Origin of the sequence: Rhodococcus sp. 14-2470-1b, assembly GCF_002259415.1 — a bacterium.
Classification (GTDB): domain Bacteria; phylum Actinomycetota; class Actinomycetes; order Mycobacteriales; family Mycobacteriaceae; genus Rhodococcoides.
This window is the reverse complement of the sequence record NZ_NPFY01000011.1, coordinates 342184-457020: the sequence shown is the minus strand read 5'-3', so window position 1 is coordinate 457020 and position 114837 is coordinate 342184. Positions and strand designations below refer to the sequence as shown.

The 114837-nt window shown below is 64.8% G+C and carries 108 protein-coding genes, 1 tRNA gene and 1 riboswitch (2 of these 110 cut by a window edge); of the genes, 56 read left to right on the top strand and 53 right to left on the bottom strand.

The window, feature by feature from the left end; translation table 11 throughout:
- Both CH293_RS09165 and CH293_RS09160 read right to left on the bottom strand, forming a co-directional pair.
- Nucleotides 1-80, bottom strand: partial view of a metallophosphoesterase gene (locus tag CH293_RS09165; protein ID WP_094720028.1) — the beginning only. It extends 1441 nt beyond the left edge of the window; the window shows 80 of its 1521 coding nt (coding positions 1-80); the start codon lies at nt 78-80; its stop codon lies beyond the left edge, outside the window.
- A gap of 71 nt (nt 81-151) precedes the next feature.
- Nucleotides 152-949 carry an IclR family transcriptional regulator gene (locus CH293_RS09160; protein WP_094720027.1) on the bottom strand — a complete coding sequence of 266 codons (798 nt, stop codon included), beginning with the start codon at nt 947-949 and terminating at the stop codon, nt 152-154.
- A 150-nt stretch (nt 950-1099) separates the two neighbouring features.
- Here CH293_RS09160 and CH293_RS09155 point away from each other — a divergent pair, with 150 nt between their 5' ends.
- Genes CH293_RS09155 through CH293_RS09135 form a run of 5 tightly spaced genes read left to right on the top strand, consistent with a single transcriptional unit; the run spans nt 1100 to nt 5988 of the window.
- The gene (locus tag CH293_RS09155; protein ID WP_094720104.1) at nt 1100-1972 is read left to right on the top strand and encodes an oxaloacetate decarboxylase; all 873 of its coding nucleotides are present in this window, start codon (nt 1100-1102) and stop codon (nt 1970-1972) included.
- Between the two features lie 14 nt (nt 1973-1986).
- A complete protein-coding gene (locus tag CH293_RS09150; protein ID WP_094720103.1) occupies nt 1987-3231 on the top strand; it encodes an aconitase family protein in 1245 nt (414 codons plus the stop codon).
- A gap of 1 nt (nt 3232) precedes the next feature.
- Nucleotides 3233-3802, top strand: coding sequence for a 3-isopropylmalate dehydratase (locus tag CH293_RS09145; protein ID WP_094720026.1), 570 nt, complete (start codon nt 3233-3235; stop codon nt 3800-3802).
- Nucleotides 3799-5124 carry an MFS transporter gene (locus CH293_RS09140; protein WP_094720025.1) on the top strand — a complete coding sequence of 442 codons (1326 nt, stop codon included), beginning with the start codon at nt 3799-3801 and terminating at the stop codon, nt 5122-5124. The genes CH293_RS09145 and CH293_RS09140 overlap by 4 nt, the downstream gene beginning before the upstream one ends.
- 24 nt (nt 5125-5148) lie before the next feature.
- Nucleotides 5149-5988 (top strand): DUF72 domain-containing protein, encoded by an 840-nt coding sequence (locus CH293_RS09135; protein WP_094720024.1) that lies wholly within the window; start codon nt 5149-5151, stop codon nt 5986-5988.
- Here the strand turns inward: CH293_RS09135 and CH293_RS09130 are convergent, their stop codons facing one another.
- Nucleotides 5989-6573: a giguanylate cyclase gene (locus CH293_RS09130; RefSeq protein WP_094720023.1), complete on the bottom strand. Its 585-nt coding sequence runs from the start codon at nt 6571-6573 to the stop codon at nt 5989-5991. It lies immediately after the preceding gene.
- Between the two features lie 113 nt (nt 6574-6686).
- Nucleotides 6687-7442, bottom strand: coding sequence for a GTP pyrophosphokinase family protein (locus tag CH293_RS09125; protein ID WP_037109610.1), 756 nt, complete (start codon nt 7440-7442; stop codon nt 6687-6689).
- Between the two features lie 487 nt (nt 7443-7929).
- Between CH293_RS09125 and CH293_RS09120 the strand changes: the two genes are divergently transcribed.
- The 3 genes from CH293_RS09120 (at nt 7930) to CH293_RS09110 (ending at nt 10017) form a co-directional block, all read left to right on the top strand.
- A complete protein-coding gene (locus CH293_RS09120; protein WP_094720022.1) occupies nt 7930-9024 on the top strand; it encodes a serine hydrolase in 1095 nt (364 codons plus the stop codon).
- Nucleotides 9021-9494: a helix-turn-helix transcriptional regulator gene (locus CH293_RS09115; RefSeq protein WP_094720021.1), complete on the top strand. Its 474-nt coding sequence runs from the start codon at nt 9021-9023 to the stop codon at nt 9492-9494. Before CH293_RS09120 ends, CH293_RS09115 begins: the two co-directional genes overlap by 4 nt.
- A 91-nt stretch (nt 9495-9585) precedes the next feature.
- Nucleotides 9586-10017, top strand: a complete 432-nt coding sequence (locus tag CH293_RS09110; protein WP_094720020.1) for a DoxX family protein — start codon at nt 9586-9588, stop codon at nt 10015-10017.
- 47 nt (nt 10018-10064) lie between these two features.
- Here CH293_RS09110 and CH293_RS09105 read toward each other — a convergent pair whose 3' ends face one another.
- A complete protein-coding gene (locus tag CH293_RS09105) occupies nt 10065-10820 on the bottom strand; it encodes an SDR family NAD(P)-dependent oxidoreductase (protein ID WP_037109601.1) in 756 nt (251 codons plus the stop codon).
- Nucleotides 10821-10990: 170 nt separating this feature from the next.
- Here CH293_RS09105 and CH293_RS09100 point away from each other — a divergent pair, with 170 nt between their 5' ends.
- The gene (locus CH293_RS09100; protein ID WP_249300100.1) at nt 10991-11683 is read left to right on the top strand and encodes a hypothetical protein; all 693 of its coding nucleotides are present in this window, start codon (nt 10991-10993) and stop codon (nt 11681-11683) included.
- Here the strand turns inward: CH293_RS09100 and CH293_RS09095 are convergent.
- The 3 genes from CH293_RS09095 to CH293_RS09085 are packed head-to-tail and all read right to left on the bottom strand — an operon-like array spanning nt 11657 to nt 17434.
- A complete protein-coding gene (locus CH293_RS09095; protein WP_094720019.1) occupies nt 11657-14968 on the bottom strand; it encodes a BTAD domain-containing putative transcriptional regulator in 3312 nt (1103 codons plus the stop codon). The genes CH293_RS09100 and CH293_RS09095 overlap by 27 nt on opposite strands.
- A 45-nt stretch (nt 14969-15013) precedes the next feature.
- Nucleotides 15014-15460: a PPOX class F420-dependent oxidoreductase gene (locus CH293_RS09090; protein WP_094720018.1), complete on the bottom strand. Its 447-nt coding sequence runs from the start codon at nt 15458-15460 to the stop codon at nt 15014-15016.
- 39 nt (nt 15461-15499) lie between these two features.
- Complete coding sequence (locus tag CH293_RS09085) at nt 15500-17434, bottom strand: helicase-related protein (RefSeq protein WP_255122775.1); 1935 nt, start codon at nt 17432-17434, stop codon at nt 15500-15502.
- Between the two features lie 87 nt (nt 17435-17521).
- Here CH293_RS09085 and CH293_RS09080 point away from each other — a divergent pair, with 87 nt between their 5' ends.
- The 5 genes from CH293_RS09080 to CH293_RS09060 all read left to right on the top strand — a co-directional run bounded on the left by CH293_RS09080 (nt 17522) and on the right by CH293_RS09060 (nt 23023).
- On the top strand, nt 17522-18280 hold the full coding sequence (locus tag CH293_RS09080) for a type 1 glutamine amidotransferase (RefSeq protein ID WP_094720017.1): 759 nt from the start codon (nt 17522-17524) through the stop codon (nt 18278-18280).
- Nucleotides 18267-19427, top strand: a complete 1161-nt coding sequence (locus CH293_RS09075; RefSeq protein ID WP_094720016.1) for an alpha-hydroxy-acid oxidizing protein — start codon at nt 18267-18269, stop codon at nt 19425-19427. Before CH293_RS09080 ends, CH293_RS09075 begins: the two co-directional genes overlap by 14 nt.
- Entirely contained in the window at nt 19424-20707 is a 1284-nt protein-coding gene (locus CH293_RS09070; protein ID WP_094720015.1) for an alpha-amylase family glycosyl hydrolase, read from the top strand. Before CH293_RS09075 ends, CH293_RS09070 begins: the two co-directional genes overlap by 4 nt.
- 96 nt (nt 20708-20803) lie before the next feature.
- Nucleotides 20804-20898: riboswitch (TPP riboswitch) on the top strand.
- Between the two features lie 98 nt (nt 20899-20996).
- A complete protein-coding gene (locus CH293_RS09065; RefSeq protein WP_037109586.1) occupies nt 20997-21752 on the top strand; it encodes a 3-oxoacyl-ACP reductase in 756 nt (251 codons plus the stop codon).
- On the top strand, nt 21752-23023 hold the full coding sequence (locus CH293_RS09060; RefSeq protein ID WP_037109582.1) for an LLM class flavin-dependent oxidoreductase: 1272 nt from the start codon (nt 21752-21754) through the stop codon (nt 23021-23023). Before CH293_RS09065 ends, CH293_RS09060 begins: the two co-directional genes overlap by 1 nt.
- Here the strand turns inward: CH293_RS09060 and CH293_RS09055 are convergent.
- On the bottom strand, nt 23011-23619 hold the full coding sequence (locus tag CH293_RS09055) for a TetR/AcrR family transcriptional regulator (RefSeq protein WP_094720014.1): 609 nt from the start codon (nt 23617-23619) through the stop codon (nt 23011-23013). The two genes, CH293_RS09060 and CH293_RS09055, sit on opposite strands and share 13 nt — an antisense overlap.
- A gap of 112 nt (nt 23620-23731) precedes the next feature.
- Here CH293_RS09055 and CH293_RS09050 point away from each other — a divergent pair, with 112 nt between their 5' ends.
- Nucleotides 23732-24664 (top strand): zinc-binding alcohol dehydrogenase family protein, encoded by a 933-nt coding sequence (locus tag CH293_RS09050; RefSeq protein ID WP_094720013.1) that lies wholly within the window; start codon nt 23732-23734, stop codon nt 24662-24664.
- A gap of 26 nt (nt 24665-24690) precedes the next feature.
- Here CH293_RS09050 and CH293_RS09045 read toward each other — a convergent pair whose 3' ends face one another.
- Complete coding sequence (locus tag CH293_RS09045) at nt 24691-25584, bottom strand: alpha/beta fold hydrolase (protein ID WP_037109575.1); 894 nt, start codon at nt 25582-25584, stop codon at nt 24691-24693.
- A gap of 70 nt (nt 25585-25654) precedes the next feature.
- On the opposite strand from CH293_RS09045, the gene CH293_RS09040 reads away from it, so the two are divergent.
- Nucleotides 25655-26137: a hypothetical protein gene (locus tag CH293_RS09040; protein ID WP_094720012.1), complete on the top strand. Its 483-nt coding sequence runs from the start codon at nt 25655-25657 to the stop codon at nt 26135-26137.
- An 81-nt stretch (nt 26138-26218) separates the two neighbouring features.
- On the opposite strand, the gene CH293_RS09035 is transcribed toward CH293_RS09040, so the two are convergent.
- Nucleotides 26219-26770, bottom strand: coding sequence for an alpha-isopropylmalate synthase regulatory domain-containing protein (locus tag CH293_RS09035; RefSeq protein ID WP_094720011.1), 552 nt, complete (start codon nt 26768-26770; stop codon nt 26219-26221).
- Nucleotides 26771-27066: 296 nt separating this feature from the next.
- Between CH293_RS09035 and CH293_RS09030 the strand changes: the two genes are divergently transcribed.
- Entirely contained in the window at nt 27067-28257 is a 1191-nt protein-coding gene (locus tag CH293_RS09030) for an ATP-binding protein (RefSeq protein WP_020112464.1), read from the top strand.
- Between the two features lie 16 nt (nt 28258-28273).
- Here the strand turns inward: CH293_RS09030 and CH293_RS09025 are convergent, their stop codons facing one another.
- Entirely contained in the window at nt 28274-29392 is a 1119-nt protein-coding gene (locus CH293_RS09025) for an alkane 1-monooxygenase (protein WP_094720010.1), read from the bottom strand.
- A 152-nt stretch (nt 29393-29544) separates the two neighbouring features.
- Here CH293_RS09025 and CH293_RS09020 point away from each other — a divergent pair, with 152 nt between their 5' ends.
- Together CH293_RS09020 and CH293_RS09015 are read left to right on the top strand one after the other, a co-directional pair.
- The gene (locus CH293_RS09020; protein WP_037110056.1) at nt 29545-30417 is read left to right on the top strand and encodes an alpha/beta hydrolase; all 873 of its coding nucleotides are present in this window, start codon (nt 29545-29547) and stop codon (nt 30415-30417) included.
- A 56-nt stretch (nt 30418-30473) separates the two neighbouring features.
- Complete coding sequence (locus CH293_RS09015; RefSeq protein WP_255122786.1) at nt 30474-31337, top strand: patatin-like phospholipase family protein; 864 nt, start codon at nt 30474-30476, stop codon at nt 31335-31337.
- A 22-nt stretch (nt 31338-31359) separates the two neighbouring features.
- Here the strand turns inward: CH293_RS09015 and CH293_RS09010 are convergent, their stop codons facing one another.
- Both CH293_RS09010 and CH293_RS09005 read right to left on the bottom strand, forming a co-directional pair.
- Nucleotides 31360-32292: an amidohydrolase family protein gene (locus tag CH293_RS09010; protein ID WP_094720008.1), complete on the bottom strand. Its 933-nt coding sequence runs from the start codon at nt 32290-32292 to the stop codon at nt 31360-31362.
- Nucleotides 32279-32959, bottom strand: a complete 681-nt coding sequence (locus CH293_RS09005) for a dienelactone hydrolase family protein (RefSeq protein WP_037109562.1) — start codon at nt 32957-32959, stop codon at nt 32279-32281. The genes CH293_RS09010 and CH293_RS09005 overlap by 14 nt, the downstream gene beginning before the upstream one ends.
- A 94-nt stretch (nt 32960-33053) precedes the next feature.
- On the opposite strand from CH293_RS09005, the gene CH293_RS09000 reads away from it, so the two are divergent.
- Nucleotides 33054-34043 (top strand): NADPH:quinone oxidoreductase family protein, encoded by a 990-nt coding sequence (locus tag CH293_RS09000; protein WP_094720101.1) that lies wholly within the window; start codon nt 33054-33056, stop codon nt 34041-34043.
- A gap of 18 nt (nt 34044-34061) precedes the next feature.
- Here CH293_RS09000 and CH293_RS08995 read toward each other — a convergent pair whose 3' ends face one another.
- Both CH293_RS08995 and CH293_RS08990 read right to left on the bottom strand, forming a co-directional pair.
- The gene (locus tag CH293_RS08995; RefSeq protein WP_094720007.1) at nt 34062-35414 is read right to left on the bottom strand and encodes an AarF/ABC1/UbiB kinase family protein; all 1353 of its coding nucleotides are present in this window, start codon (nt 35412-35414) and stop codon (nt 34062-34064) included.
- Nucleotides 35411-35959: a TetR/AcrR family transcriptional regulator gene (locus CH293_RS08990; RefSeq protein WP_037109557.1), complete on the bottom strand. Its 549-nt coding sequence runs from the start codon at nt 35957-35959 to the stop codon at nt 35411-35413. The genes CH293_RS08995 and CH293_RS08990 overlap by 4 nt, the downstream gene beginning before the upstream one ends.
- A 38-nt stretch (nt 35960-35997) precedes the next feature.
- Between CH293_RS08990 and CH293_RS08985 the strand changes: the two genes are divergently transcribed.
- Together CH293_RS08985 and CH293_RS08980 are read left to right on the top strand one after the other, a co-directional pair.
- Nucleotides 35998-36924 (top strand): DUF998 domain-containing protein, encoded by a 927-nt coding sequence (locus CH293_RS08985; protein ID WP_255122774.1) that lies wholly within the window; start codon nt 35998-36000, stop codon nt 36922-36924.
- Nucleotides 36925-36933: 9 nt separating this feature from the next.
- The gene (locus tag CH293_RS08980; RefSeq protein ID WP_037109555.1) at nt 36934-37293 is read left to right on the top strand and encodes a helix-turn-helix domain-containing protein; all 360 of its coding nucleotides are present in this window, start codon (nt 36934-36936) and stop codon (nt 37291-37293) included.
- 39 nt (nt 37294-37332) lie between these two features.
- On the opposite strand, the gene CH293_RS08975 is transcribed toward CH293_RS08980, so the two are convergent.
- Nucleotides 37333-37923: a ClpP family protease gene (locus tag CH293_RS08975; RefSeq protein ID WP_094720006.1), complete on the bottom strand. Its 591-nt coding sequence runs from the start codon at nt 37921-37923 to the stop codon at nt 37333-37335.
- On the bottom strand, nt 37920-38546 hold the full coding sequence (locus CH293_RS08970; protein ID WP_241483764.1) for a ClpP family protease: 627 nt from the start codon (nt 38544-38546) through the stop codon (nt 37920-37922). The genes CH293_RS08975 and CH293_RS08970 overlap by 4 nt, the downstream gene beginning before the upstream one ends.
- Before the next feature lie 178 nt (nt 38547-38724).
- Here CH293_RS08970 and CH293_RS08965 point away from each other — a divergent pair.
- Nucleotides 38725-38798, top strand: a tRNA-Met gene (locus CH293_RS08965).
- A gap of 62 nt (nt 38799-38860) precedes the next feature.
- Here CH293_RS08965 and CH293_RS08960 read toward each other — a convergent pair.
- From CH293_RS08960 to CH293_RS08940, 5 genes are all read right to left on the bottom strand, one after another.
- The gene (locus CH293_RS08960; protein WP_094720005.1) at nt 38861-39493 is read right to left on the bottom strand and encodes an LON peptidase substrate-binding domain-containing protein; all 633 of its coding nucleotides are present in this window, start codon (nt 39491-39493) and stop codon (nt 38861-38863) included.
- Between the two features lie 3 nt (nt 39494-39496).
- Nucleotides 39497-40414 (bottom strand): alpha/beta fold hydrolase, encoded by a 918-nt coding sequence (locus CH293_RS08955; protein WP_052059259.1) that lies wholly within the window; start codon nt 40412-40414, stop codon nt 39497-39499.
- Between the two features lie 173 nt (nt 40415-40587).
- On the bottom strand, nt 40588-43179 hold the full coding sequence (locus CH293_RS08950) for an alpha/beta fold hydrolase (RefSeq protein WP_094720004.1): 2592 nt from the start codon (nt 43177-43179) through the stop codon (nt 40588-40590).
- A gap of 158 nt (nt 43180-43337) precedes the next feature.
- Entirely contained in the window at nt 43338-45845 is a 2508-nt protein-coding gene (locus tag CH293_RS08945; protein WP_094720099.1) for an ABC transporter permease, read from the bottom strand.
- A gap of 20 nt (nt 45846-45865) precedes the next feature.
- Nucleotides 45866-46630, bottom strand: a complete 765-nt coding sequence (locus tag CH293_RS08940) for an ABC transporter ATP-binding protein (RefSeq protein WP_037109543.1) — start codon at nt 46628-46630, stop codon at nt 45866-45868.
- A gap of 71 nt (nt 46631-46701) precedes the next feature.
- Here CH293_RS08940 and CH293_RS08935 point away from each other — a divergent pair, with 71 nt between their 5' ends.
- Nucleotides 46702-47466 (top strand): deoxyribonuclease IV, encoded by a 765-nt coding sequence (locus tag CH293_RS08935; protein ID WP_037109540.1) that lies wholly within the window; start codon nt 46702-46704, stop codon nt 47464-47466.
- Between the two features lie 4 nt (nt 47467-47470).
- On the opposite strand, the gene CH293_RS08930 is transcribed toward CH293_RS08935, so the two are convergent.
- From CH293_RS08930 to CH293_RS08905, 6 genes are all read right to left on the bottom strand, one after another.
- The gene (locus CH293_RS08930) at nt 47471-48124 is read right to left on the bottom strand and encodes a hypothetical protein (RefSeq protein WP_094720003.1); all 654 of its coding nucleotides are present in this window, start codon (nt 48122-48124) and stop codon (nt 47471-47473) included.
- A 95-nt stretch (nt 48125-48219) separates the two neighbouring features.
- Entirely contained in the window at nt 48220-48690 is a 471-nt protein-coding gene (locus CH293_RS08925; protein ID WP_094720002.1) for a DUF309 domain-containing protein, read from the bottom strand.
- A 7-nt stretch (nt 48691-48697) separates the two neighbouring features.
- A complete protein-coding gene (locus tag CH293_RS08920) occupies nt 48698-50035 on the bottom strand; it encodes a multidrug effflux MFS transporter (protein WP_094720001.1) in 1338 nt (445 codons plus the stop codon).
- A 133-nt stretch (nt 50036-50168) separates the two neighbouring features.
- Nucleotides 50169-51110 (bottom strand): aldo/keto reductase, encoded by a 942-nt coding sequence (locus CH293_RS08915; RefSeq protein ID WP_094720000.1) that lies wholly within the window; start codon nt 51108-51110, stop codon nt 50169-50171.
- Nucleotides 51111-51207: 97 nt separating this feature from the next.
- Nucleotides 51208-52074, bottom strand: coding sequence for a DNA-3-methyladenine glycosylase (locus tag CH293_RS08910; protein ID WP_241483763.1), 867 nt, complete (start codon nt 52072-52074; stop codon nt 51208-51210).
- A gap of 150 nt (nt 52075-52224) precedes the next feature.
- Complete coding sequence (locus CH293_RS08905; protein WP_094719998.1) at nt 52225-53262, bottom strand: acryloyl-CoA reductase; 1038 nt, start codon at nt 53260-53262, stop codon at nt 52225-52227.
- Nucleotides 53263-53584: 322 nt separating this feature from the next.
- Here CH293_RS08905 and CH293_RS08900 point away from each other — a divergent pair, with 322 nt between their 5' ends.
- Complete coding sequence (locus CH293_RS08900) at nt 53585-54118, top strand: ribonuclease H (RefSeq protein ID WP_037109522.1); 534 nt, start codon at nt 53585-53587, stop codon at nt 54116-54118.
- Between the two features lie 32 nt (nt 54119-54150).
- Here the strand turns inward: CH293_RS08900 and CH293_RS08895 are convergent, their stop codons facing one another.
- From CH293_RS08895 to zapE, 4 genes are all read right to left on the bottom strand, one after another.
- Entirely contained in the window at nt 54151-55113 is a 963-nt protein-coding gene (locus CH293_RS08895) for a pirin family protein (protein WP_094719997.1), read from the bottom strand.
- A gap of 13 nt (nt 55114-55126) precedes the next feature.
- Nucleotides 55127-55519, bottom strand: coding sequence for a MarR family winged helix-turn-helix transcriptional regulator (locus CH293_RS08890; protein WP_094720098.1), 393 nt, complete (start codon nt 55517-55519; stop codon nt 55127-55129).
- A gap of 46 nt (nt 55520-55565) precedes the next feature.
- Nucleotides 55566-56657 (bottom strand): LLM class flavin-dependent oxidoreductase, encoded by a 1092-nt coding sequence (locus CH293_RS08885; protein WP_037109517.1) that lies wholly within the window; start codon nt 56655-56657, stop codon nt 55566-55568.
- Between the two features lie 199 nt (nt 56658-56856).
- Nucleotides 56857-57807, bottom strand: a complete 951-nt coding sequence (gene zapE / locus CH293_RS08880; RefSeq protein WP_255122772.1) for a cell division protein ZapE — start codon at nt 57805-57807, stop codon at nt 56857-56859.
- Between the two features lie 47 nt (nt 57808-57854).
- Here zapE and CH293_RS08875 point away from each other — a divergent pair, with 47 nt between their 5' ends.
- Together CH293_RS08875 and CH293_RS08870 are read left to right on the top strand one after the other, a co-directional pair.
- The gene (locus CH293_RS08875) at nt 57855-58376 is read left to right on the top strand and encodes a TetR/AcrR family transcriptional regulator (RefSeq protein ID WP_094719996.1); all 522 of its coding nucleotides are present in this window, start codon (nt 57855-57857) and stop codon (nt 58374-58376) included.
- A 40-nt stretch (nt 58377-58416) separates the two neighbouring features.
- Entirely contained in the window at nt 58417-59502 is a 1086-nt protein-coding gene (locus CH293_RS08870) for a glycerophosphodiester phosphodiesterase family protein (RefSeq protein ID WP_094719995.1), read from the top strand.
- A 16-nt stretch (nt 59503-59518) separates the two neighbouring features.
- On the opposite strand, the gene CH293_RS08865 is transcribed toward CH293_RS08870, so the two are convergent.
- On the bottom strand, nt 59519-60421 hold the full coding sequence (locus CH293_RS08865) for an oxidoreductase (RefSeq protein ID WP_019666946.1): 903 nt from the start codon (nt 60419-60421) through the stop codon (nt 59519-59521).
- A gap of 34 nt (nt 60422-60455) precedes the next feature.
- On the opposite strand from CH293_RS08865, the gene CH293_RS08860 reads away from it, so the two are divergent.
- Nucleotides 60456-60656 (top strand): DNA-binding protein, encoded by a 201-nt coding sequence (locus CH293_RS08860; protein ID WP_037109510.1) that lies wholly within the window; start codon nt 60456-60458, stop codon nt 60654-60656.
- Between the two features lie 40 nt (nt 60657-60696).
- Here CH293_RS08860 and CH293_RS08855 read toward each other — a convergent pair whose 3' ends face one another.
- Entirely contained in the window at nt 60697-62784 is a 2088-nt protein-coding gene (locus CH293_RS08855; protein WP_094719994.1) for an HNH endonuclease signature motif containing protein, read from the bottom strand.
- Nucleotides 62785-62920: 136 nt separating this feature from the next.
- Here CH293_RS08855 and CH293_RS08850 point away from each other — a divergent pair, with 136 nt between their 5' ends.
- The 5 genes from CH293_RS08850 to CH293_RS08830 all read left to right on the top strand — a co-directional run bounded on the left by CH293_RS08850 (nt 62921) and on the right by CH293_RS08830 (nt 69589).
- Nucleotides 62921-63274, top strand: a complete 354-nt coding sequence (locus tag CH293_RS08850; protein WP_094719993.1) for a hypothetical protein — start codon at nt 62921-62923, stop codon at nt 63272-63274.
- Nucleotides 63275-63601: 327 nt separating this feature from the next.
- Nucleotides 63602-64459 carry a hypothetical protein gene (locus CH293_RS08845; protein ID WP_094719992.1) on the top strand — a complete coding sequence of 286 codons (858 nt, stop codon included), beginning with the start codon at nt 63602-63604 and terminating at the stop codon, nt 64457-64459.
- A gap of 11 nt (nt 64460-64470) precedes the next feature.
- Nucleotides 64471-65244, top strand: coding sequence for a putative protein N(5)-glutamine methyltransferase (locus CH293_RS08840; protein WP_094719991.1), 774 nt, complete (start codon nt 64471-64473; stop codon nt 65242-65244).
- Nucleotides 65245-65335: 91 nt separating this feature from the next.
- Nucleotides 65336-67669: an endopeptidase La gene (gene lon / locus CH293_RS08835; protein WP_094719990.1), complete on the top strand. Its 2334-nt coding sequence runs from the start codon at nt 65336-65338 to the stop codon at nt 67667-67669.
- Nucleotides 67670-67720: 51 nt separating this feature from the next.
- Nucleotides 67721-69589, top strand: a complete 1869-nt coding sequence (locus CH293_RS08830; protein ID WP_094719989.1) for an ABC transporter ATP-binding protein — start codon at nt 67721-67723, stop codon at nt 69587-69589.
- Here the strand turns inward: CH293_RS08830 and CH293_RS08825 are convergent, their stop codons facing one another.
- The 3 genes from CH293_RS08825 to CH293_RS08815 all read right to left on the bottom strand — a co-directional run bounded on the left by CH293_RS08825 (nt 69590) and on the right by CH293_RS08815 (nt 74371).
- Nucleotides 69590-70579 (bottom strand): ABC transporter substrate-binding protein, encoded by a 990-nt coding sequence (locus tag CH293_RS08825; protein WP_094719988.1) that lies wholly within the window; start codon nt 70577-70579, stop codon nt 69590-69592. It lies immediately after the preceding gene.
- Between the two features lie 123 nt (nt 70580-70702).
- Complete coding sequence (locus CH293_RS08820; RefSeq protein ID WP_037109488.1) at nt 70703-71917, bottom strand: lipase family protein; 1215 nt, start codon at nt 71915-71917, stop codon at nt 70703-70705.
- 168 nt (nt 71918-72085) lie between these two features.
- Complete coding sequence (locus tag CH293_RS08815) at nt 72086-74371, bottom strand: ATP-dependent DNA ligase (RefSeq protein ID WP_094720097.1); 2286 nt, start codon at nt 74369-74371, stop codon at nt 72086-72088.
- Between the two features lie 49 nt (nt 74372-74420).
- Between CH293_RS08815 and CH293_RS08810 the strand changes: the two genes are divergently transcribed.
- Nucleotides 74421-74849, top strand: a complete 429-nt coding sequence (locus CH293_RS08810) for an SRPBCC family protein (protein WP_176459950.1) — start codon at nt 74421-74423, stop codon at nt 74847-74849.
- 63 nt (nt 74850-74912) lie between these two features.
- On the opposite strand, the gene CH293_RS08805 is transcribed toward CH293_RS08810, so the two are convergent.
- A complete protein-coding gene (locus CH293_RS08805; RefSeq protein ID WP_019666934.1) occupies nt 74913-75347 on the bottom strand; it encodes a hypothetical protein in 435 nt (144 codons plus the stop codon).
- A complete protein-coding gene (locus CH293_RS08800) occupies nt 75340-75720 on the bottom strand; it encodes a hypothetical protein (protein ID WP_037109486.1) in 381 nt (126 codons plus the stop codon). The genes CH293_RS08805 and CH293_RS08800 overlap by 8 nt, the downstream gene beginning before the upstream one ends.
- 261 nt (nt 75721-75981) lie before the next feature.
- Here CH293_RS08800 and CH293_RS08795 point away from each other — a divergent pair, with 261 nt between their 5' ends.
- From CH293_RS08795 to CH293_RS08760, 8 genes are read left to right on the top strand one after another with little or no spacing between them, the layout of a single operon-like run.
- Nucleotides 75982-76506 (top strand): MSMEG_0572/Sll0783 family nitrogen starvation response protein, encoded by a 525-nt coding sequence (locus tag CH293_RS08795; RefSeq protein ID WP_026348108.1) that lies wholly within the window; start codon nt 75982-75984, stop codon nt 76504-76506.
- 45 nt (nt 76507-76551) lie between these two features.
- Entirely contained in the window at nt 76552-77610 is a 1059-nt protein-coding gene (locus CH293_RS08790) for an MSMEG_0568 family radical SAM protein (protein WP_094719986.1), read from the top strand.
- Complete coding sequence (locus tag CH293_RS08785) at nt 77610-79013, top strand: MSMEG_0567/sll0787 family protein (RefSeq protein WP_176459962.1); 1404 nt, start codon at nt 77610-77612, stop codon at nt 79011-79013. The genes CH293_RS08790 and CH293_RS08785 overlap by 1 nt, the downstream gene beginning before the upstream one ends.
- The gene (locus CH293_RS08780; protein ID WP_094719985.1) at nt 79010-79891 is read left to right on the top strand and encodes a carbon-nitrogen hydrolase family protein; all 882 of its coding nucleotides are present in this window, start codon (nt 79010-79012) and stop codon (nt 79889-79891) included. The genes CH293_RS08785 and CH293_RS08780 overlap by 4 nt, the downstream gene beginning before the upstream one ends.
- The gene (locus CH293_RS08775) at nt 79884-80174 is read left to right on the top strand and encodes an MSMEG_0570 family nitrogen starvation response protein (protein ID WP_094719984.1); all 291 of its coding nucleotides are present in this window, start codon (nt 79884-79886) and stop codon (nt 80172-80174) included. The genes CH293_RS08780 and CH293_RS08775 overlap by 8 nt, the downstream gene beginning before the upstream one ends.
- On the top strand, nt 80171-81427 hold the full coding sequence (locus tag CH293_RS08770; protein WP_094719983.1) for an MSMEG_0569 family flavin-dependent oxidoreductase: 1257 nt from the start codon (nt 80171-80173) through the stop codon (nt 81425-81427). Before CH293_RS08775 ends, CH293_RS08770 begins: the two co-directional genes overlap by 4 nt.
- Nucleotides 81428-81431: 4 nt before the next feature.
- Nucleotides 81432-82286 carry a carbon-nitrogen hydrolase family protein gene (locus CH293_RS08765; RefSeq protein WP_037109472.1) on the top strand — a complete coding sequence of 285 codons (855 nt, stop codon included), beginning with the start codon at nt 81432-81434 and terminating at the stop codon, nt 82284-82286.
- Nucleotides 82283-83344 (top strand): MSMEG_0565 family glycosyltransferase, encoded by a 1062-nt coding sequence (locus tag CH293_RS08760; protein ID WP_094719982.1) that lies wholly within the window; start codon nt 82283-82285, stop codon nt 83342-83344. Before CH293_RS08765 ends, CH293_RS08760 begins: the two co-directional genes overlap by 4 nt.
- 2 nt (nt 83345-83346) lie before the next feature.
- Here the strand turns inward: CH293_RS08760 and CH293_RS08755 are convergent, their stop codons facing one another.
- The 4 genes from CH293_RS08755 to CH293_RS08740 form a co-directional block, all read right to left on the bottom strand.
- Nucleotides 83347-84390 (bottom strand): adenylate/guanylate cyclase domain-containing protein, encoded by a 1044-nt coding sequence (locus tag CH293_RS08755; RefSeq protein ID WP_094719981.1) that lies wholly within the window; start codon nt 84388-84390, stop codon nt 83347-83349.
- Nucleotides 84383-85813 (bottom strand): HAD-IB family hydrolase, encoded by a 1431-nt coding sequence (locus CH293_RS08750; RefSeq protein ID WP_037109466.1) that lies wholly within the window; start codon nt 85811-85813, stop codon nt 84383-84385. Before CH293_RS08750 ends, CH293_RS08755 begins: the two co-directional genes overlap by 8 nt.
- Complete coding sequence (locus tag CH293_RS08745; RefSeq protein ID WP_037109463.1) at nt 85813-88137, bottom strand: glycerol-3-phosphate 1-O-acyltransferase; 2325 nt, start codon at nt 88135-88137, stop codon at nt 85813-85815. Before CH293_RS08745 ends, CH293_RS08750 begins: the two co-directional genes overlap by 1 nt.
- A gap of 191 nt (nt 88138-88328) precedes the next feature.
- Complete coding sequence (locus CH293_RS08740) at nt 88329-89474, bottom strand: SGNH/GDSL hydrolase family protein (protein ID WP_094719980.1); 1146 nt, start codon at nt 89472-89474, stop codon at nt 88329-88331.
- Between the two features lie 72 nt (nt 89475-89546).
- Here CH293_RS08740 and CH293_RS08735 point away from each other — a divergent pair, with 72 nt between their 5' ends.
- From CH293_RS08735 to CH293_RS08725, 3 genes are all read left to right on the top strand, one after another.
- Nucleotides 89547-90308, top strand: a complete 762-nt coding sequence (locus CH293_RS08735) for a DUF6319 family protein (RefSeq protein ID WP_094719979.1) — start codon at nt 89547-89549, stop codon at nt 90306-90308.
- A gap of 88 nt (nt 90309-90396) precedes the next feature.
- Nucleotides 90397-91053, top strand: a complete 657-nt coding sequence (locus tag CH293_RS08730) for a S1 family peptidase (RefSeq protein ID WP_037109455.1) — start codon at nt 90397-90399, stop codon at nt 91051-91053.
- 213 nt (nt 91054-91266) lie between these two features.
- Nucleotides 91267-93345: an MDR family MFS transporter gene (locus CH293_RS08725; protein WP_255122770.1), complete on the top strand. Its 2079-nt coding sequence runs from the start codon at nt 91267-91269 to the stop codon at nt 93343-93345.
- A 93-nt stretch (nt 93346-93438) separates the two neighbouring features.
- Here the strand turns inward: CH293_RS08725 and ilvD are convergent, their stop codons facing one another.
- The 3 genes from ilvD to CH293_RS08710 all read right to left on the bottom strand — a co-directional run bounded on the left by ilvD (nt 93439) and on the right by CH293_RS08710 (nt 97468).
- Complete coding sequence (gene ilvD, locus CH293_RS08720) at nt 93439-95145, bottom strand: dihydroxy-acid dehydratase (protein WP_037109451.1); 1707 nt, start codon at nt 95143-95145, stop codon at nt 93439-93441.
- A 190-nt stretch (nt 95146-95335) separates the two neighbouring features.
- On the bottom strand, nt 95336-96802 hold the full coding sequence (locus tag CH293_RS08715; protein WP_094719978.1) for an MFS transporter: 1467 nt from the start codon (nt 96800-96802) through the stop codon (nt 95336-95338).
- A 48-nt stretch (nt 96803-96850) separates the two neighbouring features.
- Nucleotides 96851-97468: a hypothetical protein gene (locus tag CH293_RS08710; RefSeq protein WP_037109447.1), complete on the bottom strand. Its 618-nt coding sequence runs from the start codon at nt 97466-97468 to the stop codon at nt 96851-96853.
- A 182-nt stretch (nt 97469-97650) separates the two neighbouring features.
- Here CH293_RS08710 and CH293_RS08705 point away from each other — a divergent pair, with 182 nt between their 5' ends.
- A complete protein-coding gene (locus CH293_RS08705; protein ID WP_094719977.1) occupies nt 97651-98694 on the top strand; it encodes an ATP-dependent DNA ligase in 1044 nt (347 codons plus the stop codon).
- A 1-nt stretch (nt 98695) separates the two neighbouring features.
- Nucleotides 98696-99775, top strand: a complete 1080-nt coding sequence (locus CH293_RS08700; RefSeq protein WP_037109442.1) for a DNA polymerase domain-containing protein — start codon at nt 98696-98698, stop codon at nt 99773-99775.
- Between the two features lie 13 nt (nt 99776-99788).
- Here the strand turns inward: CH293_RS08700 and nhaA are convergent, their stop codons facing one another.
- Nucleotides 99789-101684, bottom strand: a complete 1896-nt coding sequence (nhaA, locus tag CH293_RS08695; RefSeq protein WP_094719976.1) for a Na+/H+ antiporter NhaA — start codon at nt 101682-101684, stop codon at nt 99789-99791.
- Between the two features lie 286 nt (nt 101685-101970).
- Here nhaA and CH293_RS08690 point away from each other — a divergent pair, with 286 nt between their 5' ends.
- Both CH293_RS08690 and CH293_RS08685 read left to right on the top strand, forming a co-directional pair.
- A complete protein-coding gene (locus CH293_RS08690) occupies nt 101971-103014 on the top strand; it encodes a putative zinc-binding metallopeptidase (protein WP_037110033.1) in 1044 nt (347 codons plus the stop codon).
- A gap of 20 nt (nt 103015-103034) precedes the next feature.
- Nucleotides 103035-103997, top strand: a complete 963-nt coding sequence (locus CH293_RS08685; RefSeq protein ID WP_369597559.1) for a GAF and ANTAR domain-containing protein — start codon at nt 103035-103037, stop codon at nt 103995-103997.
- 10 nt (nt 103998-104007) lie between these two features.
- Here CH293_RS08685 and CH293_RS08680 read toward each other — a convergent pair whose 3' ends face one another.
- Genes CH293_RS08680 through CH293_RS08660 form a run of 5 tightly spaced genes read right to left on the bottom strand, consistent with a single transcriptional unit; the run spans nt 104008 to nt 108416 of the window.
- Nucleotides 104008-105282 carry an EAL domain-containing protein gene (locus CH293_RS08680; protein ID WP_255122768.1) on the bottom strand — a complete coding sequence of 425 codons (1275 nt, stop codon included), beginning with the start codon at nt 105280-105282 and terminating at the stop codon, nt 104008-104010.
- Between the two features lie 11 nt (nt 105283-105293).
- Nucleotides 105294-105968 (bottom strand): SAM-dependent methyltransferase, encoded by a 675-nt coding sequence (locus CH293_RS08675; RefSeq protein WP_094719974.1) that lies wholly within the window; start codon nt 105966-105968, stop codon nt 105294-105296.
- Nucleotides 105965-106744: a PIG-L deacetylase family protein gene (locus CH293_RS08670; protein ID WP_094719973.1), complete on the bottom strand. Its 780-nt coding sequence runs from the start codon at nt 106742-106744 to the stop codon at nt 105965-105967. Before CH293_RS08670 ends, CH293_RS08675 begins: the two co-directional genes overlap by 4 nt.
- A complete protein-coding gene (locus CH293_RS08665) occupies nt 106738-107700 on the bottom strand; it encodes an acyl-CoA/acyl-ACP dehydrogenase (RefSeq protein WP_094719972.1) in 963 nt (320 codons plus the stop codon). Before CH293_RS08665 ends, CH293_RS08670 begins: the two co-directional genes overlap by 7 nt.
- The gene (locus tag CH293_RS08660; protein WP_094719971.1) at nt 107697-108416 is read right to left on the bottom strand and encodes a glycosyltransferase family 2 protein; all 720 of its coding nucleotides are present in this window, start codon (nt 108414-108416) and stop codon (nt 107697-107699) included. The genes CH293_RS08665 and CH293_RS08660 overlap by 4 nt, the downstream gene beginning before the upstream one ends.
- Before the next feature lie 212 nt (nt 108417-108628).
- On the opposite strand from CH293_RS08660, the gene CH293_RS08655 reads away from it, so the two are divergent.
- The 7 genes from CH293_RS08655 to CH293_RS08625 form a co-directional block, all read left to right on the top strand.
- A complete protein-coding gene (locus CH293_RS08655; RefSeq protein WP_094719970.1) occupies nt 108629-109150 on the top strand; it encodes a DUF6764 family protein in 522 nt (173 codons plus the stop codon).
- A 35-nt stretch (nt 109151-109185) separates the two neighbouring features.
- Nucleotides 109186-109848: an HdeD family acid-resistance protein gene (locus tag CH293_RS08650; RefSeq protein ID WP_037109423.1), complete on the top strand. Its 663-nt coding sequence runs from the start codon at nt 109186-109188 to the stop codon at nt 109846-109848.
- A gap of 124 nt (nt 109849-109972) precedes the next feature.
- Complete coding sequence (locus CH293_RS08645) at nt 109973-110863, top strand: L,D-transpeptidase (protein WP_094719969.1); 891 nt, start codon at nt 109973-109975, stop codon at nt 110861-110863.
- A gap of 94 nt (nt 110864-110957) precedes the next feature.
- Nucleotides 110958-111887 (top strand): carbohydrate ABC transporter permease, encoded by a 930-nt coding sequence (locus tag CH293_RS08640; RefSeq protein ID WP_170945191.1) that lies wholly within the window; start codon nt 110958-110960, stop codon nt 111885-111887.
- A complete protein-coding gene (locus CH293_RS08635) occupies nt 111884-112771 on the top strand; it encodes a carbohydrate ABC transporter permease (RefSeq protein WP_037109402.1) in 888 nt (295 codons plus the stop codon). The genes CH293_RS08640 and CH293_RS08635 overlap by 4 nt, the downstream gene beginning before the upstream one ends.
- 31 nt (nt 112772-112802) lie before the next feature.
- Nucleotides 112803-114122, top strand: a complete 1320-nt coding sequence (locus tag CH293_RS08630) for an ABC transporter substrate-binding protein (RefSeq protein WP_037109399.1) — start codon at nt 112803-112805, stop codon at nt 114120-114122.
- Nucleotides 114122-114837, top strand: partial view of an ABC transporter ATP-binding protein gene (locus CH293_RS08625; protein ID WP_094719968.1) — the 5' portion only. Its footprint extends 424 nt past the window's final position; the window shows 716 of its 1140 coding nt (coding positions 1-716); the start codon lies at nt 114122-114124; the stop codon falls past the right edge of the window. Before CH293_RS08630 ends, CH293_RS08625 begins: the two co-directional genes overlap by 1 nt.

Sequence of the window (114837 nt, the reverse complement as noted above, 5' to 3'; positions counted from 1 at the left end):
TCACTGGGGTCGGCCACGGCGTCGGCGCCGACGAGAGCACACGCGAGCAGGAGAGATCCGATGGTCGGGGCGGCCTTCACTCTGTCCAGGCTACCGACGCTCGGGAGTGGGTGTCGGTAGCGAGAGTGACGGGCCGATCACGGACCGAACGTCACGTTCGCTGAGGTAACGCCTCGGCAGCACGAGTCAGCCGGGTGGCGGCGTCGCGAACGCGTTCGATCTTCCGGTCCAGGGCCTCGCCTTCGAATGCTTCGACTCGTCCGCCGATGCTGATGGAAGCCACGACGGCTCCTCCTCGTCCGAGGATCGGCGCGGCGACGGCGGCGACGCCGGTCAGGTAGTCGGAATTGCTCACGGAGTATCCGGCGGTTCTGACGGCGTCGAGGTGCTCGCGCAGGCGGGTGGCGTCGGTGACGGTGTGTTCGGTGAATGCATGCAGATCGCTTTGTATCCACTTGTCACGCAACGTGTCCGAGTTGGCGAGCATGACGATGGGGCCTGCAGCGGCGTGGTAGGGCAGCACCGAGCCGATGTTGATGCCCGCGACCACCAACGGATTGTTCCCTTCGAGCCGATCGATGCACACGGCACCTTCCTCGGCGGGAACCATCAGGTAGGCGGTGTCCCCGAATGCGTCGGCGAGTTGGGTCATGTACGGCCGCGCTGCCGTTCGGATGTCCAGGTTCACCAATGCCGCCGAGCCGATTTCGAACACCGGCATCGCGACGCGGTACGCCCCGTCCGCCGTCCGGTCGACCCACCCAGCGTGAACGAGGGTGGTCATCAAGCGATGCACCGTCGTCTTGTTCATCTCGCTCGCCGCGGTGAGATCCCCGAGAGTCCAGACCGGGCGGGAGGCGTCGAAATGCTCCAGCAGAGTGCATGCCTTGAGGACGGCTCCGACGATGTCCCGTCCCGCCTGGGTGTCGGACTGGAAGGGCGCAGCCACTGGGTACTCGCTTTCGGGGGTAGTCCGTGATCGGTCTGGCCATCATACGAACCGGCGTCTTCGGGATGCCGTGTTGACATGTGACCCGGACCACTCTAGCTTCGTATCACGAAATACGGAACTCATTCCGCTATACGGAACGGACTAGTGATGACGGCTTCGACGCCCACCCTCAAGGACCTCACCAACGCCGGACTCGTCTACGCCCCCGGGGTGTGGGACGGTCTGACGGCCAAGCTCGCCGAACAGGCCGGATTCGACGCACTGTGCGCGTCGGGATTCGCGGTGTCCGCTGCCCTCGGACTCCCCGACGCCGAGCTGTACACCATGACGGAGAACCTTCAGGCCATCAGGACCATCCGGGAAACCTCGAAGCTTCCCCTGGTCGCGGACATCGACACCGGTTACGGCAACGCCGTCAACGCCGCCCGGACCGCAACGAAGTTCGTCGACGCAGGCGTGCAGGGAATGTTCATGGAAGACCAGGTGTCTCCCAAGTCCTGCCCTATCTGCGTCGGCGACCCGGTGGCACTCGTCGACGTCGAAGAGGCGACGGGCAAGATCCGTGCCGTGCGAGACTCGACGCCCGACACGGTGCTGCTCATCGCGCGCACCGATGCCCGGGGCGACGACGCGATCCGTCGTGCGCAGGCATACGTCGAGGCGGGCGCGGACATGATCATGCCCGTCACCAAGACGTTCGAGACCATCGAGGAATGGGAGCGTTGCCACGACGAGGTAGGCGTTCCGCTGATGGCGACGCTGACGGCATCGACCTGGACCGAACGCGACTTCACTCCGGAAGTGCTGGAGCGCATCGGAGTTCGGCTTGCACTTTTGCCGACGCAGGTTCTCATGGCGGCAACCGGCGCCGCACGGACTGCACTGCGGCGCCTCGCCGGGGGCGAAGCTCCCGCTGCGGTCAGCGCCGACGCACTGTCGCATCACGATTTCGTCGACCTCATCGGCTTCTCCGACGTCGAAGCCAAACAGCGCAAATACCTCCCCGAGGCTGCCAAATGAGTCCCGGCTACACCATGACCGAGAAAATTCTAGCCCGCACCTGCGACAGCGAGACGGTACGCGCGGGTGAGAATCACGCGGTCCGTCCGGCCCGCATGATCGCCTACGACTTCCCCGGTTACACCGACGTGATGTTCCGTCAGATGCGGGAGGACTTCGGCATCACCGAGCTCGAGGATCCGAGTCGGTACGTCGTGTTCATCGACCACATGTTGACGAAGAACAACGACAAAGAAGCCGAGGTCCACAAGGTCACGCGTGATTGGTGCGAGTTCTACGGAATCGAACTGCACGAAGGCCGCGGCATCGGCCACCAGCTGACGGCCGAACTGGGACTGGCGATTCCTGGTGACTTCCTCGTTCATTTCGACGGCCACATCAGCGGCGTCGGAGCGTTCGGTGCGCTCGGGTGGGGAATCCGACGCGACCTCATCGAGGCATGGGTGACCGGGAAGGTGTACGTCGACATTCCGGCCACCACACGTTTCGATCTCGTCGGTGAATTCTCCCCGGGCGTGGACAGCAGAGACCTCGTCCACACCATCATCGATCTCGTCGGGGCCGACGGATGCGCGCACCAGGTCATGGAATTCGGCGGACCGGGCGCTCGGTCGATGAAGATCGATCACCGTCAAGGACTGTGCGGCATGGCAATGTTCACCGGTGCAGTGTCCGCGGTGTTCGAGCCGGACGAGACCTCGCTGGCGTACGCGAACACGGTTGCGCGCCAGGCCTTCGATCCAGTTCACCCCGACGACGATGCCGTGTACGCGGCCCGGCACACCATCGACCTGTCGGAGGTCGTCCCCCGCGTCGTTCAACCAGGCTCGGCCCGTGCAGCCAACACCAAGACCGCGAAGGAGGTCTCCGGAACGCCGATCACCAAGGCGTTCATCGGTTCCTGTGCGAGTGGGCGCATCGAAGACCTGCGCGCCGCGGCCCTGGTGCTCGACGGCAACACCATCGCCCCCGGTGTCGAGTTGAACGTCGTCCCGACCTCGCAGCAGGTACACGAGCAGGCCGAGCGCGAGGGAATTCTGGACGTACTCCGATCAGCAGGCGCCACCATCGCGGTGTCGAGCTGCGACTTCTGCTTCGGCTACCAGAAACCACTCCAAGCAGGCGAGAACTGCATTTCCACAGGAGTTCTCAACATCTCCGGTCGGATGGGCAGTTCCGACGCGAACATCTACATGGGATCGCCGTACACGGTTGCGGCGAGTGCCCTGGCCGGATCCGTCCGAGAATGGAGTTCATGACGTGAGTGCCTATCCACCACCACCCGACGTCATCGAGGGACGCATCGCCTGGATCTTCGGCGACGACTTCGACATCGACCTCGTCGTCGGTGTCTCCAACATCAAGTCCTACGACCCCGACCACCTGAGGTCCGTGTGCATGCACGCCTACGACCCTGGGTTCGTCGACCGAGTTCGGCAGGGAGACATCATCGTCGGCGGGCGCAACTTCGGATACGGTCACCCGCACTACCCGCCGATGGTCGCGCTGCGCAACGCCGGAATCGCAGCGATCGTCGCCGAGTCGTTCTCGCCCGGATTCTGGCGAGGCGAAACGTTCAACGGGATGCCGCTCATCACCGTTCCCGGAGTGTCCACCGCCGTGGCGACGGGTGATCCCGTGACCCTGGACTGGCGCTCCGCGACTCTCCGCACCGACGACGGAACCGAACTCGTCGGCTCGCCCCCCAACCCCAGGACCGTCGCCGTCATCGAGGCCGGCGGATCCTACGAACTCCTCATCGCCGAGCACCAACTGGCACAGCACCAACTCGCACAGCAGTCACTCGTACAGCAAGGACAGCCGACATGACCAATTCGCCGCACCCATCCACGAGGACCGACGTGGCCAGTCCGGGTAAGTCGAACACCACTGCCAGACGGGCCGCGATCGCCGGTGGCGTCGGAACTCTGATCGAGTACTACGACTTCGCGGTGTACGGATTTCTCGCCGTCGTCATCGCTCCGCTCTTCTTCCCGTCCACCAGCCCAGGAGTGTCGATCCTGGCAACACTCGCAGTGTTCGGCGTCGCGTACGTCGCCCGTCCCCTCGGCGGCATCTTCTTCGGCCGCCTCGGCGATCGACGTGGTCGTCGATCCGCTCTGGTCATCACCGTCGTCTGCATGGGCATCGCGTGCGGCATCCTCGGGTTGCTTCCGACGCACTCGTCCGTCGGCTACCTCGCTCCGGTTCTGCTGGTGATCATCCGACTGGCGCAGGGGTTCTCGGCCGGAGGTGAGATCGGCGGTGCCGCAACGTACATCGCCGAGTCCGCGCCGCCGAACCGTCGGGGATTCTTCGGATCGTTCACGCCGATCGGCTCGACACTCGGATTCGCCGTCGCCGCAGCGGTTGTCGGTCTGGTCGCCCTCGTCACCACCGACGAGCAGATGTCGTCCTGGGGATGGCGAATTCCGTTCCTTCTCGCTCTGCCACTCGCCGTCGTCTGCCTACGTGTCAGGTTGAAGCTCGAGGACAGCCCCGAATTCGAGGAGATGGCCGAGAAGAACCAGGTCACCAAGAGCCCGCTGTCCGATGTGGTGAAGCGCAACCCGTGGTCGGTGCTTCGTGTCGTCGGCATCGCCATCGCGATGAACGGATCCGGCTACATCGGCCTGACCTACTTCAGTGTGTACCTCATCAACGATCTCGGCTTCTCCAAGGACTCGGTGTACTGGACATCGGCCATCAGTATTGCGTTGGCCTGCGCCACGTTCCCGCTCAGCGGCATGTTGACCGACAGATTCGGCCGCAAACCCGTGCTGCTGGCCGGTTACGTCGCGTACATCGTGATTGCATTGCCCGCGTTCATGATCCTGGGTGCCACAGCGAGCATCGTCGTCGTCGGAATCGTGTACTTCGTCTACATGGTGCTCAACGGCGTCGTCCAGGTGCCCGCGTTTCCGCTGTTCACCGAACTCTTCCCGAGGTCCGTTCGTTACACCGGAGTCTCGCTCGGATTCAACATCGGCACCATCGCCGCCGGCGGAACAGCTCCGTACGTCGCCGCGCAGCTCGTCGAATCGACCGGCAACGCCATGTCCCCCGCGTACTGGGTCATGGGTGTCTGCGCAATCGGTGTCGCCACGGTTCTCACCATCCGCGAAACCGGAAAGACCGCCCTGCCGGTCTGATGCGGTGAGTGCATACTGATTCGCATGACGCGACGGGTACCGGGCACATCGAAGCCGACGGTCAGGGTCGGCATCTCGGGTTGGACGTACGCGCCGTGGCGGGGTGACTTCTATCCGAAAGGCCTGGCACACCGCCGAGAGTTGGAGTACGCGTCGGAACGGCTGTCCTCCATCGAGATCAACGGAACGTTCTACGCAATGCAGAAGCCGGCGAGCTTCGTGAAGTGGCGTGAGGAGACGCCGGAGGACTTCGTGTTCTCCGTCAAGGGCGGGCGGTACATCACCCACATCAAGAGGCTCGTCGGCGTCGAATCCGCTCTCGCCAACTTCTACTCGACGGGTGTGTTGAGCTTGGGACCGAAACTCGGTCCATTTCTGTGGCAGTTGCCGCCCAACCTACAGTTCGACGCCGGTGCGCTGGCCGCGTTCTTCGATCTACTACCCCGCACGACCACGGAGGCCGTGGCCCTCGCGGGCCTGCGGGACGACAAGCTGCCCGACGACAGGGTCAGTCTCGCAATCGACGGTGACCGCCCCTTGCGTCACGCACTCGAGGTGCGGCACGACAGCTTCCGATCCGACGAGGCTGTCGAGCTGTTGCGAGAGAAGGACGTTGCGTTCGTCGTCGCCGACACCGCCGGACGCTACCCGTTCGTCGACACGCCGACGTCGGACTTCGTGTACATCCGCTTGCACGGCGACGAGGAACTGTATGCGAGCGGTTACGACGATGCAGCCCTGGACAAGTGGGCTCATCGCATCGAAGAGTGGACAGGCGCGGGCCGAGACGTCTTCGCGTACTTCGACAACGACGTCAAAGGATTCGCTCCATTCGATGCGATGAGGCTGCGTGAACGTATCTGACTACTCGAACTCCATTCGAACCGAGCTGGCGCAGAAGTGCAGAAGCAGTACGAATCCGTTGATCGACACGACGATCGGGGCCCACACGAACACGGTCATCATCGGGCTGAGACCGTCCACGACCACCACCCAGACGGCAATCACCGTCGTGAACAGCGTGCAGAGCGCAACGTGCGTCGCGAGCATCCATCGGCCCAGGAAGAAGCCGACGAACATCCCGATCTCGATGAAGAACGCAGTCTTGGCCAGGGTGATCGCAGGTGGTGTGCTCGAGGAGAAGACCGCGACGAAGATTGCGATATCCGATCCGATGACGAATACGAAGGCCGGGCCGATGCGAGGCCACGGCGACACCCACCACCACACCGCGGCGGCGAAGGCGAACAACATGGACGCCCACGTGACAGCTACTCCGGTCGTGGTGGCGGGGGCGTAACCGGACGCAAGTTCCAACGCCGGGATGATGGCCATGCTCAGGGTCGCGAACGCCAGCACACGTTTGACGATCGTCGTGATCGCCAGTGACGCCATCGCATCGACGACCCACTCGTATCGCTCTTCCAGCGTGTCGCCGGCTGCCGACATCCCGATCCCCCGATTTCGTTCGGTCCCCCGATCGGAGTCTGACACATCGCGAGGGGGTGCTACGGCGAAACCGGTTCGATATCAGACCTTTACGTCTGCCGTTCTGTGACGTGTCACAGTGATCGGGTGCCGTCGAGCATGGCCATCAACAGTTCGCGGGGCAGAGCCAACGGCGGCATCGAGTTGAGGTGGATGGCGTCGTCGGATTTGTCGTTCTTGAACTCGGCCACCTCGTCGTGCAGCCGCTCCATCGTGACGTCGAGCCGGTTGGCACTGTCGGCGGCCTCGGTGAGCTCGTCCAACAACGGTGCCGGGATGGTCCCGGAGTATTTGTAGAAGATCTTGTGTTCGAGGCTCGCCCAGAAATCCATCGCGATGGTACGAATCTGCAGCTCTACCGGCACCGGTTGAATGCGGTCGCTCATGAACACCGGAATTTCGACAATGAGGTGAAGGCTTTTGTAGCCATTGGGTTTCGGCGTGGCGATGTAGTCCTTGATCTCGAGTACACGCACGTCGGTCTGGCTGCCGATCATGTCCGCGATTCGGTACGTGTCGGAGATGAAGCTGCACGTGATGCGAATACCCGCGATGTCGACGATGTTCGACCGGATGTCATCGAGGGTCAGCGGGCAGTTCTTTCGTCGAGCCTTGGTGATGATGCTCTCGGGGGTCTTGAGCCGTGAACCTACGTGTTCGATCGGACTGTAGCGATGGATATGGGTGAACTCCTCCTTCAAGATGTTGATCTTGGTCATGAGTTCGTCGATGCCGAACTTGTACCCCATCATGAATCGAGTGAAGTCGTTCCGGAGCCGGTCGAAATCCGGCACCGCCTGGGGTTCCTCGCCCGTGGCATCGCGTTCCATGCCCTCGATTGTCCCTTACCGGGCCAGGGAGCCTAGGCGCGGTGGCTTCCGCGTGAGTCGAAGCTCGCGTCCGCGCATCTCGGGCCGAGGGGAGGGCTGAAGGTGACATCTCCGCAGGTGCGGCACGCGTGGGTTCGATGGTGCCCTCGGCCGCAGGAACACGCCCTCGACCCGACCAGTACGGTCCGTGGGCCGAGGGCGTGACCGCGAGCGCACCTGCACGGTGCGTTCTCGACCCATCGATCGCCCAATCGATGGAGGGTCCCGCTGCCGTCATCACCCTCCGCTGTCGTCATGCGCCGCCGCGTTCTTTCCGGGTGAATCCATGCTTGCCACCGCCTGCTCGACGTTTGGACCGTCCGGAGCCGGGGGACTCGGGGACGGCCCACTCAGAGTAACACGCATTCGAACATACGTTCCCATTGAACTCGACGATGTTGTGCCATAATCTGAAATTACGAAATTACGGAATGACAGAGGGGTCACGATGCGTCGAACCATTGCTGTATCCGCAAGCTGCCTGGCTCTATTCGTGGCGACGGGGTGCACGTCCACGTCCGGTACCGACAGTGCGCCGGAGCCGGACGAGTGCACGCCGGTGACGTCGACGGATCTGAACACCGAGGACGGGTGGTTGGGTCTGATCGGTCAGGCGCCGGAGTCCGTGAGCCTGCTGGTCGACGACGGCAGTGGACGCACCGTCGAGCATCGCGCAGAGGAGCAGCAGCCGCTGGCGTCGGCCGTGAAAGTGGTCCACCTCGGCGCCTATGCTCGCGCGGTCGCCGCAGGTGAACTGGACCCGGACGAGCAAGTGCCGCTACTGGATTGGGAACGATGGTACGTACCGGGAACGGACGGCGGCGCGCACCCGGCGGCACTCGAACGGCTGGGGATCGCAAACGACGGCACCAGCGCGACCGATCTTGCCGGCACCGTTCGGCTGGACGACATCGTCTCCGCGATGATCCAGGAAAGCGACAATGCCGCGCCGGACTACCTGCGCTATCGGCTGGGTGACGACGCGCTCACGCGTGCTGCCGCGGCCGGAGGGTGGGAGAACTTTCAGGCTCCGACACTCGTGACGCAGACGCTGTCGTTGTTCGATCCCGCGTTGGGCGACGGTGACACGTGGGCAACGGCAGAGAGGTGGGCCTTCGATCAGCAGTTCCGTGTGGACGTGAGCGCAGGCCTCGAAGTGCCGTCGTACGATCAGCAGGTCGACGGGGTGCAGGAGCGGTCGGCGCAGGGATCGGCTGCCGAACTCGCCGGGTTCTATCGCGCGATCGCCGACGGAAGTTTCGGTGACGGTGGCGATGTCGCACTGCGGCAGCTCGAACACCGCCCCGCGCCCGACGGTGCCGCCGGAATCGGGTTCAAAGGCGGCAACCTGCCGGGTGTCCTGACGCAGGCGTTCGAGCTACGGCGGGACGACGGCACGGTTGCGACGGCGGTGTGGCTGATCGACTCGTTGCCTGCCGATCGGTACGAGGTAGCTCTCGCGGGCATCGGGAACCAGCAGACGCTGATCGTCGACGCGCTGAGCTCGCCGTCGGGCTTCGACCGAATTGCCTGCGCAGTGTGAGCGGGGAGTTCGAGGCCAGGCTCGCCGAGTTGGAGGCCCGGGTCGCGGAGCTGGAACGCCGCGACGTCGGTGCTCCGACAGAGAAAGCTGCCCCGACGGGCGGTGAGATCGCGTACCGCGGCGACGTCCATCTTCACGGAGACGTGACATGGGACATCGGGTATTCCCCCGACGGGATCCTGGACCTCTCGGTCGCACGCACGACGGATGTTCTTGCGGCGCTGGGTCATCCCGTCCGATTGCAGATCGTGAAAGTGCTCCTGCGGGGACCGGCCAATGCGTCGGAACTGCAGGAGGCCGTCGGGCTCGGGTCGACGGGGCAGGTCTACCACCACCTCAAGGTGCTGGGCTCGGCCCACATCGTCGAACAGCATGGCAGAGGTGAGTACCGAGTCGGAGCGAAGAAGGTCGTGCCTCTGCTCGTGTCGATGCTCGCCGCCGCGGACATTTCGGGCGAACTGGGTACCTGACCGCGTCGAGCGATGAGTGTCGAGCGATGAGTTTCGGAGCCGGGCGGTGTCGGTACAGGCACACACCCGCCCGCGAGCATCGGAGAAGACAATGTCCTCGAACAACACGCAGACCGAGAACGTGACACCGACCGTCCCGTCCGGCTCCCGCACTGCCGCACGCGCCGGTTGGGTGCTGACGGCACTCCTCGCGATCTTCCTGATCTTCGACGGAGTGACCAAGTTGGTCAATGTGCAGCAAGTGCGGGATGCGACGGTCGACCTCGGTCTACGCGAGGAGATGACGCCTGTCATCGGTGTCGTTCTGTTGGTCAGCCTTGCTCTGTTCCTGGTGCCGCGCACGGCCTTTCTCGGCGCGGTACTGCTCACTGGTTACCTCGGCGGCGCGGTTCTGACCAATTGGCGGGTCGACAAACCACTGTTCAGCACGGTGCTGTTCGCGGTGTACGTCGGCGTCGCGGTATGGGCGGCGCTCTACCTTCGCGACCCCAAGGTGCGTCAGGTCATGCCGTTCGTGCGCTGAGGCTCGGTCGATCGAACGGAACCGACCGGAGGTGACACGGTTCGGAGCTACTGGGCTGCGTATCCGCCGTCGACGAGGTGGTAGCTGCCGGTGATGAAGCCTGCGGCGTCGCTGGCGAGGAAGGCAACGAGGCTGGAAACCTCCTCGGAGGTGCCGAGACGACCGAGAGCGTGCTTGGCTTCCAACGCCTTTCGGGCATCTTCGTCCATGTTGGCAACGAGGAGCGGCGTACGGATGAAGCCGGGGCCGACTGCGTTGACGCGAACGCCCTGTGCGCCGTACTCGAGCGCAGCGTTCTTCGTCAGACCGAGCAGGCCGTGCTTGGATGCGACGTAGCTGGCGGAGTTGGCAATTCCGACGCTGCCGAGGACCGATGCCATGTTGACGATGGATCCACCGCCTGCTGCGGCGATGGCCGGGATCTGGGCCTTCATTCCGTAGAACACCGCATTGAGGTTGACCTCGATGACCTTGCGCCAGCTGTCCACCGACACATCGCCGACGGGGAGAGGCTCGCCTCCGATGCCTGCGTTGTTGACGGCGATGCGAAGCGGGGCGAGTTCACCGGCCGCGGCGACCATGGCCTTCACGTCGTCCAGGTCCGCAACGTTGCCGACGAACGCTGCCGCGGTGCCTCCGGCTGCAGTGATCTCGTCGGTGACGGCCTTGGCGTGGTCTCCGTCGAGATCGGCGACCAGCACCGATGCTCCGTTCGCCGCCAATTCCAGTGCAACCGCGCGCCCGATTCCGGAGCCTGCTCCGGTGACGATCGCCGAGCGATCTCCTACGTCGTACGTGGCCATGACAACCCATCTCCTCGTGAATCGAAACTCAGTGGTAGTTGAACCTAGAACTACCTTTCTGTAAAGGTACAATAGTTACGCCGGCTTACTTATTCCGGGTTGCGGCTGATGTGAGCTGCCGAAAGTTCTCGCCAAGTGGCGACCAAGTGCGGTGGGCGACGCTGTCGACCATGAACATCACACCTTCGCTCCTGTACAGGCTGAGCGGTATCGCCGTCGTCGTCGCCTTCGTCTTCAACTTGATCGGTGGAACACTGCATCCGGTCGTCGGCGGATGGGCGCATTCGGTGGAAGCGCTCAGCGAACCCTTCAACCCGTACGCGCAGTACTTGCTGCTGATCGGGACGCTGCTGCAATTCCTCGGGCTGCCCGCCGTCTACGTCTGGGTGTCCAGAAAGACGGGACTGCTCGGACTGATCGGCTTCGCTCTCTACTTCTTCGGTGGGATGCTCGTGATCCTCCCGCATCTGACCGTCGAAGCATTCGTCTCGGTGCCGATAGCCGCCAAGCACGAGACCGCTCATTTCCTCGTCCCGACGGACGATTCGCTGTTCGCCGATCCGGCATTCCAGAACCTGCAGTTGTTCGCGGGCCTGGTCTTCATGGTGAGCATGCTGATCATCGGAATCGCGCTACTGAAGTCTCGTGCGGTGCCGCTGTGGATCGGTGCGGTGATGACGCTCGGCGGACTGATTCTCCTGACGCCGATCCCTCAGGCTCCGGTTCTGTCCGGGCTCGTCATCGAGATCCCCCGGGGCCTGGCCATCGCAGCAATCGGAGTCCTGATGATCAAAGGCAACAGCTCAGGAGCGGACACACGCAGTCTGCAGACGAGTTCACGAGTCGACGTAGCTACCCGATGACGTAGCTGCCCGATGGCGAAGTGACTCGAGGAGGGCATCGGAACGCGCTCGGAGCTCCTCGGCGGCGGCGGTGTTGCCGAGGGCTTCGGCCGTTGCCGCCAGGGCGGAGTCGACCGTGCCCGCGTAGAAGGCGCCCGAGTCGAACCCCGCGATTCGACCCGAGAACGGTGAGAGCTCGTCGTGCAGTTTCGTGGCCGCCTCCAGGTCACCGAGCCTCGCTGCGGCGCGGGCCGCGTGGGCGGTCATGCCGAGCCAGTAGTAATCCCTGTCGTACGGCTCCGCGTCGAGCCAGAGTTCGCGTGCCCTGTGCTTCTCGCCCGAGTCGAGCAATGCCACGATCAGCGGGTACCGGACGCTCTGGGGGCGCATGTTCTCGATGGCGCTCAGCTCGTCGACCATCGGTGCCAGATCGCCCAGATACGTTGCCACGCCCAGTCGTCCGATCATGGTGATCAGATGGGCGATCGCGCTGCCGCCGGCGACCATCTGGGCCGCTGCCTCGGAGTATCCGCGCAGCGCACTGTCGGTGCGGCCGGAGGCGATGTCGCAGGCGGCTCGGTAGATCCGGACGACGCCCAGCATCTCACCCAGCTGCTGCCCGCTGGCGTGGATGATGACGGCGGCGGCGCTCGCATCTGCTTCATCCAGTTCCGTTGCGGCACAATGAGACAAGAATGCATAGTAGTGACCGAGTGATTGATACGCCGGGTCGGCTACCGCCGCACGCAGCAGTTCCTCGCTCGTCGCGGACAGAGTGTGTGCCAGATCAGGCCCGAGGGTTGCGTAACCGTAGGCATTGAGTGCCCGGCACAGTACGGCGTCGTTCTGGGACAGTCGGGCGTGACGCACCGCATCCGACGCCGCGGCGACAGTGTCGGCGACATCGTTGCCCTCTATCTCGAACACGAGCGTGCTCAGCAACAGTGCGCGATCAGCCACGCCGATGTCGGCATCCAGCAACAACGCTCGAACGGGGTCGACGATGGACGCATCGACGGCGACATCGGGCCGGATGGACCACACGACCGGCGCGGACCAGGACGTGAGAGCGTCGATCGACCGGCGACGCCCGAGGTGCGTTGTGGTCCCCGGTGCCGACGCGATGTCCACCGCTCGGCGCCGTCGACGTCGCGCCGACGCCGTATCGCCTGCCCGCGCCAACGACCCGACATAGGGAATCAGGATGTCCAGCAGGTCCGTCGCGGACCCGTCGACGGCGCTCTCGTGCAGTTCGACGGCGGAGCTCCACAGTACGAGCGCCTCTCGGTGTGAACCGAATGCTGCAGCCCGCCTGGCCGCGTCCACGACGAAGGGCACGAGCGTGAGTGCTGTTGTGGGAGTTGCGGACAGTGCAGCATGGTGAGCGAGAAGTGCGGGATCGTGTGGTGTTCGGGCTGCGAGCACTTGTAGCGCATTGCCGTGGAACCGCGTGCGTCGCATCAGCGGCAGTTCCGTGTACAGCGTGTCGCGGACGAGCGCATGAGTGAAACGTACTCGCTCCGAGTCGGTCTCGGTGAGAAGGCCGGCAAGGACTGCCGGCTCCAGTGCGTCGAGCAACTCGTCCTGGGTCCTGTCGCTCATTGCGGATAGCACGGAAAGATCGACGTCGCGGCCGAGAACCGATGCGCGCCTGAGTGTCAGCACGCTGTTCTCGGGAAGTCTGGTGATGCGCCGCCGGAGGACTTCACCGATCTCCACCGGAATCGAGGAGCGCGCCGCGGCTGCACCTTCCGACACGATCAACCGAGCGAACTCACGGACGAACAGTGGATTGCCGTCCGTTCTTTCGGTGAGCACGTCGAGTACGTCCGCGTCCATGTCCGTGTAGCCGGATTGCTTCGCGACTTCCGTTACCCCACCGAGAGTCAACCCGGTCAAGCGCATCTTGGTCGACGGAGTGCCCGCCGTTGCTGCCCATACCGTGTCCAGCTCGGCCGATACCTCGGAGGTTCGGTACGTCGCGACGACGAGCACCCGCGCACCCCTCGGCGCGAGAATCAGGTGCCGGAGCAACTGCATGGTCAGCTCGTCCGCTCGGTGGCAATCGTCGAAGACGAGTACGAGCGGTGCAGTTCCCGCGAGACGGGTCAGATAGCCGATGAGAGCCCGTGCCAGCCAGAATGTCTCGACGGCGACATCATCGGAGGCCGAGGCGGGATCCAGTATCTGCCGCAGCTCTGCGGGGACTGGCGCCTGCGACCGAAGGGACGCGAGAATTTCGGACCACGGCCAGCCCGGCGGTGTCCCGTCGACCTCCGGGCACGACCCCCATGCCGCTGTCCATCCGCGGGCGGCCAAGTGGTGCGCGATGGTGTCGGCAAGTGTCGACTTGCCCTGGCCCGGCTCGCCTCCCAGCCAGACGATGTCGAACGAGCCGTGTTCGACACCGCGGGCAGCATCGAGGACGACCTGCGTCTCCCTCGGTCTGCAGTTCACCACCGGGGCCTTGGGCGCGGGCGCAGGGAACGACACACGGGCAGTAGCGACGTCGACCACGTGCGGTGCATCGAGCGCGGGATCCTGGGCAAGTATGTCGCGTTCCAGTGTGCGCAACTCGGGGCCGGGGTCGATGCCCAGTTCGTCGGACAGGTATCTCCTCGCCCGGCTCAGGGTATCGAGGGCGTCGGCCTGTCGCCCTGCGCGGTACTGCGCCAGAGCGAGGATGTGGACGGGGCGCTCACGTCCTGGACTGTCGGCGACGTGCCTCCCGAGATCGGCGATGACGGCCGTGGGTGCCGCACCGAGATTCAGCAGCGTATGCGCCCGTTCTTCGACTGCCGTGCTTCGTAGTTCGTCGAGACGTGCGATCTCCACTGCAGCCCAGTGCATGTCTGCGAGACCCTGATACGGGCTACCCGACCACGATGCGAGCGCACGATCGAACATTCCGAGCCGAGATGTCGGGTCGCTCTCGCGTATGCCGCCGACGACCAGGGATTCGAAATGCCAGACATCGACCTGCTCGGTCGGAAGGACCAGCCTGTATCCCGGCGCGGAGCTGACCAGAACCGTCGCCGGCGTGCGAGGCCTGCGGTCGGGCTCGAGGGTCCTGCGAAGATTCGACACGTGAACTTGCAGGGCTGCCAGCGCTTTGGGGGGAGGTTCACCCGACCACAGATCCTCGATCAACAGATCTGTCGACACCACCGAGCCCCTGGCGAGGACGAGTCGCGCCAGTACTGCGCGTCGGCCGGGGCCGGCGAGGTCGATGTCGCGCTCGTCGAGGCGCGCACGCATCGGACCCAGCACACCGATCGTCAGCGTGTGGGTGGGCACGGGACTCATGTCGCGGAAGTCAACGCAGCCGGTTCCCGACGGGCAGCTGGTTCGTCAGCCGATTCGCTGGCCGTAGACGTGCTCGACCGCAAGCTTCAACAGAACGCGGCGGTCGGACACCATGACGGACCGGTATTCGTCCCAATCGGGGTGCTCCCCGGCGGCGGCTCGGTAGTAGTCGACCAGGGCATCGACTTCGGGGCTCGACACGTCCGCTCCCGGCCCGATGAGCGTTCCGGTCCCGTCCACGGTGGCCCACGACCTGCCGTCGGCGCTGGTGACCTCGATGGACACCCGAGCGTCACGCCGGATGTTCTTGGTCTTCGCGCGGCCGTCGGTCATCGAGACGTAGATGATTCCGGCATCGCGGTCGTAGTACGGCGTCACCGGCGACAGCTGCGGCCTACCGTCGGACTTGATGGTCGCGAGGACGCCGAGACGTGCCTCGGCCACCAGATCGTGCGGATCGAAGCGGCGCGACTCGGAACTGTCTGAACTCATGACTCCCCCTCGAGTAGTGGCTCGGTCGACTACCCCACGTTATGCGCCCGACGCCGATCCCGCCTCCGCCCGCGCCGCCAGGAATGCTTCCGGGTCGATGAGGTCGGCCTGGCCCACGATGGAGCCCAGGTCCGCGATGCGCTCGATCCCGGTGAGCACCATTTCCTCCTCGACGGTGCCCTCGGCGTAACCGTAGTAACACGTCGACGTCGTGTGCTCGTGGTCCTTGTCGATGCGGTTGGCTCGGCCTTCGATCTGACGAATCTCGATCGGTGTCCATCGTGGATCGTGAATCAAGGTCACACGCGGCGCCGACGTCGACACCGTCCGCTCCGGAAGCAACAGCTCGTTCGAGTGCAGGTTGATCGCACTCGTCGTGGTCGAGATGATCACGCGGGCAGCGCCGGTCTGGAAGCGTCGGATCTCGTGCTCCTGGTCCTGACTGCTCATGCTGCCGTCGACGACGGCGACATCCTGGCCTTCGTCGCGCAGCGCCTCCGCGAGGCCCGCGACCGACTCGCGGTAGAACATGGAGACGAACACCTGGTTGCCGTCGCGAATCCACGCACGAACCTGATCGGCCGTCGACGGGATCCTCAGGTAGGAGCATTTCTGACGGAACCGCAGTGCCGCAGCCCTCGTGCTCGGATTCTTCTGCAGCACACGCTTACCGCCGACGGACTTCCACAGAGGTAGGCCGAGCTCCTTGCGGTAGTCCACCCACGCCGAGTTGTACAGGCGTTTCTGCGCGGCAGTGAGTTCCTGGCCGAGCGGCTCACGCGGCGTCGGGGGCGAGGGGCGCGAGATCGACCACGGCACAGCACCTCCGGAGAGCCACCGGTGAATGGTGTCGATGTCGCGCGTACGCTGCGCGGCGTCCTCCGGTTCCCACCGCCACGTCTTCAGCCCGGTGGTCGCCTTGCCCTCCTTCAGTGCGAAGCCCTGCTCGATCAGGAATTCGGCCCACTTGGTGGTCACGCCGTACCCGAGGACCTCCTCGTCGCCGACGATGGGACCGGCCGCCCGGCTCTGTTCGATCGCGCGAGCCATATACGCGAAGTGCATCGGCTGGTACCCCGGTGTCGCGGACATCCACACAACCGCACGCGCGGCCTCTTGATACCGCCACAGAATCTGCGACTGCTGCGACTCGATGTTCATCAACGCGTGCGACTCGTCGGCGATGACGACGTCGATGTCGAAACGCAACTCGCCCAACGTGATCGTGCGTTTGTTCTGAGTCTTCTTGCGCTTGCCCAGGTCCGTGTCCTCGGGAACCGTCAACAACTTCTTGGTGGACTGATACGTCACCAGCAGCCAACGCTTGCGATCCGCGGGATCGAGATCCGCCTCGGTATCGGCGATGGTCCGTCGCCAGCCAGGAAGCGCGCCCTTGGGTGCGACGACCAGAACCGTGCCGATGTCCGGAGCCGAGCCTGCCTGCCGAACGGCTTCGCAGACGGCGAGAGTCTTGCCGAGACCCGTCGAGTCCATCTGCGCGAAGTACGGGAACCCCGCGTTCACCGCGCCCAGCTGCCGGCGCACCGCCTCGAGTTGCGTCTCGCGAGGCGTCAACGACCGTTCGTGGACGACCTCCGGTCTCCACTCTTCGTTCGCGTCGTCCTCCACCCACCGCTGGAGGCTGTACGGCATGGACTCGAACGAGGCCAACCCGTCGGGCAGGTCGGTTCCGTAATACGCGAACACGCGTGGGCCCGGATACCAGCGGGCGCCCGACGCCGATGCCAATGCGCGATCCTCGAACGGGACGTCCAGTACCCAGACGCGCTCGCCTGGATCGGGGAGCGGCAGATCGGGCGACGCCGTCTTGCGGACCGGCTTCCTGCGTGTGGTGGTGCGCTTCTTCGCGGTGGTGGTTCCCGACGACGCCTTGAACTTACGTGCGGCAGCGCTCTTGCCCGCGCCGACCGTGCGGGCAGTGGTGGAAGCGGGTTTGCGTCGACGTGGTGGCACGGAGAACAACCGTAGAGCACCGGACCGACACGGCAGTACCGGTACAGAGGACAGTCCGTTCGGCACCGTGTCATAGCCTCGTGCCTCATGACGATCGATTCTCGGCAGGATTCCGCGACCGACAAGCGTGCAGTCGTTCTCGTGCACGATCGTGACCCGGCGCTGGGCTATCGCAATATCGGCACGCTCGCGCCCGAGTTGGAGAGTCGCGGATACCGACTCGACGTCCATTCCTTCGACTACGGGCACGCCGATACCCCGCCTTCGCTGGACGACGCCGGGATGGTGGTCGTCATGGGATCGCCGGACGCTGCGTACGGAGAGTCGTCGTGGATCGGCCCGGAGATCGGCTACCTCGAGCGAGCCATCGAGAAGGACGTACCGATTCTGGGTGTCTGTTTCGGTGGGCAGTTGCTCGCTCGAATCCTGGGAGGGACCGTCACGCGTTCGCAGTTCCCCGAGCACGGCCTGACCGAGACCATCTCGGTGTGCCCGGACCTGATGGGGCCCGGACCGTGGATGGAGTATCACGACGACACCTTCGTCGCGCCGGACACCGCGACGGTGATCGCGAGCAACAGTGCCGGCCAGCAGGCCTTCGTGCACGGCAGGCACCTGGGACTGCAATTCCACCCCGAGATCGACGTCGACGTCTTCGACTCCTGGGCCGACGCGTGGGTGCGTGACGGTATCGAGCAGGACCAGGACATGGTCGACGCCATCAGGAAGGACCTGGTGGAGAACGAAGCCGACCTGCGTGCACGCTGCGCCGCGCTGCTCGACGGGTGGATTTCACGCTGTGCACTCCCCGCCTCCCACTACGGTGGGGAGCATGAACTTCAGTGACCACCAGATCGGCATCTATGCCCAGGGCATGTTCACCGATCAGAAGCCGAAGATCACGACCAACCTCGCGAAACTCGAGGATCAGGCTGCCGCGAGGCTGACGCCCGAGGCGCTGGGGTACATCGTCGCCAGCGCCGGTAGTGGTTCGACGGCCCGTGCCAATCTAGAAGCGTTCGACCGGTGGCGCATTGCACCGCGAATGTTGCGTAGCTCGGCCGAACGGGATCATTCGGTCACGGTGCTGGGCACGGAGCTTCCCGCGCCCTTGTTGATCGCACCGGTGGGCATTCAGACTCTCGCCCATCCTGACGGTGAGCTCGCCACCGCGCGAGCCGCAGCGGCGCTCGGCGTTCCGTACATCCACTCGACGCAGGCGTCGCACTCGTTCGAGCAAGTGGCGGAAGCCGGTGGCGACGCACCGCGGTGGTACCAGTTGTACTGGCCCACGGATGAATCGGTGCTCCTGAGTTTCCTGGACAGGGCGAAGGCCACCGGATTCACGACGCTCGTGCTCACCCTGGACACGACTCTGCTGGGATGGCGTCCGGCGGACCTCGACCGCGGTTACCTCCCGTTTCTCGCGAACCTCGGCATCGAGAACTACCTCACCGATCCGGCGTTCAAGGCCGGGCTCGAGCAGCCTGTGGAGACCAATCCCATTGCTGCGGCAATGCACTGGGCGAAGATGTTCCCCAATCCGGGGCTGAACTGGGGTCAACTGAAGTTCCTTCGGGATCACTGGGACGGTCCGATCGTCCTCAAGGGGATCTGCACCGTCGGCGACGCGAGGTCGGCCGTCGAGCACGGAGTCGACGGCATCGTGGTGTCCAACCACGGTGGACGCCAGATCGACGGCGCACGAGCATCGTTGGACGCGCTGCCTGCCATCGTCGACGCCGTCGGTGATCAGGTGACGGTGTTGTTCGATTCCGGGGTGCGCACGGGGGCCGACATGGCCAAGGCGCTTGCGCTCGGAGCGGACGCGGTGTTGCTCGGCAGGCCGTTCCTGTACGGCCTTGCACTCGGCGGGCAGGAGGGTGTGGAGCACGTACTGCGCTGCATTCTGGCCGAATTCGATCTGGTCACCAGCTTGTCCGGGCACACCGGTGCCGCCGAACTCGGCCGGGAATCCGTGGTGCGCGCATGAGTCCGTCCTGGGTCGAGCACGCAATCTGGTGGCATGTCTATCCTCTCGGATTCGCCGGTGCGCCGGTGCGAGAGTGGGACGGAACCTCTTTGGCCGACGAGCATCGTTTGCTCAAGGTGGTCGAATGGCTCGACTACGCACTGGAACTCGGAGCATCCGGTGTCGCTCTCGGCCCGATCTTCGCCTCGGAAGGCCACGGGTACGAGACCGTCGACCACCTGCGCGTCGATGCGCGGCTCGGTACCGACGAGGACTTCGACACCGTGATCGACCAGGCGCACAGCCGGGGGATGAAGGTCATGCTCGACGGTGTCTTCAACCATGTAGGACAGAGCTTTCCACGGTTCCGGAGTGCTCTTGCCGGGGACTCCGACGCGGCATCCTGGTTTCATCTCGACGCCTCTGGGCGTCACCGCAACTTCGAAGGTCACGACGAGCTCGTCGCGCTCGACCACAGCAGTGCCGCAGTGCAGGACTACGTCGTCGACGTCATGCAACACTGGCTCGGCCGCGGCGCCGATGGATGGCGTCTGGACGCGGCATACGCTGTGCCGCCGGAGTTCTGGGCGACCGTACTACCTCGGGTACGGGAACGGTTCCCCGACGCGTACTTCCTCGGCGAGGTCATCCACGGTGACTACGCACAGATCGTGCAGCGGAGCTCGCTGGACTCGGTGACCCAGTACGAGCTGTGGAAGGCGACGTGGAGTGCAATCGCGGAGCAGAACTTCTTCGAGCTCTCGCACGCCCTCGAGCGCCACAACGAGTGGCTCGACACCTTCGTGCCCGCCACGTTCGTGGGCAACCACGACGTCAACCGCATCGCCAGCACCATCTCCGACGAACGGCATCTCCCCCACGCGCTCGTCACGCTGTTCACCACCGGGGGAACACCGATGATCTATTACGGCGACGAGCAGGGCTTCCGCGGCGTCAAGGAGGAACGCGTCGGCGGCGACGACGACGTCCGGCCCGAATTCCCCATGACCCGTGAGCAACTCGATCCGGCGGGATGGTCGACGTTCCACCTGCACCAGGAACTGATCGGACTACGCCGACGCGCTCCGTGGCTGCACACTGCGAAAACCGAGACCGTCGAGCTGGCCAACACCGCGATGCTCTATCGGGTCCACAGTGGCGACAACGCACTGCACGTCGCGCTGAATCTCGGCGACGATACCGTCGACTACCGCATTTCCGGCGAAGTCCTGGCAGGTGCTGCGTCCGTGGACGGTGGACGGACGACGGTGCCGGCACACGGATGGGCGGTCATCGGCTAGCTCGATCGTAGGACGATCTATCACTGTCTAGAGATTTTGATAGATCACCGTAGAAGGAGTGATAGACGGTAGTGCCCAGCGAAGGGGCTACAATGTGCAGTCGACACGGGGTGCCGCACCGATGCGGCTGAGAACACACCCGTCGAACCTGATCTGGTCAACACCAGCGGCAGGCGTGGAGCCTGCGGAATGCCCCGGTATTCCTAGGGATGTCAGCGCGGTCGGTCGTTGGTGCCGAGCATCCGTGCATCCTCACGTTCGTGGTGTCCACCGAGCGAGAGGCACACGTATGAACTTCGATCGTCAGACCGTCGTCGTCACCGGAGCCGGACGGGGCCTGGGAACCGCAGTGGCCCGCGCGTTCGCTGCGCAGGGAGCACACGTCGTCGTCAACTATCGGCGTAGCCGCGAGGCTGCGGAGGCACTGGCGTCGGAGATCGGCGGTATTGCGGTCGCGGCCGACGTCACCGATCCCGCCCAGGTCGATGCCCTGTTCACGGCAGCCGAGCAGCATTTCGGCACGTCGGTCACCACCGTCGTCAACAATGCTCTCGCCGATTTCTCGTTCGACGGTGACGCGCGCAGCAAGGCGGACACCATCTCCTGGGCCCAGTTCGACGCCCAGTTCCAGGGCGCAGTGCGCGGTGCTCTCAATACGACTCAGCGCGCGGTGCCGGGTATGCGGGCCGCCGGATCGGGCCGGATCGTCAACGTCGGCACCAACCTGTTTCAGAACCCCGTGGTGCCGTACCACGACTACACGGCGTCGAAGGCCGCTCTTCTGTCGCTGACCAGGACGCTTGCGGCCGACCTCGGCGGCGACGGCATCACCGTCAACATGGTGTCCGGCGGCCTGTTGCGCACGACCGACGCGAGCGCCGCGACGCCGGAGGAGGTCTTCGATTTCATCGCCGCCTCCACTCCATTGAAACGTGTGGTGACGCCCGAGGAGTTCGCCGATGCGTTGCTGTTCTTCGCATCGCCGTGGTCCCGTTCGGTGACCGGCCAGAATCTCGTCGTGGACGGTGGATTGGTCAAGGACTGATGATGCATCTGAACGCCTTCCTGTACAACTGCGGTCACCACAGCGCCGCCTGGCGACATCCGCGTTCGCGCGTCGAGGACCTGGGCGACATCGGGTACTACGAGAAGCTCGCACGGACGGCGGAGCGCGGCAAACTCGACGCGGTGTTCTTCGCCGACGGCCACTCGGTGCGTGACCCGGCAGGAGCGGGAACTTGGTTTCTGGAACCGATCACCGCGCTGACGGCGATGGCGCGGGCGACGACGCACATCGGGCTGGTGACCACGGTGTCCACCACGTTCTACACACCGTTCCACGCCGCGCGGCTGCTCGCCTCCCTCGACCACATCAGCGGCGGACGGGCAGGATGGAACGTCGTCACCTCGATGTTCGACGCCGAAGCGCGCAATCACGGCTTCGACGAGATCCCGCCTCGGGGTGAGAGATACGCGCGTGCCGAGGAGTTCGTCGACGTCGCCCTCGCTCTGTGGGACACGTGGGACGCCGATGCTCTCGTACTCGACCGTGGCGGCATGTACGCCGATCCGGACAAGGTGAATCGGATAGACCACTCGGGCAAGCATTTCCGGGTCGACGGTCCGCTGACGGTCCCTCGTTCACCGCAGGGCCGGCCGGTGCTGTTCCAGGCAGGTGCGTCGGGGCAGGGCCGGGATCTGGCCGCCCGCTACGCCGAGGCGATCTATGCAGTCGCCTACGATATCGAATCCGGCGCGGCGTATTACGCGGATGTGAAGGCTCGGATCCGCAGTGCTGGACGGGAACCCTCGTCCGTCGGCGTCATGCCCGGCCTCGTGACCTATGTCGGATCGACCACGGCCGAGGCGAGAGCGAAGAAGGACGAGCTCGACGCCTTGTTGCCGGTGGAGCAGTCGTTGAGACAACTGAGCATGTTCGTCGAACAAGACTGCAGTGCGTGGGAACTCGATGCTCCTGTCCCTTCATTGCCTCCCATCGAGGAATTCACCGGGCCCCACGGACGGTACGAGACCATCCTTCGGATCATCGCGAAAGACTCTCCGACCGTCGGTGAGCTGCTCGGCACGCTCGCCGCGGGCGGCGGCCATGCGACGATGATCGGCACTCCCGAGTCCATCGCCGACGAGATCGAGGCCTGGATCGACGGCGGTGCAGCGGACGGCTTCAACCTGATGCCCCCGCTGTATCCGGACGGTTTGGATGACTTCGTCGACCACGTAGTACCTGTCCTGCAGTCGCGGGGGCTCTTTCGTCGGGACTACACCTCCAGCACGCTGCGTGGTCACCTCGTCTGATCGGGACGTGTATTCACGGGCGGACCGAAGACTGCGCGATCGACGAAGTCGACGAGCGCATCGAGTCCATGCGACGATTCGCCCGTCCATCGGCGTGCGAACGACTCGGCGGCGCCGGCCACGAGCTGCGCCGTCACCGCGGGCGACGCCGGCAGCTCGACGCCGTCGCTCTCGAATCCGCGCAGTCTGTCGACCCACGGCTCGAACTGCAGGATGGTGAATTCTTCGACACGGGAGGAGAGTTCGTCGCTGACGAGGGCTGCGTCGCGGAGCGCGTCGATGACTGTTCGATTCTCGCCGAAGATCCGCCAGAACACCTCGAGGTGGGGACGCATGGTTCGCGCGGTTCGTGCGACCGGATCCTGCGCGGCGACTATCGCGTCGGCTTCCTCGCCGAGTCGTTCGGCGAGGGCGAGCAGTAGTGCGTCCTTGCTGTCGAAGTGGTTGTAGAACGACCCCGTCGACCGGCCGGCCTCGCGCGTGATGTCGGTGATCTTGGCCGCGAGGTATCCCGTCCGCGCGAACACGACACGCGCGGCGCCCTCGAGTTCTGTGCGGGTTCGGGCGGCCTGAAGCTCGCGTGAGGTGGTCGGCACATGCGCCCTTTCGATTGACAGTGACGTGTGTAGCGTACAGACTGAACCCATATTCAGTGAATACTGATTCAGTCACCCGAGCGAGGGTGCGGACGATGGGTGGAGGCATGTCGTGAAAGCAGCAGTTCTGACCGAGTACGGGGTTCCCAGGTTCGCCGATCACGAGGACCCGACGGGTGCGGAGGGCATCGAGGTGCTTCGGGTGGAAGCGGCCACGATCAACGCCGTCGATATTGCCATCGCCTCGGGCGGGCACTACCTGAGCCCGCGAACCTTGCCCGTGATCGCAGGCATCGAAGGTGGTGGCGTCACCGCCGACGGACGTCGGGTGTACTTCTCCCTGCCGCGGGCTCCGTTCGGTTCGATGGCCGAGTTCGCGCCCGTACCAGTGGGCAACCTGATCGACATTCCGGACACCCTGGACTTCGGAACCGCCGCGACCTTGGGAAACGCAGGCCTGGCGGGAAGTATGCCGCTCGTCGAGGGTGCGCACCTGAAGGCAGGCGAGAGCGTCGTGATCCTGGGCGGCACCGGCGTGGTCGGGCGCATCGCCGTGCAGGCTGCGTGCTTGCTCGGCGCCGGGTCCATCACGGTCGTCGGACGCGACCGGCAGGCATTGGAGGCGACGCTGGAACTCGGCGCCACAGGAGTGGTCGCCGCCGGCTCGCCCGAGGACGACCTGACGGCAGCGATCCGCGACGCGTCCGGAGGCGTCGACGTGATCCTCGATTACACCTGGGGCACTGTGGCGCTCGCCGCGCTACGGGCGGGAAACCAAGGCGTGCGGTCCATTCAGATCGGCGACCGAGCCGGAGCCGACATCACGATCCCGGCGCAGCTCATGAGGGCACTGGGAGCGACAGTCGCCGGGTTCATGCCGATTCATCACGGGCCGCAAGCAGTGGCCGACGCCTACCGCCGGGTCAGTGACTGGGCAGCCGAAGGCAAGCTTCGGATCGAGTACGAGGAAGTTCCGCTGTCCGACGTCGAGAAGGCATGGAGCCGAGCATCATCGGTGCGGCACAAGCTGGTTCTTGCGCCCTGAGATGTTCTTCTGTTGACGGGCGTTTGTCAGCGGCCCAGCCCGGCGATGTATGTCTTGGTGAGTTCCGCGATATCGCGCGCGTGGGAAATGGGTGACCAGTGGCCTGCTGGAATGTCGTTGCGAGTCAAGTTCTTCACCCACTTGCCGGTGTCGGCGTAGTGGTACGGACGCACGGCGACGTCTTCGGTGTTCACGATCAGTTGGACGGGGATGTCCACGTAGCGTTCGCGCGGCTTCGTCAGTCGCGGAATGATGTTGGCACGGTAGAGGTTGGTGCCGTTGGTCGCATCGGACCACAGGGTCGAATTCTGTGTCACCAGAGCAGGATCGACACCTGAGAACTCCTGCAGGAATGCGGGCCATCCTTTGGCGAACTGGCGCTTGATTCGTAGCGTCGACAGCCCGGGGATGTGGAACGTGACCGTGTACCAGGAGGCGCGCACCTGTGCGAGGACGTGACGGATGCCCTCCACGGTGGGTTTCGCGAGGCGTGAGCGGGACCATTTGCCGAGGTGGTCGAGGTTGGGACCGGAAATGGACGTGTAGGAGGCGATGCGGTCGATCGCGTGTGGCTCCGCCGCCGCTTCCCAGGCCTGGACTGCGCCCCAGTCGTGCGCGAGGACGTGGACTTTCCGGTCCGGGCTGACGGCGTCGATCACGGCGTAGAAGTCGGAGGCGAGGTTGCGGAGCCGGTATGCCGATTGCTCCTGGGGAATCGTGCTCTCCCCTGCTCCGCGTACGTCGTAGGACACGACTCGATAATCGTCTGCGAGGAGCGGGACGATGTGGCTCCACAACTCGTGTGTGTCGGGCCAGCCGTGAACCAGCACGATCGTCTCACCGTCCGGGTTGCCGGTCTCGAACACGGCGAGGTGCATGCCCTCGTTGACGACGATCCTTCGGTCCATGGCGGTGCTCATTCACTCGACTTTAGTATGAATTCGGGTTACATGTACACGAACTGTCGGTCCTGCCTGCGAGAATCGACCGGTGATCGAGAACTCCGACTGGCCGCCGACCGTACGCGCGATCGCCGCCGCAACCGATGACGCAATCACCGCGGCACGCGCCCGCTCGAAGAGCGACTTCGACGACGCCGTCGGCAGCCTCGATTCCGAGGATCGAGCTCAGGTCGCCTCGATCCACGCCGAGATGGTGCGTTCGCTACTCGAAGAGCTGCATCCCGACGGTCTCACCGGGGAGGATGTCCAGGATGCGTTGACCAGTGCGGTCCGGGCGTCGGCCGAGTGGTACGAGGATCTGGACGTTCCCGGCTTCGTCGAGGTGCTGACGGGGGCGCTCGGCGTCGCCGATCACATGCAGGAGGCCGCGGAACAACGGCCGTTTCCCCGGCCGGAGCACGCAATCCTGATCATCACGGACCTGCTGATCAGGCGAAAGGTCGCAGCCCAGGGCTACATCCATCGCGCGGTCGGCGAGATTCGGCGAGCCCAGACGATGGAGATGCCCTAGCGCTTTCTACATGTCTCTAGTATCTACGGAAGAAAGTCGTAGAAGGCGATAGCGAGCGTTGCTACCGCCCTCTACGCATATCTAGCGCGCAGACGATAGAGGTGTAGAACCATCCAGAGACCGTCGTGCAGCCCTGCATCGGCTGTGCAGTAGGTTGGCTGCGCCGATGACGGCCCTGATCGACGATTCGACGCCGTCGCGCTCGATGGCCATCGCCCACTCGCGTCGACCGTCGAGGTCGCACCGGACGAAGGTCGCCGTCGATCCGTTCGGAAGCTGATGCAGGCTCAGTGGCTGCTGGTGGAACGCGGTGATCTCGATGTGGATGCCTGCGTCGTAGAGCATCGACGTCAACGCGTCGATCGGGCCGTAGCTGGTTGCCGTCGCGGAATGAATGGAGTCGCCGATGCCGAAGGTTGCTTCGAAGGTCTTCCGGCCGCCTCGCGCGTCGGATGCTTGCCATGTGCCCAGGCGGATCGGACCCGAGGCGCCGCTGTACTCGGCGCGGAACGCCGACCAGCTCATGGCCTGCGCCGAGGCGTTCAGCTCGCGCGGGACAACGCCGCCGAAGCGCGCGGCGAAGGACTCGCTGGGAGATGTGGGGGCGAAAGAAGTGGAGGTGAGAGCGTTCACAGGAGTGGTCTTTCCGAATGTGAAGGAAGGACCGAGATGGGTAGCACAACGACCCGCAGCGGGGGTCGGTCCGAATCAGACCCCGCTACGGCGGTGTACTACGAGAAGCTTCTTCACGAGAGTCAAGGTACTCCCGCCTGCCCATGCAGAGCAAGAATTCGGTCGTCTAACGGCGTCTAGCGCTCAGCCGATAGTGCCCGATACTGTGCGATGAAGTCGCTAGGTCTCGATAACACTCTCTAGGACACGACCTAGATGTGCCCATAAAGTTCAATCCCACTTGTTACTTTGACCCCATGGACCCCGTGCGTAACCCCTACGCTCCCGGCGCAGGTCAACGTCCGCCCGAACTTGCAGGGCGAAAGAAGCAACTCGACGCCTTCGACGTCGTACTCGAGCGCATCACCCGTGGCCGTCCGGAGCGAAGCGTCGTACTGACGGGTCTGCGCGGCGTCGGGAAGACGGTGCTGCTGAACCACCTGCGATCGGCGGCCGTCGCGCGAGGATGGGGAACCGGAAAGATCGAAGCGCGGCCGGACCAGGAGCTGCGACGGCCACTGTCGTCGGCGCTGCACATGGCCGTCCGAGGAATTGCTGCGTCGCACCGGGATCCTGAGCGCGTCGACGAATTTCTCGGTGTGCTCAAGGCGTTCGCGCTCCGAGCGTCGGCGGACAAGGGCATGCGCGAGCGTTGGCAGCCCGGCATCGACGTTCCGGCGAAGACCGGACGCGCCGACTCGGGTGACATCGAGATCGACTTGGTCGAACTGCTGCTCGACGCGTCGGCGCTCGCCGGGGACGTCGGAGTAGGTATCGCCATCTTCATCGACGAGATGCAGGATCTCGGGCCTGCGGACATCTCGGCCCTGTGCGCGGCCTGCCACGAGCTGAGCCAGGACGCGGCGCCGCTGATCATCGTCGGCGCAGGGTTGCCGCATCTGCCTGCAGTCCTGTCCGCGTCGAAGAGCTATTCGGAGAGGCTGTTCAGCTATCACCGCATCGGCAGGCTCGAACGGACCGCGGCAGATCTTGCGTTGATCGCGCCGGCGGATCGCGAAGACGTCGAGTTCACCACCGAGGCACTCGACGCGCTGTACGACGCTGCGGACGGATACCCGTACTTCGTGCAGGCGTACGGCAAGGCGACGTGGGATCTCGCGGCCGAATCACCGATCACCGCCGAGGACGTCCGTGTCGCAGCACCGACTGCGGAGGAAGAGCTCGCGGTCGGATTCTTCGGTTCGCGGTACGAGCGGGCAACTCCAGCGGAGCGCGAGTACATGCGGGCAATGGCCGATCTTTCGGGCGACGATGCCTCGGTGCCGACATCCGCGGTGGCCACCGAACTGGGCCGCAAGCCCGCGTCGTTGTCCCCCGCACGTGACGGGCTCATCAAGAAGGGGCTGATCTACTCCGCCGAGCGGGGAACCATCGCCTTCACGGTCCCCCACTTCGGGCGATACCTGCGGGCGCAGACGGACGACTAGGGCGCTCCGCGCCCACTCACAAGGAATTGATGCGCGACATGTCCCCGTCGTAATAGTCGATCAACCTCTGATCCATCACCTTCCGCCACAGCGGAGGTACGAGTGCACAGAAGATCATCACTGCATACCCGGCCGGGAGCTGCGGTGAGTCGTCCATGCTGCGCAGGGATTGGTACCGCCGCACCGGGTTGGCGTGGTGGTCGCTGTGCCGCTGGAGGTGGTACAGAAACAGGTTGCTCCACAGGTGATCGCTGTTCCAGCTGTGGGTGTGATTGGTGCGCTCGTACCGCCCGCGCTTGGTCTTCTGCCGCAGAAGCCCGTAATGCTCCAGGTAGTTCGCGGCCTCGAAGAGAATAACCGCGATCACAGCCTGCAGCACCAGGTACGGCGCCACGATCCAGCCGAAGCCTGCGATCAGAGCCGCGAACAACACGACCGAGATGGCCGCCGCGTTGAACAGGTGATTGTGGGCGGTCCAGCGTGATTTGCCGATGCGATGAAGCCGGCGCTGCTCGAGCTCCCACGCGGAGACGATGCCGCCGATCATGCTCCGCGGAAGAAACCTCCAGAAGCTCTCGCCGTACTTGGCCGACGCAGGATCCTCCGGCGTCGCCACGCGCACGTGGTGCCCATGGTTGTGCTCGACGTAGAAGTGCCCGTAGAACGACTGCGCCAATGTCACCTTGGACAACCAGCGCTCGACGTTCTCACGTTTGTGGCCCAGTTCGTGCGCGGCGTTGATGCCGACTCCGCCGACGATTCCGATGGTGATCGCCAATCCGACACGCTCCGGAACTCCGAGAGGTCCGTGCGCCCACAGGTAGCAGGCCAGGACCAGCCCGGCGTATTGCAGCGGGATCAGCAGATACAGGCACCAGCGGTAGTACTTGTCCTTTTCGAGCGCCTCGGCGGCTTCGACGGGCGGGTTACGACGGTCTACGCCGGAGAAGGCGTCGACGAGCGGGATGACGATGCCCATGATCACCAGGCCCAGCAGCCAGAACGCGCCGGGGCCGAGCCAACTGACCAGGCCCCAGGCCATGAACGGGCTGAGCGGGATCACCAGGCCGAGAGGCCACAGGTATCTCTTGGGATCGCGCCACGTGAGCGGCACGCTCGGACTCTGCTGGGTCATGAGGGTCGCATACCCCCTCTCGGAAAATCGACCGCAAGAAATTTACTCTGACTAAAGGTAACAGTTATTTTCGGGCAAAGGTCCTCACCATTGTCGTTCGAACCAGCCACGTGATCGGATGGGCACACAGACCCGACGTGAGGAGCACCACTGTGGACAGAGCCGAGTTCTCGCTCGTTGGCCGGCACGGGACCGACATCGTCTACGACGTCTGGACGCCCGATGCCGAGATTACCGGGCTGGTCGTGCTGTCCCACGGACTGGGTGAGCATGCCCGACGCTACGACCACGTTGCCGCCGTGCTCGGCGACCTCGGCCTAATCGTGTACGCGATCGACCACCGAGGGCACGGGCGGTCGGGTGGCAAACGGCTCGAGTCCAAGAACTGGTCGGATTACGTGAGCGACCTGCACGAACTGTTCCGCATCGCCCGCACCGCGCACCCGAACACCAAGACATTCCTGCTCGGGCACAGCATGGGCGGCGCTATCGCGCTGTCCTACGCACTCGAGCATCAAGCCGAGCTCGACGGTCTCATGCTGTCCGGCCCGGCAGTGGTGCTCGGTGACGGAACACCCAAGATCCTCGTGCCGATCGGAAAGCTACTCGGCAGAATCGCGCCTTCCGTTCCGGTTCAGGCACTCGACTCGGCCGACGTCTCGCGCGACCCCGCTGTCGTCGCCGCGTACGACGCGGATCCCCTCGTGCATCACGGGAAAGTTCCTGCCGGGCTGGCCAGCCACCTCGTCGGCGCGATGGAAAGTTTCCCGGCTGCCCTGCCGTCGTTGACGCTGCCGGTGCTGCTGCAGCACGGCAGCGAGGACAAACTCGCCGACGTGGCAGGCAGCCGGATGATCGCCGAGAGAGCCGGCTCCACCGACCTCACCCTCGAGGTGTACGACGGCTTGTTCCACGAGGTCTTCAACGAACCCGAACGTGAGCAGGTCCTCGCCGATCTGGTCGCGTGGCTCGCTCCGCGTGTGAATCGGCAGTCTCGCTCCGCGGGTGATTCGACACCGAGGTAGTAGGTTCTGTGCCTGGGGCTCGAAGAACGTAGCCGGGGATGTTCGTATCGAAGGGGATGAATGTGTCGCGCACAGCGTTGGTTCTCGGCGGCGGTGGGGTCGCCGGAATCGCATGGCAGACGGGCCTGCTTCACGGACTGGCCCACGCCGGTGTCGACGTGACCGGCCCCGACTGGTCGGACATGCTGCTCGGCACTTCGGCGGGAGCGGCCGTCGCAGCCCAGGTCAGCAGTGGAGTGTCGCTCGCAGACCTCTACGACAGGCAGGTTCGGCCCGAACTGCAGATCGACGAGCCACGTCCGAATGTGTCGATCGACTCGCTGAACGAGTTGCTCGACGCGGCCGCCGAGCGGGCAGCAGGCGACCGACAGCGCTTCGCCCGCTACGTCGGCACTGCCGCTCTCGCGGCGTCGACACCGTCCGAAGCGGAGCGACGTGCGGTGATCGCACACAGGCTGCCGTCGCACGAGTGGCCGGATCGCGATCTCAGGGTCGTGGCGGTGGACGCGGAATCGGGCCGACATCGAGTCCTGAATCGCGATTCCGGAGTGCGATTGGTCGACGCCGTCGCAGCCAGTTGCGCCATCCCGGGAATGTGGCCGCCGGTGACGATAGGCGTGCATCGCTACATCGACGGCGGCGTCCGATCCAGCGAAAATGCCGACCTCGCAGTCGGTTTCGCGAAAGTCCTGATCCTGCAGGTCGGCGTCGTCGATGCCGGGCAGGATCCGTCGGCGGCCGAGCGCGAACGCTTGATCGCGGGAGGTTCGAGCGTCGAGGTCATCCGGCCCGACGCCGACACGCTGTCGGCCATCGGACCCGACCCCACCGACCCGGCTGTACGTTCTGCAGCCGCCGATGCGGGCTTCCGCCAGGGCAGTGCGGTCAGCGAGGCGCTTCGCGGTTTCAAGCAGGCCTGACCTTCGGTTCAGTCGGTTCGGCTCACGCCTCGTGCAGTCCGAAGAGGGTTGCGCCGTTGTGGTAGCAGACATCTCGAACCCAGTCGTCGCCCAGATCCAATCGACGGACGGCCTCGAGCGCATCGAGATACGGGTACGGGATGTTGGGAAAGTCGCTTCCGAACATGATGCGATCCTGCAGATCCAGCAGACGCGATCTCTCGGCGACCGGAAACGGCCATGCCGATTCGGAGAAATCGGTGAAGGACATCGTGGTGTCCAGTCGTACCTCCTGGTGAAGCGTCGCGATATCGAGGAATTCGGTGTACTCGGGCATGCCCATGTGCGCGATGATCAACGGTAGGCGCGGGAATCGTCGGAGCAGTCCGGCGATCGGCTCCGGTCCGGTGTGGTCACCGGGTGCGGGGCCGGAACCGCAGTGGATGACGACGGGTACCGCCGCATCCTCGATGGCGCCCCACACCGGATCCAGCAGGGGATCGCCCGGTGCATAGTTCCCTACCTGGATGTGCGACTTGAAGATTCGAGTTCCGGAGGTAATCGCGTCGGCGACGTACCGCCCCGCGTCGGGCTCGGGGTAGAACGTTGCCGTCCGAAGGCAATCCGGTGTGCGTTGCGCGAAATCTGCACCCCATGAATTCAGCCACGCGGCCATCCCTGGCTTGTGCGGATAGATCATCGACGTGAAGCCGCGTACGCCGAACTCACGCAACCGGTCCAGGCGCGCCTCCTCGTCCTCGCGGTAGGTGATCGGCCAGTCCATGCCCACGAGAGGCCCCGCACTGTCGAAGTACGCCCACACCTTGTCCATGACGTTCTTCGGCATGAAGTGGGTGTGGACGTCGAACAGGCCCGGCAGTTCGAGCTCCCGCCAGAACGCTCTGACCTGGTCTGCTTCGGTCGAGCTCGGTTCGGTCGAGCTCGGTTCGGTCGAGCTCGGTTCAGTGGGCGACATGTCCGTCGAACCAGTCGAGAGTGCGGACCCAGGCGTCGGCGGCGGCGTCGGGGTTGTAGACCGCGGGCCGGTCGTTGCAGTTGAAACCGTGTTCGCCTTCTGCGTAGCGAGTTATCTCGGTCGACACCGGCGCAGCTGCTGCTGCGGCACGCAGTTGTTCGACCTGTTCGACGGGAATGCCGGTGTCCAGGTCGCCGAAGAATCCGTGCCACGGTGTCTGGAGTGCGTCGGCGACCGACAGCATTGTCGGATAACCGAAGCGGGCTTTGTCGATACCGCCGCCGTAGTAGGTGGCGGCTGCGCCGAGCGTGCGTCGAACAGCGGTGTGGAAGGCAACCGATCCGCCCATGCAGAACCCGATGATCGCGGACTGGGCCGGTTCGAACCCGCGGGCGGCGATGTCGCCGAGGGCCGCGTCGACATCGGCATCGACCTCGGTGGCCTGCAGCGCGCCGATGGACGCCATCGCCGAATCCATGTCGGTGTACTCGTGAATCTGCTTGTCCTGGCGGTGGAAGAGATGGGGTGCGACCGCTACCCAACCGGCGTCGGCGAGGCGCCGGCAGATGTCGACGATGTGGGTGGTCACTCCGAAGGCTTCCTGGACGACGACGATGCCTCCGCGCGCCGGTCCGGACGGTGTTTCGACGGTGAGGGGGGTACTCATGAGTCGATTCGATCACATCGACTTGTACGGTGGGATCGAGGTACGTAGATCGTCGGCATTCCCCCTGGCAGCAGATCTTCCGAGAGGACAGCACATGCGCGCGGTACACATCACGAGTCTCGACGGCCCGGAATCGGTGCAGATCGTCGACGTCGACGAACCCACGGTTCGCGACGACGCGTTGGTGATCGACGTGGAGGCGGCAGGCGTCGCGTACCCGGATGCGTTGCTGACCCGGGGTCTGTATCAGTACAAGCCGGAGCTACCGTTCGTACCCGGCAGCGAGATCGCCGGGATCGTGCGCTCGGCGCCGGAGGGATCGGGTTTCGCCCCTGGCGATCGCGTCGCCGCGCTGACCGGGCTGTCCGACGGCATGGCGGAGGTCGCCGTCGTCTCGCCCGACACCGTGTTCCCACTTCCCGACGCCGTGTCGCTCACGGCAGGAGCGGGTTTGCTCTTCAACGACCTCACGGTGCACTTCGCGCTCCGCGAACGCGGGCGGTTGGCCGAGGGCGAGACCGTGCTGGTGCACGGCGCCGCGGGCGGTATCGGGACCTCCGCGCTGCGATTGGCGCCGATACTCGGTGCGTCGCGCGTGATCGCGGTCGTCAGCACCGAGGCGAAAGGTGAGATCGCGAAGGCTGCAGGCGCCACCGACGTCGTGCTTATTTCGGACGCCGACGGGACAGGGTGGAAAGACGCTGTCAAGAAGTTGACCGACGGCAGAGGCGTCGACATCGTGGTCGATCCGGTCGGTGGTGACCGATTCACCGACAGCATCAGAAGCCTGGCACCGGCGGGACGCATCCTGGTCCTCGGTTTCACGGGCGGCGAGATCCCGACCGTGAAGGTGAATCGCCTGTTGCTCAACAACGTCGACGTCGTCGGTGTCGGCTGGGGCGCATGGTGGAGGACACGGCCGGGGTACCTCGCGACTCAGTGGGCGGAGCTGGAACCGCTTCTGGCGTCGGGAGATCTGACTGCCCCGGAGCCGACGGTGTTCTCGATCGACAAGGCATCCGATGCCATTTCGTCACTCGAAAATCGCACCGCCGCAGGCAAAGTAGTTCTCCAACTGAAGTAGCCGAGAGTTCCACCCGGTTCAGTCGGGCAGTTCCACTCCGCGTGCTGTGGACAGCGCAGCGATTTCCGCGGGAAAGACGTTCTTGAAGACGAACGGATCGGTTCCGAGTGCCCAGTTCGGAGCCAATTCGATCGCGTACCGCTCGAAGTATCCGAGTTGCTTGCCGACGAGGATGAGTTCCTCGGGACTCGACGTTCGGTACTGCTTGCCCATTCCGACGAGAGCCTTGATGAAGTCGGTCAGGCTGAAGTGCGCCAACGTGTCCGACAGCATCGGCGCGAACACGGCCTGAAGGATGAGTCCGACCTCGGCGTCGGTGCCGACGTCATCGGTGACGATCCCGAGGCGCTTGACGCTGCCCGCGAGACGGGTGAAATCGCCGTCGACGACGGTGGCGTGGAACAGGTCCTGCAGGAGCATTCGCCACTGTTCGTCGAGTTCGCCCATCACACCGAAGTCGAGGAAGGACACGCGTCCGTCGTCGAGCACCCAGACGTTGCCCGCATGGACGTCACCGTGGAAGAGTCCGTGCAGCACAAGCGCTTCCATCCACACCTTCGCGGCTCGCCGGACGACGAGTTCCGACGCGTCGCCCGGCGTGCACTGGTCGAGCGGTGAACCGTGCATTCGTTCCATGCAGATCACGCGGCTGCCGCAGTATTCGGCGAACACCTCCGGCGCGGTGACGTACTCGTTGTCGCCGAACGCGGAGATCGATTCGCGGAAGCGCGCTTGCCTGCGCGCTTCGACCACACTGTCCAACTCGGCGAACGTGGCGGCGTGGAGGTCGACGATGATCGCGGATGCGTTGGCGGTCTTGAAGAACACGATGAACTTCTCGAGCGCCCGGGCGAAGATGTAGGCGATGCGCAGGTCCACCTTCATGCGGTGGTAGATGCCCCGACGCTGGACCTTCATGATCACTTCGCGGCCGTCGCGCAGGACACACAGGTGCACTTGTGCAACCGACGCGGAGGACAGCGGGACGTCGTCGAAGCGGCTGAACAACTCCGCTGTCGGCCGTCCCAGATCGGACTCGATCGTGGCGCGGGCCTGTGCACCCGGGTAGGGCGGGACCTCGTCGAGACATCGAAGACAAGTGTCGGCGAGGACCTTGGGGAACAGTCCGGGGGACGAGCCCATCAACTGCCCGACCTTGACGAACGTCGGTCCCAGGACGAAGAAGGCGTCGACGACGCCCTCCGAGGCGTGAAGCGGCCAGCCGCGACGCGGGGCCAGCGCCCACTTTCCGACAGCCAGGAACTGATAGAACACCAGGACCGCGCCGATGACGAGCAGGCGCAGAAATTCGCGAACTCCGAACTCGCGCAGCGGTGGAGCAGGTCTGGTGGTGATGGGTCCGGTGGTCATCGCGCCATCTCCAGCGATCCCGTGCCGAGCGCGGCGGTCTCCAGGCGGGACATGAGCCGCTCGAAGCTACGGGTGTCGCCGGACGTGCGGGAGAGCACCAACGCTCCCTGAATCCCAGCGACGATCTCCTCGGCCAACCCTCGGGCGTCGTCACCGTGTCCGAGTTGCCGCAGCACCGGCGTCAGCGCGTCGATCCAATCGCTGAAGTATCTGGCGACGCGGGAGCCGAACAGTGCACGCTCCTCACCGAGCGAGAACGCCGCGAACAAGCAGACCCGACGGCCCGACTGGAAGTATTTCGAGGTCTGCGCGAACATGTCGTGGGAGCGCGCGCGGGCGTCCGTCGCGGCACGCAGCGGCGCGAACACGTTGCTCTGGAACCACCGCTCGACCTCGTCGAGAACTGCCTCCGCCATCTCGGTCTTTCCGCGGGGGAAGAAGTGATACAAGCTGCCCTTGCCGAGCCCGGTTCGCTTGCTGATCACCGACAGCGAAGACCCGTTCCAGCCCAGGTCTCCGAAGACACCTGCCAGGACCGGCACCACGTCCCGCCTGTCGGCGGTCGTTCGGGGCGGTGTCGTTCGTGACGCTGTCGTTCGTGACGCTGCTGTTCGTGACGCTGTCGTTCGTGATGCTGCTGTTCGTGGCACAGTTGCTCCTCGAGGGGGTGCTCCCGCGCCGCGCTGCGTGGGAACGACCCCGACTGTACCTACCGGTACAGGCCGTTCACCCGGACCCCTTGGTTCCGGATCGTTCGTACAGGGAGACTGTCATCGGAACATGGAGTACCGACTGGGCTCGCGGCGGCTCGGTAGGTCGACGAGGCCGCATCGCCGGTGCTCTGTTCGGCGTCGCCGGTGTGCAATATCTGCTCGCGGAGGCGGCAACGGCTCTCCGATTCGACGGCTACAGCCCGTTGCAGGACACCGTCAGCGAGCTCGGGGTGCCGCAGGTGTCCGAGTGGCACGGACTGATGAACGCCTCGTTCTGCGTGTCCGCGGCGTCGGTGCTCGCGGCGGGACTCGTCGCGGCTCCCCTGCTGACGAGGGGCCGGGCGCAGCTGATGCGTGGCAGTGTCCTCGCCTACGCGGTCGGGAGCGTACTGGTTGCCGTGGTGCACACGGGCGAGGGCAACCTGCACACCCTCGGGGCGGTTCTGGCCATCGGCGCGGGAAACGTCATCGCCCTCACTGTCGGTTCTGCACGGACTGTCGGGTCGGCGCGGACTGTCGGTTCTGCACGGACTGTCGGTTCCGATGCGACGAGATTCCCGCGCTGGTACTCGCGCGCTTCCGTCGGGTTGGGGACGGTGGGGTTCGCGGCGTCGGCGTTGCTCCTCACGGGTATCGGGCCGGTCGGCGCGGTGGAGCGTGTCTCGATCTACACCTTCGTGGCGTGGGAGCTCATGACCGCGGCGACAGTGTGGAGACGGCGACGGTGGACGGAGCCGATTTCTGCCGACAGCAGAATCGGTTCGGAAGATCGAGCGGAGGGTCCGTACAGCTCCTAGCCTGGCTGCATGGCAGACGAACGAGCTATCGCGAAGGTTCTCCCGCTGCGCCCCGGCGCAGGTCGTACGCCGCCTGGTCCCGAACCGTTGGTCCGTGAGGGTATGGGCCGGGTTCTGCGACGGATCCGCACGGAGCAGGGCCGCACCTTGCAGGAGGTCTCGTCCGAGGCTCGGGTGTCGATGCCCTACCTCTCCGAGGTCGAGCGGGGACGGAAGGAAGCGTCGTCCGAGGTGCTCTCGGCTCTGTGCGGCGCGCTGGAGATCGCCCCGTCTCGCCTGCTGATGTTGACCGGGCGAGAACTCGCTGGAACGAACTCCGTCCAACGAGTCTCGCGCGGTCCCGCTCCCGTCACCATGCTCGCCGCCTGACGGAAGCCGGCGAAGTCGGTGAACTTGTCTGCAGCGCAGTCAGTTCCGATTGGTCGCGATCAGGTCGGCCAACCCGTAACCGACTGCCTCGGTGGCGGTGTAGATCCGATCGCGGTCGGTGTCCAGCCGTAGTGTCTCGGGTTTCTGACCGGTGTGATGGGCGAGGATCTTCTCCATCTCCGAGCGCACGCGCACTATCTCGTCGCGTTGCAGTGTGAGGTCGGAGATGGTTCCCTCACCTCCACCCGACGGCTGGTGCAGCAGAATCCTGGCGTGGTTGAGCATGATTCGCTTACCTGGTGCTCCCGACGCCATCAGCACGCCCGCGGCCGACGCTGCCTGCCCGACGCAGAAGGTGGACACGTCGGGTTTGATGTATTCCATCGTGTCGTAGATGGCGGTCATCGCAGTGAACGATCCGCCGGGTGAATTGATGTACAAGCTGATGTCGGCGTCGGGGTTGTCCGATTCGAGATGGAAGAGCTGCGCGATGACGACGTTCGCGACGCCGTCGTCGATCTCGGTTCCGAGGAAGATGACGCGTTCGGACAGGAGTCGGCTGTAGATGTCGTAGGCGCGCTCGCCGCTGTGAGTCCGTTCGACAACGGTGGGGATCGTGTACTGGCTCATGATTGCTCGACTCCTAGTCCTACCTTGTGGTGCGGTGCCGATGGTCGTATGTCGTCGAGGGTGGTGACGATGTGGTCGATCAGGCCGTAGTCCCGAGCCTGCTGGGCCGTGAACCAACGGTCGCGTTCGCTGTCTGCCGTTACCGTGGACACGTCGTGGCCGGAGTGTTCGGCATTGAGGCTGTGCATCAATGCTTTCGTGTATTCGAGGTTCTGCGCCTGGATCTCGATGTCGACGGCGGTACCGCGGATGCCTGCGGACGGCTGGTGCATCATCACGCGGGCGTGCGGGAGGCTGTAGCGTTTTCCCTTGGTGCCCGCGGTGAGCAGGAACTGGCCCATGCTGGCTGCGAAACCCATTGCGAGGGTGGATACGTCGTTGGGTATGAGTCGCATGGTGTCCATGATCGCGAGGCCTGCGCTCACCGAACCTCCAGGCGAGTTGATGTAGAGGCTGATGTCGCGGCGAGAGTCGTTGGCGGACAACAGGAGCAGCTGAGCGCAGATCCGGCCGGCGATGGCGTCGTCGACGGCGGCTCCCAGTACGACGATGCGTTGATCGAGCAGTCGGGACGCCAGTTGGTCGTCGAACGGTGACACCGCGGCGGTGTCGCGTTCGTTCATGGTGGTGTACATGTGCATTCCTCACTCGTGAGTGTCGTCGGTCCCCATCAGGCTGCGCGGTGGGTCGGCGGGAAGGAAGGATTCTCTGCTCCGAGCAGAGATCGCTGTGGGCATAATGCGTCTGACCAGGCGATTGGGTGTTCGGGCCCGTGGAGAGGTACGGTAGTGAAGCACCCGACGCGGGGTGGAGCAGCTCGGTAGCTCGCTGGGCTCATAACCCAGAGGTCGCAGGTTCAAATCCTGTCCCCGCTACTGAAAGAAGGACCCCCGGAAAGCATTGCTTCCCGGGGGTTCTTCCTTGTGTGCTGAATGCGCTATTGCAGGCGAAACCGAACGATGTCGCTGACGTTGTCGATGGCGTCGGTCAGGGCCTGCAATCGATCCGACGCGCCGAGAGCTTCCAAGACGTCCTGGCGGTCGGACTGGCCCATGGGAACCTGTGCAGCGAGGCGGAACAGGCGCTCCCCCGACGCGGCGGGAAGCTCCGCGAACTCGGGATCGTCCGGCGGCGTCGAGCCTTCTGCTTCGGCGAGGGTGCCGATCAGGCGATACAGCGCCCTGATCTGCTCCTGGAGTTCGGCGAACTCGGATTCGGTGACCGAATCCTCGGGATGATCGGGCCACGGCCGCACGTCGGCACGAGGGTACGGGTCGTCCTCGAGCCAGGCGTCGACTCGGATTCGTTCCCCTCCTAAGCATTCCACAAGGAATCGGCCGTCGCCGATGTCCTGGTGCGCGACGATGTGCGCCCTGGTGGCGACATCGTGCCGAACGTCTCCGCCCCCGGCCTCGTGGCCACGGGCGATGAGCACCACCCCGAAGCTCGGGTCCTCGGTAGCGAGGCAGTCTCGCAGCATCTCCTGGTAGCGCGGTTCGAAGATGTGCAGAGGAAGCGGCTCACCCGGGAGCAGAACGCTTCCCAGGGGAAACATCGGAATTACTGCCACGGGTCAGTCCGACGAGGCCGGCCGCGTCGACTGCGGAATCGGTGCGAGCTCGGACACCGCTGCCGCGCCGAGGAACTGGTCGAGCACCCGGAAGAACAGATCGGGCTCGTCCAGCTGCGGGAAATGCCCTGCATCGGAGAAGATCTCGACGCGCGAGTTCGGAACCTCGCGGCGGATGTTGTCCGCGTGCGAGGCCGGGATCATGCGATCCTTCCCGCCCCAGACCAGGAGCGAGGGCAGCGATTCGAACTTCTCGAAATGCTGCTTGGCGCTGACGGTTTGACCGCGCGGACCGACGACGGCGCGAGTCGACGCCAGGAAAGCGGAGCGGGAGCCGTGGTCCGCCACCGTCTTGAACGCACGCCATGTCTCGGTGGTGCTCTTACCGGGGCGCACCGGCAACCCCCATTTGCCGAGCTGAGTCACCACGTTCTCGGTGTTCTTACGAACCCAGTCCGACGCCAACACCGGCAGCACCAGTTCGCTGCCCGGCAGAGTCGCAGCCTTCAGGAACAAACTGACTTCGCGTCCCAGGCCGCCACTGCTGACGAGGGCGATCCGCTCCACGCGCTCGGGGAACAGATAGACGGTCTGCATGACGATTCCGCCGCCGAGCGAATGCCCCACCATCGGTGCCGAACGAATGTCGAGGTGGTCCAGTAGATCGCGGATGGTCGCCGAGTGCGCACTGAGCGAATAGTCGCCGGGTGGCTTGTCCGAGTCGCCATGGCCGAACAGGTCCGGTGCGATAACGCGGTACTTCTCCGACAGTCGCTCGATCTGACCTGCCCAGGACTCGTGCGAGCCCAGAAGACCGTGGACGAGGACCACAGGTGGACCGTCCCCGGCGTCGACGTATCGCAGGGTGTCCCGGTGGAACTCGACCGACTCGAGCTCATAAGGCGACGTTCGGTCTGGCATCGATCCTCCTCGCGCAGTGATTTGGGTCGTTCCGCCGGCGGCTTCGATGCCCAACGTACGCGGATCGGCGTCCTCGGGATAGTCGATACCCCGGTGAGCTGCGATGGACGCCGTCAGTGGACGAGTGCTGGCTCGACGAGAGGAGTGTCGTCGAGCCGGGTCGAGGTGCTGCACTAGTGGATGATTCCCTCGGTTGCTCGGCGTAGCTCGTGGTCGAGGATTCGAGCGACATCCTCGGCGACCGGTTCGCGGACCATGTCGACGTGGCGTCCGTCGACGTGCGTGATGGACAACTCGCCGGTGGCTATCGCGGCCCATGACCTGCGATCGTCCGTGTTCTCCGCGGTGACGATGACGCTGACCGGACCGTTCCATGCTTTCGGACGATGGAAGCGCAGAGCGAGCGATCCGATCGCCGCGAACGCCAGCCACCTCTCGGTGGTCGAATATCGTGCGATGCCTGCAGTGACCACGCGCGCTGCGATACCGACGCGGGTTGCGACAGTGATCTTCGGCGACGACGCCGCACCTACACCCGCCGGTGCAGCCTCGAGCGCGCTTCCGCCGGGTAAACGGTCGAGCAGGTGGCGGTACAGGCGGGGGTCGAGGAGGGTCAGCCGCGCGACGGATCTGCCGCCGGCCCGAAGCTGGTGAGCCATCTCGAGTGCGATCCATCCGCCGAGCGAGTGCCCGGCGAGAAGGTACGGGCCCGACGGCTGGATTCGCGTGATCTCTCGTACGTAGGTGCGTGCTGCTGCGCGGATGGTGCGGTCGGGAAGTGCCCGCGTGTCCATTCCCTTGGCCTGGATCACGTAGACGGGGCGGTCCGGGTCGAGGCGCCGAGCGAGCGCGGCCAGACCGACGGCGGGCACTCCACCACCTGCGACGATGAACAGAGGCGTGAGCGAACCCGTGGTGCGGAGTGGCACTGCGATCGACTCGGCTCTCGAACGGGCCGAGCTGTCGTCGATGGACGCGAGCTTGGTGTCCACGATCGAGGCCAGACGGCGGACGCTCATGGCCCCGACCAGTTCCTCCGCCGACAGCACGATGTGGAAGGCGCGCGCGACCCCCACCGAGATCTGAGTCAGAGCAAGCGACGTAGCGCCCATGGCGGTGAAGTCGGTGTGGGACCCGATGTCGTCGATTCCGTCGACTTCGTCCCGGAGGGCGTCGTGGACGATGTTGGCGATCCACATTTCCGTCGCACCGCGCGGCGCATCCGACGCCGTGGCGGACGCGACGTCCGCGACCTGCTCCGGCAGGCGCTGTCGGTCCACTTTGCCGCGTTCGTTGCGTTCGATCGTGAGTGTGCGCGTGATGTTCCGGGGAACCATCCACGTGGGGAGTTGGTCCTGAATGCCCGCTCGGACGTAGGCACTGTCCCGTGTGTCGCTGACGAAGAACGCATCGAGGTGGGGTTCGCCGTCGATCGAGCGGGCCACGATTGCCACGTCCCGGACACCGTCGACTCCGCGGATGGCTGCTTCCACCTCGGCGGGCTCGACGAGGTATCCGCGGATCTTGACGGCGTCGTCGGCTCGGCCGAGCAGGTGCAGCTGCCCGAGCTCGTCGAATCGGCCGAGATCGCCGGTTGCGTAGCGCATGAGCGGCCCGTCGCTGGCGAAGTGTGATTCCGTCAGATCGGGGAGGCCGAGGTAACCGTCGGACAGGCATTCCGCGGAGACGCGGATCTCCCCGGCCACTCCGGCCGGTGCGAGCGTGCCCGCCTGGTCGACGACGTCGACGATCTTGCCCTTCGGGAGGGTCGTCGCGGTGAGGAAGCCCGACGGCAGGGGGCGGTCCGATCGGTACTCGCCGTACGCCACGCCGCCTGCTTCCGTGGTTGCGTACCAGTTGACGAAGGTGGCGCCGCTGCCGAGTGCGCTACGGAATCCGATGACGTCCCGCGAGTGCAGGGCTTCGCCGTAGGTGGTCACGACGCGCAGCGACGGCACGGCGTTGTCCGGGACCGGGACGATGGCGTCGGACGGGATCTCCTCTGCTCCCGCTCGGAAGCTCCGCACCAGCGAGGGGGAGCAGTGCAGTGTTGTCAGCGAGGACCGTTCGATCCATTCGGTCAAGGTGGTGGGCAGGACGGTGCGTGGGTCCGTGCAGTAGACCGTCGCACCGCTGAGGATGCCGGCGAACAACGTGTTCAGGCCCGCACCGAAACTGACCGGCAGCGCATTGCCGACGCGATCGCGAGAGGACAGGCCGAGTGCGGAGCTGACCTCGTACGCTTTGGTCAGGCACATGCGATGACTCAGCAGCACACCTTTGGCGGCACCGGTGGAGCCCGAGGTGTAGGCGATCAATGCCGTCCGGCTGCCGGTGAGAGTGGGTAGCGGCATCGCGGAATCCTGCGTGTTCGCGAGGTCCGCCTGGTCGAGGCGGAGTGCCGCTGCCGACTCCACGATGCGGTCCGCGCGGTTGGCCGGCAGGTTGGAATCCAACGGGACCAGCGCGTGGCCCGACGCCATCACCGCGAGCATCGTGGCGATCGACTCCGACGTGGAGGCGGCTTCCACGGCGATCGGGCGAGGGTCGTCACCCGCGAGCTGGGCGATCTTTCTCGCCGATGCATAGGTGCGGTGCAGGAGTTCGTCGAACGTGACCGCCCCGTCCTCGGTGTGGACGGCGACGGCGTCGGGCACCGCGTGGGCGACCTCGCAGAGTCGGTCGAGAAGGGTGTCCCTGGTGCCGGGTTTGCACAGCGGTGCAAGCGGCGCGTGGGTTGGCGCTTCCAGCTTGTGCACCGACATGGTTGCTCCTCGAGTGCGGCGTCCTTTGCGATCGCTCTACCGGGAAACCGACCCGAAAACAATCGTAAAGTCTGTTTTACTCCATACAAGGTAACCCTGCGGTCCTTTTGGCTGCAACTTCTTCGTTCGATCGACCGACGAGGCCGCCACGACCCGACTCATGGTTCCGTGATTGCCTCCAGCGGTCGGGTGCGGGCGGCGCGCACCGCGGGCCAGAGTGCCGCGAGGACTCCGACGACGGCCGAGCCGAACAGCATGGCCACAATCTGGCCCCACGGAACGGTCAGGAGACCGAGCCCCTCGTCGCGCAGAGTTCTGACGAATCCCCATCCGAAAGCCACGCCGAGGCCGAGGCCGACGATGGCACCGAAGAGCGCGATGAGCAGTGACTCCAGATAGATCGTGCGCCTGACCTGGGGGCGCTGCATGCCGACGGCCCGGAGCATTCCGATTTCACGGCGCCGTTCGACGACCGACAGAGCGAGAGTGTTGACGATTCCCAGCACGGAGATGACGACGGCGAGCGCGAGCAGCCCGTAGAGGACGGCAAGCAATGTGTCGATCTGCTGGCCCTGCGACCCCTTGAATTCGTCGCGATCCTGGACTTGAACGACGACGAACGGCTTGGTGGCGGCTTCCAGGTCGGTCCTGAGCACGTTCAGGTCGGTTCCCGGAGCGGCGCCGACGAGCACGACGATGTCCGACCGGACGATGCTCGGAGTCACCTTCTGGTAGACATCGTTCGAGATCATCCACTGCCCTACCAGCGGGTTGTCCTCGTAGACGGAGGTGACCGTGACCGGAACCTGCTGCCCGTCGACCGACGTCATGTTCACGACCGAGCCGAGCGCCCACCCCTCGTCGCGCGACGCGGAGGACGACACAGCGATGCTGTCTCCTTGCAGCTCCGGCGGCCCGGCGACGACGACGCTGTCGAACAATCCTTCCGGGCTCCCTTCGAGTGCGACGCCGAAGGCGGGCTCGTCGTCGATGTCCACCGACACCGGGTGAAGTACGGCGACACGATCGACCCCGTTCACCTCCCGTGCGGCTGCGGCGGCGCCCGTCGGAATTCCGATCGACGGTGGGCCGCTGAAGATGTAATCGGCTTCGATCCCGTTGTCGACCAGGGCGTCGACGCTTGCTTTGGCGGTGGATCCGAGAACGCCGATGACCGAGACCAGCATCAGCCCTAGCATGAGCGCAAAGGCAGTGGCAGCGGTGCGTCGGGGATTGCGAACCGAGTTGGTGCGGGCCAGGCGTCCGATCGGGCCGAACGGCCGCGTCAGAACCGAACCGAGGGCGCCGACGACGGGCCGGGACAGCGACGGTGCCGCCAGCGCGACGGCGACGATCACGGCCACGGCACCTGCGCCGACGGTCGCTGCGGCAGCGCCGCCGGTGGATTGTGCTCCGATGACGACGGCAGCGGCGCCGATCGCGCCGATCACGACGCCGATCCAGGTGCGCATGCGCAGACTGTCACCCGCGGAGGCGAACTCCTCGCGCATCGCGGCGATTGGAGGGACCTTGGCGGCACGACGTGCGGGTGCGTATGCGCTGAGCACGGTGACGACGATGCCGACGGCGAAGGCGACGACGACGGTTCGAGGTTCGAGTGCCAGTGCGCCCGAGGGCAATCCGAGGTCGAAGGCGTTGAGTAGTGCGCGTAGGCCGTAGGCGAGACCGATGCCGCCCGCGAAGCCGAGTGCGCTGCCGATGACGCCGACGACGAGTGCCTCCAGCACCACGGAGCGGCTTACCTGGCCGCGGCTGGCACCGATCGCGCGGAGCAGGGCGAGTTCGCGAACGCGCTGGGCGACGATCATCGAGAAGGTGTTGTAGATGATGAACGTGCCCACGAGCAACGCGATCGCGCCGAATGCGAGCAGGAAGTAGTTCACGAAGGACAGGGCTTGTTCGATCTCGGCCTGTGCTTCGTCCCGGACGTCGTCCGCGGTCTGCACCTTCAAGTCGGGCAGCGCGGCGGCGATCTCGTCCCTGAGCTCCGTCTGCGACGCGCCGGTTCCGGCGATGTCGTAGTACTGCACGTGCTCGCCGTCGGAGAACAGTTCGTCGGCCTGGCCCTCGGTGAACTGGATGCCGATGTACCCGCCGGATTCGGCGGCGGTGTCGTAGATACCGGTCACGGTGACGTCGACGGTGCCCTTCGACGGCACGAGGACCTGAGTGGTGTCCCCCACGCCGAGCCCGGATCGCGTGGCGCCGCCCTCGTTGATGATGATGTCGCCCGGTGCCGTGGGCGCCGAACCTGCGACGAACACAGCGTCCTCGCCGAGTCGTCGATCGGGCGGTAGGTACGCCTCGCCGATCGTCGGCGCGCCACCGGTCTGCACGGCAGCGCCCGAGGAATCGAGTACGACGATCTGACCTCCGACATACGGTGCGACCGCACGAACGTCGGGCAGGGACGAGATGACGTCGGCCGCGGAGACAGGGACGCCGCTCGAGCGTGCGTCCTCGGCGCTGACGCGGACGTCGGCGCCCTGGGCGGTGTCGGAGAAGATCGAGGAGAACGTTCGTTGCAGCGTGTCGGTGAACACGAAAGAGCCTGCAACGAAGGCGGTTCCGAGCACGACGGACAGGACGGTCAGTGCGAGTCTGACCTTGTGGGCGGCGAGATTGCGCAGTGAGACCTTGCGCATGGGGTTGGTCGCAGGCATGGTCAGGCCGTTTCCAGACGCTTCATGCGGTCGAGTACGTTCTCGGCAGTCGGGTTCGCGAGGTGGTCGATGACCGAACCGTCGGCGAGGAACACGACGCGGTCTGCGTAACTGGCGGCGCGGGGATCGTGTGTGACGATCACGACGGTCTGATCGAACTCGTCGGCGGCAGCGCGGAGGATGCTCAGCACCTCACCGGACGACCGGGAATCGAGGTTGCCGGTCGGCTCGTCGCCGAAGACGATGTCGGGTCGGCCGGCGAGCGCACGTGCGCACGCGACGCGCTGCTGCTGGCCACCGGACAGTTCGCTCGGCCGGTGGCCGAGACGGTCACGTAGGCCGAGTCGGTCGACGACGGTGTCGAGCCACTGCGGGTCGGCCTTGCGCCCCGCGATGTCCAGCGGCAACGTGATGTTCTCCAACGCCGTCAGCGTGGGCACGAGGTTGAATGACTGGAACACGAAACCGATTCTGTCCCTGCGCAGTCCGGTCATCTGCTTGTCGTCGAGATTCGTCAGCTCGGTGTCACCGATCGTGACCGTTCCCGAGGTGGCCGTGTCGAGACCTGCGAGGCAGTGCATCAGCGTCGACTTGCCCGACCCCGACGGGCCCATGATCGCCGTGAACTCGCCGCGGGCGAACTCCACCGTCACGTCCCGCAGCGCGTGGACCTGAGTGTCGCCGGAACCGTAGGTCTTGGTGAGGGCACTCGCCCGGGCGGCAGGCGCTGAACCTGCGGAACGAGCTGAGAGGCCGGTGTCAGTCATGGCATCAGTGTTTCAGTGTTTTCTGCATTTCCATATCGGGGAGACCACCCATCCGCCCCTAGTATGGAGAGATGCGCATCGGAGCACACGTTCGCGACAGTGCCGACCCGCTCGGTTCTGCGGCAAGCCTCGGGGTCGATTTCGTTCAGATGTTTCTGACCGACCCGCAGAAGTGGAACAAGCTGACACCGCATCCGCAGGGTGAGGAATTGAAGGCGAGTGACGTCGACGTCGTCGTACACAGTTCGTACGTTCTCAACGTCGCGAGCCTGAACAACCGGATCCGCATTCCGTCGCGTAAAGCGGTGATCGAGCAGGCGTCCGCTGCGGCCGACATCGGTGCCATCGGATTGGTCGTCCACGGCGGACACGTCCGCGACGGTGAGGACACCGCCAAGGGGTTCGAGAACTGGCGCAAGCTTTTCGAGCGTCAGGCCGACGACGGCGGTTTCGCGGTGCCGATCTTCATCGAGAACACCGCAGGCGGGGACTTCGCGATGGCCAGGCACTTCGACGACATCGCGCGGCTGTGGGATGCCGTCGGCGAATTCGGTGCAGGCTTCTGCCTCGACACGTGCCATGCATGGGCGGGTGGGGAGGAATTGGTCGGTGTGGTCGATCGGATCAAGGCCATCACCGGACGAATCGACCTGGTGCACTTGAACAATTCACGCGACGAGTTCGATTCCGCTCGCGACCGGCATGCAAATCTCGCCGACGGAACCATCGACGCGGATGTCCTGGTTGCAGTCGCGGAGGCGTCGGGTGCACCGGTGATTCTGGAGACTCCCGCAGAAGGTCTCGCGGCGGACGTGCAGTACCTGAAGTCGCTCTGAGGTTTCAGGTCCGAACGAATGCCGAGACGGTCTTTTCCCAGAACCGCTCGAAATCGTCGACGTCGGCGCGAGTGAAAACTCGGCTGTTCCATCGAAACTCGGCGTCGACCATGACTACTCCGTCGAGTTCGGACACACTGCACGTGACCGAGAGGTTGTGACGGAGGGGTTCGTCGTCACCGGGCGCGGCGATCGCTGCGGCGTCGGGCTCGAACGAGAACGCGATCTGCGCGCCGTGCTTGCGGGCGAGGGCGGGTGCACGCCTGGCGGTGACGTAACCCTCGCCGCCGTCCGGGACGGCGGCGATGCGGCGTCGAACTTCGGTGAGAATCGTGCCCGGCGCACCGGTCACCGGCAGCCGAACCGGGTACCGGGCAGAATCCTGCTCCACTGTGCTGCACGGAAGATCCACGAGAACTCCGGAAAAGGAGCACCGGCACCGGTCGCTCTGCCACGCGCCGACGGTGGCGGCGAGGACGGACAAAAGCGTCTCGGACGTCGGGTGCTCCGGTGCGGCCCACTGAGTGTGGGTTTCGGTGACGACGGAGGAGGAGACGGTGTCGATTCGTTCGTCGGTACGCCTGCTGCCGAAGGTGCGCTCCTCGGGCGTGAGGACAGCGACCCAGTACGGGGCCTCCACTGCAGATTGCCCGAGCATGCCGACACCACCTCGAAGTTTTCGTCTTACTGTCGCAAGCCTTACCTAACCTTGCGCCACTGTAGCCAAAGCACCGGGGATCGCCAAACGAGGGATCAGGAAAGCAGACGAGGAACGGTCGGCGCGGGAGGAAGTGCGCCGGCGTCGAGCTGGTCGAGTAGGCCTTCCGACCAGCTCAGCAGCCCGGAGATGTCGAGACCGTGAGGTGGGTCGAGTTCGTAGTCGCGGATCCGGTCGTGCCCCTGTCTCAGCAGGGACCTCGCGCCGACGACGTTGCCGCGGAGAACGTGCGTCAACCCGACGGCGAGCTGGGCGAGGCCCTGCCAGAGCCTGCGTTCCGGCTCGGGCGAGTCCTTCCACGTGCCTTCGAGGATTTCGTGCGCGTGGAACGGCATCGACGCGTCGAGCAGCTCCTGCGCTCGCGTGATGGCCTCGTCGGGAGGCAACCTCAGATCGTCGGGAATGCGTTCGACGCCGACGGCGCCCCGCGCGAGCGGCCTTCCCAGGCCGTCACGGGGGCGCCCGTTGAGCGGTTTGCCGGTGGCGTCGCGTTCACGGTCCGGCACTCTTGTCTCACACCTCGCTGGTAGATGCTTCCGCGGTTTTTCTCGGAGCCGTCGCGGCCGCCGAGTTCTCGCTCGCATGGATCGTTCGACTTGCCTTCGGATTCTGTGCAGGCTGCCGTCCGGACTGTCGCGCCGAGGTGATCGTCACGCCGATCAGGGCCAGCAGAGCGATCGCCGACACGGCAACCATCGTCAGCGATACTGCCACGTTGTCGTTGCCGAGCGCACCCACGACGGGAGCGATGATCGCGCCTGACCCGAACTGTGCCGCTCCAAGCAGTGCAGCGGCGGTGCCTGCTGCCTCACCGTGCCGTGAGAGGGCAAGGGCAGGCGCGTTGGGCATGACGAGGCCGACAGCACCGAGCACGAACCACAGCGGAATGAGGAACCCAAGGATTCCACCGACCCCGGCGACCGCGAGGATGGTCATGACCAGCGCTGCCACGACAGCCGCCGAGAGGGCGCTGATCACGATGCGCACGGGCGTGAAGTGTCCGAGCAGCACGACGTTCAACTGCGAGGCGCCGATCAGTGCAATCGCTCCGAGTGCGAACACGATGGCGAACTGCTGTTCGCTGAGACCGAACTCGTCCTGAAGGACGAAGGACGATCCTGCGATGTACGCGAACATGGCCGACATCGCGAGTGCTGCGACGAGCACGAGAACGACGAACTGTCCGTCGCGGACGAGACCGCCGTAGGTGCGTACGACGGGCATGACGCCTCCACTGCGACGACGCTCGGGTGGCAGGCTCTCGCGTAGGGAGAAGACGGCGAGGATCAGCAGCGCGACGCCGAGCACGGCGAGGACGGCGAACACCCACCGCCACGTTCCGACGATGAGAATGCCGCCGCCGATCGTCGGTGCGAGCACGGGCGCCACTCCCATGACCAGCATCAGACGAGACAGAACCGTCGCGGCCGCGCGACCGGTGAAGAGGTCACGAACGACGGCCATCGCGACGACGGCCGCCGCTGCCGCGCCCAGTCCCTGCAGGCCACGGAAGAGTCCGAGTACGGCCACGTTCGGGGCGATGACACACAGAAGCGACGCGCCGATGTGCACCGCGGTGCCGACGATGAGGGGAAGGCGTCGGCCGACGACGTCGGAGAGCGGCCCGATGACGAGCTGCCCGAGCGCTAGCCCGATCAGCGTTCCGGTGAGCGTGAACTGCACTGCAGCCGCAGAAGAATTCAGGTCGTCGACGATGGACGGCAGGGCGGGTAGGTACATGTCGATCGTCAGCGGCCCGAGTGCGATCAGTGCTCCCAGCACCAGAATGATTCTCAAGCGCTCGGCAGAGGTCGGTTCTGTGGATGCCACGGCATCGGTTGCTTGCGTCACCCAAGCGTCAGCAACCGATGCCGGCGTGTTGTTCCCGACTCTGCGGAAAAGTTCCCGGTGTGGCAGAGGTTACGTAATCGGGAAGGCCGGGAGCGGAGCCCGCAGGAGTGACCAGTTCGAAGGCCCGGCCGGCTCAGATTCGTCCGGATACCTCGGTGAGCCGCGCGATCTCGTCGGAGGCGAGCGACAGACGAAGGGCGTCGAGCAGAGCGGGCAGCTGGGAGATCTTGCTGGCGCTGGCGATCGGCGCGGTGACCGTCGGCTGTGCGAGAAGCCACGCGAGTGCGACGGTGGAGATCTCCGCGTCATGGGCGTCGGCGATCTCGTCCAGTGCGGTCACGACGTCGAGGCCCTTCTCGGAGAAGTATCCCGTGGCGAGCTGCTCACGTGCCTGCCCCTCCAAGTCCTCGCGGGTGCGGTACTTGCCCGTCAGGAAGCCGGCTGCGAGCGAGAAGTACGGGAAGACACCGAGGTTGTTGTCCGTGGCCAGTTGAGCGAGTTCGGTCTCGTACTCACGGCGCGTGACGAGGTTGTAGTGCGGCTGCAGGGCGATCGGCTTGGCGAAATCGTGCTCGTCCGCGAGCGACATCCATTCGCGGATGCGATCGGCCGAGTAGTTCGAGATGGCGACGTACCGCACCTTCCCGTCCTTGACGAGTTGGTCGAACGCGGCGAGTGACTCGACGAGCGGGGTGTTCTCGTCGTCGTAGTGGGCGTAGTAGACGTCGATGTGATCGCTCTGTAGTCGTTTCAGCGATGCCTCGGCGGCCGCGGCGATGTTCTTCGGGGCCAGACCCTTGAACTCCGGGTGCTGGCTCACCTTCGTGGCGATCACGACGTCGTCGCGGTTGCCTCGTGCGGCAGTCCACTTGCCGATGATCGTCTCGGATTCACCGCCCGAGTTACCGTCGGCGAAAGCGGAATAGGAATCTGCGGTGTCGATGAAGTTGCCTTCACCTGCCGTGAACGCGTCGAGGATCTCGAACGATGCTTTTTCGTCGCTCGTCCAACCGAAGGTGTTTCCGCCGAGAGCGAGGGGAAAGATGTCGAGGTTCGAATTTCCGATGGCGACCACGATGACTCCTTATCTAGGCAAACTAGTCCTGTGTGGCAACGCGGAAAGGGAGCCGAATTGTTCCGCGTGGCGCTCCGGAGGCCCTCGGGTTGCGTATCTAATGCCAGGTGTGGTCGACGAGCGGTGTGCGTGGCCCGAATTTCGGTTTGACTGCCCGGCCGCTGATCTGAAGGAGCTTGACGGCACGAAAGCGATGCGGTGCAAGCGGTTTCATGTATTCGATCATTCCGGCGTCGTCGAGGGGGCGACCGAGAAGCGACCAGCCGACCACAGCGGCCAAGTGGTAGTCGCCCACGGACAAGGCGTCGGGATCGCCGAAGGCACGTTGCGCGACTTCCGCTGCCGTCCAGATACCGACCCCGGGGACAGCCCGCAGGCGACGCGTCGCATCCGCGAACGACATCGAGGCCGCTTCCTCCATCCGCGGCGCTACCTGTGCGCATCGCACGATGGTCTTGGAACGTGCAGGATCGACGTTGGCGAGGTGGTACTCCCACGAGGGAATACGGCGCCAGACGTCCGGAGTGGGCGGAACGAACATCGGCTTCGGAGTCGGCCCAGGTGCCCGCTCGCCGAACTTCGTGACCAGCCTGCGCCACGACGAAAATGCGGACAATCCGTGTACTCGCTGCTCGAGGACTGCGGGCACCAGGGCTTCCATGACGAGTCCGGTCCGACCAAGGCGCAGGTGCGGATGCTGCCGGTGAGCTTCCTTCAACGTCGGATGCTCCGGCGCGAAGCCCGACGAGTCGTCCTCGCTGCCCAGTAGAGCGGGCAGAAATGCTGCGAACTCCTCGGCGCCGGGACCCCACGCCTGGCTCCGCACCGCGGTGCGCGAGACCGGAGTGAGCCGATACGTGACCGGGCCGGAGGGAAGACGCGACGCTCGCCAGACGCTGCCTGCGCTGTCCCGCTCGAATGTGGGGTCCCCCTTGCCCCTGCGTAGGTCCCGGAGGCACGCCATCGGGTCCAGCGGGGACGCCGACTCGTACACCGTCGAGACGTCACAGTCTTCGGCGGCCGATGAGAGGCCTGGCGTGGTCTTCGGGAACATCGTGCCGCCGACTTTATCCCCTCCGACCGACACGCCGGAATTGGATCAGGTCGCCGCGGCCTACGCGAATCCTCCGGCGACGGCGACGACCGTTCGGCCGGTGACACCCCCGCCGGAGATAGAACCGAGTGCACTCTCGACGTCCGACACCGGCACCTCGGTGGTGAGCGCCGACAGACGCTGCGGACGCAGCTCGGTTTCGAGCTTCTGCCACAGTGCCCGGCGCTCGTCGATGGGGAGCAGTACGGAGTCGATGCCGAGCAGAGACACGCCTCGGAGAATGAACGGCAGCACCGTCGTCGGCAACTGCGCGCCCCCGGTCAGGCCGCTCGCAGCGACAGCGCCGCCGTACCGGACCGTGCTCAGCGCATGTGCCAATGTCTTGCCTCCGACGCAGTCGACGACGCCGCCCCACTCCGCCCTGCCGAGCGGACGCGGCTTGGCGTCGGGATCCTCCGGCAGCCGGCCGATGACCCGCGTTGCACCCAGCTCTGTCAGCAGTTCGGTGGCGCCCTCCTTGCCGGACGATGCAACAACTTCGTAGCCTGCGGCCGAGAGGAGGTCGACGCTGACGGTCCCCACTCCGCCGCTGGCACCCGTCACCAACACCGGCCCGTCGGACGGAGTCACGCCCGCCGTCTGCAGTGCACGAACGCTCAGTGCCGCGGTGAAGCCCGCAGTGCCGATGGCCGCGGCGTCGCGCGTCGACAGGGTGTTCAACGGCACCACCCACTCGGCGGGAACGCGCGCGAACTCCGCGTATCCACCGTGCTGCGCAGTACCGATGTCGTACCCGTGCGCAACGACGCGCTGACCCACCTCGAACTCCGGCGACGTGGACTCCGCAACTGTTCCCGCGATGTCGATGCCAGGAACGATGGGGTACTCGCGGACGACTCCACCCTTCGGCGTGATCGCCAGAGCATCCTTGAAGTTGACCGACGAAAACTCCACCGCAATCGTCACGGACGGTCCCGACACGTCCGGCAGAAACGAAGCGTCGACGCGTTCACGCGAAAGCGTGATCCCGTCGGCTTCCCTTGCCACCAGTGCTTCGAACGACGACGGGGTGGAGTCTCCTGGTGCTGCAGTTGTCACGATTCGAGTCCTCGGTCGGTGCGAATGTGTGATCGACCCTGACGGGTGCGGTCTCGGATGCTTTCCCACACTACCCATTCGGACACCCTTACGGCCTCGAGCGGGGCTCGGCCCTCGAATTCAGAGGTCCGCCGGCTCCACTCCTGCCCTCCTCGGTCGTTCCGCCGGCTCCACTCCTGTCCTTCTGTTCGTTCCGCCGGCTCCACTCCTGCCCTCCCCGGTCGTTCCGCAGGCTCCACTCCTGTCTTATCCGGTCGTTCCGCCGGCTCCACTCCTGCGCGGCGCCTGTTGTTTGTCGGTGGGGCGAAGTAGGGTCCTTCCCGTGATCATCGTGAGTACTGACGGTTCGTGTCTGCGGAATCCGGGTGGCGCCATCGGCTGGGCCTGGGTCAACCACACGGGGCCGTCCAACTCCGGTGGAGAAGCGTCGGGAACCAACCAGATAGCCGAGCTTCGAGCGCTTTTGGAGGCAATCCTCGCTCATCCCGGTGACGAGCCGATGCTCATCGAGTCGGATTCGCAGTACGCCATCAAGTGCGCCTCGGAGTGGCTGCCGGGGTGGAAGCGCAAGGGCTGGAAAACCGCGGGCGGATCGCCGGTGCGCAACCTGGAATTGGTGCAGAGCATCGATCGAGCAATCACGGACCGCAGCGGACCCGTCCGATTCCGCTGGGTCCGTGGACATGTCGGCAACCACTTCAACGAGGCCGCCGACGCACTTGCCGGTGAAGCTGCCCGTGCCGTCGCCTCGGGCAAAGCGGGCCCCAGCAAACCTGTTGCTACCGCTGCCAGTGCGCCCGCTGCTGCCGCACCTGCCCGCAGCGAATCCCTCGACGAGGTCGCCACCCTCTTCTGAGGCTCGAGCCAGAGCTTGGCAGCGCTCGCACCTCAGTGTCTCGGGGCGATGCGAGCATTCGGTAGTTCGGGCGCAGGAAGTCTGAACCCCGGTATCCGGTACCCGTCGACCGTGCCGAACTGGTCGTCCCGTTCCGCATGCTCCGCTCCTGCCCAGGCCTCGCGGTAGGCCACGATGTCGTCGTGGGTGCGGCCCATGAAGTTCCACCACATCACTACTTCTTCGCCGAACGGTGGCCCGCCGAGTAGCAGCATTCGTGCATCATCGGTGCCCGAGTTCCGCAGGGTGATGGCGCGATTGCCGGGTTGGAGGTACCCCAATTCGGCTCGGGCAAGGGTGCCGGATTTCGCACCCTCGGTATCTGCGTGGTCAGCTGGGGCGACAGCCTCCACGTTCACCGAGCCCTGGTCGACGATGATGCCGTGCTCGAAGTCCTCGTCGACGTCGAGTTGGACGGCACTCCCTGCGGCAAGGACGATCTCGGCACCGAGGAGCGGTGTGAAGGTCGGGACGGGGGACGTCCGGCCCGCGAGAGATCCCAGGAACACTCGCAGCTCTGCTCCGCCCGTCGTCACGGCGTCGGGGACGTAGTGCTGAAAGTCCGGCGCCGTGAATCGAGCGGACCCGGGTAGTGCGACCCACAGCTGCATGCCGTGCAGAATTCGGGTGTTGTCGGTCGAGACCTCCGAGTGCGAAATTCCGCGGCCCGCGGTCATGAGGTTCAGCTCGCCGGGGTGGACGAGTGCGTGCGAGCCGATGCTGTCACGGTGCTCGATCTCTCCGGTGAACAACCAGCTCACGGTCTGCAGCCCGGTGTGGGGGTGCGGCGGGACGTCCATCCCGCCGGACGCGGCTACGTCGTCGGGACCGTAGTGATCGGCAAAACACCACGCGCCGATCAGGGTTCGCTGTTTCGTCGGTAGCGTTCGCCGGACGTTCATGGCGCGAGGGCCGCCGAGTGGAACGTCGCGTGGAGTGATGATCTCGAGGTTCATCGATAGCCGCCTGTCATGAGATGTCTTTCTGCGCGAGCCTCAGTTTGGTGCACAGTGCCGTCAGTGTTCGCAATTCCTCGTCGGTCAACGCGTCGCCGACGTATCTCCTGATGCGCGACGCGTGCTTCCGTCCGATCTCCCGTTGCACAGCGAGGCCGTCGTCGGTGAGGCCGACGACGGTTCCGCGTTTGTCGTTCGGGTCCGGTTCGCGTGTGACGAACCCGAGTTTCTCCAGCCGTTCACAGAGTCGACTGAGCGAGGGTTGCGTCAACAGGATCTCGGCGTTGAGGTCGTGTAGACGCGATTTCCGCGCCGGGCAACTGCTGAGCGTGAACAGCACGTCGTATTCACGCAGGCTGATCGGACCCCAGATATCGTCGGCGGTGAACTTGCGCATCAGCGCCACCTGGGAGCGAAAGAGCGACTCCCAGGCGACGACCGACAGTTCGGTGCTAGACGGCAACGGCGGTCTCCTTCTCGGCGAGCATGCTCGCGTGGGTGGGAGGGTTCTCGGGAACCCCGGCCGGTCGTCGTGCAGCGAACTCCGCGCGCAGTGTCGGCACGACGTCCTCGCCCAATAGATCGAGCTGCTCGAGCACCGTCTTCAGCGGCAGACCGGCGTGATCCATCAGGAACAGTTGGCGCTGGTAATCGCCGAAGAAGTCCGCGAACGCGAGCGTCTTCTCGATGACCTGCTGCGGCGAGCCGACGGTCAGCGGTGTCTGCTCGGTGAATTCCTCCATCGTCGGGCCGTGTCCGTAGACGGGTGCGTTGTCGAAGTACGGCCGGAATTCGTTCACCGCGTCCTGGCTGTTCTTGCGCATGAACACTTGACCGCCGAGGCCGACGATGGCCTGGTCTGCTCGGCCGTGTCCGTAGTGCTCGTAACGCTCGCGGTAGAGGTTGATGAGCTGGATGTAGTGCTCTTTCGGCCAGAAGATGTTGTTGGCGAAGAATCCGTCACCGTGGTACGCGGCGATCTCCGCGATCTCAGGGCTCCGGATCGAGCCGTGCCACACGAACGGTGGGATGTCGTCCAGCGGGCGAGGCGTGGAAGTGAAGCTGTCGAGCGGAGTGCGGAAGTTTCCCTTCCACGTCACGACGTCCTCGGTCCACAGCCGTCGCAGAAGCTGGTAGTTCTCGAGCGCGAGCGGAATGCCTTGCCGAATGTCCTTGCCGAACCACGGGTAGACGGGTGCAGTGTTACCGCGCCCCATGATCAGGTCGACGCGGCCGTCGGACAGATGCTGCAGCATCGCGTAGTCCTCGGCGATCTTCACTGGGTCGTTGGTTGTGATGAGGGTCGTCGACGTGGAGAGGATCAGGTTGTCGGTCTGGGCGGCGACGTACCCGAGCATCGTCGTCGGCGACGACGGCACGAACGGCCGGTTGTGGTGCTCACCGGTCGCGAACACGTCGAGACCGACCTCTTCGGCGTGCTTGGCGATGGTGACCATGGCCTTGATCCGCTCGTTTTCGGTGGGTGCGCGACCTGTCGTGGGGTCGACTGTCACGTCGCCGACGGTGAAGATTCCGAACTGCATGGTGTGCTCCCTGGCCGAATCCATCAAGCGCATTTTCATGCGTTTGCATTGACTTCTACTCCAACGGGGGTGTGGTCGGCAGTATTCCAGGCGCGTCCAGAAAAACTTTCGAAAAAGTTTCGATCCGGACCCATCCAGCCTTTCACCTGCGGCGAATGATGGATGAGACGCCCGCGGCTGCTGTCGCCCCCGACCGCCGTCAGCTGTGGGCGTCTCCCTTACTTCTCGGCTCCGCAACGTTCGATGCTCCGGAATGCCGAAGCTGACTCAACCGGCTCAGCGTTCTCTCCAGGTCGATACTCCCCGACGGGATCAAGCCGAAGGTCTCCCGTCGGCCGTCGGCGAACTTCTCCAGCGGGACCCGCGCCTGAAATCGAGTCCGGATGTCCGCGTCGTACAGGATGTCCACGAGGTTCGAGAATCTCCGAACAGCATCGTCCGACGCATCGGCCAGTGCAGGAATCTGCGTGATGGTCAGCTCCGCGCCCGCGTCGAGACGATCGACGACGGCCAGGTAATCGCCCGTCGACCTCGGGGCCTCGCAGAGGTCCACGAAGGATTCTCCTGCGGCAGATTCGGTGATGGACCAGCTTCCGGCTGTGAATCCCGAACTCTTCGGGACGGCATCGCCGAGGGTGCGGTAGTCCACGGGTCCGTCGACGCACACCACTCGGAGATTCGCTTTCAGAACCTCGATGGTCGGGACGAAGGCGTCGTGAAACAACGGGTTGGGCAGTAAGCCGTCGGGTGGGTAGTTGGACGTCGCGACAAGGGCGACGCCTTGGGTCACGAGGGCGTCGAGCATCCTGGCGATGAGCCGTGCGTCGCCGATGTCGTGCACGTGGAATTCGTCGAAGCACAGCAATCGGGTGCGGCCGAGTAACGCGTCGAGCGTCGGTTCGAGCTGAAAACGATGAACGAAGTACGACGCGTGCAGGTCGCGGAAGAAGGTGTGGAAGTGAAAACGTTTCTTCGGCTCCGGTGCGGCGTCGAAGTACTTGTCCAACAGCCAGGTCTTTCCGCGTCCGACGGGTCCCCAGAGGTACAGGCCGAGTTCCTCGGCTCGGGTGAGAATGTCCACGGCGGATCGCTGGGACGGGTCCAGCTCGAAGTCGGCAGCGAACGCATCACGGGATACCGGTGGCCTCATGAAGGGAACTCTACATATGTAGAGGGTTTCGCGGTACGATCGATGCCATGGACAGAAGATCCGCGATTGCGGACGCGGCGATCGACGTTATCGCCGACTCGGGACTCCGGGCACTGACCCACCGCAAGCTCGACGACGCGATGGCGCTGCCGGCCGGATCGACGTCGTACTACTTCCGATCGAAAGCCGATCTGTTCGCTGCCGTGATCGCCCGGATAACCGACACGTCGCGAGCCGAGTTCACCCAGATGTCGACCGTCGAGGGTGATCCGGTGGAGGTGACGGTGCGGTATCTGGACCATCTCGTCACGGAGCGGGCCGCCCAACTACGCGCCCGCCACGTGCTGATGCTCGACCCGACGGTGTCCGACGCCGACCGCGCCGCGCTGGCGGGCAGCCTGTTCTCGGGGCCTGGTGCCGTCGAACTGTTCGGTGATACCGACGTCGGTGCCGGCTACATCGCGTTGTGCGAGGGATTGGTGACGGTGGCTCTCGGGTCTCGCGCCGCACGCGCGGAGGTGTTCCGTGCGCCTGTAGTCACTTACCTGAAGGGTGCGGGGAAGCTCTAGTTCACGAAGTCGACGCTTCTCACCCCTAGCGTCGAATGTCATGCGACGACTACCAGGTGCCACGCTCGCCCTAACCGTGGTCGCACTGTCCATGCTGGCAGCGGTCACCTTCACTGCATGTTCGTCGGCCGAAGCGGACCGGTCGCCGGACCCTCGACCTCAGTCGTCGAACGGCGAGTTCGATCTACAGGCGCACCGGGGTGGACTCGGCCTCGTCTCCGAGAGCACCCTCGAATCGTTCACCACTGCACTGGAGCTCGGCGTGACCACGCTGGAACTGGACACGCAGATCACCGAGGACGGGATTGCCGTCGTCACCCATGATCGGCAGGTCTCGTCGAAGAAATGTCTGGACACGGCACCTGTCGTCGAGCAGGATCCCGAGTTCCCCTACGTCGGCAAGTACGTGAACACGTTGACTCTGGCGCAGATTCGGAGCCTGGACTGTGGGACGTTGCAGCTGGCGGACTATCCGGAGCAACGAACGGTGCCGGGTGCGCGGATGCCGACGTTGGCCGACGTTCTCGAACTTGCCGCCAGTGCCCCCGGGATCAAACTGAATGTCGAAACCAAGGTCGAAGCGGCAAGCCCGACGGAGACGGCACCTCGTGAGCAGTTCGTCGACACCGTTCTCGGCACCATCCGGGCCGCTGGGATGCTCGACAGAGTGACGATCCAGAGCTTCGACTGGGGCGCGCTGCAGCGGGTCCGGGAAGTGGAACCTGCGCTACCGACCGTCGCTTTGACGAACGGTGACTTTCTGCAGATCGGTCAGTCCGGGAGATCGCCGTGGCTCGGTGGCTTGGATATCGACGATTTCGACGGTGACCCGATTGCCGCAATCCGCTCGTTCGGCGCGTCCGGATTCTCGCCGGTTCAGGGAAATCCACAGAGCGGCAAGGTAAGTGACCCGGACTTCGAGCTGTACGTGACCCAGAAGATGATCGACGACGCCCATGCCGCTGGAATTCAGGTCATTCCGTGGACAGTCGACGACCCCGAGACCATGAACGTCTTGCTGGACATGGGAGTCGACGGGATCATCACCGATTACCCGGACCGGTTGCGCGCGGTGCTGAGCGACAGGGGTATGCCGCTACCCGCTCCGGTCAAGGTAGGCGGCTGACCCGCACGTCGGTGCGTCAGCCGAGGTCGTATACGACTCCGGTGAGTCGTTCACTAGCTTCCCAGAGCTTTTCGGCGAGCTGGCGGTCTTTGGCCTTGCCGGAGAGCTTTGCCGGTGCGGGAGCGCCACGGGACTCGAACAACCACTTCGGGCCTGTGTACGACCCCGGTCCACCCTTCTCGAGTGCGTGGAGGGTAGGAAGTGCGCCGGCTTTTGCGGACTGCGAGATGATCGGCAGCCCGACGGCCGCGACGAGGGACGCAATCTTGGAACTTCCCAGGCCGTCGGGACTCGAGTACAACTCGGTCGACGAAATGCCGGGGTGGGCGGCGTTGCTCGTGATGTCGATCTTCGCGGCATCGAGACGGCGCTGAAGTTCCAGTGCGAACAGCAGATTCGACAACTTGGAGTTGGCGTAACCCCGCTGCGGGTTGTACCCGCGCGTGGCCTGCAGATCGTCGAAATCCAGTTTCGGTGCTTGCTTGTGGGCGACCGAGGAGACGGTGACGACGGTGGCCTTGTCCGACGCGCGGAGCTTCGGAAGCAGGTGGCCGGTCAACGCGAAGTGGCCGAGGTGGTTGGTGCCGAATTGAAGTTCGAAGCCGTCGACGGTCTCGCGCCGCGTCGCAGGCATCATGACGCCTGCGTTGTTGATGAGGACGTCGACGCGGTCAGGAGCCGACGCCGCGAAATCACGCACCGAGCTCAGATCGGCCAGATCGAGTTCGGCAGTGTCCACGACGCCGCCGGTGCTGTTGGTTTCTGCGGCAATCTTGTCCGCCGCTGTCTTGGCCTTGTCCAGGTTGCGGCAGGCCAAGGTCACGTGGTCGCCTTGCTTCACCAACTGGAGCGCGGTGAAGTAACCGATTCCGGTGTTTCCGCCGGTGAGAATGACGCGTCGCTGTTTGTTGTCAGGCACCCGACCAGGTTACCGGCGAGTTTAGGATGTGGCCATGAATGAGCCGATCGACCACTTCCCCGCAGGCACCGGACGCCCCGCAGCAGGCGCATTCTTCGCCGCCGGTTTCACATCGCTGGAGGCGTTGGCCGGGCAGTCGGAATCGGAGCTCGCACAGCTCCACGGCGTCGGGCCCAAAGCGCTGAGCATTGTGAAGGCAGCATTGGAAGCGGAAGGCCTCGGGCTCGAACTTTAGACTGAGTCATTGCGCGGGCCCCACTCCTGAGCCCTTCTGCTCAGAACGGCGGTGGCCGGTGCTTCTCGCGTTCGGCGACCACGGCGCGATGCTCGAGGAACTTCTCGCGGAGGTACATCGCGTCGGCTCGGCGCTGCGGATCGTCGAGTCTCGCGATGTCCGCCAGACTTGGTGCGCCGCCGTCGGTGCGCGGATTCAGGAGCCTCCAGAGTTGGCAGTCCTCATCCGTGATGTTGGCTTCCCACCACGTGGGTTCGTACAGTTCGTCCGGCGGGTCGGGTAAGTCGTCGTGGCGGTCGATGTTGTTGCGGGTGTCGGATCGACGGGATGCGCCCCTCGACGTCGGTTCGGACGGCATGCGGAATGGACGGACGTGGACGAAGTCCCCGGGGATGTCGACTGTTCCGAACGCGGGTGGGGTTATGTGCTGCAGCCCAGCCCCTGAGCGCCAATAGATTCCGTCCCCGGCGAGCTTGGTGCACGCCCACAGTCTCAGAGTCTTGGCCTGATGGTGGTACGGGCACAGTGGATGCAGATTTCCGAGAACGGTCCAGCCTCCGGACATCGGATCTCGATGATCGAACGGAACGATGTGGTCGATGTCGCAACGGGCAGCCGGTACCCCACAGTTGGGGAACGTGCAGGTGTGATAGCTCGCGCGAACCAGCGCGACCAGAGCGGCGCTCGGCCGGTAGGTGAGAGCTCCGGGCGGAGGCGTGCAGAATCCTCCATGTCCGTCGGGGTGCAGGCCCTCGGCGAGCGACGGGTCGAGTGCAACAGCGTCCATGAACGCAGCAATCGCCGCGGACAGCGCTGCTTCTTCCCCGATCGCCGACGCATGCGGGTTCTCCTTCGCCCGCTGCGTAGGAGTCGGCAGAGGCGCTGCAGGACGTGTTCGGCCGCGCGCGACAACCCGCCGAGCACGAGCAGCCCTCCGTCGACTGCGCCGTACTGGATCTTGCTCCGGTGGTCTGGAATTCGGTGTAGCAGGAGGCTCGGTACCACCATCGTTGTTACCGAGACCGTCGTTGTCACCGAGGCCGTCGTTGTTACCGAGACCATCGTTGTCACCGAGGCCGTCGTTGTCACCGAGACCGTCGTTGTTACCGAGATCGTCAGTCGCGCCATCGATGTCGAGGCCGCGACGTTCGCGTGCGGCGGTCAGGGTTTCGGTGAGCAGGACCTGCCAGCGAGAGTCGGTGGCGAGGAGTCGGACGGTTTCCGCGTCCAGAACTGTGCCGTCGGACAGTGTTGCCGGCTCTTCGTTCAGTCCGAGCAGGGTTTCGATGTCGATGTGAATGTTCAGCAGGTGTGGTCGCCGGTTGGGGTTCTTGGCATCGACTCCCCGAAACGGGCATTGCTGGCTCCCGCAACGGCATTGGAGCGCATCTTCTCGGTGGATCAACGCAAGCAGGGCGTGTCCGCGTAGTTCTCTCTTGGTTCGTGGATCTTTCGGGCAAACGGTGGCTACGTACTCGTCGAGGAGGGCGTCGCATTCAGCGCCCTCGAGCACGCTCATCTTGGACACCAGGGTGGCGATGCCGGAGTCGTTGCGGCGAATCTCGGCGCATCGTTCTTCGGCGAGCGCAGCTTTCTGTGCAGCCGCGGCCTCGTCAGGGTCGTATTGGAACCAGCGGCGCCAGATGTTCTCCCGCAGCGCTTTCGGAGCACATCGCTGTGCAGCGGCGAGAATGTCTGCCTCCAGAGCTGACACAGTCTCGTCGCTGGCGCGGAGCAGGGTCAGAACTACCGTTCGGACACGGCCGTAGTCGAGGTCCCCGGCCGTGAAGGCGGCATCGATTGCCGGCAGACGCCAGAACAGATGGTTGGCGACAACGATCATCTGGCGCGCAACAGTTCGTGTCGTCGACATGGACACTGCTGCTTCGTATTCGACTGTGTGTCGGGCGCGATCGACGTTCGGTTCCTCACTGCCGTGCTCGGCCCCCAGCGCATGGACGTCCATCTCTGCGCACAGTCGTATCTCGTAGAGATCCTGCAACTCGTGAATCACCACTGCCGACGCTCGGTTCTCTGCCCGCCGTCCATCCGACAGGCGCGTCAGTGACCGCGATGCCGCACTGTCTGCATCGGATCGAACCTGCGTGGAGCCCCCCGGCTGTGCCATGCCACCTAGAGTAATCGAACATATGTTCGAACGCAAGGCCGACGATGCCTCTCTTAATCTTCTTTCTCGGCCCCGCATCGGTGTGGTCGGGTCGTCTGCTCCGGTATGGCTCCCGCAACCTGGCTAACCTGAGGCGATGACCAGTACAGGCGTTGTCAGGGAGTGGTATGCCGACGAAGGATGGGGCGTTCTCGCCTCCCTGGACACTCCCGGCGGCTGCTGGGTTCACGTCAGCATGCTGTGGGCCATCGCGCTGCCTCCTGCGCGCGAGAACGAGTCCATTCATATCACCGGTTCCAGTGTTGACGCGGTCGTGGGGGAGACCGTGGATTTCGAGTGGGAACAGGTGAGACAGGACGGTTACGACTATCGCGGAATCAGCGTGAGGCCTCGTCGAGATGGCCCCGAACGGACCATTCGCTGGGAGTACGGAGGCGATCGCCGTCATTCGGGGGTGGAATTTCGGACCGCTCCGCGGCTGCAGGAATAGACGGATGAAATTATCCGACGTGCGTCCACGCGAGCCGACGATCACGGCCTAGCCTGATGCGGGCGCACGGTAGAACGTCCCGCCGGCGGGGCTGACTTGGTTCGCAATGTTGGCTGTCACCAGTATTTGGCCCAATCCGGAGTGGACATCGGTTCGGTATCCATCGTTGGTAGGTATCACCCCCAGAAGTGCCTCTGCTGTCCCTGGATTCGCCAGGCGGGTTTCGTCAGCAGATGCACCTGTGGATTTGTAGAACCCGATCCTGATTCCGGCTGCCTGTAGTCGCAGTGGTCGCTCCTGAGGTGCCCGTGTGAGACGCTGGGGTGCATGGTGAGCATGGGGGCGTGGTCGCTGGCGGACAAGGCGTCGAGGCTGGGGTGGAAGACGGTCGGCCGACGGGTCGACCTCGACGGCGACCAGTCGTGGTTGCGGGGGCCGGTATCGGGTCCGGGCGTCGTTCGGGACAGGTGGCTGCAGCAGGAGGCGGAGCGCATCGGTGGGCGCGTCGTACCCGGTTCCTCGTCGGACGGGTTGCTGCACAGCTTCGACGCGCTGGCCGGTCCGCAGTTCGACCCGAGCGCGATCGATCCGCGCATTCGCGAGTTCTACGAGCACACTGCTCGTTGGCGCATGGATGCGTGGACGCAGTGGACGACGGGCTTCGGGCTACCCGGTGCGGCCATCGAAGCGATGTACGGCAAACGTGTGCAGCAGCTTGCTCTTCCGGTGCAGCCGCTGGCGGTGGCGCACGGTGTGGACAGTGAGGTCACGGAGATCGTCGACGCCGACGGCCGGCACGCCGGCTCAGCCTGGTTGCGAACTCTGCGGAAGACCGGCGACTACATGTACAGCGGTTACTACCGCGCCACGACCCTGCCCTCGGCTTCGAGTCCGAGCGTCCACGTCACCTTCCCGTTGGAGGACGGTAACGTGCAGGTCTTCCTGAAACCGACTGTCGGTCCACATGGTTCGCTGATTCTGACGTCCCCGTCGGGCAAGTTCGGGGCGGACGGCGCCTACACGGTCGTGTTGGACAAAGGTGCTTGGTACGCGGCCAGAGCGCCTATCCACGAGGTCTTCCATGTCTACGTCGACGAGGAGGGGGTGCTGCGGACCGATCACGTGCTGAAACTGTGGAACGTGACCGCTGTCCGGCTGCACTACCGCCTCACGCCCCTCGGCTGATCTCAGGTCCGATGTCCGCGCCTTCCCTCGACGAGATCGTTCGGATGTTGCGCGCCGCGGGCTGCGTGTTCGCGGAAATCGAGGCTCGGCTACTCGTCGATGCGTTCGGTGTGAACGCGCTTGAAACCGCTGTCGCACAGAGAGTCGACGGCATGCCCCTGGAACAACTTCTCGGTTGGGCAGAGTTCGCGGGTCTGCGGGTGTCGGTAGCGCCCGGCGTGTTCGTGCCGCGTCGCAGAACCGAGCTGCTCGTTCACGCCGCGGTCGATGCGGAGCCCTCGGTGGTGCTCGACATCTGTTGTGGTTCCGGGGCAGTCGCCGCCGCGATCGCACACGAGCGGCCCGGGGTGGCGCTGCATGCCTCCGACATCGCACCTGCCGCAGTTCGCTGTGCGCGTCGGAATCTGGAACCCGTCGGCGGTCACGTCTACGAGGGGGACATGTACAGCGCTCTGCCACCACACCTTCGGGGGACCGTCGACGTCGTGGTCGCCAATGCCCCGTACGTTCCGACCGACGCCATCGGTTCCATGCCGTCCGAGGCGAGGGACCATGAGCCCAGAAATGCTCTCGACGGCGGTATCGACGGCCTCGACCTCCAACGGCGAGTGGCCGACGGGGCGAGGGAATGGCTTGCTCCAGCGGGCCGCATCGTGGTCGAAACCAGCGTCCGGCAAGCGCAGGACACGGCGGCGCTCGTCGACGCGGCGGGATTCGACGCGGAGATCGTCAGATCCGAGGAACTGGACGGGACAGCGGTCGTCGGGCGCAGTCGCCGAGGATGATTCTGCCGACGGAGAACACGCTCACCACGGGGAACACCCGGAGCGCACGTGAAGTTGAGTCCACATAGCTCAACCGACCGGAGGTGCCGTAATGCCCGAACCCATCCGCCTACCTGTTCTCTTTCTGACCGACCCCGTGGTTCTGCCCGGGATGGTCGTCCCCGTCGAACTCGACGAGGCTGCGCGCGCTGCCGTGGACGCGGCACAGGCGTCCAACGACGGAACCTTGCTCGTTGCGCCCCGGCTCGAGGACCGATACGCGGCGTACGGCGTGGTCGCATCCATCGTGCAGATGGGACGGCTCGCAACCGGAGAGCCCGCCGCAGTCGTCAAGGCCGAGCGCCGCGCTCACATCGGTCACGGTGTCAGCGGGCCCGGTGCTGCCCTGTGGGTCGAGGCCGAACTCGTCGACGAGTCTGCCGTCGACGCTGGTGGTGGAACTGCCGAGAGCGCCCGAACGCTGGCAACCGAGTACAAGCAGCTCGTCGTCGCGATGTTGCAGCGCCGCGACGCGTGGCAGGTCATCGACTCGGTCAACAAGCTCACCGATCCCGGCGCGATCGCCGACACCGCAGGTTACGCGTCGTACCTGACCGATGTGCAGAAGCGGCAGCTGCTCGAGACCCCGTCCGTGCACGATCGTCTGACGCTGCTGATCGAGTGGACCCGGTCCCATCTCGCGGAGGTCGAGGTCAACGACAAGATCTCGAACGACGTGCGCGACGGCATGGAGAAGACCCAGAAGGAGTTTCTGCTTCGGCAGCAACTCGCCGCGATCCGCAAGGAGCTCGGCGAGGACGAACCCGACGGCGCCGACGACTACCGCGGACGCGTCGAATCCGCCGATCTCCCGGATACAGTGCGTGAGGCCGCACTTCGTGAGGTCGGAAGGCTCGAACGCGCGAGTGATCAGAGCCCCGAGTCCGGCTGGATCAGGACGTGGCTCGATACCGTCCTGGACCTGCCGTGGTCGGTGACCACAACCGACACGACCGACATCGATTCGGCGCGAGCGATTCTCGATGCGGACCACCATGGCCTGGACGACGTGAAGGATCGTATCGTCGAGTATCTCGCGGTGCGGGCGCGTCGGACAGAGCGCGGCATGGGCCTCGTCGGTGGACGCGGATCGGGTGCGGTCATGGTGCTCGCGGGGCCGCCCGGAGTCGGTAAGACGTCGCTGGGCGAATCCGTGGCGCGTGCGTTGGGCCGCAAGTTCGTTCGTGTCGCACTCGGTGGCGTTCGAGACGAAGCGGAGATTCGCGGGCACCGGCGCACCTACGTGGGTGCGTTGCCCGGACGGATCGTCCGCGCCATCGGTGAGGCGGGTTCGATGAACCCCGTGGTGCTGCTCGACGAGATCGACAAGGTCGGTTCCGACTACCGCGGCGATCCCAGTGCCGCTCTGCTCGAAGTTCTCGATCCGGCGCAGAATCACACTTTCCGGGATCACTACCTGGACCTCGATCTCGACCTCTCCGACGTCGTGTTCCTGGCGACAGCCAATGTGGTCGAACAGATTCCGGGGCCGCTGCTCGACCGCATGGAGCTCGTCACCATCGACGGGTACACCGAGGACGACAAGGTCGTGATCGCGCGGAACTATCTGCTGCCGCGTCAGTTGGAACGTTCTGCGCTCACGTCCGACGAAGTCGTCGTCACCGACGATGCGTTGCGAAAGATCGCCGCCGACTACACCCGTGAACCAGGTGTGCGTCAGTTCGAGCGTCTGCTCGCCAAGGCTCTGCGGAAGTCGGCGACGGCGCTGGCAGGGGGAAAGGCGACGGTCCGTATCGACGAGGCGGGACTCGCCGACTACCTCGGCCGACCGCGTTTCACTCCCGACGTTCACGAGAGAACCGAAGTGCCCGGTGTGGCAACCGGTCTCGCCGTGACGGGACTCGGAGGCGACGTGCTGTTCATCGAGGCATCCTCGACGGAGGGCAAGCCCGGGCTTGCGCTGACGGGGCAACTGGGTGACGTCATGAAGGAATCGGCGCAGATAGCCCTGTCCTACGTGCGATCTCACGCGGCACGATTCGGCATCGATCCGCAGGCGTTGGACCGCAGCATCCACGTCCACGTACCGGCAGGTGCCGTACCCAAGGACGGTCCGTCGGCAGGCGTCACGATGGTGACGGCACTGGTGTCGATGGCGACGGGACGGCCGGTGCGGTCGGACGTGGGCATGACCGGCGAAGTCACGCTGAACGGTCGGGTCCTGCCGATCGGCGGCGTCAAACAGAAGTTGCTGGCCGCGCAACGGGCAGGTCTGAAGACCGTCTTCGTTCCCGCCAGGAACGAACCGGATCTGGACGACGTGCCGGCCGAGGTGCTGGGCGCCCTCGACGTGCGTCCGATGACCGATGTCGCGGACATAGTCGCTCTCGCCTTGGAGGAGGCCGTTGTGTCCGCAGTGGCGTGATGTGGCGCGTTCCTTGACCTCTACCTACGTCGAGGTTCTAGCGTTGCCGGTATGAGCATGGAAGTCACGGCCTGGAATCAGCTGTATCGGACGATGCATGCGTCCGAGCAGAGCACGCAGTTCTCGTCGGTCACGGCTCGGCGGATCCTGAGGTTCGCCGAGCCGCACCGCAACAAACTGATCGGGTTCGTCGTTCTGAGCGTCGTGCTCGCCGTTCTGGCGGTCGCGACGCCGGTACTCGCGGGACGCGTCGTCAATGCCATCGTCGACGGCGACTCGTTCGACGTCGTGTTGTGGCTGTCGGTGGCGATCGCACTGATCGCCGTCGTCGACGCGGCGTTCGGCTTGGTGAACCGGTGGCTGTCGTCGAGCCTGGGCGAGGCGCTGATTCTGGATCTGCGTACCGCGGTGTTCGACCACGTTCAGCGGATGCCGATCGCGTTCTTCACCCGAACGCGCACCGGCGCTCTCGTGAGCCGGTTGAACAACGACGTGATCGGAGCGCAACGCGCCTTCAGCGACACGCTCTCGGGCGTCGTCAGCAACCTCGTCACGCTGATCCTGACGCTCGTCGTGATGATCGGGATCTCCTGGCAGATCACGTTGCTCGCGTTGATCATCCTTCCCGTCTTCGTGATACCTGCCAGCCGGATGGGCAGACGACTCGCGAGACTGCAACGTGAAGCTGCCGAACACGATTCGGCGATGAGTACGCAGATGACGGAACGGTTCTCCGCGCCGGGTGCGACTCTGGTCAAGCTGTTCGGTCAACCGGACTTCGAGTCGCGCGAGTTCGCTGTACGCGCAGCTCGGGTCCGAGACATCGGGGTTCGGAGCGCCATGGTGCAGACGGTGTTCGTCACCGCGTTGACGCTGGTGTCGGCGCTCGCGCTCGCCGTCGTCTACGGTCTCGGTGGTTTCTACGCCCTCCGCGGACAATTGGATCCAGGATCGGTTGTGTCACTGTCTCTTCTGCTGACCAGGCTCTACTCACCGCTGACAGAGCTGGCCAGCGCACGCGTCGAGGTGATGAGTGCTCTCGTCAGCTTCGAGCGTGTCTTCGAGGTCCTCGACCTCGTACCGCTCATCGAGGACAGTCCCGACGCCGTGGACGTCCCCGACGGGCCCGCTGCCGTCGAACTACGCGACGTCAGGTTCGCCTACCCGTCGGCGGACAAGGTGTCTGTCGCCTCGTTGGAGGAAGTGGCGACGCTCGATTCTCGTGGTGGCGACGAAGTGCTGCACGGCATCTCGTTCGTCGCCGAACCGGGCCAGATGATTGCCCTCGTCGGTACGTCAGGCGCGGGCAAGTCCACCGTCGCGCAGCTCATCGCTCGGTTGTACGACGTCGACAGTGGGTCCATCCTGTTGGGCGGCAGGGATGTTCGTGATCTGAAAGCGGATTCGATCAGGGGTGCCGTCGGGATGGTGACGCAGGACGGGCATCTCTTCCACGACACGATCAGGTCCAACGTTCTTCTGCCGCGGCCGACGGCCACCGACGACGAGGTCTGGGACGCGTTGCGTCGGGCACGGCTCGAAGATCTGGTGAAATCTCTGCCCGACGGGCTGGACACCGTCGTCGGAGAGCGCGGTTACCGGTTGTCCGGAGGTGAGAGGCAGAGGTTGACCATCGCTCGGCTGCTGATTGCTCGGCCACGGATCGTGATTCTGGACGAGGCGACGGCGTCGTTGGATTCGACGTCGGAATCAGCGGTACAGGCCGCGCTGTCCGAGGCACTTGCGGGCAGAACATCTGTCGTGATTGCGCACCGGCTCTCGACCATTCGAGCGGCGGACGCCATCCTGGTGGTGGAGGCGGGATCGATCGTCGAGCGGGGAACACACGACGAGCTCCTCGCAGCGGGCGGCCGCTACGAGGAGCTCCATCGAACTCAATTCGCTACCAGTGGATCGTGATCACTCTGCCGGGGCGGGCACGACCGTTGCTGGGTCGTTGTCCGCAGCGGCGGCGAGCATCGGGGTGAAGCCGTCGATCGCGTAGTCGAGCGAGAGCGGGCTCGAGTACCCGAGAGCCGACGGAAGGTCCTGATCGAACGATCCGATGTAGGCGGTTCGGTCTTCGGCGACGATGGGCAGCTGCGCGATCAGCGGATTTGCGGTGAGCTGTTCGCGGCTCTGCCCCGCGACGACCATGACGTCTGCGTCGAGCTGGGTGAGTCCTTCCACGCTGATGATCTCGGTGGTGTCGGGAATGTCGAAGCCCAGGTCCTGGAAGAACAGTGCACGGATGTCGTCGGCGCCGAGGATCATGTAGCTGCCGTCCTCCATGACGAAGGTCAGCGCCAATTTCTTGCCTGCGAACTGCGGATTCGCGTCCTGTGCCGACTGGAATTTCTGTTCGAGCTCGGCGGTCCTGTCCGCGGTTTCCTGTTCCTTGCCGAGCGCCTTTCCGATGACCTCGAATTCTTGCTGCCAGGTTGCGGCAGGCACGTCGTCGTATCCGCCGATGTCGGCGATCGTCGGGGCCATCTCGGACAGCTGGTCGTACTGGCCCTTCTCGATGAAGGAGTACGGCCCGAGGATCAGATCAGGTGACGCCTGAGCGATCTGCTCGAGGTTGAGCTCGGTACTGCCGACCTCGGGGATTTCGGTGCCGCCGAGTGCGTCCTGTGCCCAGGGCCGCTGGCGGTAGTCGTAGCTGAGGTTGCCGCGAGTGGCGACAGGCTTGACGCCGAGTGCCAGGACGAAGTCCTGTTCGTTGAAGCCGATCGTGACGACGTTCGACGGCTCGCTCTCGATGGTGGTCTCGCCGAAGGCGTGCGACAGAGTGACGGGGAAGGCCCCGGACTCCGCGGTGGTGGACGACGAGCTGTCGTCCGACGAGCACCCCGCGGCCAGGGCGATGGCGGTCGCCCCTGCGGCTAGCTTCAGAACACTGGAACGCACGGGTAACTCCTCGCATCGACAACACTGTGCGAGGTAAGGCTAACAAAATCAGTTGGTCGTTCCGCGCGCTCCACTCCCGGACCTTGAACCGATCGAACGTTCAAGGTCCGGTTCGGTCGGTCGTCAGCAGTTGCTGGGAGCCGGGACGCCGTTGAAGCGTGCGTCGATCCATTCCAGCGCCTGCGGCAATCCGAGAACTGCAGCCGTGAGGTGATCGTTGCTGGGAACGAGCACTTCGGTGACCGGAACGCCCGCTGCGCAGTAGCGGCCGACCGTGTTGTCGATGGCCGAGACCGGAATGAGCGCGTCCGTCGGGCTGTGCCACTCGAAGTACGGGGCCTTGGGGACACCGGGGTAGAGCTCGACGCTGTTCTCGTTGACGGCGGCGACCATCTCGGGACTGTCGATCAGGTCGATGGAGTTGGCCACCTGCATCGCACTCTTGCCCGCACCGACGGCGATGATGTCGTTGGTGCACGCATTCTGCAGCTGCGCTGCCATCTGCTGACCGAGCGGGTTGAGCTGCTCGCTGATCGGGATTCGCGTCGGGTACTCACGCTCGAGACCGATAGCCGCCGCGAATGCGAGTCCGAACACCGGGTGCGGGTTGAAGCCGAGGTCGCGTGCCATGCGCTCGAGGTTCATCGGTGCGCCGCCCGCAGCGCTTCCGACGATGTTCAGCTCGGGTGCGTAGTCGTTCTGCAATGCCGCAGCCCATGCGGTGGCCATGCCGCCGCCCGAGTAACCAGCGAGCGCAACCGGGCTCTGCTGAACCTGTAGCGGATCGAAACGCTGGGTGGCACGAATGCTGTCGAGAACGATCTGCCCGCCCATTTTGGCAGCGCCGTACGCACTGTTCGGTCCGAGATGGTCGGCCATGTTGATGGTCCAGCCGCGCTGCAGTGCGACGTTCAGGGCAGGAGCCTCACGGATCATCAGGTTGGGATCCTGCGTCCACAGCGCCTGGGACGGTGCGCACTGCAAACCGAGTGCGTTGATGATGTGCTGGTAGGACAGCAGCGGCCCGTTCGGAACCTTGTTCCGTGGAGAGAAGACCGTCGTCACGGCAGCAATGGGGTCGCCCGCAGAGTTGGTCGACCGGAACCTGATCTGCCACACGTCGGTGTCGAAGAAACCTGCCGGAGGCGGCATCGGTCGACTGGAGATTATGTCGCCTGGATTCTTGGCCTCCAGGTCCGGCACGGGCGCATAGAAGACGTCGGAGATCGGCGTCGGCTCCACAGGATTCGCGGTCGCTGTCCCTGCTCCGACCGCCACAGAACAGGCGATCGCCACTGCCGTGATACTGGCAGCCCCGACCAGTTTGAGTGCGCGCATGACGTTGGGTTCCCTCCCGAAAGCTCTGATTACTCGAGCGAATGTGTTGTCCCTCTACCCCACCGAACGCGATATAGGAAAAAGCAACTCACTCGTTACGCTGCCCCCGGCAGAGATCACCGGAGACTACGAGATTTTATGGCACGCGTCGACAAACTGACCAGTCGGCTAGGGATCGTTCTCGAGAATGACGTCTGCCGGCTGTTTGTCGTCACGAAGACCACGCCAGCTCGGGTGCCTGAGGTGCATGGAGTCCGTCCATTCGTAGAAACGAACCTCGCCGACAAGTGACGGTGTGACCCATACCGCATCTTTCCGGTCGGCGGTCGGCAGCCGCTCCTCGAACGGCGACTCGTTCGACTCGAGAGGCACAAGCAGCGCGGCCAGTGCGTCGAGTGCCGAGTCGCTGAACCCTGTTCCGACCCGTCCCAGATATCTGAGGCCGTTCGGGCCGGGAATGCCGACCAGCAGAGAGCCCAGACCGCCGCCGCGCCTGCCTTTCCCGCGTCGCCACCCACCTACGACGACTTCTTGTGTTCGCCAGTTCTTCGTCTTGATCCAGGTGTGCGCGCGCCGCCCGGGCTGGTAGACGGAGTCGACGCGTTTGGCGACGACGCCCTCCCATCCACGCTCGACGCTGGTGGCGAGCGCTTCTTCTGCCGTGCCCGTCAGCGCCTCGGGCACCAGGACCGAATCCAGGCCGGTCGTGAGGAGCTCGAGCAGCTTGCGTCGATCCGAGTATTTCTTCTTCACCAGCGATGTGCCATCGAGGTGCAGCAGATCGAACGCGACGAACTTCACGTCGGAACCGGAACTCGATTGCAGTAGCTCGAAACTCGTGGATCCGTCGGCGTCGAACACGACGGCCTCGCCGTCGAGCACGGCCTCGTGATCCGCGAGATCCGCGGCCAGTGCCGAGAAGGCTCGGAACCGCTCGGTCAGATCCTTCCCGGTCCGAGACTCCAGTTTCATCTCGCCGTGGGACATCCGCGCGATGACTCTGAAGCCGTCCCACTTGCCCTCGAACGCCCACTCGCCGTCGGGCAGATCGGTCACGTCGCCTGCCGTCGCCAGCATCGGTTGAATGCTCTTCGGCAACTCGGGTGCGTCCTTGTCCTTCATCAGGTGCATGAGCCACTGGTTGCCCTTGGTGCGAATCAACGCGAAACGGCCCTGTGCCCGAGCGCCTTTCAGAACGACGATGACCTCGTCGTCGCGCCACTTCTCGAGCTCGTAGGTTCCCGAATCCCAGATGGTCACCTCGCCGCCCCCGTACTCGCCCTTGGGGATGGTGCCTTCGAATCCTGCGTACTCGAGTGGGTGATCCTCGGTGTGCACGGCGAGGCGGTTCTGGGCCGGGTCGTCGGGAATGTTCTTGGGCACGGCCCACGAGACCAGGACGCCGTCGTGCTCGAGACGGAAGTCGTAGTGCAGGCGTCTCGCATGGTGTTCCTGGATGACGAACGTGTCGTCGTTTCCGTGTTCGTGTTCGTGTTCAGGGGTAGCGCCGCGAGGCTCGGGGACTGGTTCCGGCGTCTTCGACGCGCTGCGCATGCTGCGGTACTTGGTGAGCTTGTCCGGCTCGCGGACCTCCAGCGGTGGGTCCAGGCCGGCAAGTAGATCGCCGTCGTCGTGATATCTGCGCAGTACTTCCTCGAACCGAAGCTGGTGCAGACCGGACGATTCCAGCTCGTCCCAGGATCGTGGTGCGGCGACCGTCGGCTGAGATCTGCCGCGCATCGAGTACGGCGCGACGGTCGTCTTCTTACCGTTGTTCTGCGACCAGTCGACGAACACTCGCCCGGTTCGTTTGGCCTTGGCCATCGTCGCCGTGATGCGGTCCGGGGACCGTTCCTCGAGCAACGTCGCCACACGCTTGGCGACGGTCGACGCCCCCGACGTCGTGAGCGGCTTCTCCAGCGGCACGTAGAGGTGGATGCCTTTGCTGCCGCTCGTGACCGGAAACGCCGAGAAACCGATCTCGGCAATCAGATCGCGTATTTCGCACGCCACCTCGGCGCAACGGGACAAGTCGACGTCGTCCCCGGGATCCAGATCGAACACCATGCGCGTCGCCGGTCCGGGCTGATTGCCGTCGAACCGCCACTGCGGGACATGGGCCTCGATGGCAGCTTGCTGCCCCAGCCACGCCAGATCCGCCGTGGTGGAGAACAACGGATACGTCACCACCCGATCGGAGTGCTGCATGTCCCGGCGATCCAGCCATTCCGGCGCCGACGACGCAAGATTCTTCTCGAAGAACGACGACTGCTCCACACCGTTCGGCCACCGCTTCCGAGTCACGGCCCGACCGGCCAGGTGAGGAAGCATCGCAGGCGCAATGGTCGTGTAGTACTCGATGACCTGGCTCTTGGTGGTCCCCGTCTCGGGGAACAACACCTTGTCCAGGTTGGTCACCGAGACCTTCCGACCTGCGATGTCGAGCGTCGCCATGATCGCCACCATAGTTTGGCCGTCGCCGACGTGGGACATGATGAAAGGTATGGCGACGATCAGTGTGACCGTGCAGATGCCCGAGAACCCGCAGGGCGCGTGGGACAAGGCGTCGGCCCTGAACAGGTTCGACGAGTGGATGACCATCCACGGAGGATGGTGCAGCCCGCCGCCGAAAACGCTGTCCAAGGGCACCGAAGTCGAGTCCCTGGTGAAGGTCAAAGGCTTCAAGAACACGATCCGGTGGACGTTCACCGAGTACAAGGAGCCCGAGCTCATCGAGATGTCCGGCAGCGGAAAGGGCGGCGTCAGGATCTCGCTGACGATTCACGTTCGTGAAAGCCCCGGCGGTTCCGAACTGACCCTCGACGCGGAATTCGGCGGCGGCGTCCTCTTCGGTCCTGTCGGAAAAGTCGTCGCCAGAGCACTCGACTCGGACGTGAAGAAATCCGTCGCCAACCTCGCGGCGCTGAAGTAGAGAACTCCGGGACTTCTGCAACTCCGGGACTACTGCGACTCCGGGACTACTGCGACTCCGGAACTACTGCGGAGTGCGCGGCTGCCGGGTGCGACGCAGCCACCACAGTCCGGCGATGGGAAGTACGACGGGGATGAAGACGTATCCCTGGCCGAAGTGCGACCAGACCGTTGCGTCGGGGAAGTCGTCGGGCTGGATGTAGCTGAGGGCACCGATCGCGAGGACGCCGACGAGTTCGATGATGCACGAGACCGTCACCACCTTGCGTGATGCTTCGGTGGCACGAGCGAGCCCGACCGTTGCGACGATGTAGACCACCGCAGCGACGGCCGACAGGATGTACGCGAACGGTGCGACGTCGAACCGCGTCGTCAGCTGCACGATCGATCGAGACGTTGCAGCCACGGCGAACACCGCGTAGACCGCGATCAGGAATCGGCCGAATCCGGTGCGTGTCGCCTGCTGCAGGTTGTCCCGGGGTGACGAGGTATCAGGCATATCCGGCCCATATCTGGCTGAGGCGCAGCACCATGGCTGCGAGCGTGACGACGGCGACGAGCAGTACTGCGGTACCGCCGCGTGAGCGATCGCCGAGCGACCACCAGGTACCGATCGGCAACAGCAGCAGGAGCCCCACGAGGTACGAGCCGAACGTGAGGCGGTGAATCTCGCGGTCGCTGGTGAACATCATGACGAATCCGATGACTGCTTGAGCGAGCACGACGGCCTCGGTCGCGGCGATCGTCCAGAACAGCGCCCGATTGGATCGGTACTTCAGAAGTACCGGGCTTCCCATGACGAGTTTGACCAGAACCCACACGCCGACGATCAGGGACATCACGTACAGCAAGCCTGTGACGGCGCCGATCATCGTTTCCTCGTTCGAACTAGGCAGTGGTGCGGGTGGTCAGTAGGACTCAAGAGTATCGGTCCGCGCAGGTGCCTCGATGTGAGCCCTTCGAAACAGTCCGTTATTCCAGGCGTGACCATCCGGAAATGGATGGGGCTTGTACTTGTCTCATGGCCGAAGAGCATCTCCGGCTTCGATTCTTCTCTCCACCGGTGGCCAACGATTGCCCACCCCGTTCTCAGTCATCCGCTGATCGACAACCTCTCATCCCAGGAGCACTACGTGTCCGATATCGACAACGCCATCGCCGAGAACATCGCCAAGTCACTCTCGGAGATCCCGCACCCCTCGCTTCCCAAGGGCAGCAACATCTACGGTTCCACCAAGATCTTTCCCGACTACAAGGCCGAGAACGGCGAAAGCTACTTCACGCTCGTCCACGGTATCGCCCACGAGTCCTCGGTCAGTTTCGTTGCCGTGCTGCAGGCAACACGGGCACTGCGCAAAGGCTTCGAGTCGGCCATGTACTTCTACGGTCCTGGTGCTATCAATTGCCTTGCAACACGGGGCTTCCCGACGACCGGCGACTCAGGCTTCCCGGGTGAGCAGAACATCAACGACTCGCTCGCGACGTTCATCGCCGAGGGCGGCACGGTGTTCTGCTGCCGCTTCGGCCTCGCGCTGCACGGTGGCCGTGAGGAGGACCTGATCGAGGGCGTCATCCCGGCGCATCCCCTCGACGTGCAGGACGCCCTCATTCACTACGCACGCAAGGGCGCCATCATCAACTCGACCTACATGGTCTAGGGAGAATCCCATGTCGCTGGGAGCGGAGCCTGCAGGAGTGACCCGATGAAGACAGTCACGACGCGTGTGGACCTGGCGTTGCTCGGAGTTCGAGGAACGCCACCGGTCAACAGAACGGCCGGCGCCGGGCCCAGTGACGACGGGCATGTCCGAATCGATGGCCTCGGCGCAGCCATCCCCCGTAATCCGTTGAGTCCATTTGTTCTCGAAGAGGGAAGAATCCTGTTCGACGGATCAGACATCGGACTGGATGTCCAAGCAATCGATCGGCCGAAGTTCTACGACCTGGAGACCGCCGACGGAATCGCCTACGAGAAGATCGCCAAACTCCACGGATCCAGTGTTCTCGCAACCACGGTCGTGCAGACCTGTATCCGGTACGGCGCAGACCAGCGCTGCCGGTTCTGCTCGATCGAGGCATCGCTGGAGGCAGGCGACACGATCGCCGTCAAGACTCCGGCCCAGCTCGCCGAGGTTGCCGAAGCGGCAGTTCGACTCGACGGTGTCACCCAGATGGTGATGACGACGGGGACCTCCGCGGCGAAGGATCGTGGTGCGCGGCACCTCGCGCGGTGCGTGAAGGCCATCAAGGCAGTGGTTCCCGATCTGCCGATCCAGGTGCAGTGCGAACCGCCCGGCGACCTGCAGACCATCACCGACCTGTACGACGCCGGTGCCGAATCCATCGGCATCCACGTCGAATCCCTCGACGACGACGTCCGTCGGAAGTGGATGCCGGGCAAGGCCTCGGTGTCGATGGACGAGTACCGAGCAGCGTGGAAGGAAGCGGTTCGCGTCTTCGGGCGCAATCAGGTCTCGACGTACATACTCGTCGGCCTCGGTGAAGACCCGGACGAATTGGTTTCGGGTGCAGCCGAACTCATCGAGATGGGTGTCTATCCCTTCGTGGTTCCGTTTCGGCCGCTCGGCGGCACGCTGGCTGTCGATGTGGATCATGCGGTCGCGCCGAACCGAGACGTTCTCGAGAACGTGACGCGCCGGGTCGCCAAGGAGTTGCAAGCGGCGTCGATGCTCGGCGCAGATCAGAAGGCCGGTTGTGCAGCCTGCGGTGCATGCAGCGTACTGCAGAATGCGGGTGGCTGATGTATGCGAGTGACTTGGCCGGTCTGTCGGGAACGGTACCTACCGAGGCCGATTCGCACTTCTTGATCCAACCGTGTTCGAGCGCTTCGCAGCTCGGCACCTACCGCCGATTGAGACGCGACATCTTCGTCCGAGAGCAAGGACTGTTCGCCGGATCCGATCACGACGATGTCGATGACGACCCGCGCGCGGTGGTGCTCGTCGCCACTGCATCCGACGGCAGCGTGCTGGGCGGTGTTCGGTTGGCTCCCTGCACATCGACCGATCTGGGGTGGTGGGCCGGGAGTCGGCTGGTGGTCTCGTCGGCGGCGCGCACGTCAGGGGTCGGTCCGGCATTGGTGCGGGCTGCGTGCGCGCACGCCGAAAGCCATGGCGTTCTGCGGTTCGACGCCACCGTGCAGAAACAGAACGAAACGCTCTTCACCAGGCTGGGATGGGTCAGACGCGCCGACCTCGACGTGCACGGGGCGCCGCACGTCACCATGTACTGGCCGATCGATCGAATCGAGCGGCTCGTGTCGTCGACCAAGGCGATGCTCGCGGGTGTGCTCGCACCCTTGCGCGCTCAGCCACTCGGTCTCGGCGCCAAGGGATTCCGTGGCGACGATGGAGTTCCTGTCCCAGGGAGCGACATCATCGCAGCATGTGATGCGATCCTTCCTTCCATGGTCGACCGCGATCCCGAGTGGGCGGGCTGGTGTGCCGCGCTGGTCAACCTGAACGACCTCTCGGCAATGGGAGCCCGGGCCGTGGGAATGCTGGACTCGGTCGGCGCCCCCACACAGTCGAGGCTCACGCGCATAGTCCGAGGTCTGGCCAGCGCGTCGCAGGCCTGGCAAGTACCGGTCCTCGGTGGTCACACTCAGGTTGGGGTGCCGTCGTCACTGTCGGTCACGGCACTCGGAAGTACCCTGCACCCTGTTCGCGCCGGCGGTGCGTCCGCAGGAGACGTCCTGACTCTCACCGCAGACGTGGAAGGCAACTGGCGAAGGGGTTATCAAGGCCAGCAGTGGGATTCGTCGTCAAGGCGAAACTCGGAAGAGCTCACGCAGATGGCATCGTTCGTTGCTCGGACGGCGCCCCGAGCGGCGAAGGACGTCTCGATGGCCGGCCTCGTCGGCACCACCGGAATGCTCGCCGAGGCAAGCGGAACCGGCGCCGTACTCGACGTCGCCTCCATTCCCAAACCCGACGCCGCCACCATGGGCGAATGGGTCACGTGTTTTCCAGGGTTCGCGATGATCACCGCGGACCGTCCCGACGCCATCACAGCACCGTCGGGACCAGCAGTATCCGCTCGATGCGGACAGCTCACCGACATTCCGGGCGTCGCTTTGCGATGGCCCGACGGAATCACCACTTCAGCGGTCACGTCCACCGTGACCGGATTGGGAGAAGCATGAACGACACGACCATTTCCGTGGCCGCCGCCGAATTCGGCCGCGACATGGAACAGGGATACCAGACCATCGCGGCATTGCTCGAAGAAGCACGCAACCGCGGAAGTCAGCTGCTCGTGCTACCGGAAGCCTGCCTCGGTGGGTACCTCCCTTCCCTGGGTGGCGGTGACGAATCCGAGGAATCGCGACAGCGCAGACTCGAAAGCCTGCCTCCTGCACTGGAACTCGACGGACCCGAATTGAAGCGGGTCATCGACATGGCCGGTGACACCGTGATCACACTCGGATTCTGCGAGAAGGACGGCGACACACGATACAACGCGGCGGTCACGCTACACGGCGACGGGATACTCGGCTCGTACCGCAAGGTGCATCAACCACTCGGCGAGAATCTTTGCTACGACGCGGGCGACAGCTACGCAGCGTTCGATACTCCGGTCGGCCGTATGGGCATGCAGATCTGCTACGACAAGGGATTCCCGGAAGCTGCAAGGGAACTCGCACTCGACGGCGCGGAGATCATCACGTCCATCTCGGCCTGGCCGACCGCTCGCACCGCCACTGTGGAGAACATGGAGGACGACCGCTGGAAGCAGCGCTTCGACATCTACGACCGAGCGCGGGCACTAGAGAACCAGGTGGTGTGGGTTGCAGCCAACCAAGCGGGAACCTTCGGATCGCTGCGGTTCGTCTGCAGCGCGAAGATCGTCGGGCCGGGAGGGGAAATTCTCGCGGGCACTGGCGTCGAACCCGGTTTGGCGACGGCGACGGTAGATGTCCAGGGCCTGATGGCCGCTGCTCGCGGAGGCGGAATGTACAACCTGCGCGACCGCCGTCCCTCGGTGTACAGGACGATCACGAAAGAGCCTGTTCATGCCTGAGATGCAGTTTCTCGTGCAGTGGCCCGACGGACGCGAACAGTCCTGCTATTCACCCTCGCTGGTGATGCACGACTACCTCGAACCGGGCACGGAGTACGAGGTGGCCGAGTTCGTGAAGCGGACATCGGAAGCGTTGACAGTGGCCAGCGATCGCGTGTTGGCGAAATTCGGAATGCGGTGCACCTCCGCCGCGCAGCAGATGGAAGAGATTCACGACGTCGGCGCGGGATACACCTCGGGCGTCGTTCGTGTCCTGAGAATGTCGGCAGCTGAACTGTTGTGAGCGAACATCACTCCGTGATCGTTGTCGGTGGCGGCCAAGCCGGCCTGTCGATCAGCTGGCATCTGACTCGGCGCGGCATCGAACACTTCGTACTGGAAGCCGAGACCATCGCACACGAGTGGAAGGATTCCCGCTGGGACAACTTCACGCTCGTCACGCCGAACTGGCAGTGTGCCTTGCCCGGATTCTCCTACGACGGAGAAGATCCCGACGGCTTCATGAAGCGCGACGAGGTGTACGACTTCGTTCGGCGGTACGCCGCCAGCTTCGACGCACCGGTCCGTGAACAAGTTTCGGTGGTGAATGCACTCCAAGGCACTGAAGGCGGGTTCGATCTCGAGACCACCGCGGGGCCGATGCACGCCGACCACCTCGTCGTCGCGGTCGGCGGATACCACATTCCGACGATCCCGCGTTTCGCCGAAAAGCTGCCGAGCGACATCCTGCAGATCCACTCGTCGGAGTATCGCGGGTCTCACCAGTTCCCGGACGGTGACGTACTGGTGGTGGGCACCGGACAATCGGGTGCGCAGATCGCCGAAGACCTGCACCTGGACGGCAGGCGGGTGCACTTGGTCGCGGGGACCGCTCCACGCGTCGCACGGTTCTACCGCGGCCGTGACTGTGTCGCCTGGTTGCACGACATGGGCGTCTACGATGTGTCCATCGAAGACCAGCCCGGTGGCGTCGGAAAACGCGAGAACACGAACCACTACGTGACGGGACGCGACGGTGGTCGTGACATCGACCTGCGCGCGTTCGCGACCGAGGGTATGCAGCTGTACGGCAGGCTCCTCGGCGTCGACGACGGTATTCTCCAGTTCGCGCCGACGCTCGAAGCCTCGCTCGACGCTGCCGACGCCGTCGCGGAGTCGATCAAGGACAACATCGACGCCTACATCGAGCGGGAAGGCATCAGTGCACCCGAGGAGCCCCGCTACGTTGCGGTGTGGCGCCCGCAGCAGGAAATCACGGAGCTCGATCTTGCGGACACCGACATCACGGGCGTCGTCTGGTCCGTCGGCTTCCGTACCGACTACCGGTGGCTCAGGGTCGGTGCGTTCGACGGCGAAGGGCACCCGACGCACAATCGCGGTGTCACGTCGGTGACGGGTCTGTACTTCCTCGGGTTGCCGTGGCAGCACACGTGGGGCTCGGGACGCTTCGCGTCCGTTGCGCGTGACGCCGAGTTCCTGGCCGAGCAGATCGGGTTGGAAATCAGTGCTGCTCAGCCGCAGAAGGTAGTGGTGTAGCTTCGTGGCACCCATCAGGATAGGCGCTCTGGCAGCACATTTCGGTCGAGACGTGGATCGCGCGGTGTCCAAGATCGTCACGATCGTCGACAGCGCCAAGCGAGACGGCCTGGATCTTCTCGTGCTGCCGGACGCCTCCCTCGGTGGGTACATCGACAGTCTCCGTGATCCCGATGTGTCCGAGCTTCCTCCGACACTCGACATCGACGGACCGGAGATCGCCGCCATCATGGCCGCGGCCGGGGACCTCACCGTGTGCGTCGGGTACACCGAGCTGGCCGGCGGGCTTCGCTACAACGCCGCGGTGTGTCTTACTGGCGATGGTGTGCTGGGCAGCCACCGCAAAGTGCATCAGCCGCTGGGTGAGTCGCTCGCCTACGCTGCGGGGGACACATTCGCGGCCTTCGACACTCCTGTCGGTCGGATGGGCATGCTGATCGACTACGACAAGACCTTCCCGGAATCCGCCAGAACGCTGGCGTTGGACGGTGCTCGCATCATCGCCGCATTGTCCGCGTGGCCCGCGAGCGTCACCGATCGAGCGTCGAGCCTGCCGAACGATCGACAGTCCCGGCTCTTCGATCTGTACGACGCCGCTCGCGCGGCGGAGAACCAGGTGGTCCTGGTCTCGTCCAACCAGACCGGCGTCATGGGTTCGCTCCGATTCCTCGGACAGGCCAAGATCGTCGGTCCCGGCGGCGACGTGCTCGTCAAGACACGCGACAAGGGAGGCCTCGCCGTCGTCGACATCGACGTCGACGCCGAGATCGACCGCGCGCGCCGGGGCCTGCACCACCTGGAGGAGAGGCGAGTGGACGCGTACCCGAATCTGTTGGACGAGAAAGGATCAGGCAGTTGAAGGTGGCACTGCTGACGTACTCGTCCAAGCCGCGCGGCGGGGTGGTGCACACGCTTCATCTTGCCGAAGCGCTCGCCCGCGCCGGCGAGGACGTCACCGTGTGGTCGCTGGGTAGAGGCGGAGACGCGGCATTCTTCCGTCCCGTCGACCCGTCGGTGACGGTCAGGATGGTTCCGTTCGAGGCACGCGAGAACGAAAGCGTCGGAGACCGGATTCTTCGATCGATCGACGTTCTGGGGCAGGCGTTCTCGCGCGAGGAGTACGACATCGTCCACGCGCAGGACTGCATCTCGGCGAATGCCGTGGGGCGGTGCATCCGTACGATCCATCACCTCGACACGTTCACGACTCCCGCACTGGCGGCGTGCCACGAGCGCGCGATCACGGAGCCCTGTGCGCGGATCTGTGTATCGGCCGCCGTTGCCGAAGAGGTACGAGCCGGCTGGGGTTTTGCACCCACAGTGATTCCGAACGGAGTGGATGCGCACCGATTCGACGCCGCAGCGCGATCGAGGGGAACAGGATGGCAGCACAAGCTCGGGAAGTACGTTCTGGCGGTGGGCGGCATCGAGCCTCGAAAAGGGTCACTGGACGTGCTCGAAGCATTCTCGTTGCTGAACAGGCCGGAGCTCTCGCTCGTGTTCGCGGGCGGGGAAACGCTGTTCGACTACCGGGACTACCGGCGCGAATTCGAGTCGCGGGCAGTGGAACTGGGCATCCAACCGGTAGTGCTCGGTGTCGTCGACGACGGGGAACTGCCGCACCTGGTCGCGCAGGCGAGCGTTCTTCCGTTCTTCTCGACGAAAGAAGGCTTCGGTCTTGCCGCGATGGAAGCGCTCGCGGCGGGTACACCCGTCGTCGCGCGGGATCTGCCCGTACTGCGTGAGGTGTTCGGAGACGCCGTCACGTACGCGACAAGCCCACAGGACATGGCGTCGGGACTGGCGGATGCGATCGATCATGGCCACGATCCGGATGTCGGTCGCGCCCTTGCGCGCAGCCTGACGTGGGACGACGCGGCACGCAGGCACCTCGACTTCTATCGGTCACTCACATAGGGTCAGTCTCTTCTGTTCCTTCGCAGCGCGTGCGGCTTGAGTTTGTGGAATCCGCGAACACGGAGGGAGCGTAGAGACTTGAGGTAGAACTCGGAATCTTCCTTCAGCAGTTCCGTCAGCGTCGTGTCGACCAGGATGGTTCCCGGGTGCGCCGAGCTGGTCAGGCGCGCAGCCATGTTGACGACCGAACCGTAGAGGTCGCCGTAACGGGCAAGCACCGGACCCCAGGCAATTCCGACACGGAGCTCGGGCATGTCCTCGTAGGTCGCGAACGCGTCCTGGAGATCGAGGGCGATGTGGGCGGCGTCCTCGGGCGTCTGTGCACTGAACATCACTTCGTCACCGACGTTCTTGATCACCGAACCACGACCGCGCGCAATGATGTTGGTGGCCACGGACTCGAACTGCTCGAGCAGTTCGGTGAGTTCGTCGATGGCGAGGCGTCGAGTCAGGCTGGTGTATCCGACCATGTCTGCGAAACCGACCGCCAGGGTACGGCTGGTGGTCTCTTCGCCCGGATCGGCGATGGCGCGGCCTGCTGTGGCAGCCAGGTGCCTGCGCCAGGTGTAGGACTGCAGGGCTTCGAGCGTCGGTACCGTCTGCGCCGCGATCTCACGCGCGTCGCGGCGGATGGCGTCGAGGTCTGCGGGGCTCGCGAGCTCGGCCGGGTCCCGGCCCTCTGCGTCACGTCCCTCGGCGACGCGGTCGTGTATGTGACTGTTCACAACGCCCACTTGCCATTCGGTGAGCCTGGACATCGTCTGACCGAGAGTGCGCGCGATGGCGACCTCCATGTCCGGGCGGATGACCTTCTGCTCGGTGAGACCGGTGATCATGCGCAGAGCATCGAGATCCGCGTCGGTGTACACGACGGCATCGGCGTCGGTGTGAACGGGGAAGCCCATCGCGATCCACAGTTGAATGACCCGCTCGAGCGGTATCCCTGATTTCTCGACGATGTCGGTGCGCGTGTACTTCGGTGTTCCCCCCAGAAGATTTCTTTCGATTTCTCTCTGTACCACCGAGCTGATCTGTTCTTCAGGCATATCCCAACGTTCTGTCGAAATAGGATCGGACGTCGTCGATGTAGTTGTCGATCTTCTCGGGAACCCAGTCCGCGGTGGAAATGGGCTCGCCGACGGTGACATCGACCGTACCGGAGTGCGCGGTGAAATCCTTCTTCCACATCACGTCGCCTGCGTTGTGGATGACGATGGGAACGATGGGTACTCCGGCCTGCATCGCGAGGTGGAAGCCGCCCTTCTTGAATCGGCCGAGCCGCGACGTCGGCATCCGGGTGCCCTCGGGCGCGATCGCGACGGAAATGCCGGAATGCAACTTCTCGATGGCCGGGGCCATGGCCTCTCTGGCCTGGGCGGGATCGCCGCGGTCGATGTAGGCGACGTCGAAGATCTTGCCGAGGAGGGCGAATCGCGGGTCGCGTTCGAGTTCCCGTTTGGCCACGGCGGTGATGTCGCGACGGAGGATCGAGGCAACGATGATCGAGTCCGCGGTGCTCTGGTGATTGAACATGAACACTGCAGGCCGAGCGGACCACGCGTTCTCGGTGCCGACGACGTTCAAGCTCACGCCGGCGAGCGTCAACGCGATGTCCGGTGCGATGGAGGAGGTGATGTTGGCACCCGTCCGTCTGCTACGGGTCAACAGGCCGAGACCGAGCCCGATTCCGGCACTGGCGAGAACGGAGCCCAGGGCAGCGGTACTGCGAACCGCCGACGCCAGGTCGGTGCCGCGCTTGGGGTTCTCGAGCCTCAACGAGGTCCAGCCGGCCTTGTCTGCGTGCCGGGTGAGCTCCTCGTCGGGGTTGAGTGCGACGGGATGGCCGACTTCCGCCAGAAACGGCACGTCCTCGCCGCCGTTGGAGTATCCGAAACAGCGACTGAGGTCGAGGCCTTCTCGGTCCGCGTAGTCCGCGACGGCCTTCGCTTTGCGCGGCCCCCACAACGACGTCCCGACGAGTTCACCGGTGAGGACGCCGTCGACGACGACCGGTGTAGTGCACAGCAACTCGTCGAACATCAGGTCCTGCTCGACGGGGATTGCCTGATACGGGGTCGCGGAGGTCGCCATCACCAGCCGGTGACCCGCGTGCCGGTGTGCTTCGACGAGCTTGCGGGCCTGCGGGTAGATCATCGGCGCGATCTCGTTGCGGAACAGGGTGTATGCCTGCTCCATCAGGTCCTCCTCGCGCCGTCCCTCGAGGCCCTTGACGGCCTTGCCCATCAGATTGTCGACGGGTGAGTTGCGCATCCGCATCTCCACGACGGCGCTCGAGATCTCCCACAGTTCGTGAACGGTGACATCGAGAGTCTTCAGGCGTTCCAGGAACACGGCTTTCGCGGAGAAGCCGTTGATCAGCGTGCCGTCGAGGTCGAAGAACGCAGCAGTGTCCGGCCCTTCGGGTGCCTCGGCGATGGCCTGCAGCTGGAGGTCGAGAGGATTGGTCATCAGGCGTCGTCCTCGCGTTCGTCGGTGCTCGCGACGGGGGCCGGAAGGGTCAACGGATCCACCTCGTCGAGCATGCGGTGGGCCATGTCGCGGACGATTCTCGCTTTCCGTGCCCATTCGTTGATCTCACGGGCGAAGTCTCGTCGGCGCTGCGCGAGGTTCTCGCCCTCCGGATCGACGAGGTTCCGATTGTCGGCCAATTGCAGTGCTGTGTCGAAGAGTTCGCCCGAGATGGCTTCGCTGTGATCGAGTTGCTGCCGAAGCCTGCGGGCCTGAGCTGCGCCGAGGCAGTGCGCGACGAACGACGCCTTGTCGAACTCGACTCCGGTGGGCTGCAGCATGAGCTGATCCGCCACCACCTGGTAGGCCTCCAGGATCGGCTGCAACACACGGTGAGCGAGGTGCAGGTCCTGGGACTCGAGTTGCCGCGAGGAGTACTCGGGATCGTCCAGATTTGCACGCCAATCCGGATCGATCAGCGCCACCTCGGCTTCCAGGCGATCACCGAAATCCTTCTTGTCGCCGAAGAAGAACTCGAACTTGAGCAGGTCGCGGAGCTCGAGCGCCGACTTCCACAACGACTCGGGCGTCGACGGTGTGTCCTGGCCCAGATCGGGCAGGACGACGAGTTCGCCGATGGCGCGCATCACGAAGTAGTGAATTGCGTTGTTGCGGAAGAACGCCGCAACCAGATGTTTGTCCTGGGCGAGATAGAACACCGGCTCGGGCCCGTCGTCGAAACGCTTGACGACGCCTGCATTCACCTGCGCGATGACGGCGGACCGAACCACGTCGACCTCGCTGATGTCGATGCCGCCCGCCGTCGGGAGACCGCGCCTCTTGATGTAGCTCGCGAGAGGCGAGATGATGGCCCACATCTCGTGCACGTTCAGGGCACGGTCTTCGATGCCGAGCAACGCCATCGTCACCAGCGCGGCGGGGGTCACCGGCGTCGTGTCGTTGATCGCGTGCGCCACTGTCAGCGCAATCTTCTGCACCGCAACGCGTTTGTCCTCGTTCTCGTTCAGTATCGACCGCACCGAGACGGGCTCCGCGAAGTTGAGGTACACGTTGCCGCGCAGTTTGCCCTGCGCTCGGATGTACCCGATGGCCATCCGAATTCCCTCGGCTTGCTTCTGCGCGCCATGGGATTCAGCGGCCATGGCGCCGACTTCGTGCAGTCGGTCGTACGTGATGGCCGTCGGAACCAGATAGACGTCCTCGGCGTCGCTGGACTCGAGTGCGTCGACCAGATAGGTCAACAACCCGAAACGCGGCGGACGGAGTTTGCCGGTGCGGCTGCGTCCGCCTTCGATGTACCACTCGAGATTGAAGCGCTTGCTCAGCAGGAAACTCATGTACTGACGCAGCGTCCACTTGTAGATCTCGTCGGAGAACTTGCGCTGGATCAACACGACGCCACTACGTTTCGCGATGGGGCCGATGGGCCAGAAACCGACGTTGATGCCACCCATCACGTGGTTGAGTGGCAGTCCTTCGGCGAGCAGTGCAGGCCGTAGGACCAGAGGATCGAGGTACGAGCGGTGGTTGGGGAGGAACACCAGAGGGTGCTTCTTGTTGAGTTCGCGCACCTTCTGCAGTTGAGCTCGGTCCACGTCGACCTTGTACGCACGAGAGAAGTAGGCGCCCAGGGTGCCCCACATCTCGACCGCCCGCCTGGTCTCGGTGGCCACCATCTCACCGAGGATGGTGTGTACCCGTCGCTCCACCTCGGGTACGTCCTCGCCGACCTGCTGCGCGAGCTCGGCGATGCCGTCGTGGAACTTCTTCTGTTCGGTCATGTCCTCGACGACGAAGCGCGGAATCTTGTACTCCGAACCGATCACGTCTCGCTCGGCCCGGTCGAGGGCAAGAGTGGCCTGGCGGGCGATGAACGAGGACAACGACCTCCCGCCCGACTTCTCGAACTTCGCCGACAGATCGCCCAGCGTCGCGGGTTCGCCGACCAGGACGGCGGACCGGTCCGGGTCGTCGCCCTGGACCCATCGTTGCCATGTCTTCGTCGGCAGCGAATTGCCGCGCGGTGCGAGTGCCCGACGGAGGAATCCGGGACGCTTCTTGGCCGACAGCGTCACGCGAAGCGGAATCAACAGGGGGTCGTCGCCGATTCCGCGTACCAGCTCGGCCACCTGCCCCGACGAGTCGCCCGACAGCGCGATCGACGGGGGACGTGTCTCACCGTCGGGTGTCGTCGCGTCGATCCACGAGTTGAGTGCCTGGATCTCGAGAGCTCCCGCTGCGTCGAGCAAATAGACCTGCCGGCCCTCGGTTGTTCTCTGATCACTCGCTTCGACGTGGTACATCGAGTCCTCCCGTTTCCCGTACCGCGCGCAGGTACTCGGCCAGGCTACGGGGGCGAAGCGGCCCATATGCGGGTTTGGGGTCGGCTATCTCACAATGCGCTCACGATGCCTCCCGGGCGGCCGCGAAGTAGAGTGGAAAGCGTCGTCGAGCGGGTCTCCGGCACAAGCCCAAAGTTATCTGTTACTTCCAGTTACACATACTTGCGTGCGACGGCTGGGACCGAAGCGACGAACCTCTCGGCAATCCGCCGGTGAGCACGTGCGTCCGGGTGCAAGCCGTCGGGCAGTGGGAACTCGTCGAAGTCACTCGGACCGTACAGATCCAGACCGTCGACGAGGTACAGGTTCGGATCCTCGCGCTGGCCACACACGCGCCGCAGTTCGTCTCGGACCACGGTGAGCGTCAGCTTTCCAGGCCCCGGATCACCCGTCGCGACGAACCGCACAGTGCCCTCGGCCAAGGCCTGGGGGTCGAATGCGCCTGGCCCAGGAGTGTTCTCGTGGATCGGGCAGTAGAACGGTGACACCACCACGATCGGTGTGCTCGGGTGCCCGTCGCGAATCGTGTCCAGAAACCCGTGGACCGCAGGCGTGAACGCCCGCGTCCGCATGACGTCACCGTTGACGAGGTTGATGCCGACCTCGAGGCTGATCACCTCGGCAGGCTCGTCGCGCATGACTCGGGCGACGAACGGATCCAGCATCGCGCTGCCGGAGAACGCGAGGTTCGTCACGGAAAAACCCATCGCCGACGAGCTCAGACCCACCCAGGTCGTGCTGGGGCTCGTCGCGTTCGATCCCTGGCTGATGGAACTGCCGTAGTGAACCCACCTCGGCCTCGGTGGCCATCCGGAGGTGGACGCGGGAAGGATCGACGAGTCACTACGAAGGGCAATCAGCTCGACGTGCTGATTGTGCGGCAGCCATATCTCCACGTCCTTGGTGCCGGGAGCCATCTCGAATCGCACCGGAACGACCGGGCCGTCCGTTCGATCGACACTGCCGGTCGCCATGTCGACGGACAGGACGTTGCCACCGGTCGACGTCACGCTGTGCACGAGCTCCCCGCCGATCGTCACGTCGAACATCCCCGGCGGACGGGGCGGGAGTCCGACGAACTCCTGCCGCGTCGGAAGGGCGTCGAGTTCGACGACTGTTGCATCGGTGCGAAAAGCGAGCCGAACCCCCGCCGGCTGCACCTCGGCCCCGGCGATCCGGTCGTCGGGAAACCGGCTGCGAGTCCACGCGGGCAGCCGGTGCGGAATCAGGCCGCGTTCGGTGACCTCGGTATCGAGTGCACCGAGAAGAAGGTCGGGGGTGATGGGTGTCGATCGCATGCATGGATTCTGCGTTCCGGGCGGCAAGTGTGGGACAGTATTCGCAAACACTTTCGAGAGAGGTATGCACCGATGCCACCGCGTAGACGTTCGACGCCCACCGGTTCCCTGACGCCGGAGAATCTCGACACGCTGGCCACGGCCCTCGCCGAGGGCCGGCGCGCGACGGTGTACCTCATCGAGCCGACCCCGAGCCTGGGCCTGCCCGAGGGGACGTCGGCGAGGGTCGTTGCCATCGACGGAAACACCGTCACCATCAGTCCCAAGGGTGTCAACGACGAACTCCCCTTCGAAGCGGAGGAACTTCGGATCACCCGGAACCCTCCGGGCGGTGCACCCAAGCAGGCACCGAAACCGGCGTCGACGCCGGGGCCCGAGGTGGCCGAATGGACCGAGCCCGCCCCCGCGCCCAAGCCTGCGCCCAAGCCTGCGGCCAGTAAATCCGCAGCTCCGAAGGCAGAGGTGACGACACCCGCCGCGCCCAACACGGTCACGCCCAAGACGGTCACGCCCAAGCCTGCGGCAGCGAAGCCTGCGCCGGCGAGGAAGGGAAAGAAGGGGCCGGACAGCGTCAGCGTCACCATCCACGCCGGGCCGGACAACGACTGGTCCGTCACTGTCACCCACGGTGCCCGTAGGCCAGGAAAAGCGCAGTCGGTGTCCCCCGAGTCCGTCTCCCGCGCGGTACGCGAACTGGGCGACGATTCGGCGCGCGACGCCGTCGAGGCCGTCATCTCCTATGCACGAGAAGAAGCGGCCTCGCGCGTCGAGGAGCTCAGCCGCCAACTCGAGGAAGCCCGGTCGATGCTGGCCGCTCTGGAATCGGACCTTTAGTACCCATGTGTACGTATTGACGTCAGGCACTCGTCCATCGGTGCTTCTTATTGCTAGGGTTCTGCGGACACCGCTGGAGAGGGAATACATGTTGAAGAAGTTCATGCTCGTCGCCGTGGCTGCGGCCGCTGTTGCTGCGAGCTTCGGCGTCGGAACTGCGTCAGCTGCGGCCCCGGCGGTGCTGGGGGGCGGATCCGGAATCATCGTCGACAATGCTGCCGAGTGCACCCTGACGACCATCGGCAACGACCGCGAAGGCCGCCTCGTCGGTATCACCGCCGGTCACTGCGGTGGAGCAGGCGCCACGATCGTGCCGGAGTACGACCCGTCGGCAGGCGTCGTCGGACGCATCGCGTTCTCCAACCCCGAGTACGACTACGCGGTGATCGAGTTCGATCGCGCGAAGGTCGTCCCGGTCAACCGCGTGGGCAACGTGACCATCACGCAGGTCGGTCCGCCCGCCTCGTTCCCCAACATCGTCTGCAAGGAAGGCCGCACCACCGGTAACACGTGCGGTGTCGCCTACGGTGACGTCCTGCAGTCGCAGGAGACTTGGTCGCAGCTGTGCGTCGTCGAAGGCGACTCCGGTAGCCCGGTCGTCGTCGGCACCACGCTCGTCGGCATGGTGAACGCGTACCTCGGTGTTGCGTGCTTCGGACCGCAGGTCGGTACCAACATCGACGCGATTCTGCGCCACATCGATGCAGGCAACGCCGTCGGAGCAGGTTTCGCCCCCATCCCCTGATCGGACTCTTCGAGTCTGCGATCGGGTCATCAGCGTTACAGATCGTGCCACCGTGTCAGTTCGATTGACACGGTGGCACTTTCGTTCGTTGGGATCTTTCCCGGTCACTTGTGTAACGGCCGCCACAAAGAATTGCGTACTGTAACGCATCCTTCCTAAGCTGCACAGCACTGCGCGCGGTGTGTCGTGCGTGGTGCCTAGGGGGGAACACACATGACATTGCTTGCGATGACTCCTGTTCAGGAGATGGAAAAGCCGTACGCGAAACGTTGGGCAGCGCTGGGGGTGCTGTGCCTGAGTCTGCTCGTCGTCGTCATGGCGAACACGTCGCTGTTGGTGGCGGCGCCTGCAATGACGCTGGATCTGAACCTGTCGAGCAGCGACCTTCAGTGGGTCATCGACGGATACACCGTGCCGTACGCCGCCTTGATGCTGCTGTTCGGCGTCATCGGCGATCGGTATTCTCGCAGAGGCGCACTCATCATCGGCCTGCTGATCTTCACAGCGGGTTCTCTCGCAGGCGCGCTGACCGGCGCAACGACAGGCGTGATCCTCGCTCGCATCGTCATGGGCGTCGCCGCCGCCATCGTCATGCCCGCCACCCTGTCGCTGCTGGTTGCGACGTTCCCCAAACGCGAACGGGCCACGGCCGTCACCATCTGGGCAGCCACGTCGGGCCTCGCCATCGCGATGGGTCCGCTGCTCGCCGGCTGGCTGCTCGAAAGCTATTGGTGGGGTTCGAGTTTCCTGATCAACATTCCGTTCACGATCATCGGGATCGTAGGCGCCGTCGCTTTGGTGCCGCCGTCGCGTGCAGTGAACCCGGGCCGGATCGACTGGCTCGGAGGGGTGCTCTCCGTGCTCGCAGTGTCCACGGTGGTCTACGCGATCATCGAGGGCATGCACTTCGGTTGGAGCGTCGGACCCACGTACTTCTCGGTTGTGGGTGCGCTCAGCACCGCGGCATTCGTCGCCTGGGAGCTTCGCCACCCGAGCCCGCTTCTCGACGTCCGCGCGTTCTCCTCCCGCATTCTCAGCGGTGCAGTACTGGCCGTTCTGCTGTTCTTTCTCGTCACCTTCGGCGCGATCTACTATGTGGCCCAATACCTTCAGTTCGTACTGGACATGGGCCCGGTCTCGACCGGGGTACACCTGCTTCCCTTGGCGGTCGCCGTGTTCGTCGGCTCGGGCATCACGCAATGGCTGACGCCGCGAGTGGGCATGAAGTACACCGTCACGGCCGGCATGGTCGTCGGCACACTGGCCGTGGTCTCGATGCTCGGAATCGACACCACGGCAACCTATGTCGACTTCGTTCCGGTCCTCGCGCTGTTGGGAATCGGCATCGGGCTCAGCGTGTCGCCGTGCACCGACGCCATCATGGCTGAATTCCCCGAGAGCAAGCTCGGCGTCGCTGGCGGACTCAACGACACTGCACTGGAACTGGGCGGATCTCTCGGAATCGCCGTTCTCGGTTCGGTCCTCGCAACGACGTATCGCGGCGGCATCGTCGACTACCTCGCGGATTTCCCCGGCAAAGGGCCCGACGGCCAGCCGACCGCGCAAGCCGCACAAGCGATCGAAGCGTCCGGAGACTCGGTCGCCGGGGCCGTGATCGTCGCAGACATCATGCGCGAGAACACTTTTCTCACCGGATACGCCGACAATCTGGTGATCACCGCGGTGAGCTCGTTCGCGAACGCCGTCGTGCACACGTCCCTGATCGCGGCCGTGGTCTTCGCCATCGGGACCGTCGTGGTCGGCGTGTTGCTGCCCGGCCGCACCCCGCGCGTGGTGCCTGCCGTCCGCACGGCATTCGATCCCGACGCAGCCAAGGAAGTTGCCGAGCTGGAGCATCTCCTCGAGCAACCGTCGGCCCCGGATGCCGTGGTGAAGAAACCTCCGAAAAAGGTTGCGTCCGAAAGATCGACGCAGAATCCGGTGGCAACCGCAGTCGTCGACGACGAACTCACCCGACCCAGCATCTACCAGCTCGCCGCCAAGGTCTACGAGGTCCAGGCCGCCACCGAGGAGGAAGTTGCTCTGGCAGCGTCGGACCACCTCACCATCCACCACCTCGCCCTGGCCGACATCGCCCGCAAGCGCCGCGAAACCGCAGAGGAAGAACTGGACGCAGCACTGGACCTGGCAGAACTTCCGGTCATGAAACGGGCGCCCAAGCCCGTCGTCCGCGCAGATCAGCTCAACATCTACCAGTACGGGGATTCCGTCCGCCGCAGATGCACCGAGCTGCAAGAGCGTTCCAGCTCCGTCTGGTCCATGCCGCTCTGACGCACGGCTCGGGTCCGCACCCACCCATCGCTTGAAAGGGCCTCACACGTTGTCTGTTCGTATGAATGGACCATTCAAGCGATGGGGGACACGCTAGATCAGTACTGCACCATCGGATGCGGAGCCGACGAGCTTGGCGTACTTGGCCAGGACGCCGCGGGTGTAGCGGGGAGGTAGAGGTGCCCAACCTTCCCTACGGGATTCGAGTTCGGCGTCGTCGACGAGGAGGTCGAGGGTTCCCTTTCCGACGTCGAGGCGAATCTGGTCACCGTCGCGAACGAAGGCGATGGGTCCGGCGTCCACGGCTTCCGGCGCGACGTGTCCGACGCACAGTCCCGTTGTACCGCCGGAGAATCGGCCGTCGGTCAGGAGCAGGACATCCTTGCCGAGTCCCGCGCCCTTGATCGCGCCGGTGATCGCGAGCATTTCTCGCATTCCCGGTCCGCCCTTGGGTCCTTCGTATCGAATGACGACGACATCGCCCGCAGAGATCGTGCCGTCCTCCAACGCGTCCATCGCGGCGCGTTCACGCTCGAAAACTCGAGCAGTGCCGACGAACACGTCGGAGTCGAAACCGGCCGACTTGACGACGGCGCCACCCGGGGCCAGTGACCCTTCGAGGATGGTGATGCCGCCGGTCGGGTGGATCGGCTCTTCCAGTGCACGCAGCACCTTGCCGTCGGGATCCGGCGGCGCAATGTGAGCGAGGTTCTCGGCCACCGTCTTTCCGGTGACCGTCAGGCAATCGCCGTGCATGAGTCCGGCGTCGAGCAACGCCTTCATGACGACGGGAACTCCGCCGATGGCGTCGACGTCGGTCATGACGTGCTTGCCGAACGGTTTGACGTCCGCGAGGTGCGGCACCTTGGAGCCGATGCGTCGGAAGTCGTCGAGCGTCAGTTCCACTTCGGCTTCGTGGGCGATGGCGAGAAGATGGAGCACGGCGTTGGTCGATCCGCCGAAGGCCATGACGACGGCGATCGCGTTCTCGAATGCCTTCTTCGTCATGATGTCTCGCGCGGTGATACCGCGTCGGAGAAGTTCGACGACGGCTTCGCCGCTGGCGCGAGCGTACCCGTCGCGTCGACGATCGGGTGCAGGCGGAGAAGCACTGCCAGGCAAGGACATTCCCAAAGCCTCAGCGGCACTGGCCATGGTGTTGGCGGTGTACATTCCGCCGCAGGCGCCTTCGCCCGGACAGATTGCGCGTTCGATGGTGTCGACATCCTCGCGGGACATCAGGCCACGAGAGCACGCACCGACAGCCTCGAACGCGTCGATGATGGTCACCTGGTGCTCACTACCGTCGGACAGCGTCGCGAAACCGGGAAGCGTAGAACCGGCGTACAGGAACACACTCGCGAGATTCAATCGCGCTGCGGCCATCAACATTCCGGGCAGCGACTTGTCACACCCGGCCAGAAGCACCGAGCCGTCGAGGCGCTCCGCGCTGACCACCGTCTCCACGCTGTCGGCAATGACCTCACGCGAGACCAACGAGAAATGCATTCCCTCGTGGCCCATCGAGATACCGTCGGAGACGGAGATGGTGCCGAACTCGAGCGGATACCCGCCCGCGGTGTGGACCCCCTCCTTGACCGCCTTCGCGAGGCGCTCCAAGGACAAGTTGCACGGAGTGATCTCGTTCCACGACGACGCGACGCCGATCTGGGACTTCCCCCAGTCCTCGTCACCCATCCCCACAGCACGCAACATTCCTCGCGCAGCGGTCTTCTCCAAACCATCGGTCACGTCGCGACTCCGCGGTTTGACGTCCGGCGAATCGTTCTCGGTCGACATAGCTCTCCTGACCTGATCTCGGATATGGGCTGTATCCGTAACGGTCAGCCTAATCCGGGTCCTTCCGCAGGCTCCACTCCTGCCTCCAACGGGTCGTTCCGCAGGCTCCACTCCTGCCCTGACCCGGGTCGTTCCGCAGGCTCCACTCCTGCCTCCACCGGGTCGTTCCGCAGGCTCCACTCCTGCCCTCCTAAATCTGCTCCCCCGGGCTCAGCGCCGGGGACGACGGGTCGCAGGTGTAGGTGGGGTCCTTGCGAGAAGGACCCCTGACCATGACTGCGGCGATGAGGGAACCTACGACGAGCAGGCCGGCGCAGACGATCATGGCCGTGTGGAAGCCGTCGGAGAAGGTCTGGGGCCGGTCGTAGTCGGCGCCTGCGATTCCCACGAGGCCAGGTAGGGCGGCCACGGCCAGGAGCTGGCTGGTTCTGGCGACGGCGTTGTTGACGCCGGATGCGATTCCCGCGCGGTCGGTGGACACGGCTCCGAGGACGGCGCCGGTGAGCGGCGCGACCAGGATCGACAAGCCGAGCCCGAACACGACGACGGCTGGCAACACGTCGACGAGGTACGTCGACCGGCTCGTGCGCACAGGCTCCACTCCCGCCCCGCCCGGCGAGATACGGAGCATCAGCAGCAGTCCGGCGGCGGCGACCAGCGGCCCGATAGTCATCGGCACACGGGGCCCGATGCGCTGCGCCACCCGTCCGGCCCGCGCGGAGAGTGCGAGCATCAGAGCGGTGATCGGCAGAGTCGCCACACCTGCGGCGATCGGCGAGTAGTCGAGCGCCAACTGGAGTTGCAGAATCAGCAGGAAGAACACCCCGCCGAGCGCGGCGTACACCGCGAATGTCACCAAGTTCGCAGCCAGGAAGACGCGCGACGCGAACAGCGACGGAGGAACGAGCGGATTCGACGTACGCAGCTCGACGACGACGAACGCTCCGACCGCGAGCACGCCCGCCGCCACCACCCACCACGACGCGTCGATGAAGCCGTAGGTGAGCAGGCCGAGCGCGAGAGCGACGACGCCTGCACCCGGCAGATCGAGCGTCCCTTCCGCATGAGGGTCGCGGCTCTCGGGAACATGCTTGACGGCCACCAGGACCACGGCGACGGCAAGCGGAATGTTCAGTAGGAAGACCGATCGCCACCCGGCCACGTCGACCAACCATCCGCCGAGCAGAGGCCCGACGGCGGACGCGACGCCGCCCAGGCCGGACCACAAGCCGATGGCAGCGCCTCGATCGTCGGGATGAATGGACGCGGAGATCAATGCGAGGCTTCCCGGCGTCAGCAACGCCGCGCCGACGCCCTGCAGCAATCGCGCGGCGACGAGTACCTCGATGTTCGGCGCCAGACCGCACAGGACCGAGGCGACAGCGAACCAGACCGTGCCCCAGACGAAGACCTTCCGCCTGCCGAGGCGGTCACCGAGCGCGCCGCCGAGCAGGATGAACGACGCCAACGTCAGGGTGTAAGCGCTCACCGTCCATTGCAGTCCCGAGACGCCGGATCCGAGATCCCGGCCGATGTCCGGCAGCGCCACGTTCACGACGGTCGCGTCGAGCATCGCCAGCGAGGACCCCAGAACCGTCGCGGCGACGATCCAGCGTCCCCGCGGAGTCTTCAATCGGACCGACTCGGCCCCCGTCATGGAAGCACCGTCATGAAAGCACCGTCATGACGGAAGTCTTACACCGATCTACAGATCTTCCACGCAGACGACGAAGTTGCGTTCCGGGTAGCGGAAACCGCTCGTCGCCTGGAGATCGCAGGAGTCGACGTCGGTGGTTCCGCTGAGGATCTCCACGACGCGGACGGAATCGAACCCGGGCGAGCCACAGTCGATGCGTTCGGGATCGTCGTCCATCGGAATGTCCATGCAGCCGCCGATGACCCAGTCGATGTCCAGGCACAGTGCGCCCTGCTCGATGTCCGCGTACGTCTCGTAGTAGTACTGGTCGGCGTCGGAGATGCACTCGGCGTTGGTGGGGGCCTTGCCGATCACCTTGTAGTTCGAATCGACGCTGCCGCATGCGGCGTTGTCGATGGTGGCGTCGTCGACGGTGCCACCGAGGTCGACGCATTCACCGATCTCGACATCGATGTCGACGTCACCGCCGGTGTCCTCGCCCTGCTGCGCCGGCGCTCCGCCCGTGGTGGGCGCAGACGAGCTGGTCTGGGTGGTCGACGTCACCAATTCGTCGGCGGCCGGGATCGCCCGCGGAGTGACGGTGCTGCTACAGCCTGCGAGCACGACAGCGCTACATGCCAGCACAGCAATCGCTGCGCCGCGAAACTTCTGACTGAGGGGGAGCATTGACCGTTCCTTGTTCTATGAAGGTGAGGATCCGAGCACAAAAGATCGGATCAAAAATATCCCGTCCGTCCGGATTTCGTGAGACCAGGTGTGACTCGAGTGAACGCTGAGGCGAACATTCGTGGTCACCTGCGGCGGAAGAAGGTACTCCTCCGCGGTTCCACTAGGGCAGTATTGCTCTCGTGGACCTCCCGATCGCGTGGCCGCTGCAACCGATGCTGGCCAAAGCCGCCAAGACCGTCCCCGCACAGCCGGAGGGCGGAGAGCCCGCATGGTCGTACGAGCCCAAGTGGGACGGATTTCGTGCCATCGTCTTCCGCGACGGCGACGAGGTGATCCTCGGCTCGCGCGGCGGCAAGGACCTCGCCCGCTACTTCCCCGAGCTGGTCTCGGCCGTCCTGGCGGAACTGCCGGACAAGATCGTCGTCGACGGTGAGATCGTCGTGCCGCGGGAGCGGGACGGGCGTACGAGGCTGGACTGGGACGCGCTGTCCGAGCGCATCCACCCGGCCGATTCGCGAGTGCGCATGCTCGCGGAGAAGACACCGTCGATGTTCGTCGCGTTCGATCTTCTGGCGATCGGTTCGACCGACCTGACGGAAGAGCCGTTCTCCCTCCGTCGGGAGAAGTTGCTCGAGGCGATGGCGGGTGGAGATCGCTGCCAGGTCACCAGCACGACCGACGATGCGGCGACCGCACAGGATTGGTTCGAGCGTTTCGAAGGCGCTGGGCTCGATGGAGTCGTTGCCAAGAAACTCGATGGGCTGTACCTACCGAACAAGCGCGAGATGATCAAGATCAAACACGCCAGAACGGCCGACTGTGCGTTGATCGGATACCGAGTGCACAAATCCGGCAACGGAATCGGGTCGTTGCTGCTCGGCCTCTACGACAACGGCGAGCTGCGAATGATCGGCGGCGCATCGGCGTTCACCGACAAGCGGCGCGTCGAAATCCTCGAAGAACTGCAGCCGCTGCGCACCGGGGAAGAACCGAAATCCGCCGAAGCCAACCGGTGGACGTCGAACAAGGACCGCAGCTGGGTGCCGCTGCGCATCGAGCGGGTCATCGAGGTCGCCTACGACCAGATGGAAGGCGAGCGGCTGCGGCACGCCGCACGCTTCCTACGGTGGCGACCGGACCGGGATCCGAAGTCCTGCACGTACGAACAGCTGGACGTGCCCGTCAGCTACGACGTGGCCGACGTGATCGCCGGGGGCAAATAATATGGCAGCGAAGACGCCGCCCGCATTCGTGCAGGTAGGTGACCGAGAAGTGCGAGTATCGAGCCCGGACCGCGTGATCTACGAGGCAACGGACGTCACGCCCGAGATCACCAAACTGCAGGTGTGCGAATACTTCGCCGCCGTCGGTGAACCACTTCTGAGAGCGATCGGCGAGCGACCGACCGCGATGGAACGGTGGCCCGACGGTTTCCGTGACGGGATGCGTCTCGCCCTCGGCCCGCAGGACAAGGAGGGCGACGGTTTCTATCAGAAGCGGCTCCCCAAGGGCGCTCCCGAGTGGATCGAGACCGTGAAGATCGCCTTCCCCAGCCGCCGGACCGCCGAGGAACTGTGCCCCGGTGAACCGGCGTCCGCAGTGTGGGCCGCGCAGATGGGCACGTTGACGTTTCATCCCTGGCCGGTGCGACGCCCGGACGTCGACCACCCCGACGAGTTGCGGCTCGATCTCGACCCGCAACCCGGGACGACGTTCGCCGACGCGCAGCGCGTGGCCGAGGTGACCCGTGAACTGCTGGAGGAGTTGGGGCTGAAGGGATACCCCAAGACCAGCGGCAACCGCGGTATCCACATCTACGTCAGGATCACGCCGTCGTACACGTTCGAGCAGGTGCGGCACGCCGCCATCGGGCTGGGGCGTGAGCTGGAGCGCCGCGACGACGGGGTGACGACCAACTGGTGGAAGGAAGAGCGCGGGGAACGGATCTTCCTGGACTTCAACCAGAACAACCGGGATCGGACCATCGCGAGCGCGTGGAGCCTACGGGCGAAGACCGGTGCGCCCGTGAGCACGCCGATGACGTGGGCGCACCTGGCCGAGATCTCCGACCCGCGCGAGTACAACCTGGTGACGATCCCCGACTACCTGTCCGACGGCGATCCGTGGGCGGACATGGACGAGCAGGCCTACTCGCTGGACCCGCTGCTGGAACTCTGGGAGACCCTGCCGGGCGGCGAACTCAACTTCCCGCCCGACTACCCCAAGATGCCCGGCGAACCTCCTCGCGTTCAACCGTCGAAGAAGGTCGCCGAGCACTGGGACGACGACGGCAACCGTCTGTGAGTGCGGAGCCGCGTCAGGTCGAGGATGGTCGCAGCTGTGTCAGTTCCCGGATGAGCGAGGCGGCATCGTAGGGCCCGGTGTGCCGGATCAGGTCGGTGTCCCCGCGGCCGAGATAGAACGTCGGGGTGCCCTCGACGTCGCTCGACACGGCGTCGAGCTCGTCGTCCTCCACTCGAACCACGTAATCGCCGGTACGTAGATCCTCGGAGAACCGGTCCATGTTCAGACCGAGATCCTCGGCATAGTCGTCGATGTCGTCGGGAGTGAGTGCGTCGCTGTTCGCGAACAGGACGTCCGCCATCTCCCAGAACTTCCCCTGCGCCGACGCCGCTTCGCTGGCATGGGCTGCGTACCGCGCGTGCGGGTGGTAGTCGTCGAGGGGCAAGTGCCGGAAGATGTATCGGACGTCGTCACCGAAGTGGGCTCGGACATCCTTGATGCTTCCGGTTGCCTTGCTGCAGAACGGGCATTCGAAATCGCCGTACTCGACGATGGTCAAGGGTGCATCGACGGGACCGCGGATGTGATCGCGCTTGGCGTCCACCGGGCGCAGGATTCGGTGCGACACCTCCTGCTTGGGCGGATGGATGCGCGCGTCGATACGGAACAGCAGCCAGCCGAGCAGCGCCGCCACGACGGACGCGGCCAGTACCCCGACGCGCGCCTGGTCGGCCAGGAACTCGTCGTCGAGGGCGAGGTCGACGATGAACAGCGAGATCGTGAATCCGATTCCGGACAGTGCTGCACCGCCCGCGATGTGTGAGATCGTCAGACCGGGCGCCAGGGCCGTCGGTTTCATCCTGGCGAAAATTGCTGCTGCACTGGTGATTCCGATGAGCTTGCCGGCGACGAGGCCGACGACGATGCCCCACGTCAACGGTGACGTGGCGGCGGCACGCAGGGTGTCGCCGCTGAGAACGACGCCCGCGTTGGCGAGGGCGAAGATCGGCACGATCAGGAACGCGGTGTAGGGCTGATACAGCCGCATCAGACGTTCGTTGACAGAAACAGCCTGGTCGAGGCCTAGCCTCGCCGCGCGGGCGTACTCGGGATTGGGCGACTGGCGGAACGCTCGGGTGAGGTCGGCTGCGCGTTCCACCTCGCTGCGCCTCGGCGGGTACACCGGCAGGATGAGTGCGATCATGACTCCGGCGAGCGTGGCGTGCACGCCCGACTCGTAGAAGGCGACCCACGTGGCCAACGAGACGACGAGATAGCCGATTCCGCGCCACACCTGCATGCGTCGGAGCACTGCGATAGCGGCCAGACCGACGAACGCCAGGATCAGCGGAACGATCTCGACCTTGTCGGTGTAGAAGAACGCGATGATGGCCAGCGCGCCGACGTCGTCGGCGACGGCGAGTGTTAACAGGAAGATGCGCAGGCGCGCGGCCTTCTTCGGCCCGATGACCGCGAGTGCGCCGAGGACGAACGCGGTGTCGGTGGAGATGACGACGCCCCAGGCTCCCGCGGCCTCACCGGACGGATTCAGGACCAGGAACAGGACCGCGGGGACGGCAAGTCCTGCGAGCGCGGCCACGATGGGGATGCTCGCGCGAGAGCGGTCGGTGAGCTCGCCCATCGCGAACTCTCTCTTGACTTCGAGACCGACGACGAAGAAGAACAACGCCATCAAGCCGTCGTTGACCCAGTGCGCGAGATCGAGCGAGATACCGTGGCCACCCACGGTGATCGAGAGTTCGGTGTGCCAGAAGCTCTGATAGGAGTCACCGAAGGGCGAGTTCGCCCACAACAGTGCGAGTAGGGTCGCTCCGAGTAGGACCCCTGCGGCAACGGTCTCGCTACCGCCCGCTCCGCGGGAGGCGATTCCTTTTCCGGGGCCGAGGGTGTCGGTGATGCGCTGGGCCAGTCGCCGTACGGGCGAGACCGTCGGTGTCATGTCGGCCATCAGGTGCGAGGTCCGGGGAAGGGAAGCGTGCTCATCGGTTGAAGAAATCCCCTCGATCGGTGGTCCAGCCGGTGGACCTGACTCTGCGCAGCGTGTTCGGTCGCTGCGCACACCACGCAACGCGCCGACGGGAAGAAAGCTTCCACCGTTCCGGTACCCCGTGACCGTATCGTGATTATTCTGTTATCTCCGACGTACCGAAACCGACGGGATACCGTCATATTCGCAGTCGAGCATTGGTGGGCCTGAAGTCGACCAAGGCACCTGAGCAATGAAAGTCGGGATCATGCGTGCTTTGATCTGCCGCAAGTGCGGTCAGAAACTCTCGTTCGAGAACTCACTGTGCCTCAACTGCCACAGTGCGTTGGGGTTCCACCTTCCCACCCGCGCCCTGTTGCCGCTCCCGGACACGGACGGTGACGGTGCCGCCGAGATCGACATCACCACACCCGGCAGCGATGTCGACGTCACCTGGAAGGTGTGCGCCAACCTCGGCACAGCCAGGTGCAACTGGCTCGTCGACACCTCGACCGGCGAGGAACTGTGCTTCTCCTGCCGACTCACCCGAACACGCCCCGCGGACGACGACGTCGATGCGATGGTCGCCTACGCGGACGCGGAGACGAACAAGCGCCGGGTCATTCTCGAGCTCACCGAGCTGGGTCTCCCGATCGACGGGCGTGACAAAGACCCGGAGACCGGTCTCGCGTTCGATCTGCTGTCGAGCGCCAACACGCAGGTGATGACCGGCCACGCCAACGGACTGGTGACGCTCGACCTGGCCGAGGGGGACGACGTCCACCGCGAACAGCTCCGAGTGTCGATGTCCGAGCCGTACCGCACCCTCGTCGGACACTTCCGCCACGAGATCGGCCACTACTTCCAGATGGTCCTCGTCGGAACGGGTGAACACCGGCCGCGGTTCGAGGAACTGTTCGGAGATCCGGACACCGACTACCAGGCGGCACTGGACCGGCACTACAACGAGGGTGCGCCGGAGAACTGGGAGGACGACTACGTGTCGTCCTACGCGACGATGCACCCGGCCGAGGACTGGGCCGAGACATTCGCCCACTACCTGCACATTCGTGACACCCTCGATACAGCCGCAGCCTTCGGCATGGCCCCGGCCGGGTCGACGCTGGACAGCCCACTGCCGGGCGACGTCGGCTTCGATCAGATCGTGGAGTGGTGGCTACCGCTGTCCTGGGCGCTCAACCAGATCAACCGCTCGATGGGCCACCAGGATCTGTACCCGTTCGTGCTGCCGCCCACAGTGCTGGACAAAATGCGATTCGTGCACCAGCTCATCGCACCCAGCGAACTCTGAGTCGTAAAATCTCGGCGGAGGTGGTTCTCATCAGTGAGCAGGTTCTCGGCGCGGACGTCCCGAAGACGACCGGGGCCGACTTCGATCTGAGTCAGCGTCTGGCGGCGGTGGCCAGGGAATTTCGCCGTGAGCACGGAGACCCGGACCGGACACTGGCCGCCATCACCGAGTCGGCCGTCATGAACGTACCGGCCGCCGAAGCGGCGAGCATCACGACGGTGCTGCGCGGCAAATTCGTACACAGCGCCGCACTGACCGGTGACCTCGCCGGTCAGTGCGACGCGATTCAGCAGAAGATCGGCGAAGGCCCGTGCCTGGAGTCGGCCGTCGAACAGCGAACCATCCGCATCGACGACATGGACTCCGATCGACGCTGGCCACGGTTCGCCGCAGCCGCGTCGGCGCTGGGGGTGCGCAGCATGATCTGCTTTCAGTTGTACGTCGAGGGCCACAACTTCGGTGCTCTCAACCTGCACTCGACCCGTCACGATGCGTTCGGTGAGGACGCCGAGTCGATCGGATCGCTCTTCGCCGCGCACGCGGCCATCGCGTTCTCGAGCGCCAAGGAGGAGCAGCAGATTCGCGCAGCGCTGACCTCCCGCGACATCATCGGCCAGGCCAAGGGCATGCTGATGGAACGCTACAAGCTGAGTGCGCAGGAAGCGTTCGCGTTGCTCTCCAAGCTTTCCCAGGAAACCAACACGCGTCTGGCCGAACTGGCGGGCCGGGTTGTCGCCGACGCCGAGAGTTACGCAGGAGTGGAGCCTGCAGGAACGACCAGGGCAGGAGTGGAGCCTGCAGGAACGACCCGGACAGGAGTGGAGCCTGCAGGAACGACCCGGACAGGAGTGGAGCCTGCAGGAACGACCAGGGCAGGAGTGGAGCCTGCAGGAACGACCAGGGCAGGAGTGGAGCCTGCAGGAACGACCAGGGCAGGAGCGGAGCCTGCAGGAATGACCCGGAAACGACAGGCCGAACGCTGACTCGTATCGGTCAGAGCCCGGTACGTTCCACCGGAAGCCGCAGCAGCAGGCTTCGCGCGCAGTCGACCGTCAGTTGCGGGTCGTGGCTCAGGACGTAGGAGAAGCGCCGGTTCATGTCCGGCCCGGTGTCTCCCATGTCCTTCGCCGCCAGCACCGCCGAGAAGTGCGGAGACAGCACGACCACCACCCATTCGAGCCGTACCGGGTCGTCGGGGTCGAGGTCCGCACCACGTACACGCGGCGCGGGCTCGGGATCGATGCCTGCGGCGAGCGCACCGACGAGGGCGGCTCTCGTCGCCATGACCTCCCAGCGTCGCGCGGTCAGTGGCGTGAAATGTTCCCGGCTCTCGAACGAGCCGAGGATGACGGCGGTCTGCAGACTCTGGCCGGCAATGGACTCCAGCCCCTTGCTGACCTCCACCAGAAGACGCTTGGTCGACGGTTTGGAATCGCGTCCCGCCGCGGCCAGTTGGTACGGCGAGGAGCGCGGAAGCGATCCGCGCTCGGGTGACGTGCGGAAATCCAACGGTGACAGTCGCTTCGACGGCTCCACCGGGATGGGGTTCTGCTCGGTGAAGAACCGGCCCTGCCCGACGCGTGCGCCCAGCGCGATGGCGGTCCCGACGGCGTCCTCGGTGTCGATTCCTTCCGCCATGACGATCGCGCCCGTGCGTTCGGTGTACGCCGCGACGGCGTTGACGACTCGGGCGGTGAACCGGCTCGGACGTTGGGTGATCAAGCTGCGATCGAGTTTGACCACATCCGGTTCGAGGAGTGGCAGCAGAGCCAGCGATTCCGGCTTCACCCCGACGTGGTCGACGGCGATTGCCCAGCCGAGCTTGCGGACGTCGGCCACCGCGCGAAGCAACTGCGCGGGTCGACGGATCAGTGAGGTCTCGTCCAGCTGCAACACGGCGGAGCCTGCGTCGACGTCTCCGCGGTCGGGGAGGTACGGCAGTGTGTCGGGGTCGATGGCGATGAACAGCGGCAGCCCCTGAAGCGAATCGAGGCGTGCGGCACCCTCGACGGCGCCGGCCCAGCGAACGAGGTCCAGGTCGACGGTCATGTCCATGGCCCGCGCCGCAGACGCGAGGGCCGCAGGCTCGCGAAACGCTGAATCCTCGGGTCCCATGACGATGGCTTCGTACCCGATCACCTCACGGGTCATCAGGTCGACGATGGGGGCGAAGTCGGTGTGCAGACTGTTCGGTCCGAGCAGGTCCTCGAGTGCGCCGCCGCGATAGGTGCGCGTCGCGGTCTCGCCGCTGGTCATTCTGTCGCTCATCTCAGTCCCACTCATATCAAACCCTCACGTCGTGCGACCGATTCCGGTCTTCCGGTCGGCTCCGCCGACTCGCTCCGTGCGGACGACTCCGCAGCGAACACTTCGAGTATCACATCTTCGTCGACATAACCGCCCATACGGACCAGTCCGTCGGTGGCCCCGATGGCGTCGTGCACCTGGTCGCCGGTCTGCGGATAGTCCGCGACGAGGTGTCGCCAGTGCACCGCGAGAAGCGTGCCACCGGGCTCGAGATGCGCCACCGCCTGGCCCAGGGCGGCGCGTAGATCGGCGGGGCCGAGGTAGTACCCCACCTCGCTGAGCACGATCAGATCGAACGGACCGACCTCGTCGAAGACGTCCCACGAGTCCGTGAGCGACCATTCGCGCAGCTGAACCCGACCGTCGGACTCGCCGCTGCGTGCGTCGAGACGAGCCCGCGTGGTCTCCAACGCCGACGCGACGATGTCGGTGGACGTCAGATCGTCGCACCTGCTCGACAGTTTCTCGGTCAGTATTCCGACCGAGCAGCCCGGTTCGAGCGCACGGCGATACCGGGGCTCGGTCAACGCGGCCAACGTCAGAGCGTATTTCCGCTCCTCGTACCAGTTGTTTCCGAGCCGGAACGGATCGTCGTTGCCGTCGTAGACATCGTCGAAATAGTCCTTCTGCAGAGTGCCGTCCGTCATGCGAAGACCACCTCCTCGGATCGAAGCAAACGCGCCAGAATATGCGGGGGTAGTACTGCCCGGTCGGCCGGATCGTCCGACAGGTCCTGGATCTGGGACGTGAACCGGTGCGCCGCGGCCTTTTTCGCTCGGGCCGTGTGATCGTCCAGAGTGATCCCCAGTGCGCGACCCCAGGGAACCTCGGGATGATCCGGCCACGCCCAGTGCCACATCCATACCGGGTACTCGAGCACCGCGATCCCGACGCGTTTCGACGCCGTCAGACATGCCCGCGCCGTCGCCTCGTGGTCGGGGTGACGGTCGCCGCGCCACGGCGTCAGGCACCAGGTGCCCTGTCCACCGGACAACAGCTCGGTGAGCGCCCGCGCGAGCTCGTCCTCGTGCTCGGCGACCTCGCCGTCCGGGAAGCCGAGCCGGATCGGGTCGACGTCGAGACCGAGTTCGGTCAGAGCGCGCCTCGCCTCACGCGGCCGCTCGTCGATCAGCTGCGCCTCGGACATCGTCGGCGAGCCGGGATGCGACGCGCCGCCGTCGGTGACGGCCACGACGGACACCCGGATGCCCGACGCGGCGGCGAGCGACATCAGACCACCGACCCCGAGCACTTCGTCGTCGGGATGGGGCGCGACGACGATCATCTCGCGGCATCGACCGAGATCGAGCGGCGGGAACGACGGTGTCCACTGCCGCCACACCTCGAGCGGTGTGCCCGGGTCGTCGACGGTGTCGAACGTTCTGGTTTCCTGCGTGTCGGTGTGTTCGGCGGCGGCTACCATGGCGACTCTTCCTTCGCGATCTCCTGGCCCAGCGCTGCGAGATCGCGCTCGGCATGGCTCTGGCGTAGAAAAACGGTCAGATCGGCGACGCGGCGTGCATGCTCACCGTTCGCGCACAGCGGGGCGGCGCCCAACGCGCGGCCCACTCGGTCGATGGTGTCGGTCGCGGCGCTCTCGACGATCGCCCGGACGATCCGTGCTCTGGTGCTGCCGCGGGCCTCCGAGTCGGTGGGATCGGCGTCGATCTCCGCTGCGGCGGTGGTCAGCGCTGCCGACGCGGCGCCGAGCGATGCCGCCACCGCGCCGAGATGAGCCATGGTGTGCGGATCGGAACTCGATTGCGCGGCCGCGTGCAACGTATCGGCGACGGCGCAGGCACTGCCGAACCACACCGCAGCCACGCCGAGCCCACCGTGCCAGAAGCCCGGGCGTTCGACGTAGGACCCGATCTCGCCGACGGGGACCGCGTTCGCACCGTCGAAACGCACTGTCCCGGAATCGCTTCGAGACATCCCGACGGCGTGCCACGTGTTCGGAATCGGCGAGCACCAGTCCTGTGTCATGTCGACGGCGAACAACCGCGATCGATCTCCGACACGGGCAGTGACGAGGGCATTCGTGACGATATGAGCGCCCGAGCACCACGGTTTGACGCCGGTGAGCTTCCACCCGTTCTTGCCCTGCGCCGCCTCGAGCACCGGCGACGGCGGTTCCGCCGCCCAGACGCCCCAGATCTGCCCGCGGCTCGGAGCCGGGCCGCCGAGTTCGGCGAGAATGGCCACTGCGTCAGCGTGGCCCTCGGCCAGACGCCCGAGAACCGTGTCCTCGCGGCCGAGTCCGGCGAGCGTCAACCAGCGAGTGTCGGTGAAACCCGATCCGGGAAGCGGCATTTCGGGTGCCTCGTCGGCGACGAACCGCTTGAGACGCTCGACGAGCGAGCTACCGTCGACCGTCATCGGGCGATGGCCAATTCGAGATCTTGCAGGTGAGCGGCAAACCCGTCGGGTGCTCGGCCGGAGCGCCTCGACGACGTCAGCACGGGCGAATCGCACGAGTAGAGAACCGGTACGCCAGCGCGTTCGACACGTGCCATCAGGTCGACGTCCTCGCCGGTGGTCAGTGCTCCGAATCCGCCGACGGTCCAGTACACGTCCGAGCGCAGTCCGAGATTGGTGCCGTGCACGTGGCGATGGCCGGACCTGTGGCGGTAGCCGGCGTCGTACACCAGAGTCAACGCGGGCGAATCCAGCTCGGTGACGACGGTCCCCGCCACGGCATGCGCACCCTGCGCTGCGTGAGCGAGGTGCGAGGAGATCCACTCCAGTCCGACGGTGCTGTCGGCGTCGGTCGTCGCGAACCAGGTGTTGTCCTGTGCTTTGCCTGCGGGTCCGGTGGCCGACAGAAAACCGGCTGCGCGGGCTGCTCCGACGTTGCGTCGCTCGATGGTGAGGACCGTGGCATCGACCTTGTCGGCCCACGTCGCGGCGATGTCGGCGGAGGTGTCGGTGCAGGAATCCAGAACCACGACGAGGTCGACGTCGATGTCGACCTGCTCACACGACCTGACCAGCGCAGACAGGCACGAGTCCAGAAGTGCTTCCTCGTTGTGAACCGGCACAACCACCACAGCGCGCTCGATCGGCGCTTGCTTGTCGAACACTTCGACCCCCATCCGCGGAAGCCGTTCCGTCCCCATACGAGAGAACAGGCCCCGGGCCGCGGTGACCAGGGGCAACGATTCGTACAGGCGTCGGAGGCGGCATTGTGTGAGCCGCCGGTGGCTCGACGGAGAATTGACGGGTCCGATAGACCCGCTAGATGGTCCCCCGTAGTGGCACAATCCAAACATACGAGCGTCGATCACGCTGACAGAAAGGTGCTCCGGTGGCAGGGTACGGGCGATACCGAACGGCAGCGCTGTTCGCGGGCTGCGCTCTTGCCGGAGCCTCGGTGGCCACGGTGTCGCCGTCGCAGGCGTCGGCCGCCGAGTTGTCGTGTCCGGCGCGACCAGGTGTCGACACGGTCGTCGTGGACGGCACAGCCGCATGCGGATCGAGCGTCGACGAGTTCTCCCGCGCGCTGGCACACGCGCTGGGCGGAGTGTCCTTCGCACGTGCCGAAGCCGGCGGGTCGGCTCTGTCCGTCGCCCGTTCCGGTGGTGTGGCCGCCGCGGAAAGCGCAGCGGGCACCGTCGGCGCCGTGTCGATCGGCGGTGATTCCGTGTCGATCGTCTCTCCCGATCCAGGCGCTCTCGCGTTCGCGTTGTCGCTGACCAGGGGACAGACGTTCGTCGGAACAGCTGCCGAAGGCGTCAGCTGCCAGGCAGGCGCCGGATTCGCTGTCAACCTCAGCACCGGCCAGATCTGCATTTCCGACGGGTCGACCACCTGGAACTCGATGCCGTGAGCGTTCGGTGACGACGTGCACTTGTACTCACTGCGATGGACAGAAGGAGAACCGACGTGACCACTGAGCCTTCGGGACGCTACGAATTCTCTGAACGCGACGGGGCCGACGCGTTGCTGAGAATCGGCAAGGACTTGTGGTGGGCGGTGCTGCTCAGAGGCATCGTCGCCGTGATCTTCGGCATCGTGGCCCTCGTGTGGCCCGGCGTCACCGTCTGGGCACTCGTCGTGGTCTTCGGTGCCTACGCGATCGTCGACGGCATCTCCGCGATCATCCGAGCGGTCCAGGCGCGCCGTGTCCAATCCGGATGGGTCTGGTGGTTACTCGGCGGCGTCGTCTCGCTCGTCGCCGGAATCGTGGCGTTCGTATGGCCGGGCATAACCGCACTCGCGGCTGTTTTCGTCATCGGTATCTGGGCCATCATGGGTGGAATTCTCGAAATAGCAGGTTCCATCCGCTTGCGAAAAGTTGCAGGCACATCGCCGGGTTCATCTCACTGGGGAATGCTTCTGTTCGCCGGCATCGTGGAACTCCTGTTCGGACTCGTTCTGGTGTTCTCGCCGGTCAGCGGCATTCTGAGCATCGTGTGGTTGATCGGCGTATTCGCACTGCTGTTCGGTGTCCTGTTTGTCGTATCTGCATTTCAAGTACGGTCGGCAGCGAAGAAAGCAGGAATCGTCGGTCAGCCTGCGGAATGACCCTGAATTCACGAAGTCGATTGGCACTCGGCGGTAAGGGTGTGTGTTAATGGCGGCGAGGACTTCATGCGCCAGCCCACCACACGGCAGGTCGCACAGCACAGAAGGATGGATCGGGATACTCATGGCATTTCGTCGTACTGTCACACGCATCTCTCTGACAGCGGTGATCGCGGCCGTCGGTGCGGCCACCCTGGTGTCGCCCGCCACTGCAGAGCCGTTGTGGCCCGGTGGCCCCGACATCCCCGGCGTCGGATCGTCCGATCAGGTTCTTCCTGTTGTTCCTGAACCGCAGATCCAGCGCCTCGCGCCCGCCAACTTCTCCGATCCGTCGATCACGCCCAACGGTGAGGTCGTCGGAGTCGCGCAGCCCATCGCCATTCGGTTCAACGAGGCCATCGCGGACCGCGGCGCAGCCGAGGCAGCCATCCGGGTCACCACGAGCCCATCGGTCGAGGGCCACTTCTACTGGATCAACGACACCCAGGTGCGGTGGTTGCCCAACGAGTTCTACCCGGCGCACACCCAGGTCACCGTCGAGGCAGGCGGTTCGCGCGCGGACTTCTCCACCGGCGACTCGGTGATCACCACGGCCGACGACGCCACCAAGACCATCACCGTCACCCGCAACGGTGAGGTCGTCAGGACGATGCCCACCTCGTTCGGCAAGGCCGGTCACGAGACACCGAACGGCACCTACATCGTCGGCGAGCGTGTTCGCGAGATGTACATGGACTCCTCGACCTACGGAGTTCCGGTGGACTCCCCCGAGGGGTATCGCACCTACGTCGAGTACGCCACGCGTATCTCGTACAGCGGCATCTTCGTCCACGCAGCGCCGTGGTCGGTGGGTTCGCAGGGCTACGAGAACGTCAGCCACGGCTGCCTCAACGTCAGCACCGAGGACGGCAAGTGGTTCTTCGAGAACTCGCAGAAGGGTGACCCCGTCGTCGTCACCGGCACGGCAGGCGGCACCCTCAGCGGCTCCGACGGCCTGGGGGACTGGAACCGCTAGCCCCCACTCACAGTGGGTTGTTTTCTTTTCGACGACCGACTGAGTTAGGGATTCGTTCACCAACCGTTCTCGGTAGGTGAGCACAGTTCCCGCAGTGAGTACTACAACGGAACGAGTGCTGCCCACAGCACGCCGAAAATCGTTCTTCGGCAGACCGTGGAGTGACTACGCACTCTTCCTGATTCTTCTGGGCCCCAACCTGGCCCTGCTGGTGGTGTTCACCTATCGGCCGCTCGTCGAGAACTTCCAGTTCAGCTTCTACGACTGGAATCTGTCCTCGCCCACGTCGACGTTCATCGGGCTCGCGAACTACCGCGAATGGTTCTCGCGGGACGACACGTGGACCATCGTGTCCAACACTGTCATCTTCACGATCGCCGCCGTCGTCGGATCGTTGGTGCTCGGTCTGGTCCTGGCCATGCTGTTGGACCGAAAGTTGCGGGGCCGCAATTTCGTCCGGTCTGCCGTGTTCGCGCCGTTCGTGATCTCCGGCGCGGCGATCGGTATCGCGTTCCAGTTCGTGTTCGATCCCAACTTCGGCCTCGTGCAGGATCTGTTGCAGCGCATCGGAGTCTCGTCGCCGGACTTCTATCAGGACCCCACGTGGGCGCTGTTCATGATCACGGTGACCTACCTGTGGAAGAACCTCGGCTACACCTTCGTCATCTACCTCGCCGCGCTGCAGGGGACACGCAAGGAGTTGATGGAGGCCGCCGAGATCGACCGCGCGTCCAAGTGGACGACGTTCCGCAAAGTGCTGCTGCCGCAGCTGCGTCCGACGACCTTCTTCCTGTCCATCACCGTGCTCCTGAACTCGCTGCAGGTCTTCGACATCATCAATGTCATGACCCGAGGTGGCCCGCTCGGCAACGGCACCACGACGATGGTCTTCCAGGTGTACGAGGAGACTTTCCGCAACTTCCGAGCGGGTTACGGGGCGACGGTCGCGACGATCATGTTCGTGGTCCTTCTGATCATCACCCTCGTACAGGTTCGCATCATGGATCGAGACGATCAGCGATGACCGCCACACTGAAACCGGACACGTCCCAGCCGCCTCGGAGCGCACCGAAAGACCCGCAACGTCAGCGCAGCCTGTCGACGGTGTTCGGCTACATCGCAATGGTTCTCGTGTTGTTGATGATCGGGCTTCCACTGTTCTGGATCCTCATCACCTCGTTCAAGGAACGCGGCGACATCTACGTCCAACCCGTCACCTGGTGGCCGAGTTCCTTCCGACCCGAGAACTATACCGAGGCGACGACGGAGGTCCCGTTCTTCACATACCTACGTAATTCGGTGATCATCACCAGTGTCGTTGCGTCCATCAAGTTCGTCCTCGGCGTACTCAGTGCGTACGGCCTGGTGTTCCTGCGGTTCCCCGGCAAGAACATCGTGTTCCTGGTGATCATCGCCGCTCTGATGGTGCCCAATCAGATCACCGTCATCTCCAACTACTCGCTGATCTCCGAGCTGGGATGGCGAAACACGTTTCAGGGCATCATCATTCCTCTCGCCGGCGTTGCGTTCGGAACCTTCCTGATGCGCAACCACTTCCTGTCGCTGCCGGCCGAGATCATCGAAGCGGCACGAATGGACGGGGCAGGGCCTTTCCGGTTGCTGTTCCGGGTGGTGCTCCCGCTCTCCGGACCGACCATGGTGGCGTTCGCGATCATCACGATCGTGAACGAATGGAACGAATACCTCTGGCCCTTCCTGATGTCCGACGATTCGTCCGTCGCACCGCTACCGGTGGGCCTGACGCTTCTGCAGAACAGTGAGGGATACACCAACTGGGGCGCGGTGATGGCGGCGACCATTCTGACCATCCTTCCGATCCTCATCGTTTTCCTCGCCCTGCAACGCCACATGATCAAAGGCCTCACCTCCGGTGCGGTCAAAGGTTGATTCGCTCTACCTCTTCAGGAGAAAGAAACACATGGCCAACATCAATCGCCGCGGATTCCTCACGCTCACCGGTGCAGCAGCCGCTGCCGCCGCCCTGGCTGCGTGCAGCAGCCCGGGAACCAGCTCGTCCGGATCCGAAGGATCGGGCGACGCGAACACCATCAACTTCTGGTCCAGCCACCCCGGCAAGTCGCAGGAGTTCGAGCGCGAGCTCATCTCCCGCTTCCAGGCCGAGAACCCCGGTCTGACGGTCAATCTCATCGATGGTGGCAAGAACTACGAGGAAGTGGCGCAGAAGTTCAACGCCTCGCTGTCCGGCAACGACGTCCCGGACGTGGTGGTCCTCTCCGACGTGTGGTGGTTCAACTTCGCGCTCACCGGCGCCATCGAGCCGCTCGATCAGCACTTCTCCGCCGCGGGTGTGGATTCCAGCGACTACGTCGATTCTCTTCTCGCGGACTACAACTGGAACGGCAACCACTGGGCGCTGCCGTACGCACGCTCGACCCCGCTGTTCTACTACAACAAGGACGTCTGGGCGCAGGCGGGACTCCCGGACCGCGGACCGGCCAGCTGGCAGGAATTCGACGAGTGGGGTCCGCGCATCCAGGCTGTCGTCGGAGGTGGCAAGCTGGCCCACGGCTGGGGCAACGCGGTGGACTACCTGGGGTGGACCTTCGAGGGCCCCATCTGGACGTTCGGCGGTGCGTACTCCGACGGCTTCACCCTGAAGTTCGACGACCCCAACACCATCGCCGCCGGTCAGTTCCTCAAGGACATGATCCACACCAAGAAGTACGCGGCGGTCTCCAACGACATCGCCAACGACTTCGGTGCGGGCATCCTCGCGTCGACGATCGCGTCCACCGGTGACCTGTCCGGCATCACCCAGAATGCGGCGTTCGACTTCGGCACGGCGTTCCTCCCTGCCGCCGACGGACAACCGGGCTGCCCGACGGGTGGAGCCGGCCTCGCCATCCCGTCGAAGATCTCGGAGGAGCGCAAGGTCAATGCGCTGAAGTTCATCGACTTCTTCACCAATGCAGCGAGTACGTCGTACTTCTCGCAGAACACCGGGTACATGCCGGTCCGTAAGTCCGCGCAGGAGGATCCGAGCGAGATCGAGTTCCTCGCCGCCAACCCGAACGCCAAGACGGCCGTCGACCAGCTCGCTCGGACGCGGTCGCAGGACTACGCACGTGTCTTCGTTCCCGGTGGTGACAAGATCATCGGTACGGGCCTCGAGCAGATCGCACTGCAGAATGCCGATGTCGCAACCACGTTCGCCGGCGTTCAGGATCAGCTGCAGCAGATCATCGACCGCCAGATCACCCCGAACCTCCCGTCGTAATGGCAGGGGTTCACTACGCGGGCGTATCGCACCGCTACCCGGGGGCGGACACGCTGGCCGTCGACTCGCTCGAACTCGACATCGCCGACGGTGAATTCATCGTTCTCGTCGGCCCGTCGGGGTGCGGCAAGTCGACGAGCCTGCGGATGCTGGCCGGTCTGGAATCGGTCGAGAGCGGCCACATCGACATCGGCGGCGTCGACGTCACGTCGCTCGCTCCTCGTGAGCGGGACGTGGCGATGGTGTTCCAGAACTACGCGCTCTACCTCAACATGACCGTCGGGGACAACATGGGATTCGCGCTCCGCAACGCGGGAATGAGCAAGGCGGACACAGCTGCTCGTGTACTCGACGCCGCGAAGATGCTGGAACTCGAGCCCTTGCTGAACCGCAAACCCGGCAAGCTGTCGGGTGGTCAGCGTCAGCGGGTGGCGATGGGCCGTGCGATCGTCCGGCAGCCCAAGGTGTTCTGCATGGACGAGCCGTTGTCCAACCTCGACGCCAAACTGCGCGTCAGTACCAGAGCGCAGATCGCCGGATTGCAGAAGCGGCTCGGCACCACCACGGTGTACGTGACGCACGATCAGGTCGAGGCCATGACGATGGGCGACCGGGTCGCGGTACTGCAGGCAGGCAAGTTGCAGCAGATCGCGTCGCCGCGTGAGCTGTACGACAACCCGGTCAACACGTTCGTCGCGTCGTTCATCGGCTCACC

Bases quoted from the DNA above. Each gene is read 5' to 3' on its own strand.
- CH293_RS09015 (WP_255122786.1), top strand. From the start codon at position 30,474: ATGAATGTGTCGCGCACAGCGTTGGTTCTCGGCGGCGGTGGGGTCGCC.
- CH293_RS08665 (WP_094719972.1), bottom strand. From the start codon at position 107,700: ATGACGGTCGACGGTAGCTCGCTCGTCGAGCGTCTCAAGCGGTTCGTC.
- CH293_RS08875 (WP_094719996.1), top strand. From the start codon at position 57,855: ATGGACAGAAGATCCGCGATTGCGGACGCGGCGATCGACGTTATCGCC.
- CH293_RS09025 (WP_094720010.1), bottom strand. From the start codon at position 29,392: ATGACCCAGCAGAGTCCGAGCGTGCCGCTCACGTGGCGCGATCCCAAG.
- CH293_RS08995 (WP_094720007.1), bottom strand. From the start codon at position 35,414: ATGACCACCGGACCCATCACCACCAGACCTGCTCCACCGCTGCGCGAG.
- CH293_RS09150 (WP_094720103.1), top strand. From the start codon at position 1,987: ATGACCGAGAAAATTCTAGCCCGCACCTGCGACAGCGAGACGGTACGC.
- CH293_RS09080 (WP_094720017.1), top strand. From the start codon at position 17,522: ATGACGATCGATTCTCGGCAGGATTCCGCGACCGACAAGCGTGCAGTC.
- CH293_RS08660 (WP_094719971.1), bottom strand. From the start codon at position 108,416: ATGGGGGTCGAAGTGTTCGACAAGCAAGCGCCGATCGAGCGCGCTGTG.
- CH293_RS08670 (WP_094719973.1), bottom strand. From the start codon at position 106,744: ATGGTAGCCGCCGCCGAACACACCGACACGCAGGAAACCAGAACGTTC.
- CH293_RS09075 (WP_094720016.1), top strand. From the start codon at position 18,267: ATGAACTTCAGTGACCACCAGATCGGCATCTATGCCCAGGGCATGTTC.
- CH293_RS08745 (WP_037109463.1), bottom strand. From the start codon at position 88,137: ATGTACCACGTCGAAGCGAGTGATCAGAGAACAACCGAGGGCCGGCAG.
- ilvD (WP_037109451.1), bottom strand. From the start codon at position 95,145: ATGTCGACCGAGAACGATTCGCCGGACGTCAAACCGCGGAGTCGCGAC.
- CH293_RS09095 (WP_094720019.1), bottom strand. From the start codon at position 14,968: ATGAGTCCCGTGCCCACCCACACGCTGACGATCGGTGTGCTGGGTCCG.
- CH293_RS09045 (WP_037109575.1), bottom strand. From the start codon at position 25,584: ATGAGCACCGCCATGGACCGAAGGATCGTCGTCAACGAGGGCATGCAC.
- zapE (WP_255122772.1), bottom strand. From the start codon at position 57,807: ATGAGGCCACCGGTATCCCGTGATGCGTTCGCTGCCGACTTCGAGCTG.
- CH293_RS09125 (WP_037109610.1), bottom strand. From the start codon at position 7,442: ATGGAACGCGATGCCACGGGCGAGGAACCCCAGGCGGTGCCGGATTTC.
- CH293_RS08715 (WP_094719978.1), bottom strand. From the start codon at position 96,802: ATGACGGGGGCCGAGTCGGTCCGATTGAAGACTCCGCGGGGACGCTGG.
- CH293_RS08740 (WP_094719980.1), bottom strand. From the start codon at position 89,474: ATGCGATCGACACCCATCACCCCCGACCTTCTTCTCGGTGCACTCGAT.
- CH293_RS08820 (WP_037109488.1), bottom strand. From the start codon at position 71,917: ATGCGCGCACTCAAACTGGTCGGGGCTGCCAGTATCACGGCAGTGGCG.
- CH293_RS08970 (WP_241483764.1), bottom strand. From the start codon at position 38,546: ATGAACGAACGCGACACCGCCGCGGTGTCACCGTTCGACGACCAACTG.
- CH293_RS09130 (WP_094720023.1), bottom strand. From the start codon at position 6,573: ATGTCGGCAGCCGGCGACACGCTGGAAGAGCGATACGAGTGGGTCGTC.
- CH293_RS09135 (WP_094720024.1), top strand. From the start codon at position 5,149: ATGACGCGACGGGTACCGGGCACATCGAAGCCGACGGTCAGGGTCGGC.
- CH293_RS08775 (WP_094719984.1), top strand. From the start codon at position 79,884: ATGCCTGAGATGCAGTTTCTCGTGCAGTGGCCCGACGGACGCGAACAG.
- CH293_RS08955 (WP_052059259.1), bottom strand. From the start codon at position 40,414: ATGCCAGACCGAACGTCGCCTTATGAGCTCGAGTCGGTCGAGTTCCAC.
- CH293_RS08680 (WP_255122768.1), bottom strand. From the start codon at position 105,282: ATGAGCGACAGAATGACCAGCGGCGAGACCGCGACGCGCACCTATCGC.
- CH293_RS08815 (WP_094720097.1), bottom strand. From the start codon at position 74,371: ATGGCGACGCTCGACATCGCAGGTCGGAAGGTCTCGGTGACCAACCTG.
- nhaA (WP_094719976.1), bottom strand. From the start codon at position 101,684: ATGGCCGACATGACACCGACGGTCTCGCCCGTACGGCGACTGGCCCAG.
- CH293_RS08635 (WP_037109402.1), top strand. From the start codon at position 111,884: ATGACCGCCACACTGAAACCGGACACGTCCCAGCCGCCTCGGAGCGCA.
- CH293_RS08785 (WP_176459962.1), top strand. From the start codon at position 77,610: ATGTATGCGAGTGACTTGGCCGGTCTGTCGGGAACGGTACCTACCGAG.
- CH293_RS09120 (WP_094720022.1), top strand. From the start codon at position 7,930: ATGCGTCGAACCATTGCTGTATCCGCAAGCTGCCTGGCTCTATTCGTG.
- CH293_RS08780 (WP_094719985.1), top strand. From the start codon at position 79,010: ATGAACGACACGACCATTTCCGTGGCCGCCGCCGAATTCGGCCGCGAC.
- CH293_RS08930 (WP_094720003.1), bottom strand. From the start codon at position 48,124: ATGCTCGGGCAATCTGCAGTGGAGGCCCCGTACTGGGTCGCTGTCCTC.
- CH293_RS08790 (WP_094719986.1), top strand. From the start codon at position 76,552: ATGAAGACAGTCACGACGCGTGTGGACCTGGCGTTGCTCGGAGTTCGA.
- CH293_RS08755 (WP_094719981.1), bottom strand. From the start codon at position 84,390: ATGCCTGAAGAACAGATCAGCTCGGTGGTACAGAGAGAAATCGAAAGA.
- CH293_RS09105 (WP_037109601.1), bottom strand. From the start codon at position 10,820: ATGGCCACGTACGACGTAGGAGATCGCTCGGCGATCGTCACCGGAGCA.
- CH293_RS08645 (WP_094719969.1), top strand. From the start codon at position 109,973: ATGGCATTTCGTCGTACTGTCACACGCATCTCTCTGACAGCGGTGATC.
- CH293_RS08650 (WP_037109423.1), top strand. From the start codon at position 109,186: ATGGACAGAAGGAGAACCGACGTGACCACTGAGCCTTCGGGACGCTAC.
- CH293_RS09000 (WP_094720101.1), top strand. From the start codon at position 33,054: ATGCGCGCGGTACACATCACGAGTCTCGACGGCCCGGAATCGGTGCAG.
- CH293_RS08830 (WP_094719989.1), top strand. From the start codon at position 67,721: ATGAGCATGGAAGTCACGGCCTGGAATCAGCTGTATCGGACGATGCAT.
- CH293_RS08710 (WP_037109447.1), bottom strand. From the start codon at position 97,468: ATGCTCCCCCTCAGTCAGAAGTTTCGCGGCGCAGCGATTGCTGTGCTG.
- CH293_RS09005 (WP_037109562.1), bottom strand. From the start codon at position 32,959: ATGAGTACCCCCCTCACCGTCGAAACACCGTCCGGACCGGCGCGCGGA.
- CH293_RS08855 (WP_094719994.1), bottom strand. From the start codon at position 62,784: ATGGCACAGCCGGGGGGCTCCACGCAGGTTCGATCCGATGCAGACAGT.
- CH293_RS08980 (WP_037109555.1), top strand. From the start codon at position 36,934: ATGGCAGACGAACGAGCTATCGCGAAGGTTCTCCCGCTGCGCCCCGGC.
- CH293_RS09110 (WP_094720020.1), top strand. From the start codon at position 9,586: ATGTCCTCGAACAACACGCAGACCGAGAACGTGACACCGACCGTCCCG.
- CH293_RS08805 (WP_019666934.1), bottom strand. From the start codon at position 75,347: ATGCCTGATACCTCGTCACCCCGGGACAACCTGCAGCAGGCGACACGC.
- CH293_RS08800 (WP_037109486.1), bottom strand. From the start codon at position 75,720: ATGATCGGCGCCGTCACAGGCTTGCTGTACGTGATGTCCCTGATCGTC.
- CH293_RS08675 (WP_094719974.1), bottom strand. From the start codon at position 105,968: ATGACGGACGGCACTCTGCAGAAGGACTATTTCGACGATGTCTACGAC.
- CH293_RS08730 (WP_037109455.1), top strand. From the start codon at position 90,397: ATGTTGAAGAAGTTCATGCTCGTCGCCGTGGCTGCGGCCGCTGTTGCT.
- CH293_RS08810 (WP_176459950.1), top strand. From the start codon at position 74,421: ATGGCGACGATCAGTGTGACCGTGCAGATGCCCGAGAACCCGCAGGGC.
- CH293_RS09140 (WP_094720025.1), top strand. From the start codon at position 3,799: ATGACCAATTCGCCGCACCCATCCACGAGGACCGACGTGGCCAGTCCG.
- CH293_RS08950 (WP_094720004.1), bottom strand. From the start codon at position 43,179: ATGTCGGTGCACAAGCTGGAAGCGCCAACCCACGCGCCGCTTGCACCG.
- lon (WP_094719990.1), top strand. From the start codon at position 65,336: ATGCCCGAACCCATCCGCCTACCTGTTCTCTTTCTGACCGACCCCGTG.
- CH293_RS08860 (WP_037109510.1), top strand. From the start codon at position 60,456: ATGAATGAGCCGATCGACCACTTCCCCGCAGGCACCGGACGCCCCGCA.
- CH293_RS09155 (WP_094720104.1), top strand. From the start codon at position 1,100: ATGACGGCTTCGACGCCCACCCTCAAGGACCTCACCAACGCCGGACTC.
- CH293_RS08945 (WP_094720099.1), bottom strand. From the start codon at position 45,845: ATGCGCAAGGTCTCACTGCGCAATCTCGCCGCCCACAAGGTCAGACTC.
- CH293_RS08750 (WP_037109466.1), bottom strand. From the start codon at position 85,813: ATGACCAATCCTCTCGACCTCCAGCTGCAGGCCATCGCCGAGGCACCC.
- CH293_RS08840 (WP_094719991.1), top strand. From the start codon at position 64,471: ATGTCCGCGCCTTCCCTCGACGAGATCGTTCGGATGTTGCGCGCCGCG.
- CH293_RS08885 (WP_037109517.1), bottom strand. From the start codon at position 56,657: ATGCAGTTCGGAATCTTCACCGTCGGCGACGTGACAGTCGACCCCACG.
- CH293_RS09090 (WP_094720018.1), bottom strand. From the start codon at position 15,460: ATGAGTTCAGACAGTTCCGAGTCGCGCCGCTTCGATCCGCACGATCTG.
- CH293_RS09060 (WP_037109582.1), top strand. From the start codon at position 21,752: ATGATGCATCTGAACGCCTTCCTGTACAACTGCGGTCACCACAGCGCC.
- CH293_RS08845 (WP_094719992.1), top strand. From the start codon at position 63,602: ATGGTGAGCATGGGGGCGTGGTCGCTGGCGGACAAGGCGTCGAGGCTG.
- CH293_RS08940 (WP_037109543.1), bottom strand. From the start codon at position 46,630: ATGACTGACACCGGCCTCTCAGCTCGTTCCGCAGGTTCAGCGCCTGCC.
- CH293_RS08630 (WP_037109399.1), top strand. From the start codon at position 112,803: ATGGCCAACATCAATCGCCGCGGATTCCTCACGCTCACCGGTGCAGCA.
- CH293_RS09065 (WP_037109586.1), top strand. From the start codon at position 20,997: ATGAACTTCGATCGTCAGACCGTCGTCGTCACCGGAGCCGGACGGGGC.
- CH293_RS08935 (WP_037109540.1), top strand. From the start codon at position 46,702: ATGCGCATCGGAGCACACGTTCGCGACAGTGCCGACCCGCTCGGTTCT.
- CH293_RS08735 (WP_094719979.1), top strand. From the start codon at position 89,547: ATGCCACCGCGTAGACGTTCGACGCCCACCGGTTCCCTGACGCCGGAG.
- CH293_RS08725 (WP_255122770.1), top strand. From the start codon at position 91,267: ATGACATTGCTTGCGATGACTCCTGTTCAGGAGATGGAAAAGCCGTAC.
- CH293_RS09030 (WP_020112464.1), top strand. From the start codon at position 27,067: ATGGACCCCGTGCGTAACCCCTACGCTCCCGGCGCAGGTCAACGTCCG.
- CH293_RS08870 (WP_094719995.1), top strand. From the start codon at position 58,417: ATGCGACGACTACCAGGTGCCACGCTCGCCCTAACCGTGGTCGCACTG.
- CH293_RS09100 (WP_249300100.1), top strand. From the start codon at position 10,991: ATGAACATCACACCTTCGCTCCTGTACAGGCTGAGCGGTATCGCCGTC.
- CH293_RS09010 (WP_094720008.1), bottom strand. From the start codon at position 32,292: ATGTCGCCCACTGAACCGAGCTCGACCGAACCGAGCTCGACCGAACCG.
- CH293_RS08910 (WP_241483763.1), bottom strand. From the start codon at position 52,074: ATGGCGTGCCTCCGGGACCTACGCAGGGGCAAGGGGGACCCCACATTC.
- CH293_RS08700 (WP_037109442.1), top strand. From the start codon at position 98,696: ATGGCAGCGAAGACGCCGCCCGCATTCGTGCAGGTAGGTGACCGAGAA.
- CH293_RS08690 (WP_037110033.1), top strand. From the start codon at position 101,971: ATGCGTGCTTTGATCTGCCGCAAGTGCGGTCAGAAACTCTCGTTCGAG.
- CH293_RS08850 (WP_094719993.1), top strand. From the start codon at position 62,921: ATGACCAGTACAGGCGTTGTCAGGGAGTGGTATGCCGACGAAGGATGG.
- CH293_RS08975 (WP_094720006.1), bottom strand. From the start codon at position 37,923: ATGAGCCAGTACACGATCCCCACCGTTGTCGAACGGACTCACAGCGGC.
- CH293_RS09070 (WP_094720015.1), top strand. From the start codon at position 19,424: ATGAGTCCGTCCTGGGTCGAGCACGCAATCTGGTGGCATGTCTATCCT.
- CH293_RS08895 (WP_094719997.1), bottom strand. From the start codon at position 55,113: ATGAACCTCGAGATCATCACTCCACGCGACGTTCCACTCGGCGGCCCT.